General features: G+C 69.6%; 113 protein-coding genes, 2 tRNA genes and 1 pseudogene (1 of these 116 cut by a window edge). 48 read left to right on the forward strand and 68 right to left on the reverse strand.

Annotation, left to right across the window (positions count from 1 at the left end; all coding sequences use genetic code 11):
* From GXW79_RS13425 to GXW79_RS13440, 4 genes and pseudogenes are all read left to right on the forward strand, one after another.
* A pseudogene (locus GXW79_RS13425) lies at positions 1 to 257 on the forward strand (flagellar FliJ family protein); the annotation flags it as partial.
* Positions 254 to 595 (forward strand): hypothetical protein, encoded by a 342-nt coding sequence (locus tag GXW79_RS13430; RefSeq protein ID WP_211874917.1) that lies wholly within the window; start codon positions 254 to 256, stop codon positions 593 to 595. The pseudogene GXW79_RS13425 and the gene GXW79_RS13430, both read left to right, overlap by 4 nt.
* Positions 596 to 677: 82 nt before the next feature.
* Entirely contained in the window at positions 678 to 1,643 is a 966-nt protein-coding gene (locus tag GXW79_RS13435; protein WP_211874918.1) for a Bug family tripartite tricarboxylate transporter substrate binding protein, read from the forward strand.
* Between the two features lie 94 nt (positions 1,644 to 1,737).
* Positions 1,738 to 3,639: a hypothetical protein gene (locus GXW79_RS13440; RefSeq protein ID WP_211874919.1), complete on the forward strand. Its 1,902-nt coding sequence runs from the start codon at positions 1,738 to 1,740 to the stop codon at positions 3,637 to 3,639.
* Positions 3,640 to 3,807: 168 nt separating this feature from the next.
* Here GXW79_RS13440 and rnd read toward each other — a convergent pair whose 3' ends face one another.
* Entirely contained in the window at positions 3,808 to 4,989 is a 1,182-nt protein-coding gene (rnd, locus tag GXW79_RS13445) for a ribonuclease D (protein ID WP_211874920.1), read from the reverse strand.
* Between the two features lie 144 nt (positions 4,990 to 5,133).
* Here rnd and GXW79_RS13450 point away from each other — a divergent pair, with 144 nt between their 5' ends.
* The 3 genes from GXW79_RS13450 (at position 5,134) to GXW79_RS13460 (ending at position 8,773) form a co-directional block, all read left to right on the forward strand.
* Entirely contained in the window at positions 5,134 to 6,024 is an 891-nt protein-coding gene (locus GXW79_RS13450) for an SMP-30/gluconolactonase/LRE family protein (protein ID WP_211874921.1), read from the forward strand.
* Positions 6,025 to 6,101: 77 nt separating this feature from the next.
* Positions 6,102 to 7,916: an aspartate--tRNA ligase gene (gene aspS, locus GXW79_RS13455; protein WP_211874922.1), complete on the forward strand. Its 1,815-nt coding sequence runs from the start codon at positions 6,102 to 6,104 to the stop codon at positions 7,914 to 7,916.
* A gap of 29 nt (positions 7,917 to 7,945) precedes the next feature.
* The gene (locus GXW79_RS13460) at positions 7,946 to 8,773 is read left to right on the forward strand and encodes an EipB family protein (RefSeq protein ID WP_246503986.1); all 828 of its coding nucleotides are present in this window, start codon (positions 7,946 to 7,948) and stop codon (positions 8,771 to 8,773) included.
* Positions 8,774 to 8,804: 31 nt separating this feature from the next.
* Here the strand turns inward: GXW79_RS13460 and GXW79_RS13465 are convergent, their stop codons facing one another.
* The 7 genes from GXW79_RS13465 to GXW79_RS13495 form a co-directional block, all read right to left on the reverse strand.
* Complete coding sequence (locus tag GXW79_RS13465) at positions 8,805 to 9,713, reverse strand: serine/threonine dehydratase (protein WP_246503987.1); 909 nt, start codon at positions 9,711 to 9,713, stop codon at positions 8,805 to 8,807.
* A gap of 16 nt (positions 9,714 to 9,729) precedes the next feature.
* A complete protein-coding gene (locus GXW79_RS13470; protein WP_211874924.1) occupies positions 9,730 to 10,182 on the reverse strand; it encodes a GNAT family N-acetyltransferase in 453 nt (150 codons plus the stop codon).
* A gap of 73 nt (positions 10,183 to 10,255) precedes the next feature.
* Positions 10,256 to 10,843, reverse strand: a complete 588-nt coding sequence (locus GXW79_RS13475) for a histone H1-like repetitive region-containing protein (RefSeq protein ID WP_211874925.1) — start codon at positions 10,841 to 10,843, stop codon at positions 10,256 to 10,258.
* A 580-nt stretch (positions 10,844 to 11,423) separates the two neighbouring features.
* Positions 11,424 to 12,560, reverse strand: a complete 1,137-nt coding sequence (locus GXW79_RS13480) for a bifunctional 2-methylcitrate synthase/citrate synthase (protein ID WP_211874926.1) — start codon at positions 12,558 to 12,560, stop codon at positions 11,424 to 11,426.
* Complete coding sequence (locus GXW79_RS13485) at positions 12,557 to 13,048, reverse strand: GNAT family N-acetyltransferase (protein ID WP_211874927.1); 492 nt, start codon at positions 13,046 to 13,048, stop codon at positions 12,557 to 12,559. The genes GXW79_RS13480 and GXW79_RS13485 overlap by 4 nt, the downstream gene beginning before the upstream one ends.
* 2 nt (positions 13,049 to 13,050) lie before the next feature.
* Entirely contained in the window at positions 13,051 to 14,589 is a 1,539-nt protein-coding gene (locus tag GXW79_RS13490; RefSeq protein WP_211874928.1) for an MmgE/PrpD family protein, read from the reverse strand.
* Between the two features lie 169 nt (positions 14,590 to 14,758).
* The gene (locus tag GXW79_RS13495; protein WP_211874929.1) at positions 14,759 to 15,871 is read right to left on the reverse strand and encodes an aldo/keto reductase; all 1,113 of its coding nucleotides are present in this window, start codon (positions 15,869 to 15,871) and stop codon (positions 14,759 to 14,761) included.
* Between the two features lie 77 nt (positions 15,872 to 15,948).
* Here GXW79_RS13495 and GXW79_RS13500 point away from each other — a divergent pair, with 77 nt between their 5' ends.
* From GXW79_RS13500 to GXW79_RS13510, 3 genes are all read left to right on the forward strand, one after another.
* Positions 15,949 to 16,539 carry a TetR/AcrR family transcriptional regulator gene (locus GXW79_RS13500; protein WP_211875030.1) on the forward strand — a complete coding sequence of 197 codons (591 nt, stop codon included), beginning with the start codon at positions 15,949 to 15,951 and terminating at the stop codon, positions 16,537 to 16,539.
* 91 nt (positions 16,540 to 16,630) lie between these two features.
* Entirely contained in the window at positions 16,631 to 16,879 is a 249-nt protein-coding gene (locus tag GXW79_RS13505; protein ID WP_211874930.1) for a hypothetical protein, read from the forward strand.
* Between the two features lie 56 nt (positions 16,880 to 16,935).
* On the forward strand, positions 16,936 to 17,877 hold the full coding sequence (locus GXW79_RS13510; protein ID WP_211874931.1) for an N-carbamoyl-D-amino-acid hydrolase: 942 nt from the start codon (positions 16,936 to 16,938) through the stop codon (positions 17,875 to 17,877).
* 3 nt (positions 17,878 to 17,880) lie between these two features.
* On the opposite strand, the gene GXW79_RS13515 is transcribed toward GXW79_RS13510, so the two are convergent.
* From GXW79_RS13515 to GXW79_RS13525, 3 genes are all read right to left on the reverse strand, one after another.
* Complete coding sequence (locus GXW79_RS13515; RefSeq protein WP_211874932.1) at positions 17,881 to 18,432, reverse strand: M23 family metallopeptidase; 552 nt, start codon at positions 18,430 to 18,432, stop codon at positions 17,881 to 17,883.
* An 88-nt stretch (positions 18,433 to 18,520) separates the two neighbouring features.
* Positions 18,521 to 19,501, reverse strand: coding sequence for a Bug family tripartite tricarboxylate transporter substrate binding protein (locus GXW79_RS13520; protein WP_211874933.1), 981 nt, complete (start codon positions 19,499 to 19,501; stop codon positions 18,521 to 18,523).
* Positions 19,502 to 19,545: 44 nt separating this feature from the next.
* Positions 19,546 to 20,145, reverse strand: a complete 600-nt coding sequence (locus tag GXW79_RS13525) for a TetR/AcrR family transcriptional regulator (protein WP_211874934.1) — start codon at positions 20,143 to 20,145, stop codon at positions 19,546 to 19,548.
* A gap of 83 nt (positions 20,146 to 20,228) precedes the next feature.
* Here GXW79_RS13525 and GXW79_RS13530 point away from each other — a divergent pair, with 83 nt between their 5' ends.
* Genes GXW79_RS13530 through GXW79_RS13540 form a run of 3 tightly spaced genes read left to right on the forward strand, consistent with a single transcriptional unit; the run spans position 20,229 to position 22,471 of the window.
* Positions 20,229 to 20,660 carry an ABA4-like family protein gene (locus tag GXW79_RS13530; RefSeq protein WP_211874935.1) on the forward strand — a complete coding sequence of 144 codons (432 nt, stop codon included), beginning with the start codon at positions 20,229 to 20,231 and terminating at the stop codon, positions 20,658 to 20,660.
* A 10-nt stretch (positions 20,661 to 20,670) separates the two neighbouring features.
* Positions 20,671 to 21,489 carry a hypothetical protein gene (locus GXW79_RS13535; RefSeq protein ID WP_211874936.1) on the forward strand — a complete coding sequence of 273 codons (819 nt, stop codon included), beginning with the start codon at positions 20,671 to 20,673 and terminating at the stop codon, positions 21,487 to 21,489.
* 16 nt (positions 21,490 to 21,505) lie between these two features.
* Positions 21,506 to 22,471 carry an N-carbamoyl-D-amino-acid hydrolase gene (locus GXW79_RS13540; RefSeq protein WP_211874937.1) on the forward strand — a complete coding sequence of 322 codons (966 nt, stop codon included), beginning with the start codon at positions 21,506 to 21,508 and terminating at the stop codon, positions 22,469 to 22,471.
* 7 nt (positions 22,472 to 22,478) lie between these two features.
* Here the strand turns inward: GXW79_RS13540 and GXW79_RS13545 are convergent, their stop codons facing one another.
* Together GXW79_RS13545 and GXW79_RS13550 are read right to left on the reverse strand one after the other, a co-directional pair.
* A complete protein-coding gene (locus GXW79_RS13545; protein ID WP_211874938.1) occupies positions 22,479 to 22,805 on the reverse strand; it encodes an NIPSNAP family protein in 327 nt (108 codons plus the stop codon).
* Positions 22,806 to 22,894: 89 nt separating this feature from the next.
* A complete protein-coding gene (locus GXW79_RS13550) occupies positions 22,895 to 23,323 on the reverse strand; it encodes a hypothetical protein (RefSeq protein ID WP_211874939.1) in 429 nt (142 codons plus the stop codon).
* A 45-nt stretch (positions 23,324 to 23,368) separates the two neighbouring features.
* Between GXW79_RS13550 and GXW79_RS13555 the strand changes: the two genes are divergently transcribed.
* Entirely contained in the window at positions 23,369 to 25,042 is a 1,674-nt protein-coding gene (locus GXW79_RS13555) for an ABC transporter permease (RefSeq protein WP_211874940.1), read from the forward strand.
* Positions 25,043 to 25,046: 4 nt separating this feature from the next.
* Here GXW79_RS13555 and GXW79_RS13560 read toward each other — a convergent pair whose 3' ends face one another.
* The gene (locus GXW79_RS13560) at positions 25,047 to 25,322 is read right to left on the reverse strand and encodes a cupin domain-containing protein (RefSeq protein WP_211874941.1); all 276 of its coding nucleotides are present in this window, start codon (positions 25,320 to 25,322) and stop codon (positions 25,047 to 25,049) included.
* Positions 25,323 to 25,449: 127 nt separating this feature from the next.
* Here GXW79_RS13560 and GXW79_RS13565 point away from each other — a divergent pair, with 127 nt between their 5' ends.
* Together GXW79_RS13565 and GXW79_RS13570 are read left to right on the forward strand one after the other, a co-directional pair.
* Positions 25,450 to 26,064, forward strand: coding sequence for a hypothetical protein (locus GXW79_RS13565; protein WP_211874942.1), 615 nt, complete (start codon positions 25,450 to 25,452; stop codon positions 26,062 to 26,064).
* Positions 26,065 to 26,156: 92 nt separating this feature from the next.
* Positions 26,157 to 26,981 (forward strand): tellurite resistance TerB family protein, encoded by an 825-nt coding sequence (locus GXW79_RS13570; protein ID WP_211874943.1) that lies wholly within the window; start codon positions 26,157 to 26,159, stop codon positions 26,979 to 26,981.
* Positions 26,982 to 27,014: 33 nt separating this feature from the next.
* Here GXW79_RS13570 and GXW79_RS13575 read toward each other — a convergent pair whose 3' ends face one another.
* Complete coding sequence (locus GXW79_RS13575) at positions 27,015 to 27,782, reverse strand: hypothetical protein (protein WP_211874944.1); 768 nt, start codon at positions 27,780 to 27,782, stop codon at positions 27,015 to 27,017.
* Between the two features lie 228 nt (positions 27,783 to 28,010).
* Here GXW79_RS13575 and GXW79_RS13580 point away from each other — a divergent pair, with 228 nt between their 5' ends.
* Positions 28,011 to 28,421, forward strand: coding sequence for a hypothetical protein (locus tag GXW79_RS13580; protein WP_211874945.1), 411 nt, complete (start codon positions 28,011 to 28,013; stop codon positions 28,419 to 28,421).
* A gap of 99 nt (positions 28,422 to 28,520) precedes the next feature.
* On the opposite strand, the gene GXW79_RS13585 is transcribed toward GXW79_RS13580, so the two are convergent.
* The 5 genes from GXW79_RS13585 to GXW79_RS13605 all read right to left on the reverse strand — a co-directional run bounded on the left by GXW79_RS13585 (position 28,521) and on the right by GXW79_RS13605 (position 30,792).
* Positions 28,521 to 28,925 (reverse strand): OmpA family protein, encoded by a 405-nt coding sequence (locus GXW79_RS13585; protein ID WP_211874946.1) that lies wholly within the window; start codon positions 28,923 to 28,925, stop codon positions 28,521 to 28,523.
* A gap of 119 nt (positions 28,926 to 29,044) precedes the next feature.
* Entirely contained in the window at positions 29,045 to 29,380 is a 336-nt protein-coding gene (locus GXW79_RS13590) for a hypothetical protein (protein ID WP_211874947.1), read from the reverse strand.
* A 121-nt stretch (positions 29,381 to 29,501) separates the two neighbouring features.
* A tRNA-Ser gene (locus GXW79_RS13595) sits at positions 29,502 to 29,594 on the reverse strand.
* A gap of 71 nt (positions 29,595 to 29,665) precedes the next feature.
* The gene (locus GXW79_RS13600; protein ID WP_211874948.1) at positions 29,666 to 30,298 is read right to left on the reverse strand and encodes a glutathione S-transferase family protein; all 633 of its coding nucleotides are present in this window, start codon (positions 30,296 to 30,298) and stop codon (positions 29,666 to 29,668) included.
* 152 nt (positions 30,299 to 30,450) lie between these two features.
* Complete coding sequence (locus GXW79_RS13605; protein ID WP_211874949.1) at positions 30,451 to 30,792, reverse strand: hypothetical protein; 342 nt, start codon at positions 30,790 to 30,792, stop codon at positions 30,451 to 30,453.
* A gap of 193 nt (positions 30,793 to 30,985) precedes the next feature.
* Between GXW79_RS13605 and GXW79_RS13610 the strand changes: the two genes are divergently transcribed.
* Together GXW79_RS13610 and GXW79_RS13615 are read left to right on the forward strand one after the other, a co-directional pair.
* The gene (locus GXW79_RS13610) at positions 30,986 to 32,875 is read left to right on the forward strand and encodes an alpha/beta hydrolase domain-containing protein (RefSeq protein WP_211874950.1); all 1,890 of its coding nucleotides are present in this window, start codon (positions 30,986 to 30,988) and stop codon (positions 32,873 to 32,875) included.
* 77 nt (positions 32,876 to 32,952) lie between these two features.
* The gene (locus GXW79_RS13615) at positions 32,953 to 33,384 is read left to right on the forward strand and encodes a VOC family protein (RefSeq protein ID WP_211874951.1); all 432 of its coding nucleotides are present in this window, start codon (positions 32,953 to 32,955) and stop codon (positions 33,382 to 33,384) included.
* 42 nt (positions 33,385 to 33,426) lie between these two features.
* On the opposite strand, the gene GXW79_RS13620 is transcribed toward GXW79_RS13615, so the two are convergent.
* The 4 genes from GXW79_RS13620 to GXW79_RS13635 all read right to left on the reverse strand — a co-directional run bounded on the left by GXW79_RS13620 (position 33,427) and on the right by GXW79_RS13635 (position 39,672).
* Positions 33,427 to 34,890 carry a homospermidine synthase gene (locus GXW79_RS13620; protein ID WP_211874952.1) on the reverse strand — a complete coding sequence of 488 codons (1,464 nt, stop codon included), beginning with the start codon at positions 34,888 to 34,890 and terminating at the stop codon, positions 33,427 to 33,429.
* Between the two features lie 85 nt (positions 34,891 to 34,975).
* Positions 34,976 to 36,169: a type III PLP-dependent enzyme gene (locus GXW79_RS13625; protein WP_211874953.1), complete on the reverse strand. Its 1,194-nt coding sequence runs from the start codon at positions 36,167 to 36,169 to the stop codon at positions 34,976 to 34,978.
* A gap of 319 nt (positions 36,170 to 36,488) precedes the next feature.
* Complete coding sequence (speB, locus tag GXW79_RS13630) at positions 36,489 to 37,391, reverse strand: agmatinase (protein ID WP_211874954.1); 903 nt, start codon at positions 37,389 to 37,391, stop codon at positions 36,489 to 36,491.
* A gap of 4 nt (positions 37,392 to 37,395) precedes the next feature.
* On the reverse strand, positions 37,396 to 39,672 hold the full coding sequence (locus GXW79_RS13635; protein WP_211874955.1) for a DUF3141 domain-containing protein: 2,277 nt from the start codon (positions 39,670 to 39,672) through the stop codon (positions 37,396 to 37,398).
* Between the two features lie 238 nt (positions 39,673 to 39,910).
* Here GXW79_RS13635 and GXW79_RS13640 point away from each other — a divergent pair, with 238 nt between their 5' ends.
* Positions 39,911 to 41,335: a hypothetical protein gene (locus GXW79_RS13640; RefSeq protein WP_211874956.1), complete on the forward strand. Its 1,425-nt coding sequence runs from the start codon at positions 39,911 to 39,913 to the stop codon at positions 41,333 to 41,335.
* The gene (locus GXW79_RS13645) at positions 41,332 to 41,796 is read left to right on the forward strand and encodes a hypothetical protein (protein WP_211874957.1); all 465 of its coding nucleotides are present in this window, start codon (positions 41,332 to 41,334) and stop codon (positions 41,794 to 41,796) included. The genes GXW79_RS13640 and GXW79_RS13645 overlap by 4 nt, the downstream gene beginning before the upstream one ends.
* A gap of 6 nt (positions 41,797 to 41,802) precedes the next feature.
* Here GXW79_RS13645 and GXW79_RS13650 read toward each other — a convergent pair whose 3' ends face one another.
* The gene (locus GXW79_RS13650) at positions 41,803 to 42,162 is read right to left on the reverse strand and encodes a hypothetical protein (protein WP_211874958.1); all 360 of its coding nucleotides are present in this window, start codon (positions 42,160 to 42,162) and stop codon (positions 41,803 to 41,805) included.
* Positions 42,163 to 42,227: 65 nt separating this feature from the next.
* A complete protein-coding gene (locus tag GXW79_RS13655; protein ID WP_211874959.1) occupies positions 42,228 to 43,169 on the reverse strand; it encodes a Bug family tripartite tricarboxylate transporter substrate binding protein in 942 nt (313 codons plus the stop codon).
* A 344-nt stretch (positions 43,170 to 43,513) separates the two neighbouring features.
* On the opposite strand from GXW79_RS13655, the gene GXW79_RS13660 reads away from it, so the two are divergent.
* Both GXW79_RS13660 and GXW79_RS13665 read left to right on the forward strand, forming a co-directional pair.
* On the forward strand, positions 43,514 to 44,320 hold the full coding sequence (locus GXW79_RS13660; RefSeq protein ID WP_211874960.1) for a TorF family putative porin: 807 nt from the start codon (positions 43,514 to 43,516) through the stop codon (positions 44,318 to 44,320).
* Positions 44,321 to 44,476: 156 nt separating this feature from the next.
* Positions 44,477 to 45,448 (forward strand): S1C family serine protease, encoded by a 972-nt coding sequence (locus tag GXW79_RS13665; protein WP_211874961.1) that lies wholly within the window; start codon positions 44,477 to 44,479, stop codon positions 45,446 to 45,448.
* Here GXW79_RS13665 and pdeM read toward each other — a convergent pair.
* The 3 genes from pdeM to GXW79_RS13680 are packed head-to-tail and all read right to left on the reverse strand — an operon-like array spanning position 45,404 to position 48,845.
* Positions 45,404 to 46,120 carry a ligase-associated DNA damage response endonuclease PdeM gene (gene pdeM / locus GXW79_RS13670; protein WP_211874962.1) on the reverse strand — a complete coding sequence of 239 codons (717 nt, stop codon included), beginning with the start codon at positions 46,118 to 46,120 and terminating at the stop codon, positions 45,404 to 45,406. The two genes, GXW79_RS13665 and pdeM, sit on opposite strands and share 45 nt — an antisense overlap.
* Positions 46,117 to 46,311 carry a hypothetical protein gene (locus tag GXW79_RS13675; protein ID WP_211874963.1) on the reverse strand — a complete coding sequence of 65 codons (195 nt, stop codon included), beginning with the start codon at positions 46,309 to 46,311 and terminating at the stop codon, positions 46,117 to 46,119. The genes pdeM and GXW79_RS13675 overlap by 4 nt, the downstream gene beginning before the upstream one ends.
* Before the next feature lie 2 nt (positions 46,312 to 46,313).
* Positions 46,314 to 48,845, reverse strand: a complete 2,532-nt coding sequence (locus tag GXW79_RS13680; RefSeq protein ID WP_211874964.1) for a ligase-associated DNA damage response DEXH box helicase — start codon at positions 48,843 to 48,845, stop codon at positions 46,314 to 46,316.
* 55 nt (positions 48,846 to 48,900) lie between these two features.
* Between GXW79_RS13680 and GXW79_RS13685 the strand changes: the two genes are divergently transcribed.
* A complete protein-coding gene (locus tag GXW79_RS13685) occupies positions 48,901 to 49,947 on the forward strand; it encodes a ligase-associated DNA damage response exonuclease (protein WP_211874965.1) in 1,047 nt (348 codons plus the stop codon).
* Position 49,948: 1 nt separating this feature from the next.
* On the opposite strand, the gene GXW79_RS13690 is transcribed toward GXW79_RS13685, so the two are convergent.
* Positions 49,949 to 50,695, reverse strand: a complete 747-nt coding sequence (locus tag GXW79_RS13690; protein WP_211874966.1) for a hypothetical protein — start codon at positions 50,693 to 50,695, stop codon at positions 49,949 to 49,951.
* A gap of 35 nt (positions 50,696 to 50,730) precedes the next feature.
* Between GXW79_RS13690 and GXW79_RS13695 the strand changes: the two genes are divergently transcribed.
* The 5 genes from GXW79_RS13695 (at position 50,731) to bfr (ending at position 55,101) form a co-directional block, all read left to right on the forward strand.
* Positions 50,731 to 52,308, forward strand: a complete 1,578-nt coding sequence (locus GXW79_RS13695) for a cisplatin damage response ATP-dependent DNA ligase (RefSeq protein ID WP_246503988.1) — start codon at positions 50,731 to 50,733, stop codon at positions 52,306 to 52,308.
* A 135-nt stretch (positions 52,309 to 52,443) separates the two neighbouring features.
* Positions 52,444 to 53,226 carry an HpcH/HpaI aldolase family protein gene (locus GXW79_RS13700; protein ID WP_211874967.1) on the forward strand — a complete coding sequence of 261 codons (783 nt, stop codon included), beginning with the start codon at positions 52,444 to 52,446 and terminating at the stop codon, positions 53,224 to 53,226.
* 81 nt (positions 53,227 to 53,307) lie between these two features.
* A complete protein-coding gene (locus GXW79_RS13705; RefSeq protein WP_211874968.1) occupies positions 53,308 to 54,327 on the forward strand; it encodes an extracellular solute-binding protein in 1,020 nt (339 codons plus the stop codon).
* Positions 54,324 to 54,521 (forward strand): (2Fe-2S)-binding protein, encoded by a 198-nt coding sequence (locus GXW79_RS13710; RefSeq protein WP_367614908.1) that lies wholly within the window; start codon positions 54,324 to 54,326, stop codon positions 54,519 to 54,521. Before GXW79_RS13705 ends, GXW79_RS13710 begins: the two co-directional genes overlap by 4 nt.
* Positions 54,522 to 54,615: 94 nt before the next feature.
* Entirely contained in the window at positions 54,616 to 55,101 is a 486-nt protein-coding gene (bfr, locus tag GXW79_RS13715; protein ID WP_211874969.1) for a bacterioferritin, read from the forward strand.
* Positions 55,102 to 55,105: 4 nt separating this feature from the next.
* Here the strand turns inward: bfr and GXW79_RS13720 are convergent, their stop codons facing one another.
* Complete coding sequence (locus GXW79_RS13720; RefSeq protein ID WP_211874970.1) at positions 55,106 to 55,444, reverse strand: phage holin family protein; 339 nt, start codon at positions 55,442 to 55,444, stop codon at positions 55,106 to 55,108.
* A gap of 168 nt (positions 55,445 to 55,612) precedes the next feature.
* Between GXW79_RS13720 and GXW79_RS13725 the strand changes: the two genes are divergently transcribed.
* From GXW79_RS13725 to GXW79_RS13760, 8 genes are all read left to right on the forward strand, one after another.
* Positions 55,613 to 56,464, forward strand: coding sequence for a metallophosphoesterase family protein (locus tag GXW79_RS13725; RefSeq protein WP_211874971.1), 852 nt, complete (start codon positions 55,613 to 55,615; stop codon positions 56,462 to 56,464).
* Positions 56,454 to 57,605: an ABC transporter ATP-binding protein gene (locus GXW79_RS13730; RefSeq protein ID WP_211874972.1), complete on the forward strand. Its 1,152-nt coding sequence runs from the start codon at positions 56,454 to 56,456 to the stop codon at positions 57,603 to 57,605. Before GXW79_RS13725 ends, GXW79_RS13730 begins: the two co-directional genes overlap by 11 nt.
* Entirely contained in the window at positions 57,598 to 58,515 is a 918-nt protein-coding gene (locus tag GXW79_RS13735) for a carbohydrate ABC transporter permease (protein WP_211874973.1), read from the forward strand. Before GXW79_RS13730 ends, GXW79_RS13735 begins: the two co-directional genes overlap by 8 nt.
* Positions 58,512 to 59,348, forward strand: a complete 837-nt coding sequence (locus GXW79_RS13740; RefSeq protein ID WP_211874974.1) for a carbohydrate ABC transporter permease — start codon at positions 58,512 to 58,514, stop codon at positions 59,346 to 59,348. Before GXW79_RS13735 ends, GXW79_RS13740 begins: the two co-directional genes overlap by 4 nt.
* A 26-nt stretch (positions 59,349 to 59,374) precedes the next feature.
* Complete coding sequence (locus GXW79_RS13745) at positions 59,375 to 60,643, forward strand: ABC transporter substrate-binding protein (protein WP_211874975.1); 1,269 nt, start codon at positions 59,375 to 59,377, stop codon at positions 60,641 to 60,643.
* A 127-nt stretch (positions 60,644 to 60,770) separates the two neighbouring features.
* Positions 60,771 to 61,007, forward strand: a complete 237-nt coding sequence (locus GXW79_RS13750; RefSeq protein ID WP_211874976.1) for a hypothetical protein — start codon at positions 60,771 to 60,773, stop codon at positions 61,005 to 61,007.
* A 158-nt stretch (positions 61,008 to 61,165) separates the two neighbouring features.
* Positions 61,166 to 61,816, forward strand: a complete 651-nt coding sequence (locus GXW79_RS13755) for a glutathione S-transferase family protein (protein WP_211874977.1) — start codon at positions 61,166 to 61,168, stop codon at positions 61,814 to 61,816.
* 38 nt (positions 61,817 to 61,854) lie between these two features.
* The gene (locus GXW79_RS13760) at positions 61,855 to 62,841 is read left to right on the forward strand and encodes a Bug family tripartite tricarboxylate transporter substrate binding protein (protein ID WP_211874978.1); all 987 of its coding nucleotides are present in this window, start codon (positions 61,855 to 61,857) and stop codon (positions 62,839 to 62,841) included.
* 13 nt (positions 62,842 to 62,854) lie between these two features.
* On the opposite strand, the gene GXW79_RS13765 is transcribed toward GXW79_RS13760, so the two are convergent.
* Entirely contained in the window at positions 62,855 to 63,022 is a 168-nt protein-coding gene (locus GXW79_RS13765; RefSeq protein WP_211874979.1) for a hypothetical protein, read from the reverse strand.
* A gap of 164 nt (positions 63,023 to 63,186) precedes the next feature.
* Here GXW79_RS13765 and GXW79_RS13770 point away from each other — a divergent pair, with 164 nt between their 5' ends.
* Positions 63,187 to 63,612, forward strand: coding sequence for a hypothetical protein (locus tag GXW79_RS13770; RefSeq protein WP_211874980.1), 426 nt, complete (start codon positions 63,187 to 63,189; stop codon positions 63,610 to 63,612).
* 102 nt (positions 63,613 to 63,714) lie between these two features.
* Here GXW79_RS13770 and GXW79_RS13775 read toward each other — a convergent pair whose 3' ends face one another.
* The gene (locus tag GXW79_RS13775; RefSeq protein WP_211874981.1) at positions 63,715 to 64,356 is read right to left on the reverse strand and encodes a glutathione S-transferase family protein; all 642 of its coding nucleotides are present in this window, start codon (positions 64,354 to 64,356) and stop codon (positions 63,715 to 63,717) included.
* 175 nt (positions 64,357 to 64,531) lie between these two features.
* Between GXW79_RS13775 and GXW79_RS13780 the strand changes: the two genes are divergently transcribed.
* Positions 64,532 to 66,259, forward strand: a complete 1,728-nt coding sequence (locus tag GXW79_RS13780) for an ABC transporter ATP-binding protein (RefSeq protein ID WP_211874982.1) — start codon at positions 64,532 to 64,534, stop codon at positions 66,257 to 66,259.
* Positions 66,260 to 66,291: 32 nt separating this feature from the next.
* Here GXW79_RS13780 and GXW79_RS13785 read toward each other — a convergent pair whose 3' ends face one another.
* From GXW79_RS13785 to GXW79_RS13805, 5 genes are read right to left on the reverse strand one after another with little or no spacing between them, the layout of a single operon-like run.
* Entirely contained in the window at positions 66,292 to 67,617 is a 1,326-nt protein-coding gene (locus tag GXW79_RS13785; RefSeq protein ID WP_211874983.1) for an NAD(P)/FAD-dependent oxidoreductase, read from the reverse strand.
* A gap of 8 nt (positions 67,618 to 67,625) precedes the next feature.
* Positions 67,626 to 68,438, reverse strand: a complete 813-nt coding sequence (locus tag GXW79_RS13790) for an ABC transporter permease (RefSeq protein ID WP_246503989.1) — start codon at positions 68,436 to 68,438, stop codon at positions 67,626 to 67,628.
* Positions 68,425 to 69,282: an ABC transporter permease gene (locus GXW79_RS13795; protein WP_246503990.1), complete on the reverse strand. Its 858-nt coding sequence runs from the start codon at positions 69,280 to 69,282 to the stop codon at positions 68,425 to 68,427. The genes GXW79_RS13790 and GXW79_RS13795 overlap by 14 nt, the downstream gene beginning before the upstream one ends.
* Positions 69,263 to 70,315 (reverse strand): ABC transporter ATP-binding protein, encoded by a 1,053-nt coding sequence (locus GXW79_RS13800; RefSeq protein ID WP_211874985.1) that lies wholly within the window; start codon positions 70,313 to 70,315, stop codon positions 69,263 to 69,265. The genes GXW79_RS13795 and GXW79_RS13800 overlap by 20 nt, the downstream gene beginning before the upstream one ends.
* 13 nt (positions 70,316 to 70,328) lie before the next feature.
* Positions 70,329 to 71,393 (reverse strand): ABC transporter substrate-binding protein, encoded by a 1,065-nt coding sequence (locus GXW79_RS13805; protein WP_211874986.1) that lies wholly within the window; start codon positions 71,391 to 71,393, stop codon positions 70,329 to 70,331.
* Between the two features lie 271 nt (positions 71,394 to 71,664).
* Here GXW79_RS13805 and GXW79_RS13810 point away from each other — a divergent pair, with 271 nt between their 5' ends.
* Together GXW79_RS13810 and GXW79_RS13815 are read left to right on the forward strand one after the other, a co-directional pair.
* Positions 71,665 to 72,090: a DoxX family protein gene (locus GXW79_RS13810; RefSeq protein ID WP_211874987.1), complete on the forward strand. Its 426-nt coding sequence runs from the start codon at positions 71,665 to 71,667 to the stop codon at positions 72,088 to 72,090.
* Positions 72,091 to 72,120: 30 nt separating this feature from the next.
* Complete coding sequence (locus tag GXW79_RS13815; protein WP_211874988.1) at positions 72,121 to 73,197, forward strand: SDR family oxidoreductase; 1,077 nt, start codon at positions 72,121 to 72,123, stop codon at positions 73,195 to 73,197.
* Here the strand turns inward: GXW79_RS13815 and GXW79_RS13820 are convergent.
* The 14 genes from GXW79_RS13820 to GXW79_RS13885 all read right to left on the reverse strand — a co-directional run bounded on the left by GXW79_RS13820 (position 73,181) and on the right by GXW79_RS13885 (position 87,480).
* Positions 73,181 to 74,095 (reverse strand): SMP-30/gluconolactonase/LRE family protein, encoded by a 915-nt coding sequence (locus GXW79_RS13820; RefSeq protein ID WP_211874989.1) that lies wholly within the window; start codon positions 74,093 to 74,095, stop codon positions 73,181 to 73,183. The genes GXW79_RS13815 and GXW79_RS13820 overlap by 17 nt on opposite strands.
* A gap of 4 nt (positions 74,096 to 74,099) precedes the next feature.
* Positions 74,100 to 75,071: a tripartite tricarboxylate transporter substrate binding protein gene (locus GXW79_RS13825; protein ID WP_211874990.1), complete on the reverse strand. Its 972-nt coding sequence runs from the start codon at positions 75,069 to 75,071 to the stop codon at positions 74,100 to 74,102.
* A gap of 41 nt (positions 75,072 to 75,112) precedes the next feature.
* The gene (locus tag GXW79_RS13830) at positions 75,113 to 75,880 is read right to left on the reverse strand and encodes an SDR family NAD(P)-dependent oxidoreductase (RefSeq protein WP_246503991.1); all 768 of its coding nucleotides are present in this window, start codon (positions 75,878 to 75,880) and stop codon (positions 75,113 to 75,115) included.
* 20 nt (positions 75,881 to 75,900) lie between these two features.
* Complete coding sequence (locus tag GXW79_RS13835; protein ID WP_211874992.1) at positions 75,901 to 76,680, reverse strand: metallophosphoesterase family protein; 780 nt, start codon at positions 76,678 to 76,680, stop codon at positions 75,901 to 75,903.
* A gap of 1 nt (position 76,681) precedes the next feature.
* Positions 76,682 to 79,294, reverse strand: coding sequence for a CaiB/BaiF CoA-transferase family protein (locus GXW79_RS13840; protein ID WP_211874993.1), 2,613 nt, complete (start codon positions 79,292 to 79,294; stop codon positions 76,682 to 76,684).
* Entirely contained in the window at positions 79,291 to 80,346 is a 1,056-nt protein-coding gene (locus GXW79_RS13845; RefSeq protein WP_211874994.1) for a LacI family DNA-binding transcriptional regulator, read from the reverse strand. Before GXW79_RS13845 ends, GXW79_RS13840 begins: the two co-directional genes overlap by 4 nt.
* 84 nt (positions 80,347 to 80,430) lie before the next feature.
* A complete protein-coding gene (locus GXW79_RS13850) occupies positions 80,431 to 80,844 on the reverse strand; it encodes a Zn-ribbon domain-containing OB-fold protein (RefSeq protein ID WP_211874995.1) in 414 nt (137 codons plus the stop codon).
* 10 nt (positions 80,845 to 80,854) lie between these two features.
* The gene (locus GXW79_RS13855) at positions 80,855 to 81,985 is read right to left on the reverse strand and encodes a thiolase family protein (RefSeq protein ID WP_211874996.1); all 1,131 of its coding nucleotides are present in this window, start codon (positions 81,983 to 81,985) and stop codon (positions 80,855 to 80,857) included.
* A 345-nt stretch (positions 81,986 to 82,330) separates the two neighbouring features.
* The gene (locus GXW79_RS13860) at positions 82,331 to 82,666 is read right to left on the reverse strand and encodes a hypothetical protein (protein WP_211874997.1); all 336 of its coding nucleotides are present in this window, start codon (positions 82,664 to 82,666) and stop codon (positions 82,331 to 82,333) included.
* A 65-nt stretch (positions 82,667 to 82,731) separates the two neighbouring features.
* Positions 82,732 to 82,896 carry a hypothetical protein gene (locus GXW79_RS13865; RefSeq protein WP_211874998.1) on the reverse strand — a complete coding sequence of 55 codons (165 nt, stop codon included), beginning with the start codon at positions 82,894 to 82,896 and terminating at the stop codon, positions 82,732 to 82,734.
* A 947-nt stretch (positions 82,897 to 83,843) separates the two neighbouring features.
* Positions 83,844 to 83,919, reverse strand: a tRNA-Glu gene (locus GXW79_RS13870).
* A 66-nt stretch (positions 83,920 to 83,985) separates the two neighbouring features.
* On the reverse strand, positions 83,986 to 85,203 hold the full coding sequence (locus GXW79_RS13875) for a M20/M25/M40 family metallo-hydrolase (RefSeq protein WP_211874999.1): 1,218 nt from the start codon (positions 85,201 to 85,203) through the stop codon (positions 83,986 to 83,988).
* 7 nt (positions 85,204 to 85,210) lie between these two features.
* Positions 85,211 to 86,509, reverse strand: coding sequence for a vWA domain-containing protein (locus GXW79_RS13880; protein WP_211875000.1), 1,299 nt, complete (start codon positions 86,507 to 86,509; stop codon positions 85,211 to 85,213).
* Between the two features lie 14 nt (positions 86,510 to 86,523).
* Entirely contained in the window at positions 86,524 to 87,480 is a 957-nt protein-coding gene (locus tag GXW79_RS13885) for an AAA family ATPase (protein WP_211875001.1), read from the reverse strand.
* Positions 87,481 to 87,561: 81 nt separating this feature from the next.
* Here GXW79_RS13885 and GXW79_RS13890 point away from each other — a divergent pair, with 81 nt between their 5' ends.
* The 3 genes from GXW79_RS13890 (at position 87,562) to GXW79_RS13900 (ending at position 89,262) form a co-directional block, all read left to right on the forward strand.
* Positions 87,562 to 87,771, forward strand: coding sequence for a DUF3126 family protein (locus GXW79_RS13890; protein ID WP_211875002.1), 210 nt, complete (start codon positions 87,562 to 87,564; stop codon positions 87,769 to 87,771).
* A 112-nt stretch (positions 87,772 to 87,883) separates the two neighbouring features.
* Positions 87,884 to 88,237, forward strand: a complete 354-nt coding sequence (locus GXW79_RS13895) for a hypothetical protein (RefSeq protein WP_211875003.1) — start codon at positions 87,884 to 87,886, stop codon at positions 88,235 to 88,237.
* Complete coding sequence (locus GXW79_RS13900; RefSeq protein WP_211875004.1) at positions 88,234 to 89,262, forward strand: Rieske 2Fe-2S domain-containing protein; 1,029 nt, start codon at positions 88,234 to 88,236, stop codon at positions 89,260 to 89,262. Before GXW79_RS13895 ends, GXW79_RS13900 begins: the two co-directional genes overlap by 4 nt.
* Here the strand turns inward: GXW79_RS13900 and GXW79_RS13905 are convergent.
* Positions 89,241 to 89,597, reverse strand: coding sequence for a hypothetical protein (locus GXW79_RS13905; RefSeq protein WP_211875005.1), 357 nt, complete (start codon positions 89,595 to 89,597; stop codon positions 89,241 to 89,243). The two genes, GXW79_RS13900 and GXW79_RS13905, sit on opposite strands and share 22 nt — an antisense overlap.
* Before the next feature lie 197 nt (positions 89,598 to 89,794).
* Here GXW79_RS13905 and GXW79_RS13910 point away from each other — a divergent pair, with 197 nt between their 5' ends.
* Both GXW79_RS13910 and GXW79_RS13915 read left to right on the forward strand, forming a co-directional pair.
* Positions 89,795 to 90,553 (forward strand): hypothetical protein, encoded by a 759-nt coding sequence (locus GXW79_RS13910; protein ID WP_211875006.1) that lies wholly within the window; start codon positions 89,795 to 89,797, stop codon positions 90,551 to 90,553.
* Positions 90,550 to 90,735, forward strand: coding sequence for a hypothetical protein (locus GXW79_RS13915; RefSeq protein WP_211875007.1), 186 nt, complete (start codon positions 90,550 to 90,552; stop codon positions 90,733 to 90,735). Before GXW79_RS13910 ends, GXW79_RS13915 begins: the two co-directional genes overlap by 4 nt.
* Before the next feature lie 61 nt (positions 90,736 to 90,796).
* Here the strand turns inward: GXW79_RS13915 and GXW79_RS13920 are convergent, their stop codons facing one another.
* The 7 genes from GXW79_RS13920 to GXW79_RS13950 all read right to left on the reverse strand — a co-directional run bounded on the left by GXW79_RS13920 (position 90,797) and on the right by GXW79_RS13950 (position 100,958).
* Positions 90,797 to 91,657 (reverse strand): transglutaminase family protein, encoded by an 861-nt coding sequence (locus GXW79_RS13920; RefSeq protein WP_211875008.1) that lies wholly within the window; start codon positions 91,655 to 91,657, stop codon positions 90,797 to 90,799.
* Positions 91,654 to 94,182, reverse strand: a complete 2,529-nt coding sequence (locus GXW79_RS13925; RefSeq protein WP_211875009.1) for a circularly permuted type 2 ATP-grasp protein — start codon at positions 94,180 to 94,182, stop codon at positions 91,654 to 91,656. The genes GXW79_RS13920 and GXW79_RS13925 overlap by 4 nt, the downstream gene beginning before the upstream one ends.
* A gap of 61 nt (positions 94,183 to 94,243) precedes the next feature.
* On the reverse strand, positions 94,244 to 97,564 hold the full coding sequence (locus GXW79_RS13930; RefSeq protein WP_211875010.1) for a transglutaminase family protein: 3,321 nt from the start codon (positions 97,562 to 97,564) through the stop codon (positions 94,244 to 94,246).
* 166 nt (positions 97,565 to 97,730) lie between these two features.
* Positions 97,731 to 98,078 (reverse strand): HU family DNA-binding protein, encoded by a 348-nt coding sequence (locus tag GXW79_RS13935; RefSeq protein ID WP_211875011.1) that lies wholly within the window; start codon positions 98,076 to 98,078, stop codon positions 97,731 to 97,733.
* Between the two features lie 14 nt (positions 98,079 to 98,092).
* Positions 98,093 to 98,383, reverse strand: coding sequence for a hypothetical protein (locus GXW79_RS13940; RefSeq protein WP_211875012.1), 291 nt, complete (start codon positions 98,381 to 98,383; stop codon positions 98,093 to 98,095).
* A gap of 74 nt (positions 98,384 to 98,457) precedes the next feature.
* Positions 98,458 to 99,576, reverse strand: coding sequence for an ATP-grasp domain-containing protein (locus GXW79_RS13945; protein ID WP_211875013.1), 1,119 nt, complete (start codon positions 99,574 to 99,576; stop codon positions 98,458 to 98,460).
* Complete coding sequence (locus GXW79_RS13950; RefSeq protein WP_211875014.1) at positions 99,573 to 100,958, reverse strand: cytochrome P450; 1,386 nt, start codon at positions 100,956 to 100,958, stop codon at positions 99,573 to 99,575. The genes GXW79_RS13945 and GXW79_RS13950 overlap by 4 nt, the downstream gene beginning before the upstream one ends.
* 101 nt (positions 100,959 to 101,059) lie before the next feature.
* On the opposite strand from GXW79_RS13950, the gene GXW79_RS13955 reads away from it, so the two are divergent.
* Together GXW79_RS13955 and crtD are read left to right on the forward strand one after the other, a co-directional pair.
* The gene (locus GXW79_RS13955; protein ID WP_211875015.1) at positions 101,060 to 101,806 is read left to right on the forward strand and encodes a hypothetical protein; all 747 of its coding nucleotides are present in this window, start codon (positions 101,060 to 101,062) and stop codon (positions 101,804 to 101,806) included.
* 2 nt (positions 101,807 to 101,808) lie between these two features.
* Entirely contained in the window at positions 101,809 to 103,290 is a 1,482-nt protein-coding gene (crtD, locus tag GXW79_RS13960; protein ID WP_211875016.1) for a 1-hydroxycarotenoid 3,4-desaturase CrtD, read from the forward strand.
* Between the two features lie 54 nt (positions 103,291 to 103,344).
* Here the strand turns inward: crtD and otnC are convergent, their stop codons facing one another.
* The 8 genes in view from otnC to GXW79_RS14000 are tightly spaced (at most 32 nt apart) and all read right to left on the reverse strand, a layout consistent with a single transcriptional unit that may run on beyond the window.
* A complete protein-coding gene (gene otnC, locus GXW79_RS13965; RefSeq protein WP_211875017.1) occupies positions 103,345 to 103,971 on the reverse strand; it encodes a 3-oxo-tetronate 4-phosphate decarboxylase in 627 nt (208 codons plus the stop codon).
* Positions 103,964 to 105,223, reverse strand: a complete 1,260-nt coding sequence (gene otnK / locus GXW79_RS13970; protein WP_211875018.1) for a 3-oxo-tetronate kinase — start codon at positions 105,221 to 105,223, stop codon at positions 103,964 to 103,966. The genes otnC and otnK overlap by 8 nt, the downstream gene beginning before the upstream one ends.
* An 11-nt stretch (positions 105,224 to 105,234) precedes the next feature.
* Positions 105,235 to 105,705 carry a cupin domain-containing protein gene (locus tag GXW79_RS13975; RefSeq protein WP_246503992.1) on the reverse strand — a complete coding sequence of 157 codons (471 nt, stop codon included), beginning with the start codon at positions 105,703 to 105,705 and terminating at the stop codon, positions 105,235 to 105,237.
* Between the two features lie 32 nt (positions 105,706 to 105,737).
* Complete coding sequence (locus tag GXW79_RS13980; RefSeq protein ID WP_211875019.1) at positions 105,738 to 106,613, reverse strand: class I SAM-dependent methyltransferase; 876 nt, start codon at positions 106,611 to 106,613, stop codon at positions 105,738 to 105,740.
* A complete protein-coding gene (locus GXW79_RS13985) occupies positions 106,610 to 107,650 on the reverse strand; it encodes a glycosyltransferase family 4 protein (protein WP_211875020.1) in 1,041 nt (346 codons plus the stop codon). The genes GXW79_RS13980 and GXW79_RS13985 overlap by 4 nt, the downstream gene beginning before the upstream one ends.
* A gap of 8 nt (positions 107,651 to 107,658) precedes the next feature.
* On the reverse strand, positions 107,659 to 108,075 hold the full coding sequence (locus GXW79_RS13990) for a 6-pyruvoyl trahydropterin synthase family protein (protein WP_211875021.1): 417 nt from the start codon (positions 108,073 to 108,075) through the stop codon (positions 107,659 to 107,661).
* An 11-nt stretch (positions 108,076 to 108,086) separates the two neighbouring features.
* Positions 108,087 to 109,058, reverse strand: a complete 972-nt coding sequence (locus tag GXW79_RS13995) for a zinc-dependent alcohol dehydrogenase (protein WP_211875022.1) — start codon at positions 109,056 to 109,058, stop codon at positions 108,087 to 108,089.
* On the reverse strand, positions 109,055 to 109,405 hold the 3' end of the coding sequence (locus GXW79_RS14000; protein WP_211875023.1) for a RibD family protein. The gene runs 405 nt beyond the window's last position; the window shows 351 of its 756 coding nt (coding positions 406-756); its start codon lies beyond the right edge, outside the window; its stop codon occupies positions 109,055 to 109,057. Before GXW79_RS14000 ends, GXW79_RS13995 begins: the two co-directional genes overlap by 4 nt.

Raw genomic sequence — 109,405 nt, forward strand, 5'->3', positions numbered from 1 at the left:
TGATCGCCGGCTGGATGCCGCGCGCCCTGGCCGAGGCCGCGCGCGGACGCGCGCAGGTCGCCCATGCGGCGATGGCGCGGGACGCCGCGCAGGCGGCACTCGCCCAGGCGCGGCGGCAGGAACAGGTTCTGGAGAGCCTCGCTGGAGCCCGCGCGGCGGCCCGCGCGCTCGAAGCTGCGCGGCGGGAGCAGGCGCGGCTGGATGATCGCGCGCAGGCGGGGCACGGCCATCACGGCGAACTGGGGAGCATCCGATGAGCGACACGCTGCTGGCGGCCGGCGAGGCGCTGGCCGCCACGCTGATGGCCGAGACCGCCGCCCTCAAGGTGCCCGGCCATCCGCAGGCGGGCGCCCTCGGCGCGGCGAAGACGGCCGCGCTGGAGACCTTCGCGACCCTGCTCGCCGCCGACCCGCCGCCGCCGCGGCAGATGCGTGCGATGCTGCTGCTGGCGAGGCTGCGCCACCTCGCCGACGCCAACCAGGCGGCGTTGGAATCCGCGCTTCGGGTGCAGGCGGCGGTGCTCGAGGTGCTGCACGACGCGATGCAGCGCGGCGAGGCAGCCGGCGGCCAGGCGGCGGTCTCCTTCCGGGTCTGACCGGGCGCGGTTCTCAAGCCGCGCCGGCGGTGGCAGGCTGGCGCGGAAGGGGCGCGCACTGCCCCAAGGGAGCGACCGCGCCATGGCTATCACCAAGCGAGCCCTGCTGGCCGCCCCCCTGCTGCTGTCAGGCGTCGCCCGGGCGCAGGTTTGGCCCAGCCGCGCCATCACCATCATGGTGCCCAACCCGCCCGGCGGCGGCAGCGATTTCGCCGCGCGCCTGTTCACCGAGGGTTTGTCGCAGGCGCTCGGCCAGCCGGTGGTGATCGACAACCGGCCGGGTGCGAACGGCAATATCGGCATCATGGCGGCGGTGCGCGCCGTGCCCGACGGGCACACCCTGCTGATGCAGTATTCCGGCTACCACGCCGGCAACCCCGCGATGATGCGCAACCTCGCCTGGGACCCCGTGCGCGATCTGGCGCCCGTGGGCATGGCGACCATGGCGCCGCACGTGGTCCTCGCGGCACCCAACCTGCCGGCGAATACGCTGGCCGAGTTCATCGCCTATGCGCGGGCCAATCCGGGCCGGGTGAACTTCGCCTCCTCCGGCAATGGCTCGATCCAGCACATCGCGGGCGAGGTGCTGTCGCGCGCGATCGGCGCGCCCATGGTCCACGTGCCCTATCGCGGCGCAGCACCCGCGCTCCAGGATGTCGCCGGCGGGCGCGTCGAGATCTTTATCACCACGCCCTCCTCGGGCATCGCGCTGGTCCAGGCCGGCCGGATCAAGGCGCTGGCCACGGCAAGTGCCGAGCGCAGCCCCGCGCTGCCCGACGTACCCACCACGGCCGAGGCTGGGCTGCCCGGCTACACCATGGATGCCTGGTTCGCCTTCTTCGCCCCCGCCGGCGTGCCCGAGCCGGTGCTGGAGCGGCTGAACGCCACGCTTCGCAGCCTCGCCGCGGACCCGGTCATCCGCCGTCGCGCCGAGGAGGGCGGCACCCGCCTCGCGGCGATGACGCGGGCCGAGCTCGACACGCTGGCGCGGGCGGAGATCGAGAGCCTGGGCGCGGTGATCCGCGGCGCCGGCATCGTGCTCGAATGACCGGAGTGCTGGCGTCTTAATAATGGTGAAATAACGCCCGATTCCGGGAGAAAGCGCTAGGGTTCTCGCCTGAGTGTTGGTTCGGAGGCGCTCCATGGCTCGGGACTTCGTCGCACGCAACCCTGCCCCCGCCTACAGCGTGGAAGGGCTATCGCACCTGGTACAGGAAATCGACGCGCTGCTCGGGCATCTTGCCCGCGCCGAGCCTGGCGCGCTCGAGGCCTGCTTCATGGACAGCCGCGGCGCCGGCACCGCGGCCCCCAAGGTGCAGCCGCCGCGCGCCATGGACACCGCGCCGGAAACCCTGCGCGGCTTCGTCGAGCGCGTGGCCGCGATCACCGTCGCCTTTTCCTCCCGCGCCGGGCACATCGCCGACGCCAAGGAGCTGATGCCGCCCAACGACTACTCCTTCCTGCTGGAGGTGCGCAGCTTCCTCGCGCAGCTGGTGCTGCCGGCTTCGGTCGACACCATCCTGGTGACCCAGGGCTACCATGACGGTCTCGCCTGCCTGGCGCGCGTGCCGGGCTGGTTCGCGCGGATCGGGGCGACGCTGGGCGCGGTGATGCCGGACCTCCGTCGCGACCGGCGCGGCGGGCCTGCGCTCGCGCCCTGCCTGGCGGCGCCGCCGCACACGACCGGGGCGCCCGAGCCCGTGCGCCTGCATCCGGCCACGGAATCCGGCTGGCGCTTCGCCGGGCTCGCGCGACGGCTGCGGCAGACCGCCGTGTTCATGGTGTTCGTGACGCTCACCTTCGCGCTGTATGTGTTTTCGGGGAAGACGCTGCAGGAGGAGGCGCAGCGCCTGCAAACGTCGCTGGGCGGCATCCAGCAGCAGATCGACAGCGATTTCGATCGCAATGCGCCACGCGCCCCGGGGGCGATCGACCGCTCGCCGGTGCTCACCGACCGGATGGGTCAGCTGCGCGAGGCGGGCTTCGTGTTCGACCCGACGCTGTCCTATTGCGACCAGCCCTTCCTCGACGACACCGGCATCATCCGCTACGCGCGCCCGTCGCAGGAGCTGAACTGCAATCGGCTGTGGGGCGTGAACCGGGCCGTCAACCAGAACAACCGCCAGATGCAGGCGTGGATCGCGCCGGCCCTGTGGCCCGGCTTCAGCTGGCTGTTCGGCCTGTTCGACGTGGTGGCAAGCGATACCGATGCGCAGGTGCAGGAGGATGGCCGCCCCATGCGCGCCGAGCGGCTGCGGCTGCGCAATCGCGTCGGACTGCTGCGCGTCTTTCCCGAAAATGCCCGGTTGATCAGCGCGCCGGAAGCCGAGGCGCTGGCGCTCCGCCGGGCCTGCGAAACCTCGGAGCGCACCAAGGGCGACGCCCCGAGCCTGCGCGCCGGCGCCAATCCGCCCGAGCCCGTCCAGGCGGTCCAGTCGCCCGATCCGTCGCAGCCCCCGCAGGACGCACCGCCCCCGGCCGCACCCACTCCACCTGCCGCCCCCGCGCCGCGGGCGATTAGCTGCGGGTCGGGCCTGCAGCCGGCTATGTTCACCACCATGGTCGTCGAGCGGGACCGCATCCTGCAGAACGCCACCGACCAGTTCCTGCAGATGCGCCTGGCACTGCCGATCAACGCCCAGACCGAGCGGGCCAGCCCGATCCGGGTGCGCGTGGTGATCGAGGGCCTCACGCTCTATGTGCTGCCGGTGCTGTTCGCGGTGCTCGGCGCCTTCGTCTCGGTGCTGCGGGAGATCAGGCGGCGCGCGGACGCCGCGCTGCTTACGCTCACCGAGCAGTCGCGCATGCTGACCACATTGGTGTTGGGCGCCTCATTCGGCGCCGTGGTGTCGCTGCTGGCCGAGATCTTGCGCGGCGGCAGCACCGCCTCGCCGACCGCGGCGGCGATCTCGCTCGGCCTGTGGCCGCTCGCCTTCCTCGCTGGCTATGCGGTGAGCCATGTGTTCCGCATGCTGGATGCGGCGGTCGATCGCATCTTCGGCCAGCGCCAGCCGCCGGACCGGCCGGCGGTGCGGGAGGCTTGATTGCAGCGGTCATGAAGAATGGCCGCCGCAATCACGGCTTTTCATGCCCTCAGGCGGCGGGCACCGCCTTCGGCGGCTTGCATCGTCGGACAACCGGCGTTCGCCCATTCGAGCTCGCGGCCCGCATGGCGGGCCGAAGGCTGAGGACCCAAGGCGCCAGGTCGTCGCCTACTCCGCCGCGATCAGCTTGATCCGCTTGCCCTCGACGCCGAGTGCCAGCCGTCCAGCCTTCAGGTTCAGCGCCGCCTCGCCGAACACCGTCCGGCGCCAGCCATGCAGGGCGGGGACATCGCCTTCCCCGGTCGCGAGCTTGTCGAGCTCCTCGCTGTTGGCGAGCAGCTTGGGCGCCACGTCATGCTCCTCACTCTTCGCCGCCAGCAACACCTTGAGCAGCGCGATCAGCGCGGGCGAGGGGGCGGGGCCAGTGCGTTCGCGCGCCGCCTCGGGCAGTGCCGCGTCGGGCAGGTTGGCGCCGGCCTGGATGGCGGCCAGCAGCGTCACGCCCGACTTGCCGCGCGCGAAACCCTCGCTGATGCCGCGCGCGCGGGATAGCGCATTGGCATCCGCCGGCACGGTTGCGGCGATTTCGAGCAGCGTCTCGTCCTTCACCAGGCGCTGGCGGGGGATGTTGATGCGCTGCGCCTCGATCTCGCGCCAGGCGGTGATGGCCTGCAGCACGCCGAGGAAGCGACGGTTCTGGGTGCGCGGCTTGAGGCGCTCCCACGCGGTTTCGGGGTCCTGGCGGTAGGTGGCGGGCTCGTGCAGGGCGGCCATCTCCTCGGCGACCCAGCTGTCGCGGCCGTCTCGAGCGAGCTTGTCGCGGAGCGCCGTGTAGATGCGCCGCAGATGGGTCACGTCGGCCGCCGCATAAGCGATCTGCGAGGCGGAGAGCGGACGGGCCGACCAGTCCGAGAAGCGGTGCGCCTTGTCGATCTGGGCGCCGGCGAGCGCCCGGGCCAGCGCGTCGTAGCTCACCTGGTCGCCGAAGCCCGCGACCATCGCGGCCACCTGGGTGTCGAACATCGGGGTCGGCACGGCGCCGTATTTGAGCAGGAAGATCTCGATGTCCTGCCGCGCGGCATGGAACACCTTGGTCACCGCCGTGTTCGCCAGCAGCACGCCGAGCGGGGCCAGGTCGAGGCCGGGTGCTAGGGCATCCACCACGGCGACGTCGTGCGTGCCCGCGAGCTGGATGACGCAGAGCTCCGGCCAATAGGTGCGCTCGCGCATGAATTCGGTGTCGACGGTCACGAAATCCTCGCCGCCAAGGCGTTCGCATAGCGCGGCGAGGTCTGCGGATTCGGTGATCAGGACGGTGTCGGGATCGGGTTCGGGGAGGCGACGGCTCATGGGGAAAACTTCTAGCGCCCGGGCGAGCCGCCGGATAGCCGCCCGGGTTTGGGGTGGTTTCGGGCCTGATCGCCGCGCTAGCCTCGGACCATGCGAAGCCAGGAGGCGAGGATGCGGCGGCGGCGTGTTCTGGGTGGATTGGGGATGGCGACGCTCGCCGGCACGGCGGGCGCGCAGCCGGCGCCGCGCCCGCTGGCGGTCTATCCCAATGGCACCTTCCTCGAAAACCTGATCCTGCGGAATGACGGCTCGGTGCTGTTCACCAGCTACTTCGCGCGGCGCATCGAATCGCACTTGCCGGGGATCGGCGCGGCGGCCTTCGCGGAGGTCGATGGGCACCCGGTGAGCCTCGCCGCGCTACCGCAGGGGGGGTACGCACTCGCGATCCATGGTGCGCCCTTCACCGGTGGTCCCGCGGCGTTGCGCGGTGGCTGCGCGGTGCTGATCCTCGACCCGGCGGGGCGCGAGGAGCGGCGCATCGCGCTGCCCGAGGCGATCTTCCTCAATGGCTGCCTGCTGCGCGCCGATGGCTCGCTGCTGGTGGTGGATGCGGCGCTGGGCCGCATCTGGGCGGTCGAGCTCGGCGGCGGCACGGTGCGCGTGTGGCTCGAGGATGCGGCTTTCGCGCCTGATCCGGCGCGGCCCGGACTGCCCGGCGTGAACGGCATCAAGCCATCGCTCGATGGCGCGTCGCTGCTGGTCTCCAACTCGGCGAGCCAATCCCTGATGAGCGTGCCACTCGGACGCGCCGGTGCGCCGGGCGGTCCGCCCGTGCCGGTCGCGCGCTTCCCGGGCATCGATGATTTCTGGGTCATGCCCGATGGGGTGATCTGGGCCGCGACGCATGGCCCCGCGATTGCGCGGCTGCGCCCGGGTGCCGCGACGCCGGAGGTGTTTCCCGCGCTCGGCCTCGAGGGCAACACTGCGCTCATCCCCGCGCCGGATGGCAGCGGGCTCTATGTGCTGGGCACCGGCGGGCTCGCCGAGGGTGGGCGCGGGGAGGCGATGCTGGCGCTGTTCCCCTGGCCTGCATGAGCCGCCGGAAGGGTTGACAGTCACGCGGGGCAAGCCCCTTTTGCCGCCCTCCCGCAACTGAACTTCCAGGTTGATCCATGCACGCCTATCGCACCCACACCTGCGCCGGCCTCCGTGCCTCCGATGCCGGGGCTGTCGCGCGCCTGTCGGGCTGGGTGCATCGCAAGCGCGACCATGGCGGGCTTCTGTTCCTCGATCTGCGTGACCATCACGGGCTGACGCAATGCGTGGTGGCGCAGGGATCCGCGATGCTCGCGACGCTGGAGGCGCTGCGGCCAGAGAGCGTGGTGACCGTCACGGGCGAGGTGGTGCTGCGCGCGCCGGGCACGGTGAACGCGAAGCTGCCGACCGGCGAGATCGAGCTGCGGGTGCGCGAGGTGACGGTGCAATCCGCCGCCGAGCAGCTGCCCATCCAGGTCGCGGGCGAGCAGGAGTTCCCCGAGGATCTGCGGCTGCGCTACCGCTTCCTCGACCTGCGCCGCGAGAAGCCGCATCGCAACCTGATGCTGCGCTCATCGGTGATCGCCTCGATCCGCCGGCGCATGATCGAGCAGGGTTTTACGGAGTTCCAGACGCCGATCCTGACAGCGAGCAGCCCCGAGGGCGCACGCGACTTCCTGGTGCCGGCACGGCTGCATCCGGGGAAATTCTACGCGCTGCCGCAGGCGCCGCAGCAGTTCAAGCAGCTCGCGATGGTGGCGGGCTTCGACCGCTACTTCCAGATCGCGCCCTGCTTCCGCGATGAGGCGTCGCGCGCCGACCGCTCGCCCGGCGAATTCTACCAGCTTGATTTCGAGATGAGCTTCGTCACGCAGGAAGACGTCTTCGCCGCGATCGAGCCGGTGCTGGCCGGCGTCTTCGAGGAGTTCTGCGACTGGACCGGCACGCGGCGCGCGGTCACGCCCGCGCCGTTTCCGCGCATCCCCTTCGACCAGGCGATGCTGGAATTCGGCTCCGACAAGCCGGACCTGCGCAACCCCATCCGTATCCGCGATGTCTCCGACCACTTCGCCGGCGGCGGCTTCGGCCTGTTCGAGAAGGTGACGGCCGGCGGCGGCGTGGTCCGCGCCATCCCCGCACCGGGGGCCGCGTCTCAGCCGCGGCGCTTCTTCGACACCATGAACGAGTGGGCGCGGGGCGAGGGCGCCGGCGGCCTGGGCTACATCGCCTTCGAGGCCGGTGAGGCCAAGGGTCCCATCGCGAAGAACCTGCAGCCCGAGCGCGTCGCGGCCATCAAGGACGCCTGCGGCCTCGCCGATGGCGACGCGGTGTTCTTCGCCGCCGGCAAACCCGCCGATGTCGCAAAGATCGCCGGCAAGGCGCGCGCCCGCCTCGGCAACGAGCTCGGCCTGGTCGAGAAGGACGCCTACCGCTTCTGCTGGGTCACCGACTTCCCGATGTACGAGATGAACGAGGAGACCGGGCAGATCGACTTCAGCCACAACCCCTTCTCCATGCCGCAAGGGGAGCTGGAGGCCTTGAACACGCAGGACCCGCTGACCATCAAGGCTTTTCAGTATGACATCGTGTGCAACGGCATCGAGCTTTCCAGCGGTGCCATCCGCAACCACCGCCCCGACATCATGCTCCGCGCCTTCGAGATCGCGGGCTATGGCGCCGATGTGGTCGAGGCGCGGTTCGGCGGCATGCTCAACGCCTTCCGCTACGGCGCGCCGCCGCATGGTGGCTCGGCGCCGGGCATCGACCGCATCGTGATGCTGCTGGCCGACGAGCCCAACATCCGCGAGGTGATCCTGTTCCCGATGAACCAGCAGGCGGAAGATCTGATGATGGGCGCGCCGGCCGAGGTGGAGCCCGCACGCCTGAAGGAATTGTCGATCAGGCTGGATATCGCGCCGCCCAAGGGTGCGGCGGCGGGCAAGGCTCCCTAAGTGCAGGGTTGCGGCGAAGGATGATGGCGATGCGGCGTGGTCTGGCCCTGGTTCTCGGGATGGCGTGTCTGGTGGGGGGAGCCGCGGCGCAGGTGCCGCTCGGCACGCCCATCGATGCGCGGCAGATGGTCGGCCATCGCGCCGCCTATCGCCTGGTGCTCGACCGCGCGCGCGACAACTCCGACATCGCCCAGGCCTCGGGCGCGATGCTGTTCGAGGTGCTGGACGCCTGCGACGGCTGGACCGTGCGCCAGCGCCTGACGCTGAAGCTCACCGACCGCGACGGCAACGAGACCGAGACCGTCTCCGACTACTCCACCTATGAGACGCGCGACGGCACGCGGCTGCGCTTCGCGCTCACCCAGTCGAGCCAGGGTGCGGTCAGCAGCCAGGTCCAGGGCGAGGCGGAGGTGACGGCCACCGGCGGCACCGTGCGCTTCGCCCAGCCCAATGCGCGCGAGATCGCGCTACCGGCCGGCACGCTGCTGCCGATGGCGCACACCATCGCCACGCTGAACGCGGCGCGCGCCGGAACCCGCATCCTCGCCGTGCCGCTGCTCGACGGCACCACCGCGAGCGGTCCGCAGGACACCACGACGGTGATGTCCGCCTGGCAGGCGGCGGCGATGACCGACCCGCGCTTCCCCGCGCTGATCCCGCTCGGCTCCTCGCGCATGCGCATCGCCTTCTTCGACCGAGACCAGACGAGCCAGAGCGGCGGCGCCGGCACGCCGGACTACGAGGTGAGCCTGCGCTACTACGAGAACGGCGTGGCCGACGAGCTGAAGATGGATTTCGGCGAGTTCGTGGTCGATGGCCGCATGGTCGAGCTCGCGGTGCTTCCCTCGCCCTGCTGAGATCGGCTTCGCGCCGGGTCGCGCCAGCGGATCAGGCCGCGAGCTCGGTATTCGCGCCGCACAGCAGCACGCCCACCCGCGCCCCCTGTGGCGGCACCCAGGCGCCGGAGCGCAGTGCGGCGAGGGCCGCCGCACCGCCGGGCTCCACCAGCAGGCGGCACGCCTCCCAGATCGCGCCGCGCGCCTCGGCGATAGCGGCGTCGTTGACCAGCACACTTGTCACGCCATGGGCGGCGATGGCAGCGAAGCCGAGCGCGCCGACCTGCCGCGCGCCGAGGCTGTCGGCGGCGAGGCCGCCGACCGGCGCCGGCACGGGACGCCCGGCGGCCAGCGCATCATGCAGGCTGGGGCATCCCTGTGGCTCCACGGCGACCAGGTGCTGCGCGGCATCCGCGCCCCAGTGCTGCGCCATCCCGCCGATGAGCCCGCCGCCACCGACCGCCACGAGCCAGTGCGTGCACGCCGGCGCATCCTCGGTGCATTCGAGTGCGACTGTGCCCTGGCCGGCGAGCACCTCGGGCTGGTCATAGGCGTGGATGATGCGCGCGCCGGTCTCGGCGGCGCGTGCCTCCGAGGCGAGGCGGGCCTCGTCGTAGTTGGCACCCCCGATGACCAGCCGCGCGCCGAACGCCCGGATGCGCGCGCGCTTTGCCTCGCCGCTGATCTCGGGGACGAAGATCTCGGCCGCGACGCCCAGCGCCTGCGCCGCGGCCGCGACCGCCGCGCCATGGTTGCCGCCCGAGGCGGCGATGACGCCGGCGGCGGGCACCGGCAGCGCGAGGATACTGTTGAAGGCACCGCGCGCCTTGAAGCTGCCCGAGAGCTGCAGGCATTCGAGCTTCAGCGTGAGCGGCACGGAGGCGAGCACCCCCGCGGGCAAGCGCAGCATGGGCGTGCGCCGGATATAGGGGGCGATGCGGGCGGCGGCGGCACGGATCATGGCGAGGGTCCCTGGATCACAGCGAGGCGTCGGCATCGAGGCGCAGGATATAGCCGCGCCACGCGGCGCGCGATGCGACGCGCTCATACAGCGCGACGGCCGCTGCATCGGCTTCGGGCACGAACCAGCGTAGATGGGAATGGCCGCGCGTTCGGGCTTCGGCCTCGGCGGCGGCGAGAAGGACGCGCGCGGCGCCGCGGCGGCGATGCGCGGGCAGGATGAAGAGGTCCTCGATCTGCCCGCAGCGTCGCGCGAAGACGATCTCGGGCAGTTCGACCATCACCAGGAACCCGACCGGCACGCCGTCGGCGAAGGCGCCGAGCAGCAGCGTGCCGTCGAGCAGGGCGGCGGCATCCTCGGCGCGCGCGTGGGTTGTGCCGTGCAGCAGCCCGCGCATCTCGGCGCCATAGGCAGCGATCAGCGGGATGGCGTCGGCGGGGTCGAGGTGCGCGGCGGTGATCATGGTCATCGTGCCCCCACATGCGAAGAGGGCGCCGCCCGCCTGCGCGGACGACGCCCTCTCGCCGGGATCGCTGGTCGCGTCAGGTCGTCGGCGCGTCGGAGGCGGGCGCCTCGGGCGGCGCGGCATCGACCATCGGCGCCGGCGTCTTCTTCACGCGCGGCTTGCGCGGCGCGGTCGTCTTCTTCGGAGCGGGCGGAGCCGCCTTCTTGGCTGCGGTCTTCTTCGGCGCAGTCTTCTTGGCGGCGGGCTTGGCAGCCGTCGCACGCTTGGCCGGAGCCTTCTTGGCAGCGGCCTTCTTCGGCGCGGCCTTCTTGGCTGCCGGCTTCTTGGCGGCGGCCTTCTTCGGCGCAGCCTTCTTGGCGGTGGTCTTCTTGGCGGCAGCCTTCTTCGGCGCAACCTTCTTGGCGGTGGTCTTCTTCGCGGCGGTCTTCTTCGGCGCGGCCTTCTTGGCGGCCGGCTTCTTCACGGCGGCCTTCTTGGCAGCCTTCTTCGGCGCGGCCTTCTTGGCGGCGGGCTTCTTCGCAGCCGCCTTCTTGGCAGCGGGCTTCTTCGCCGCCGGCTTCTTGGCCGCCGGCTTCTTCGCGGTCTTCTTCGCCGCGGCCATCGCCATGGCCTGAGCGCGCGGGGCGCTGTCCTCGGCGTCGTTGGTCTCGATGATGTCAGTCATAAGGTCAGGATCTCCGAACTGCGTTCCGATGTGGAGCGGCAACGCGCTGGCGGTTCGCCAGGTTGCGCCGCATGGGCGGGACAGCAGGGCAAGCCGCGCGGTGCCGATGCTGCGCGGATCCCGTTGCGCAGCCTCCGATCCCGAACGCGATCCCGGTGACACAGGCGCGGGGGGGATGGCGCCTCGCGGCGAGCCCTCCTGCTTCTCGGCCGCCGCGATGCCGCGCGATGTGCGTGGCCTTCGGCAGTGTGGGAGTCGCGTGGTTGGTCTTCACGCGCGCCCCCTGAGCCTGCGGTCCATGGACCGTCCTTCCCTGCTGCGGCGCGTCATGCTGGCGATGCTCGATCTTCGGTCAGCGTCACGGCGGAAAAATTTTCGCCTTGACGAATCGCTCGGTCGAATCGCGTCGAATGATGCGCGCGCGAATCACGCTATCTGCACGCGCATATTGTGTGTCAACAAATTCCGCATCGCGTCGCGCATTTTTCTGCGCGCGATGTCTGCGATGCGGTGTGCGAGCGCGCGCGACAACCGCGCTCGCAGTGGTGTCGCGACGGCGCGCGCCGTCGCGACACGTGCGTCAGCCGCGCGTGCTCATCGGCGGAACCGCGCGCTGCTCGGGACCAACATAGAAGGAGAGCGGGCGGATCAGCCGGTTGTCCGCGCCCTGCTCGAACACATGCGCGGCCCAGCCGGTGATGCGCGAGCAGACGAAGATCGGCGTGAACAGCGGGATGTCGAAGCCCATCAGGAAGTAGGCGGGGCCGGCAGGGAAATCGAGGTTGGGATGGATCTTCTTCTCCTCGAGCATCACCCGCGCGAGCACGGCGGAGGTGTTCATCCAGCGCGTGTCGCCCACGACCTCGGCCATGATCTCGGCGTATTTCTTCATCGTGGGGACGCGGCTGTCGCCGGATTTGTAGACGCGGTGGCCGAAGCCCATCACCAGCGCCTTGTGGTCGAAGCGCTCGCGCAGCCAGGCTTCCGCGGCCTCGGGCGAGGGGATCTCGCTCAGCATGTGCATCACGGCTTCGTTGGCGCCGCCGTGCAGCGGGCCCTTGAGGCTGCCGATGCCCGCCGTGATCGCGGAGTGGATGTCCGACATCGAGGAGGTGACCAGGCGCGTGGTGTAGGTGGACGCGTTGAAGGTGTGCTCGGCGTAGAGGATCATCGAGACGTCGAAGCTCTTGATGACCTCCTTCTGCGGCACCTTGCCGAAGACCATGTGGAAGAAGTTCTCGCAGAAGGGCAGGGACGCGTCGGGCGCGATCGGCTCGAGGCCCTTCGATAGCCGGTTCGCGGCGGCGACGGCGGCGGGGATCTTGGCCAGCAGCCGCAACGCCTTGCGCCGCTGGGCCGCGTCGGAGATGTCCGCCGTCTCGGCATCCTCCATGCCCATGAAGGAGACGGCTGTGCGGATCGCATCCATCGGATGCGCGTCGGCGGGGAACTCGCGCAGTACGCGCAGCAGCGCGGGAGATAGCGCGCGGTTGGCACGCTCCTCGGCCTGGAAGGCCGCGAGCTGGGCCGCGTTGGGCAGCTCGCCATGCCACAGCAGGTAGGCGACCTCCTCGAAGTTGCTCTCCTCGCACAGGTCCTGCACGGCGTAGCCGCGATAGGTGAGGCTGTTGGTCTCCGGCATCACCTTCGAGACCGCGCTCTCATCGGCATAGACGCCGACCAGGCCCTTCCGGATGTCAGGGGTTGCTTCGCTCATGCGTCTTCTCCGATGTCCCGTTGCTGTGTGGGAGCGGCCCTGCCGGCATAGACCAGGTAGGGCTCTCCTTCCTCCGTCCCCGCGCCATCGGCCTCGGCCACAACGCGGAATCCATGCCGCTCATAGAAGGTGCGCGCGGCGGCATTGCGCGCAAGGCAGGCCAGCGAGAGGCGGCCATGCGCCGCCAGCGCGTCGGCCAGAAGCCGCGTGCCGATGCCGCGCCGCCACCAGGCGGGGTGCAGGTAGAGATGGAACACCATCGCCCCGAACTCGCCATCGGTCCCATGCAGGCAATAGCCGGCGAGTGCGTTGGCGCTGGCCGCGACCCGGAGCCGCGCGCCGTCCGTCTGCCGTCGCGCGAGCCATCGCGCGACCGCCTCGACCGGATAGGCCTCGCGCACCCCGGGCAGCGCCGCCTCCCGCGCTGCGCGGTGGATCAGCGCCAGGGATGGCGCCTCCTCCGCCCGCGCGTCGCGCAGTTCGATCACGCTCAGAAGATGCCGGGCTTGGCGTCGAGCAGGGTGCCGGCCGGCAGGGTGACGTTCAGCGCCGCGAGCTCGCCCGCCTTGAGACTTGCGACATTCTGCGCGGCCTCGAGGAAGCGGTTCGACTCGCGCGCCGTGATGAGGCCTTCGGTGATGGTGCGGAACTTGTGGATGTACTCCGCGCGGCCGAACGGGCGGGCGCCATTCGGGTGGGCGTTGGCCACGCCCAGCTCGTCGATGATGGTGCTGCCGTCGTTCATCGTGATCTCGACGCGGCCGCCGAAAGCCAGGGTCTCCGGGTCGCGCGAGTGGTACTTCTCGGTCCAGGCCGGGTCCTCCCGGGTCTCGATCTTGTGCCACAGCCGCACGGTGTCGGCGCGGCCGGCACGCTTGGGTGCGTAGCTGTCCACGTGGTGCCAGCTGCCGTCCTGCAGGGCGACGGCGAAGATGTACATGATGGAGTGGTCCAGCGTTTCGCGGCTGGCCTTGGGGTCCATCTTCTGCGGGTCGTTCGCGCCGGTGCCGATCACGTAGTGCGTGTGGTGCGAGGTGTGGATCGTGATCGACTTGATCGCGTTGATGTCGCCGACCTGCTCGCGCATGCGGAAGGCGAGGTCGATCAGCGCCTGGCTCTGGTACTCGGCCGAGTGCTCCTTGGTGTAGCTGTCGAGGATGGCGCGCTTGCTCTCGCCGGGGCCGGGCAGGGGCACCTCGTAGTAGATCGGCTCGAACACCGTGCCGCGGCCCTTGCTGTCGGCCTGCGTGCGGCCCGAGAGCACCCAGGCGATGATGCTGTCCTCGCCCTCGTAAATCGGCGACGGGGCGCCTTCGCCGCGCATGCAGCGATCCACGGCCTCGACGGCGAGCTTGCCGGCATGGGCGGGGGCGTAGGCCTTCCAGGAGCTGATCTCGCCCTTGCGCGACTGGCGGAAGGTGATCGAGGTGTGCAGCGCCTGCTGGATCGCCTGGAAGATGACCTCCTGCTTGAGGCCCAGCAGCGTGCCGATGCCGGCCGCCTGGGCGGGGCAGAGATGGGCAATGTGGTCGACGCGGTGCTCGTGCAGGCAGATCGCGCGGACCAGGTCGATGTGCAGCTCGTAGCCGGTGGCGAGGCCGCGGATCAGGTCTCGGCCGGACTTCTCCATAGTCTGCGCGACGGCCAGGATCGGCGGGATATTGTCGCCGGGGTGGGAGTAATCGGCGGCGAGGAAGGTGTCGTGCATGTCGAGCTCGCGCACCGCGGTGCCGTTCGCCCAGGCCGCCCATTCGGGGGAGACGGTCACGCCCGGCTTGGCGCCGAACACGGTCGCACCGCCTTTCTTCGCGTGGCCCAGCGCCATGCCGCGGGCCGAGACCACGGGGCGGCGGTTGATGGCGGCGATGGCGACGGAGGCGTTGTCGATGATGCGGTTGATGATCATCTCCTGTACGTCGCGGTCCACCTTGATCTTGTCGGTGGCGACGGCGGCCATCTTCCAGGCGAGCTGGTCCTCGCGCTTGAGCAGCGCCTTGGATGGGTGGACCTTGACGGGATGCTTGATCATGGACGCGGTTTCCTCCTGCGGTGCGGGTGTTGTCGCGCCGCGGCGAAGCCGCGTCCATTCGGTTTGATGATAGGGGAGGACAGAATTTTTGTGGCGGTCGCCGGTGGGCCGATCATTCCCGAGCCCTCGCAACCATCACCGGTTCGCCGCCAGCAGCCCACGGCGGGATTTAGCCGCGCCAGCCCGCGACGGCGTGGCCGCCGAACACCATGCGGTTCACCGCCGGCACGGCGATGCTCGCGGGATAGCCGGGCGCGGGCGCGCTCACCGCATCAAGCCGCGCGCGCTGCTCGGGCGAGAGGGTGATCTCGAGGGCGGCGAGATTGTCGCGCAGCTGCTCGACGCGGCTCGCCCCCATGACGAGGCCTGTGATGCCTGGCCGCGCGAGCGACCATGCCAGCGCCACGGCGGCGGGCGACTGGTTCAGTTCCCCGGCGACCGCCGTGAGAACGTCGAGCACCGCCCAGTTGTGCGGGGTGAACTTCGAATCGCCGAACGGATTGGCGCCGCCGAGTCGGCCATGGCCGTCGCCGGCCTCCTCGCCGGGTCGGGCGGCCGCGCTCGGCAGGCCGCGCTCCGTGGGCGCGCGCCCCTCCACATCGGCGCGCCGGTACTTGCCGGTCAGCATGCCGCCGCCAAGCGGGCTCCAGCCGAGCGTGCCCAGGCCGAACTCCCGCGCGGCGTCCACATGCTCGGCCTCGATGCCGCGCTCGACGAGCGAGTATTCGAACTGCAGCGCGATCGGCGCCGGCAATGCATGGGCCGAGGCGAGTGTCGCGAGCTTCGCGATGTACCAGGCGGGCGCGTTTGAAATGCCGTAGTGCCGGATCTTGCCGGCGCGGACCAGCGTGGTCAGCGTCTGCAGCACCTCCTCGGCGGGGGTGACCATGTCCCAGACGTGCAGCCAGAAAAGATCGACGCAATCGGTACGCAGGCGCCGGAGCGAGCCTTCGAGCGCCGTTGTGATGTTCTTCGCACCATTGCCCCCCGCATGGGGATAGCCCGTCTCGCGTGCGAAGCCCGCCTTGGTGGCGAGCACCAGGCGGTGGCGGGCCTGATGGTCGTGGATGAAATTGCCCACCATCTCCTCGCTGCGTCCGGCGGAATACACGTCGGCGGTGTCGATGACGTTCCCCCCCGCCTCGACATAGGCGTCGAACACGGCGCGCGAGCTAGCCTCGCCCGAGCCCCAGCGCTTGGCACCGAAAGTCATGGTGCCCAGCGCGAAGGGGCTGACGACGAGGCCGGAGCGGCCGAGCGTGCGGAATGGCGTCGGGGTCATGGGTCACTTCCATATCGTTCGATAGGAAATCACTGGACCGCTTGCTTCGGCGCGTCAAGCGTTTCATAGTGATCATTATGAATGTGATTTCCGAACGCCGCCGCACCGGGCGCCCCCTGTCCTTCGATCGCGATGCCGCCCTGACCCAGGCGATGATGGTGTTCTGGCGCCATGGGTACGAGGCGACGTCGCTGGCCGACCTGACCACCGCAATGGGGGTGACCGCACCGAGCATCTACACGGCCTATGGCGACAAGAAGCGGCTGTTTCTGGAAGCCGTGCGGCGCTACCTCTCAGGGCCGGTCACCTCGGACAGCATCATCGACGAGGCGCCGGATGGGCGGGCGGCGGCCGCGCGGCTGCTGGAGACGGCGGCACTCGGCTTCACCGGCGACACGACGCCGCCGGGATGCCTGCTTGCCAGTGCGGCGATCAGCTGTTCCGCGGAAGCGGCCGACGTGCAGGCCGAACTCGCGGCCATCCGGCGCGGCATCGAGGATCGCCTGCGACGAAAGATCGCGGCCGATCGCGGGACCGACGCCGAGGCCCTGGCTGCCCATTGCATGGCGGTGGTCCAGGGCATGTCCACCCTGGCGCGGGATGGCGCGTCGCGCGGAAAGCTGCTGGAGATAGCGTCCATCGCCATGCGCGCTTGGCCGAACGCCTGATCGGCACAGCCCTGCGACGTGCTGCCCGGGAGTGGCGTCGCGCGGCGCGACGTGGTGGCTTGGCGCCCAGCCTTTCGCCCGGAGCCGCCTGATGAACGCCCGCCCGCCGCGCCACTGGATCAAGCGTCCGCCGCGGCCATCGCGCCCTGCCGTGGTCGCGACGCCGCCGACCATGCCACGGTCGCGGCGCGTGCTGATCGCGGCGGTGGCCGGCGTGGCCGTGGGCTTCTGCGCGGCCTATGTCGCGGCGAACACCCATCCGGACCCGGCGCTCACCTGGGCGGGTCTCGGCTTCGGCGGCGCGCTGGGCGCGGCCTTCGCCTGGCGTTTCAGCGGGTAGGCCGATCCCGTGGCGTGGTGCAGCATGGCCACCGACCCTTCCGCCGGAGTTCGATCATGCCGCGCATCCTCCACCTCGCCGGCGCCCAGATGGGCGCCAACCAGCGCGACGGCAGCCGCGCGCAGATCCTGGAGCGGATGATCGCGCTGCTCGACCAGGCCGCCGCCGCCGGCGCGCAGCTGGTCGTCTTCCCCGAGCTGCCCTTCACCACCTTCTTCCCGCGCTGGCTGCTGGAGCGCCAGGAGCTCGACAGCTATTTTGAGCGGGAATTCCCCGGCCCGCAGACCCAGGCGATCTTCGATCGCGCGCGGGAGAAGGGCGTGGGCCTGTACCTCGGCTATGCCGAGCTCACCGAGGGCGGACAGCGCTTCAACACGTCGGTCACCGTCGCCCCCGATGGTTCCATCATCGGCAAGTACCGCAAGGTGCACCTGCCAGGGACGGAGCAGCCGCGCGACGGCGCGCGTTTCCAGCAGCTCGAGAAGCGCTACTTCGAATATGGCGACCTCGGCTTCCCGGCCTTCCGCGGCCCGGCGAGTTGGGGCGGGCCGATCCTGGGCATGCTGGTTTGCAACGACCGCCGCTGGCCGGAGGCCTGGCGCTGCTATGGGCTGCAGGCGGTCGAGCTGATGCTGATGGGCTACAACTCCGCGGCTTACGACCCGCTCGGCGGCGAGAGCGAGGACCAGGCGCTGCGCACCTTCCACTCCACGCTCGCGGTGCAGGCGAACGCCTACATGAACGCGACCTGGGCCGTGAGCGTGGCCAAGGCCGGCGTCGAGGATGGCGCCGGGCTGATCGGCGGGTCGGTCATCATCGACCCGAACGGGCGCATCGTCGCGGAGGCGAAGACGCTCGGCGACGAGATCATCCTCGCCGAGGCGGACCTCGATGCCTGCCGCCAGGGCAAGGAGAAGATGTTCAACTTCGCCGCCCACCGCCGGCCCGACCAGTACCGGCGCATCGTGGAGCAGGTCGGCGCCATCCCGCCGGGGTGACCTTCACATGCCGTTGACGAAGCCCTGGCCGGCGGCGAAGCCGAACTCGCCGGGCAGCGCGCCGGGGAAGTAGAAGCACGGGCTCGGCGGCTTGGCACCGGCCATCTCGGCCGCGTCGAGGAAGGGCGTCGGGTCCAGCAGGTCCTTTCGCCGCTGGTATTTGGTGCCCTTCTGGGTGAGCGGACCGGTTTCCTTTCCCGAATACATCTCGAAATGCACCATGCTCATCTTGAGGCCCTTGAGCTGTCCGACCTCGCCGAGCAGCTGGCCCGCCTCCACCCGCGCGCCGGCCTTGATGCCGGCCGCGAGCTTGGGCTTCACCTCGCCGTAGCGCACGGTGAAGATGCCGTGGTCGACGGTGATGGCCCAGGTGCCGAGATAAAAGGGGCCGGCACTCACCACGGTGCCATCCGCGACCGCGTAGACCGGCGTGCCGATTGGTGCGTAAAGGTCGCAGCCGGCATGCAGCCGGTGGCCATGGTCGCGATTGGCGCCGAAGCGCCGCATGCCCTCCTTGTAGGATTCCTTGGGCATGAACTTGAGTGGAAAGCGCATGGCGAGGTCCCCCGTTCGATACGCCGGGCGATCTACATCCTGATACGACAGCGATCCAATCACGCCCCCGTGAGCAAAGCGCGTCGCCTCATTCCACCTGGATGTTGGCCGCCCGCAGCACCGGCTCCCACCGCCGCGTATCTTCCTCGATCACGCGGGCCAGCGTCGCGGCATCGCCGAAATCCGCCTCGATCCCGCGCTGGGCCAGCGCGGTGCGGCCCTCGGCGGTGTCGATCGCGACGCGCAGCGCGTTCTGCAACCGCACCACGATCGGCGCCGGCGTCCCGGCCGGCGCCAGCACCGCGCCCCAATTGTCGACCGCATAGCCCGGCAGCCCCGCAGCCTCGGCAACCGTGGGCACGCCGGGCATCAGCGGTGAAAGGCGCGCGGAGAGGCTGCCCAGTGCCCGAAGCTGGCCGCCGCGCACCAGCCCCTCCACCGCCGACCAGGGTGCCGAGACCAGCTCCACCTCGCCGGCGACCGCGGCGGTCACGGCGGGTGCGGTGCCGCGGTAGTGCACATGGGTCAGCTTGCCGCCGGACATCGCGTCCATCAGCTCGGCCGAGACGTGGGTGATGGTGCCGAGCCCGGGCGTGCCGTGGTTGAGCTGGCCGGGGCGGGCGCGCGAGATGGCGATGACTTCGGCGAGCGTGTTGACCAGCAGCTTCGGCCCTGCCGCGATGACCGTGGGCGCGAGTGCCACGCGCGCCACCGGGGCGAGATCGCGCCGCAGGTCGAAGGGCATGGTGCGGAAGACGAACTGGTTGACCACGATGGTGTTGAACACCGTGACCAGGGTGTAGCCATCGGGCACCGCCTTGGCGACGACGTCGGTGCCGATATTGCCGCCCGCGCCGGAGCGGTTTTCCGGTACCACGGGCTGGCCGAGCTGGTCGCCGAGGCGCTGGGCCAGCACGCGACCGAGGATGTCGCTTCCCCCACCGGGCGGGAAGGGGATCACCATGCGCAGCGGACGGTTGGGGTATTCGCCACTTTGGGCGTGGGCGGGCAGAGCAGCGAAGGCCGCCAACGCCAGGCTGCCGCGGCGGCCGATTCTCGTGTTGCTCATGGCGGGTCCTCCTGCATCGGCATTGCCCCAAACCCCGGCGATTGTCATCCGGCGCCGAGGCCGCGCACCATCCTTTGCAGCACCGCTTCGAGCGGCGTCGACCAGTCCTCGGGCGCGCCGAAGGCCGGGTCGTGCTGCAACCCGCCCTCGATGCACAGCACCGCGAAGCCATGCACGACGCACCAGGCGAGGGCCGTGTCGGCATAGGCGCGCGGCGTGGCGGCGGGGAGCGCGGCCAGCGCGCCGCGCAGAGCGCCATAGGCTTCGGCGGAGGCCGCCAGCAGCCGCGGCGAGGCGAGGTGCACGCGCTTGGAATGGAACATCAGCCGGAAGATCGCCGGCCGCGCGATGGCGGTGGCGACATAGGCACGCCCGATCGCGACCAGCCGCGCGACCGGGTCGGCGCAAGGTGCGGCCGCCGTGGCCATCGCCTGGGTGAGGCGCTCGAACCCGTTGGCGGCGAGTTCCGTGAGCAGCGCCGCGACGTCGGGGAAGTGATGCGCGGGCGCGGCGTTGGAGACACCCACGCGGCGGGCGAGTTCGCGTAGCGTGAAGCCCTCCAGCCCGCGTTCGGCGAGCAGGGCTTCGCCGGCGTCCAGGAGCGCCGTTCTCAGGTCGCCATGATGGTAGGCGGGCTTGGACAAGGACGGCTCCGGTGTTCTTCAACATATCTTGACGGCGTCAAAATCGCTTGTCATCTTGTCATCGTCAAGATCAGGAGCGGGCAATGAATCTGGAAACCATCTTCAGTGCCGCCAGCAGTCTCGCGCTGCTCGGCTGGCTGGGCCTGGCCGCCGGTGCGGCGTGGCGGCTGGACCGCCTCACCAGCGCCGTGGGCCTGCTGATCCCCGGCGTGCTGGCGCTGGGATACGCGGTGCTGCTGGCGATGACCCTGCCGGCCAGCGATGGCGGTTTCGACAGCCTCGACGCCGTGCGACGCCTGTTCGCGAACCCCTGGGTGCTGCTCGCGGGTTGGATCCATTACCTCTGCTTCGACCTGCTCACCGGGCACTGGATCGCGACGGAGACGCGCCGCCTGGGCCTGCCGCGCTGGCTGCTCATCCCGGCGCTGCCGCTGACCTTCCTGTTCGGCCCGCTCGGGCTGCTGGTGTTCTTCGCGGGTGCGGCGAGCCTGCCGCGCCGCGCGGCCCTGGCCTGAGGAGGGCGCGATGAGCATCACCCTTCGCGCCGTGCCGCGCTTTGTCGTCACCGGCCTGCTCCGCCACGAGCCGGCGTTGTCGCCGCTGGGCCTCATCCTTCTCGCCGCCACCCTGCCCACGCTGTTCGCCATGGCGATCGACGTGCGGCAATTCGGCGCCGCCTCGGTGTGGCTGAAGCCGTTCAAGTTCCAGCTGTCGCTCGGCGTGCACGTGCTGACCGTCGCCCTGGCGCTCGCGGCGCTGGACCCGGCGGCGCGCCAGGGACGGACCGCGCGCATCGCGATCACGGCCATGATCGCCGCGGTGGTCTTCGAGGCCGGCTACATCACGCTGCAGGGTGCGCTCGGCCTGCCCTCGCATTTCGCGCCGGGCCTGGTCGGCGGCATCCTCTATGGGCTGATGGGCCTGGGTGCGACCGCCATCGTGCTCGCGACCGCCACCCTCGGCGGGCTGATCCTGCGACGACCCGCGGCGGGCGTACCGGGCACGCTGCGCCTGGCAGCCGGTTCGGGCCTGCTCGTGAGCGGCGCCCTTGGCCTGGTGACCGGCTTTGCGATCTCGTTGTCGCAGGGGCCGATCGTGGGCGAGGCGGGTGGTGCCGGCGTGGCGCTGTTCGGCTGGTCGCGCAGCGCGGGCGACCTCCGCGTCGCCCATTTCATCGCGCTGCACGCCGCGCAGGGCCTGCCGTTGCTCGGCTTGCTCCTGCGCGAGACGGACCCGCGCATCGCGCGCGGCCCGCTGATCCTGGCCGCCTGCCTCTGGTCGGCGCTCGCGCTCGGCGCCATGCTGCAGGCCCTGGCCGGCATCCCGGCCTTCCCCATGCCCTGACCCGGAGCCCCCGCCCATGCCGCGCATCGTGACCCTCGCCGCCGCCCAGCTGGGGCCGATCCAGAAGGCCGAGGGCCGCGATGTCGTCGTCGCTCGCCTGGTGCGGCTGATGGAGCGCGCGCATCAGCGCGGCGTCGAGGTGGTGGTCTTCCCCGAACTCGCCCTGACCACCTTCTTCCCGCGCTGGTACGAGGAGGACATCGCCAAGGCGGACCACTATTTCGAACACGCCATGCCCTCGAACGAGACGTCGCCGCTGTTCGAGGCGGCGCGGAGATACGGCATCGGCTTTCATCTCGGCTATGCCGAGAAGACGCAGGACGGGCACCGCTACAACACCTCCATCTACGTCCACCCCTCGGGCGAGGTCGTGCTGAAATACCGCAAGGTCCACCTGCCCGGGCATCGCGAGTTCGATCCGGTGCGCAAGGTGCAGCATCTGGAGAAGCGCTATTTCGAGGTAGGCGACCTGGGCTTCCCCGTCATACGCGCGCCGGTCGGCGGCACCGAGGCGAATATCGGCATGATGATCTGCAACGATCGCCGCTGGCCCGAGGCGTGGCGCGTGATGGGCCTGCAGCAAGTCGAGATCGTGATGCTCGGCTACAACACGCCCTCGCTCAACATGGACAATCGCGGCTTCGAGGCGCACCACCTGCGCGTCGAGCATTCGCATCTTTCGGTGCGGGCCGGGTGCTACCAGAACGCATGCTTCGGCGTCGCGACCGCCAAGGGCGGCACCGAGGACGGGCACGAGCTGTTCGGCCACTCCATCATCGTGAACCCGCAGGGCGAGATCATGGCCCAGGCGACCAGCTGGTCCGACGAGCTGATCACCGCCGACTGCAACCTCGACGACTGCAATCTCGGGCGGACGACGATCTTCAACTTCGCCGCCCACAGGCGCCCGGAAGCCTATGGCCGCATCCTGGCCCAGACCGGCAGCGAGGCGCCGCCGGCATGGTCCCCCACGGCGCGCTAGACCCGCGCTAGCGGACCGAGGAGAACGCCGTCGGCGCCAGGATCAGGTTGGTGATCTTGGCCACGATCGGCCCGTCCTTCTCGGACTCCGCGCGCTTGGCGATCCATTCGGGGTCGGCCTGGAACGCCGCCCATTTCGCCTCCCGCTCGGCGAGCGATTCCCATTCGACCATGTAGTAGAGGTCTTGGTTAGAATCGCCGATCGCGACCGTCCAGAAGCCGGCCTGGCGGATGCCGTGGCGCTCCCAGAGGCCCAGCGTGACGCCCTCGAACCGCTTGAGCAGGTTCGGCAGCCGGCCCGGGATGCAGTGATAGATGCGCAGCTCGTGGATCATGGGGTTTGCTCCTCCGCACGGCGCCGTTGCGCCGTCCCGTGTCGATCATGGTCCGGATGCGGCAGCGAGGACAGGCCGCCTCGCCGCGCCTATTCCCCGGCCCGCGCCATCGCGCGCGCGAGGTCCTCGCGCTCCGGGCAGCCGTCGCGGCACAGCGCGATGAGCCGGTTCATGTTGGCCTCTGCGCGCCCGCGCTGGCCGGTCTGGAGGAACAGGACGCCCTGGTAGGCGAGTGCGGGCAGGTAGGCGGCATCGATCGCGAGCGCCTGGTCGTAGCGCGCGGCTGCCTCGGCATGGCGACCCTCGAGGCGCAGCGCGAGCGCCAGGTAGGTGATGAGATCGGGGTTGCCCGGCAGCCGCGCGAGCACGGATTCGAGCATGGGGACGGAGAGTGCGGGCCGGCCCTGGTCGATGTGGCGGATCGCCTCCGCGGCGATCGGGTCGGTGGTGGTCTGCGGCGGCGGCGCCGCGCCGGCCGCGCCAGCCAGCAGCACAAGCATGATCGTCCAGGCACGCATGGCTGCCCAACTCCCGTTCGCACGCGGGCCATGGTAGCGGAGGCCATGCCCTCTGACAGTGTCATCTTCGCGCGCCCGCAACGGCGCCGCTCCGCGCCGATCTGGGCCAGGGCGTCCTGGATCGTCGCAGCGGCGATTGCGGCGCCCATCGTCGCGGTGCTGGTCACGGCCGCGGTGCCGGGCGGGGCGGTGTGGCGGCACATCTGGGCCACGACCCTGCCGGAGATGCTGGGCAATTCGCTCGCGCTGATGGTGCTGGTCGCGATGATGGCGGGCTCCGCGGGGGCGGTCAGCGCCTGGCTGGTCTCGACCTGCGCCTTCCGGGGACGCGTGGTGCTGGAGGTTGCATTGCTCCTGCCGCTCGCGATGCCGGCCTATGTCTGCGGCTATGCCTATGTGTGGCTGCTGGAGATCTCCGGGCCGGTGCAGGCCACGCTGCGCGAGACGACGGGGCTGCGCTTCGGGCAGTACTGGTTCCCCGAGATCCGGTCGCTGCCCGGTGCCGCGCTGATGCTGGCGATGGTGCTCTACCCCTATGTCTACCTGCTGTGTCGCGGCGCCTTCCTGCAGCAGAGCGTATGCCTGGTGGAGGCCTCGCGCACGCTCGGGCACGGGCTGTCGCGCACCTTCTTCCATGTCGCACTGCCGCTGGCGCGGCCGGCCCTCGCTGCGGGGGTGGCGCTTGCGCTGATGGAGACGCTCGCCGATTTCGGCACCGTGCAGCATTTCGCGGTGCGCACCTTCACGACCGGCATCTACGAGGCCTGGTTCGGCCTGGGCGACCGCGGCGCCGCGGCGCAGCTGGCCGCGGCGCTCATCGGCTGCGTGACGCTGCTGTTGCTGGCCGAGCGCGCCTCACGCGGCGACCGCCGCTTCTACCCCACGACGACGCGCCACCCGCCGCTGCGCGCGGTGGAACTGCGCGGCTGGCGCGAGGCGCTGGCCATCCTCGCCTGCGGCAGCCCGATCCTGCTGGGCTTCGTCATCCCCGGCGGCGTGCTGCTCTGGCTGATGGTGACAGTGGGCGACCCGCTCTCGCCATCGCGCTTCCTGCCCTTTGCGACCAACTCGCTTCTTCTGGCGGCAGTGACGGCGGTGTTGGCGGTGCTCGTCGCGGCGATGCTCGGCTGGGCCGTGCGGCTGCATCCCTCGCGGGTGCAGCGCGCGGCCAACCGCATTGCCGGTCTCGGCTATGCGGTGCCGGGATCGGTGATCGCGGTGGGCACGCTGGTGCCGTTCGGGTTGTTCGACAATGCGCTCGATGCCTGGATGCGGGCCAATGTCGGGGTCTCCACCGGCCTGCTGCTGTCGGGCACGATGGTCGCGCTAATCTTCGCCTATCTCGTGCGCTTTCTGGGCGTGGCGCTGGGCGCCGTCGAATCCGGTCTCGCGCGGATCAAGCCGTCGCTGTCAGACGCCGCGCGCGTGCTCGGGCGGCGGCCAGGCCAGGCGGCGCGCGAGGTGGAGCTGCCGCTCGCGCGCGGGGCGCTGGCCACGGCCGCGATCCTGGTCTTCGTGGACACCATGAAGGAGCTGCCGGCGACGCTCATCGTGCGGCCCTTCGACCTCGATACGCTGGCCGTGCGGGTACATTCGCTCGCCGCCGATGAGCGCCTCGCCGAGGCGAGCACGGCGGCGCTGCTGATCGTCGCCGTCGGGCTGGTGCCGCTCGCGCTGCTGACGCGCGGGATACGCGGGCGCCACCGGTCGCCGGGGTGAGGCGCTAGGCCGGCGGGGTGAAGCGGCCGACGAGGTTGCGGGCGCCCTGCGGTCCGAACAGCTCGGCATGGGGCCGGCCGGCTTCCATGGTGAAGACCTCGCCGGGACGATAGGTGCGGCTGCCCTCGACGGTGGTAAGCGTGATGTCACCCTCGAGCACCAGGCCGCGGACGTCGTAGGGATGGCTGTGCTCGGGGTTGGACGTGTTGGGCTCGACCACGCGGATATCGGCGCTGAAACCATCGCGCAGCAGCGCGGCCTCGAATTCCTTGGCGTCCATGACGGGTCTCCTGTCGCGGCGTGGAGACTGACACTAGGGCGCACGCGGCGCGGCGTGCAACGGCCGGCGCGATTGCCGGCGCCGGGCGCTGCGGGCAGTCTGCACCCGGCAACAAAGGGGGGCAGCGATGGCCGAGACACTGGTCTTTCCGGGCGAGGTCGAATGGACGGGCGAGAACCCCGGCATATCGCTGAAGCAGGACCCGGCGGGGCCTTTCACCACCCTCGCCTCTTTCTTCCGCGTGATGCTGTCGCCCCACGGGCGCGGGCACGCGCTGGTGCTGGCGCTCTCGCCGCAGGATGCGGCGCCGCCCGAGGAACGCGCGAACCTGTGCCTCACCGACAACGAGCCGCTCGCGCGCTGGCTGGTGGCGAACTACGTCAGTCATTTCGGCGCCTGGCGCGGGCTGCCGGCGCTGGTGGGCCTGCAATACCGCGCGCTCGAAAGGGTGGAGTCGCGCGGCGACGCCATCACCGCCTATGGCGAGACGGTGCGCGCCGGCGCGCTGAACGTGGCGCTCGACTGGACCGGGTTGGGCAAGCCGTTCTGCTTCGCGCTGTCGCCGACACAATCGGCGACGGGGGCGCACCACATGCCGAGCCTGTTCGTGGGCTGCGACAATGCCACCGTGACGGTAAACGACGTGGCACTGTCCGGCGCGCCGATCCCGCGCGAGGTCGCGGGGCAGCGAATCACGACGGCCATGCTGGCGTTTTCGGAGACGTGGATCCGCGCCGAGTAGGCCCGGCGATCAATGCCGCCAACGGCCAAGCCTTGCATCCGGAACCCTGCCTCGCGCGTTCCCAGCCTCGACAACCAATCGGAGGCGTGGACATGGCGACGGATCTCAAGCGGATCATGGAACAGCTGCTGGGCGGCACGGGTGGGCTGGGCGGCCTGCTCCGCGGCGGCCAGGCCGCGCCACCTCCCGGCGCGCCGCCTTCCTCCGTGGCCCAGCCGGGCAGCGGCGGCCTGGGCGGCATGCTGGGTTCGGGCGGACTGGGCGGGTTGCTCGGCGGCGGCGGCCTGAGCGGCGGGCTCGGCGATATCCTGGGGCGGCTGCGCGGCCCGATGGGCGGCGCCGGGCAGGCGGCGGCCGCGGGCGGGCTGCTCGGTTCGGTCCTGGGCGGGCGTGGTGGTGGTGGGCTGTTGCGCGTGGGCGGCATGGCGCTGCTCGGCCTGCTCGCGCATCGCGCCTATGGCCAGTGGAAGGCGCAGCAGGACACCGGCGCCGCCGTTCCGCCGGCCGACGCCTTCGCCCAGCCTGGCGCCGCCGACAGCGAGGGCAAGCCGTTCGGCCTGTCGGTGATCCGCGCGATGGTCGCCGCCGCCCGCGCCGATGGCCAGCTCGACGCGCAGGAGCACGAGCGCATCTTCGCCGAGGCCGAGCGCATGGCGCTGTCGGAGGAGGAGAAGGGCGAGATCTTCGGCGTGCTGGAAACCCCGGCCGATCCGCTCGCGATCGCGCGCCTGGCCGCGAGCGATGCGCAGAAGGCGGAGCTGTACCTGGCATCGTCGATGGCGATGGGAGGTGCGGACAGCGCCTCGGAGCGCGCCTATCTGAGCGCGCTCGCCGGTGCGCTGAAGCTCACGCCCGAGCTGCGCGCGCAGCTCGATGCGCAGCTCGCCGAGGCAAAGGCCGCGCAGCCGCCTGCCTGATCGCGGCGCCGACCCGCGCCCCCGGCGCGACGATCAGCGCCGAGGGGCAAGCAGGCTGGCGGCAAAGAAGCCCGCGACATCGGTCGCGGAGAGAGCGGCAAGGTCGCGGCGCGGCTCCACCCTGACGCGGCGCGACCCATCGGCGAGGGGCAACCGGAACACGCCCTCGACACCATAGGCCGGGTAGTCCCAGGCATAACCCGCGCCGGGATAGGTCTTGGTGCGGATGTCCGCACCGGCGCCGCGCAGGCCCTCGACCAGCCTGGCGCACTCCGGGGCGGTGTCGGGCGGCAGGCCGGCGGAGGGGTTCACCAGCAGCACCGGCTCGCGCGGCATCGGTGCGAAGGGCAGCGCGGCGCAGCCGGGATAGAGCAGCGCGCGGGCGGCGAGCGTGGCGCGCAGCGTCGCGGCGCGCCTGGCGCCGGCGCCGAAGCCGAGCACGCCCAGTGGCTGGCGCGCGATGCGGGGATGCGCTGCGAGCGCCGCCACCACCTCGGCGGCCTCGTCGAGCGGATCCTCCACCAGGTCGAGCACGGCGATGCCGGCGCCGATAAGCTGATCGATGTAGGCGGCTGACCGGCCATCGGCGCCGAGGCTGTCGTGCAGGATGATCACCGCCGGCAAGCGCCTGTCGGCGGGACCGGGTGGGAGCGAGAGCAGGCCTGCGGCGCTGCCGGCGGTGAAGGCCTCGACGGTGCCGTCGGGGTCTGCAGGCACTTCGGCGGATTCGGCGATGCTGGAGGTGCGGCGTTCGTGTTCGTGCGCGTCGGCCTCGGCGCCGACGAGGGTGGCGACCAGCATGGCCGCGACGAGGCTTGCGCACCACGGGCTGTGGGGTCGCATCAGGTTGTGAGGCCGGGATCGGATCACGGGCATCGCAGGCCCCAATTCGGTGAGGAGGATTGACCCATAGCAGCCGGAATGGTGTGGAATAAATGATCGTGTGAATGCAGTGCGGCGCAGGCACTGAACTCTGCGGGAGTTCGTATGGTATACCTCGCGGCGCAGGCAAAACGGCGGAGGAACGCCATGGCCTTCGCGATCAAGGCCGACATCGACGATCCGCGTGCGAAGACATTCTCCTTCGCGGCGCACAAGACGATGTATGGCGGCAAGCGCATCGCCACGGGCGAGACGGTGTTCGTCTTCGCGAGCGAGAGCGCGGGCGGCGAGGGGCTTCGCGCGCGCGGCGTGGTGACAGCGGCCGAGGCGATCGCGAAGACGCCCGGCGTGGATCGGCAGATGCCGCGCGTGAATTTATCCATCCGTTGCACCGGCATCGCGAAGCGGCGGCTGGGGCGGCGCGAGGTGAAAGTGTTCGACCAGTGGCAGGACGGAAAGCCGGAGACGGAGATCAACTTCAAGCTTTTCCGGCAGGCGACGAACAAGGTCGTGGGCATCTCGGAGGCGGCGGCGGCGTATCTAGAGGACCACTTCTGATGCGCGCGCATTGGCGTGGTGCCGCAATGTGCTTGGCTCCGCGGCCATCGGCGTGTTTCGTCGTTTGGCCCGATGCCCGGCAAAAGGTGCAAGGCGCGCCTAGCGTGCAATCACTTCGACGCGCCGATTTTGTGGCTCGACAGCACCATCCGGCGTGGGAACGAGAGGGCGCATTTCACCGAATGCACCCGTGACGATCGCCGCAGGGTCGATACCCAGTCGAACGAGTTCGGCCGCGACCGCACGGGCGCGTTGTTCACTCAGGCGCTGATTGTAGCGCGGCGTACCCGATCGATCGGTATGGCCGATGACGTCGATCCGGGTTTGGCGCAGCGCGTAGCTTGAATAATCCTTCAATGCCCGGGCTGTGCGTTCGTCGACCTGCGCACTGTCCCACTCGAAGAAGACGATCGGAGGGAAATTCTCGACGATGAATTGTGACCGCTGCGGCGGTGCGCTCATCGCGCACGCGGTCGTCAGCCCTACGCTCATCAGCATGGCCATTCTGGCGATGCGTCTCAACGGATCGAACCTCTGCCGACGTGCCGGCCGGCGGCGAGGGGAAGGAAGGATCGGGTCGGACCAGACCCGGCGACGAGACCATTCTCGGACTGGCAGCGGTTTCACAGCCGTCGCAGCGCCCGTCGCATCAGCCAGCCGGCCGGTCCCGGCGCCTTCTCGATGGCGTCGCGCAACGCGCGAAGCTCGCCCTGCGCCTTCGTCCGCTCGAGCGCCGCGTCCAGGGCCTGGCCGCGGGCGATCTGAGCAGCCTCGATCAGCGTCTCGATCTTCTTCGCGGTGAAGGCATCTAGCCCCTGTTCCTCGACCTGCCGCAGCTTGGCCCGGGTCTCCTCGACCTCGCGGGAGAGACGCTCCAGGGTCGCTGCAGCTGCGTCAGGCTTTGGCTGGCCGGGCTTGCCGGCGGGTTTGGCCTTGCTCGGGCGAGGACCGCGCGCCATGCCTCAATCCGCGCTCGCGCAATGGGCCAAGACCCGAGCCGACGAGGGATACAAACGGTTCAGCGCCGTGACTAAGGGATGGCAGGGGTGCTGCACGGAAATACCCGATCGCGATGAGAACTGGCGGAGGGGATGGGATTCGAACCCACGAAAGGGGTTATCCCCCTTTAACGGTTTAGCAAACCGCCGCCTTCGGCCACTCGGCCACCCCTCCGCAGGAGTGGAAAATAACACGGCGTTGCAGGCTCCGCTTCTAGACGGCGCCCACCACCCCGTCAAACGACATCAGCCGCCCAGATGCACCTCGAAGCCGCGCGCCACGCCGGGTCGCGCCATCATCCGCTCGTACCAGGCCGCGACGTTGGGCAGGTCGTCGAACGGCACCAGGTGCCGCTCGTGGCGCCAGGCCCAGCCGATGATCGCGAAATCGGCGACGCTCGGCTCACCTTCGCTCGCGACGTAGTCGCGCCCGGCGAGCCGACGGTCGAGCACGCCGTACAGGCGCTTGGTCTCGTCGCCGTAGCGCTTCACGCCGTAGTCGCGTGCCGGGCCCTCGGGCTGCTGCAGGAAGTGATGCACCTGGCCGGGCATCGGGCCGAAGCCGCCCATCTGCCACATGAGCCACTCCAGCACCAGCACGCGGGCGCGGAGATCGGCGGGCAGGAACTTGCCGGTCTTCTCGCCGAGATAGAGCAGGATCGCACCCGATTCGAACACCGAGATCGGCGCGCCGCCGGGCCCCTCGCTGTCGATGATGGCGGGTATGCGGTTGTTCGGGCTGATGGCGAGGAAGCTTGGCTCGAACTGCTCCTTTTTGGAGATGTTCACGATCTTCACCGTGTAGGGTAGGTCCATCTCCTCGAGTGCCACGCTGATCTTGCGGCCGTTGGGCGTGTTCCAGGTGTGCAGCTCGATCATCGGGGGCGTTCCTTGCGTGGCGTGGTTGGCGGCACGGTAGCGCCTCGCGGGCGGTCCGCAAGCGCGCGACCAAGACCTTGTCGCCTGGACCCGGGCACCAAAACGGCGCGGCAGGACCTGCCGCGCCGTCTCGAAGGCGATCAGGCGCGCGGCTACTGGGCGGACAGGCCACCATTGGTAAGGGTGACGTTGGTGATCTGGCAGATGTTCACCTGGCGCAGCTCGACCGCGCGTCCGCCCTGCAGCACGGCGCGGAAGTCATACATGCCGCTGTAGGCGGCCGCGAAGCGACGGCTCTGGCCTGGCGGGAGCACGCCGCTGCCCAGTTCATCGCGGGTCCAGCGCGGGTTGCGCGAGCTGTCGAAGTAGAACTCCATGACCGTGACACTGGAGCGGTTGTTGAACACGAAACGCGTATCGCAGCTCTGCGCCTGGGCGGTGGAGACGCCGGCGGAGGCCAGCAGTGGAAGGGCAAGCATGAAACGACGAAGCATTGGCGGATCCCTGGATCGTTGATATCGGCGAACATATCCGGGTGCTGACGGGAATGTGAAGTGCGGATTGATGATGCTGGCCGACCGAGTTGTTGATCCGCCAGGCGAGCGCACTCCGCGGAGCCCTGGCGCAGGCACCGCGTGCCTATCGCCGCCGCCGCCACGCCGCTAGGGTCCCGGCCCGGAGGCCACAATGAACAAGACATTCGCAGCCCTCGCGGCGGCATCCTGGCTGGCCCTCGCGCCGCAAGCCGGCGCACAGGTCACCCGGTTCGAGCTCACCGGCCGGCCCGAGTCGGCCTTCGGAGGCCAGGAATTCGGCGCCGCCGGTCGCTATGAACGGCTCGCCGGCCGCGCGACCATCGCGCTCGACCCCGCCGACCCCCGCAACGCCGTCATCGCTGACATCGCGGCCGCACCGCGCAACGCCCAGGGCCGCGTCGAGGCCAGCGCCGATGTGGTGATCCTCCGCCCCGTCGAGGCCGCGCGCGGCAACGGCACCATGTTGCTGGAAGTGCCCAATCGCGGCCGCATGCTCGCGCTGCCGCTTTTCAACGAAAGCCCCACCGCCGCGCAAGGGCGCGAACCGGGCAATGGCTTCCTGTTCCGACAGGGTTTTACGCTCGTCTGGGTCGGCTGGCAGGCGGATTTCGCGCCCGCCGCCGGTGAACTCGCGATCCGTCTCCCGATGCTCGAAGGTGTCACTGGCCCGATGCGGGAGGAGGTGGTCTTCGACCACTTGCGCAACCCCGCGCCCATTCCGCTTGCCTTCCCGATCGCCGATAACGCCTCCGCGCGCATCACCGTGCGCGCTCGCTGGGACCTGCCGCGTGAGACGCCCGCGGACCTCGCTGTCGCCGTCGCGAACCCGCGCGAAATCACGGTCACCCGGCCCGCCGGCTACGACGCCGGCGCGGTCTATGAGCTGACCTACACGGCGCGTGACCCGGTCGTCTCCGGCGTGGGCTTCGCCGCGGTGCGCGACGTGGCCGCCTTCCTCCGCCGTGAAGCTGGCGACGCCAATCCCCTCGCGGGCCGCACGCGACGCACGATGGCCTTCGGCGTCTCCCAGTCCGGCCGCTTCCTGCGCGACTTCCTCTATCTCGGCTTCAACGAGGACACGGCGGGGCAGCCGGTGTTCGACGGGCTGATGCCCCACGTCGCCGGCACCCGGCGCATGTTCATGAACTCGCGCTTCGCGCGGCCCGACAAGGCGCCCCGCAGCCTGCAGGACCCCGCCTGGTCCGCCGACGCCTTCCCCTTCACCTATGCCGAAACGCAAAACCCCTTCACCGAGGCGCGCGACGGCCTGTTGCGCCGCTGCACCGCGTCCAACACCTGCCCGCGCGTGATGCAAACGGACACCGAGTATGAATGGTGGGGTGCCCGCGCCTCGCTGCTGGTCATGGACCCGGGCGGCGGGGCGATTGGTCTGCCGGATTTCGTGCGCGCCTACATGATCGCAGGCACGCCGCATTTTTCCCAACCCGGCGCCACCGTGGCAGCGAACCCGGTCTGTGCCCTTCCCACCAACCCCAACCACGCCGGCGGCCCGATGCGCGCGCTGCTGAGCCACCTGGACGCCTGGGTGCATGACCGCCGCGTGCCGCCGCCCAGCCAGGTGCCGACGCTGGCCGCCGGCACGCTGGTGGAAGCCGCGCGCGCCCTGCCGGCCCCGGTCCCTGGGCTGAACTACACCGGCATCCACGTGCCCGCCGCCCAATCCGACCACACCGTCATCCCACCCCGCGAGCTCGGACGCTTCCCCGTCTTCGTGCCGAGGATGGATGGCGACGGCGTGGCGGTCGCCGGCATCCGCATGCCGATCCTGGAAGCGCCGCTTGAAAGCCGCACCGCCTGGAACCCGCGCGCCGAAGGCTACGGGCCGGGCGTTCTGTGCCCGCTGATGGGCGGCGTGCTGCCCCTGGCCGCGACGCGCGCGGCGCGCGAGGCCGCTCGCGATCCGCGGTTGTCGCTGGAGGAACGGCCGGCGCGTGGCCCCGCGCTGCGGGCGGCGGCGGAGCGGCTCGCGGCTGCGGGGTTCCTGCTTCCGGAAGATGTGGAGCGGTTTCCGAGGGAGTGAAAAAGGCAGGGGAAATGAATTTCCCCTGACCACATCCTTTTATTTTTGGCTAGTGGTGCCTGTTGTGGAGTTAGCCCTTGCTCGACCATGTGTTCTTGACGGTCAGCGATTTAAATCGATCGATAGCCTTCTACACGGCGGCTTTGGCACCGCTCGGGATCACGACGCGCGTTGACTATAATGGCAAGGATGGGCCGCCGGGGCATCCGGACCTGAAGGGGTTCGGCTGCAACGGGCGCATCTTCTTTTGGCTGCGGGCGGGAGTGGCCGATGCGCGGTCTGCGCATGTCGGTTTCGTCGCGAACTCTACGGCGGAGGTCGATGCGGCCTATGCCGGAGCGATGGCGGCGGGTGCTGTCGACAATGGCGCGTCGGGCATCCGGGCCTACTACGACCCTCGTTATTACGCTGCCAGCGTCTTCGACCCAGACGGCTACAGCCTCGAATTCGTCTATAAAAGCTGGCAGCACGCAACCGCAGCGACGGTTGTCCCCCGTCGCCAAAAGTAAAAGAATGGGGTCCGGGGAAATTCCTTTCCCCGGCCTTTTTTATTACCGCACCCGGAAATTTTCAAACTGCCACGGATCCGTGCGATCCACATTCTCCGGAAACAGGTGTTCCCGGTTCTCCAGCGGCGTCCAGTCCGAGTATTCCCCGACCACATCCCCAAGGTAGGGCGCGCAGATCTCCAGGATCCGCTCATGGTCGAGCGCGTCGGCCTCGACCGGCCCGCGATTGGGGTTCTCGATCGCCCAGATGACACCGGCGAGCACGGCAGCCGTGACCTGCAGCGAGGTGGCGTTGTTGTGCGGTGCGACGCGGCGGGCTTCCTCGATGGTCAGGCGCGAGCCGTACCAGTAAGCACCCTTCGCGTGGCCCATGAGCAGCACGCCGAGCTCATCCATGCCGGTGGTGATCTCGTCGACCATCAGGCGCTTGTTGGTCTGCATCACCCAGTTCTTGCCGGCGAGTTCGTGGATGGAGAGCACGGCGCCGTCGCAGGGGTGGTAGGCGTAGTGGCAGGTGGGGCGGTAGGTGGCCGCGCCGGTTGCGTCGTTCACGGTGTAATAATCGGCGATGGAGATGGCCTCGTTGTGGGTGACGAGGAAGCCGTGGAAGGGGCCTTCGAGCGGGGTCCAGGTGCGCACGCGGGTGCCGGCGCCGGGGCGGAGGAGGTAGATGGCGGCGTCGCAGCCGAATTCGTGGCGGCGGCCGTCCTCGGGGAGGGTCTTTTCGTGGGTGCCCCAGCCGAGTTCGGCGGGCTGGTTGCCCTCGCCGACGAAGCCGTCGATGGACCAGGTGTTGACGAATTCGCCGGGGCGCTTGGGGATGGTGCCGGCCTGGGTGTCGCGCTCGGCGATGTGGATGACCTTTATCCCGAGGGTCTGCGCCAGCGCGGCCCAGCCGGCGCGGTCGACGGGTGCGGTGGCGGGCACACCGGTCTCGGCCGCGATGTTGAGCAGCGCCTGCTTCACGAAGTGGGAGACCAGGCCGGGGTTCGCACCATGGGTGAGGACCGCCGTGGGGCCGTCCTTGGGCAAAGCGAGGACGCTCTCACGCAGGGCGTAGTTCGAGCGTTCGGAGGGGGTGAGCGAGGGGTCGGTGTAGAGGCCGCCCCAAGGCTCGACAACGGTGTCGAGATAGAGCGCGCCAAGTTCGCGGCACAGCGTGATGAGCGCGACGGAGGAGACGTCGACCGAGACGTTGAGCAGAAAGTCGCCCGCGCCCAGCAGCGGGGTGAGCAGGTCGGCGTAGTTCTCGCGCGTGGCGGCGGTCTCGATAAAGGTGATGCCGTATTCGGCTGCGACCTCATGGCCGCGGGGCTCGGCGGTGACGATGGTGATGCGCTCGCGCGGCATGGCGACGTGGCGGAGGAGTAGGGGGAGGACGCCCTGGCCGATGGAGCCGAAGCCGAGGATGACCAGGCGGCCTTCAAAGCGCGCATGGATGGCGTCGATTGGGGCCAGCGTCGCTTCGGTCACGGTGGTGGCGGGGGGGACGGCTTCGAGGGACATCGGCGAGCACTCCTGGGATCGAGGCGACAGCATAGGGGCGGGGCGGCCGGCTGGCCGTCCCGTTCTTGTGACAATCCGGGTGAGATCAGGCCGCGCGGATGCGGCGGGTGGTCAGGCCTGCGGTTTCCAGCAGCGGGCGGTCGCGCACGGCCTCGATGCGGGGCGCCTCGAAGCCGTTGAAGTTCGAGCCCAGGCAGGCGCCATAGGCACCGAGTTGGCCGATCTCGATCCAGTCGCCCTCCGCCATGTCGGCGGGCAGCGGGAAGGGGCCGTGCATCACGTCCGCGCTGTCGCAGGTGGGGCCGAAGAAGGCGAAGTCGCGCAGCGGGGCGTCGGAGGCACGCAGCGCGCGGACCGGGAAGCGGAAGGCGGGGGTGCCGGCGTCGGAGAGCGAGCCGTAGACGCCGTCATTGATGAACAGCATGCCGTCGCGCCGCGCCTGGACCTGCACGACGAGGGAGGCGCCGCCCGCGACCAGGGCGCGGCCGGGCTCGGCCCAGAGGCGCGTGCCGGCGGCGAGGCCAGCCTGCGCGTAGCCGCGCGCGATCGCCGCCATGAAGGCGGAGAGCGGCGGGGGCGAGAGGTCCGGGTAGGCCACGGGGAAGCCGCCGCCGACATCGACGATCTCGACCGCGACGCCCGAGGCGCGGATGGTGTCGCCGGCCATGATCATGGCGCGGGTGTAGCTCTCGGGCTCCATGCACTGGCTGCCGACATGGAAGGACAGGCCGAGGGTGACGGCGTGCGGGCGCGCGGCGGCGAGCAATGCGGCGGCCACATCGGGCGCCGCGCCGAACTTGCCGGAGAGGTCGTAGCGCGCGCTGCCCTTGGGCAGGCCCAGGCGCACGAAGAGACCGAGATCGGTGGCGTCGTTCGTCTCGGCCAGGATCTTCGCCAGCTCCTCGGCGGAGTCGAAGACAAAGTCGCGCACGCCATGGACCGCATAGGACTCGAGGATGGCCGAGCGCGCCTTGATCGGGTGCATGAAGTGGATGATGGCCAAGGGGAACAGGCCGCGCACCAGGCGCACCTCACCGAGCGAGGCGCAGTCGAAATGGCGCACGCCGCCATCCCACAGCGCGCGCAGGACCTGCGGCTCGGGGTTGCACTTCACGGCATAGAGGGTGTCGCCGGGGAAGGCGCGGCGGAAGGCCCGCGCGGTCTCGGCCAGCACGGCGGGGCGCAGGCAGAGGACGGGGTCCTCCGGGCGGGCGGCGAAGATGAGGTCGTCAACACGGGGCAGGGCGCGGAGCGCGCCGTGCGGAATGAAAGCAGACATGGGCACTTCCCTGTCAGAGCGCCGACCCACATGGCCGGCTCCACCGATAAGGACGCGTCCCGTCGTTGCCTTCCGGCACGTGCGATAGCGCCAGTGATGGGGGATATGGTCGCTTGTTCCGGAAAATGCAAGGGCATTTGCGGGGTTGGCCTGGGTTTTTCCGGGAGTCTGCTGGGGAGGCGGGGGATTTCGGTGGAATTTAAGCAAGGTCGGGGGAAAGAATTCCCCCGCGCCCCGATCTTTTATTTTCATCTATTGGTGCCGGTTGCCCGGCCAGCACCAAAATTCAAAAGTTAAAGAATGGGGGTCTGGGGGAAATTCATTTCCCCCAGTCTTTGCCAACCATGCAGATATATTCCCACGCCAAAGTCGCGCCCGCCAGCGCCGTGATCTCCGACACGTCATAGGCGGGGGCGACTTCCACAAGGTCCATCCCGCGCCAATCCAGGCCCGCCATCCCCCGGATGAGCGCTTGCGCCTGCCAGGAGGCGAGGCCGCCGATTTCCGGGGTGCCGGTGCCCGGCGCGAAGGCCGGGTCGAGCGCGTCGATGTCGAAGGAGAGATAGGCGGGGCCGGTGCCGAGCACGGCGCGGGCGCGGGCGATGGTCGCCGCGATGCCCTCCGCGTGGACGTCCTGTGCGGAGAGCACGGTGACACCGCGCGCCGGCGCCCAGGCGGCGACCTCGGTCTGGACGGTGGCGCGGATACCGATCTGGATGGTGCGGTGGGGGTCGATCAGGCCCTCGTTGATGGCGTGGAAGAAGACGGAGCCGTGGCCGTATTCCTGGCCGAAGCTTTCCGACCAGGTGTCGCAATGGGCGTCGACGTGGAGCAGGGCCAGGGATTGGCCGACGCGACGGGCGAGGGCGCGGAGCAGTGGGAGGGTGACGCCGTGTTCCCCGCCCAGGGCGAGCAGGTGAGGGATGAGCGCGGCCTGCTGCTCGATGAGCGCGAGGCTGGCCTGGATGTCGCCGAGCGCGATGGCGAATTCGCCGAGATCGGCGAGCGAGAGGGTCGCGGGGTCGACGCCGCTGACCGGGTGGGCGCCGTCGACCAGCATGCGCGAGGCGGCGCGGATGGCCTGCGGACCGGCGCGGGTGCCGGCGCGGTTGGTGGTGCCGATGTCGAGCGGGATCCCGGCGACCGAAAGGGCGGCCGGGGTGGTGGTGAAGGGCAGGCCGAGGAAGCCGGGGGGTGTGGCGAAGGTCGGGACGCCGACCATGGCCTCAGGCCGCGACCGGGCGGGCCAGCTTTAGCGTTTCCCGCAGCCGCGCGAGCATGGCGAGGACGGCTTCGGGCTGGTCGGTCTCGGGGCCGGCGACGTCGGCCACCGTCTGCAGCGCGCGGCGGCGGTCCGGTGCGCCGGGCAGCAGTTGCGGCAGGGTCGCGAGAGCCTGCTCAGCATCGACGGCGACGATCAGCGTCTGCTCGCGGATCATCGACTGGCGCGCGTCGGCGGACATTTCGGCGAAGGGGCTTTCGGTAGTGAGCAGGGCGTTGGAGCGGGCCAGGCGATCGCGGCGCACGCCGCCGCGGGCGCGGGCGAGCAGGATCATCATGCGCACCACCGCCTCGGCATAGCCGCCGGTGGCGATGCGGGTCATGGCGACCTGCACCTCGGGGGTCTGGGCGAGGGCCGCCTGGGCGGGAGCCTCGATCGGCACATCGTCGGTGATGCCGATGGCGGCGAGCGCGCCGTAGACGATGTGGAAAGCGATCTCCTGGCGGGCATCGCGGGTGTCGCGGTAGCGGTCGATGGATGCTTCGATGCGGTCCGCCATGGCGCGTTCGGCGGCGATGAAGGCGTTGTCGGGCGCGGCCTGCTGGCGGTGGGCGCGGACGTGCTCGGCCATGGTCGCGAAGCCGGCCATGAAGGGGTTGATCTTGTCGGACATCAGGGAGCGCTTGGCGCGGAGGGGGTGGAGCTGGCGGCGGAGTTCGGCCGTCTGCTCGGTGGCGAATTGGCGGATGATGGGGCGCAGCGTGAGGTCGTACAGGGTCTCGTTCAGGGCGCTGACCTTGGCGACGGCGGGGAAGGCTTCGTTCTCGGCCTCGCCGGACAGGGCGCGGATGTCGGCGATGGAGCGTTCCACCAGCTCGACCTGGAAGCCGGTGTTCAGGCCCGTGCCCTCGGTGCCGGTGATGCGCATTTCGTACAGGCCGGGGGCCACGGCCTCGATGGTGTCGAGGGTGGTGGCGATTTCGGCGTGTTCCTTCAGCGCCACCTTGCCGGAGACGAAGATGCCGAGGTGGCCGATATCGGCGTGCATCAGGTAGATGATGGTCTGGCCGAGCGTCTTTATTTGCTGTTCGTCGTCGTAGACGTCGGCGATCCACCGCAAGGCTTGCCCTGGCGGGGTGATGTTGTCGCCGGCGGAGGCGAAGACGATGATGGGAGAGCGGACGGCGCGCATGTCGAAGGCCGCACCCGGGCCGGCGGAGAGGGTGCCGCGGGAGAAGCGGTTGCCGATGAACAGGTTCTCGACGATCCAGTTGATCTCGTCGGCGTTCATCAGGAAGAAGCCGCCCCACCAGCGTTCGAATTCCAGGAAGCGTTCGGATTCCGTGTCCACGTTCTGGAAGAGGTTGGCGTATTTGCGGAACTTCGCGTTGCCGGGGCTGAGGTTTTCGAAATTCTGGACCAGGTTGGCGCCGTCGAAGCGGCCATTGCCGAGGTCGGACAGCATGGCGGCGGGCCAGGCGCCGCCGGCGAGGCCCCCGGCGTAGCGCATGGGGTTCTTGCCGGTCTCGCCGGCCCAGTAGGAGAGGGGGGCGCCGTTGAGAACCAGCGGGCCGGTGAGCTCGGGGGCGGTCGCACCCAGCATCATCACCGCCCAGCCGCCCTGGCAATTACCGATGACGACGGGCTTGGGCGCGTCCGGGTGGCGGGTGGCGATGGTGCGGAGGAATTCCTCCTCGGCGGCGGTGATGTCGAGGATGGTCTGGGAGGGCTCGGGCTCGCGGAAGAAGATGACGAAGTAGACGGGGTGGCCGCGGCGCAGCGCGACGCCGACCTGGCTGTCCGACTTGAAGCCGCCGATGCCGGCGCCGTGGCCGGCGCGGGGGTCGATGATGACGAAGGGGCGGAGGGCGGGGTTTTGGGCGGGCCAGCCCTCGGGGGGGGTGATGGAGACGAGGGCGTAGTTGCAGGGGCGGGGGAGAGAGCGGCCGTCGACGACCATCTCATAGGCGAAGTGCAGGACGGGGGGGCAGCCGGCGGCTTCATGGGAGACGAAGGTGTTGCCGGCCTGGCGCATGGTGTCCCAGAAGAGGATGCCGCGCTGGGTGGCGTCGATGGCGTAGGCCATGGCGTCCTGGGCGAGGGCGAAGGGGGATTTTTGGAAGGGGCTGAGGTCGGGGAAGGTGGGGAGGCGCGGGGCGAAGGTGGGGGCGGCGCGCTGGATGACGCCGGTGATGCGCTGGGCCTGTTCGAGGGCGCGGGCGGCGGATTCGGAAGTGCGGGCGAGGAGCTCGGTGACGGGAGCGGAAGTGGTGGGGGTCATGGCGAGGGCTCCTGGAGGTGGGCGCGAGATAGGTGGCATGTGGGGACGGAAGGTGGAAGGGGCGTCTGAGTTGTGAAGCAATAGAGGCGTAAGAAGGACGTTCCGCAGGCCACCGTTCTTTTCACTTCTAATGCCTTCGATACGGCTGCCGCGTCGAAACAGGCCTTAGCGCGGAGGCCAAATTGCCTGGACTACCGTGGGGGACTGCGAATAGCCTGCGTGATGTGGAGATCGCGTGATGGCAACATCCCGGGAAGAGCGTTCGAAACGGCTGGAGGCGCGCATCGCCGATTTGCTTGCTCGCGTGCCACATGATGGCCTCATGCAGCTGCACGAGACCTACCGACGCGGCGACCTGATCTTCACTTGCGACAAGGGCGTTCTGTCGAAGGCGCTGCTTGTCGGGCAGACCTTGGCCGATGGCAAACCCGCACGGTTTGCGCACGTGGCGCTTTGTGTCGCGCCGGGGCTGCTGGTGGAATCCATCCCGCCTACGGGCGAACATCCGGCGGGCGGCGTACGCATTGTCCGCGTCGAGGATGATGCCGATTGCCGGTTTCACGTCATGCCGAAGCGCCGCTTCAGAGCGCTCCGCCTGCCGAAGATGGACAGCGACAGGGTCCTCGGCGCCATCCAGTACTATCTGGACCAGACCTATAGTTATCGCTTCCTGGTGCGGCCTGACCACGCAGGTTCCGTGTTCTGCTCGCAATTCGCGATGCAGGTTCTGGCGCGCGCCGGCGTCACGCCACCGGGGCTGCCGGAGGGGCATCTGGTCACGCCAAGTACGCTCTTCCGCGCCGCCGCGAAGGCGGGTGCCAGAGACTTGAGCGAAGACTACCGCGCGATCGCCGAGCGGATCGAAGGCGAGGCCGATTTACGGGCGGCCATGGCCACGGACCCCATGCGGACAGGGGGCCTGCGGATCTTTGATGCCTCCGTTGCCCTGCAGCGGGCAATCGAAGGCACTCATGCCTCCGCGGCGATGTTGACTGAGTTTATCGACACGAGATCCAAGATACAGGCTCTTCAGATTGATGCCGAGCTTAGCAAGGTGCGTGCGGCGTCGCCGCGTCCAAAGGGCGGGAAGCCGGTTGCCGACCTGTGGAACGAAATTGAAGGGCTTGTTCCGGCCATACACAGCGCGTTGACCGGGGCTGCTGTTTCGCGTCCCGCGATGATCGAATGGAAAGCGGGCGGCTGGCGGTCCGAGCTGATGGAGCCGACGCGCCTGCCCGATCCCGCCCGTTCGCTGCTTAACCTGGATCGCCTCGCGGCCGCCTCGCTCCAGATGGCGGAGGAACGTCGCGAGATGCTGAGGGAAAGTGCAATATTGGTGGCCGAGCTCGCCGCCGCGGCCGCGACCGGGCGGCCCGACGCGCTGCCTCTCATCCAAGCGGCCGTGACCCGGGATTTCGAGACCTTGAGCCCCTTCTTCCGCTCGCTCGGGCACCTTACAGGGCGCCTTGTTTCGCCATGGGCGGAAAGACCGCCAAGCTATCCGCCGGAGATCGAGCCGATGGCGCGGGCGCTCGAGACGACGCTTGTGCGGCTTGAGGCGACGACGCTCGAGACCTGGGAGGCACTCTGCGCCTGGCTCGCTGCCCACAAGGGTGCCAATGCCGCGATCGCCGCGCGGATCGAGAAGGAACGCTCCAAATGAACAAGACACTGGCAGCGCTGCGTCGCGGCGACATGACCGATGTGACCATAGCTTGCTTCGTTGCCGTGCTTCTTTACGGGCTGATGCTGCTCTTCGCGCTGATCCATCAGGGTGGCGCATTGTTCTCGGCGGCGCTGCTCGCCGGCATCCTCGGTGCCGCGCTAGGCTGGGTGATCGGCATCGGGCTCTCGCCCTACGAGGCGAAGGAGCGGAAATCCTTTTCCGATCTCGGCAAGCTGGTCGCTGGCTTCCTTGGCGGCTACGGCCTTAGCAAGCTCGATCCGGCGTTGAGTCGCCTCGGCTCGGCTGGCCATGGCTTAGCTGACGCGGTGGTGAAGGATGCTCTCGCCCTCGCGGGCGTAGGAAGCGCTTCGATGCTGATCGCCGCGGTGCTGACCTACATCACCCGGCACTACTGGGATGACGCGCAGAACCAGGGGCGATCCGCGCCGGGCGCGTAGAGGCCCTTATGGCGCCCCCCTAACCACCCCATCCCTAACAAACACCCGAAACGGCGTCGTCCCGTTCCCGTCATTCTCCAACGACCGCCACCGCCCGTTCTGGCACAACATCCCCCCGTTCAGCGGCACCGCGTCGAACACCACCGTGTTCCGGTGCCGCGTCCCGTCCGGCCCGATCGCCTCAAAATCGGTGGTGCACACCGCGCCCGTCACCACCGGCCGGTAGCCATCGATCATCCACCCGCCGCCGCCGGTGCTCGGGAAGGGGTTTTGCAGCACGGGCCAGGCGGCGGGGTCCTCGGCCGTGGTCTGGGCGAAGGCCGCCACGGAGGCGAGCAGGGCAAGGGCGATGGCAGGGCGGATCATGGCGAGGTCTCCTAAGGCGATGCCCCGTTACGCCCTGCCCTCGGCCGCGGATGCATCCGCGCCTCTCAGCGCCGCATCAGCACCTCCCACCGGGTGACCTCGGCGGCCAGGTAGGCATCGGTGGCGTCCAGGCCCAGAGCCGGGATGCGGTCCGCGCCCAAGCCGGCGAGGCGCGCCCGCAGCCCCTCGCCCGCCAGCGCCCGGGCGATCGCCACCGACAGCGCCTCGCGCACCGGGCGCGGCGTGGCGGCGGGGGCGAAGACCGCCTGCCAGACCGCCATCTCGGCATCCACGCCCATCTCGCGCAGCGTGGGCACGTCGGGCGCGGTGCTGTTCCGCTCCGCCGTCGTCACGGCAAAGGCGCGGGCCTGGCCGCCGCGCGCGGTCTGGAACGCCGTGGCCCCTGCGTCGAACACCACCGCGATCCGCCCGGCCGCGAGGTCCAGCGTCGCCGCCGCCCCACCCCGATACGGGATCTCGTTCATCTGAACCCCCGCCGCGCGCTGGAACAGGATGGCCGCCATCTGCAGCGTCCCGCCGCCGCCGGTACTGCCATAGTCGAACCGGCCAGGTGCGGCGCGGGCGAGTGCGACGAACTCACGCAGGTCGCGGGCGGGCAGGGTGTTCGCCACCAGCATCACCATGGGTGATTCCGCCAGGATGGTGATGCCGGTGAGGGAGGTGTGCGGGTCCACCGGCGGGCGCTCCACCACCACGCGCAGCACGGCGTGGCCTGTGTTGTTGAGCAGCAGCGTGTGGCCATCGGCAGTGGCGCGCGCCACGGCCTCCGCACCCACCATGCCGCCGCCGCCGGCGCGGTTCTCCACCACCACCGGCTGCGGCAGGATGGGCCCCAGCGCCTCGGCCAGCACGCGGGCAATCACGTCGGTCGCCCCGCCGGCGGCATAGGGCACCACCAGGCGGATCGGGCGGTCCGGGAAGGCCTGCGCGGCCACCGGCAGCAGGACGAGGCAGGCCGCAAGCGCGCGGCGGGCAAGGCGGGACATGGGCGTCATCCTCGGTCGGGGCGCTCTGGGGCGCCGTTTCCCGGGCATCATGTCGCCGCCGCTCCGTCGCGACCAGCCCGCGCGCGCCTGGGCGAATTGTTGCAATTCTGTGCACCGCCCCGCGGCGGGTTCTGCCTGAAAAACAGGCATTCATCGGCAAGTCTGGCGTTCGCCCGCCGCGTCAGGGCGGCGTTGGGGATGCGGCGCCTGCCCGTAAGGCCAGCGCAAACAGGGCGGCATCCTTCTTGCTGTCCCACAATCCACCCTGCATAGCGTCGCCTGCAACGGCGCGCGCCGGGCCGGGAGAAATGATCATGGCGCCACCAGAAGACAGGAAGACAAGAATGACCCTCGCTGCCCCGATCGCCTTGCGGCTGCGCCGGCGATTGACGCGCCTTCGCCTGACCACACTCGCCGCCGCGATCGTCGCCGGCCTCGGATTCGGCGTGGCCGCCCCGGCGCGCGCGCAGGTCGATCTCGGTGCCGGCCTCTCGCTCACCGGCACCGTCGCCGGCACGACCGACTACCTGTTCCGCGGCATCAGCCAGACCCGCAACCGCCCCACCGTCCAGGGCACGCTCGAGCTCAGCCATGAGAGCGGCGTCTACATCGGCGCCTTCCTCAGCGGCGTCGCCTTCCAGGGCGGCTATGATGCCCGCCAGGAGCTCGACCTCACCGCCGGCTATCGCTTCGAGATCGGCCCGGTGAAGTTCGACACCTACGTGATCGGCTACACCTACCCGGGCTACACCGCCCAGCCCGGCTTCCAGGAGCTCGCCTACCTCGAAGTCGGCGCCCGCGGCACCATCGAGCTCGGCGACTTCACGCTGACCGCGGCGGCCAACTATTCGCCCAACTATTTCGGTCGCTCGGGGTCGGGCGTCTACATCGAGGGCGGGGTGGACTACAAGGTGCCGGTGCTGGAGCTGGTGCTCAGCGGCCGCCTTGGCTACCAGTTCATCGAGCGTCCTGCCCGCTTCGGCATCACGCCCGACAGCTACCTCTACTACGGCGTGTCGGTGTCGCGTGAGATCGCCTACGGCATCACCGCCTCCGTCGGCTACTACGGCACCGACCTGAGCGAGCGGGAATGCGGCGGGCTGAAGATCTGCAACTCGCGCTTCCTGGCCAGCCTGACGCTGAAGTTCTGATGGCGCACCTGGCGTGACGGTGCTGGCCTTGCCGCGCGGCTCCCGCCGCCCAAGGTAGATGAGCCGGCGAGGCACAGCTTCGCCGGCTTTTTCGTATGGGGGTTTGCAGGACCCGGAGGGCTTGCCATCCTCCTCCGCCGAGGAGAGGGCCGCCACATGGCCAAGGATGATTGGGAAATACCGGAATCGCTGCAGCCGGACCCGGCGCGGCTGGGGTTCGACCTGAACCGCGCGCTCGGGGCCGTGGTGTCGCTGCGCGCGCAGGTGCCCGAGGACGCCTTCACCGCCTCGGTGCTCGGCACCGACCGGGAGGGGAGTGGTGTGCTGATCGGCGCGGATGGCCTGGTGCTCACCATCGGCTATCTGGTGACCGAGGCTGAGAGCGTATGGCTGCGCTTCGGCGATGGCCGCGTGTTGCCGGGGACGGTCATGGGCATCGACCAGGAGACCGGCTTCGGCTTGGTGCAGTGCCTGGGGCGCCCGCATGTGGCGCCACTTCCGCTGGGCGACAGTGAGGGTCTGCAGGTGGGGGGTGCCGCGGTGCTCGCCGGCGCCGGCGGGCGCACCCATGCGCTGGCCTGCAAGCTGGTCGCGCGTCAGGTCTTCGCGGGGTACTGGGAATATCTGCTGGAGGATGCGCTGTTCACGGCGCCCGCCCACCCCGCCTGGGGCGGGGCGGCGCTGATCGGGCCTGACGGGTCGCTGATCGGGATCGGGTCCCTCATCCTGCAGGAAGGCGATGAGAGCCGGCGCAAGGACCTCAACATGGTGGTGCCCATCCACCGCCTGCGGCCGGTGCTGGACGCGATCATGACGCGCGGCCGCCCGGATCGGCCGGTGCGCCCCTGGCTCGGCCTCTACGCGACCGAGGACGAGGATGGCGTCACCATCGCTTCGCTCGCCCCCGGTGGCCCGGCCGAGAAGGCCGGTATCCGTGCGGGCGACCGCGTTGTCTCCGTGGCCGGTGCGCCGGTGGGTGACCTGGCCGAGCTGTGGCGCGCGGTGTGGTCGGTGGGCGATGCCGGTGTGAGCGTGACGCTGAAGCTCGCGCGGCGGAGTGCGACGCGCGAAATCACGGTGGAATCATCCGATCGGCAGCGTTTCCTGAAGGCCCCGCGGCTGCATTGAGCGCCGCGGCGGAACCGGAAAACTGAACAGCCGCTCCGCGCCCAGCAGGAAGGCGCGTCCGCCGCGCGGGAACAGCGTCGCGATTGCCGGGTCTGCGATCTCCAACCCGCCCGTGTAGGCGCCGAACGCCGGCAGCAGCACGCGGTTCGCACTGGTCACGAAGCAGGGCCGCGTCACCGAACCCGCGCGCGTCGCCATCGCGGCCTTGGGGTGCAGGTGGCCGGCGACCTCGTGTCCCTGCATCAGCCGGGCCGTGGGGATGTGCCGGAACGTCATCGGCCCTTCCTCCAGCACATCGACCGCATCGCCGGGCAGGTCAGGTGGCAGCGCCGGATCATGGTTGCCGAGCAGCCAGGTGATGCTCAGCCCCTGCGCCAGCACCGCCAGCGCCTGGGCATCCGCCACCGTCAGCCGCGACGTCGCGCGATGGAAACTGTCGCCGAGGAACACCAGCCGCTGCGGCCGGTGCCGGCGAAGCAGCCGGCGCAGCCGGTCCAGGGTTTCGGCGCTGTCGTAGGGCGGTACGAACTGGCCACGGGTGGCGAAGGAACTGCCCTTCTCGAGGTGCAGATCGGCGACGGCCATCAGCTTGCGAGCGGGCCAGAGGAGGGCGCCGCCAGGGTCGAGCATGAACCGCTCGCCGGCGATGTGCAGCGGGGCGAGGGCGCTCATGGCGACAGCATGGGGGAAATGAATTTCCCCCAAACCCCCATTCTTTTGTTTTTATCTATTGGTGCTTGCGGCACGGCCATATCGCGTGCCGCGAACTCGGTGCGACCTACCAACCCGAACCAATCATTCAAAAATAAAAGAAAGGGGGTTTGGGGGAAATTCATTTCCCCCATGCTGTCGTCCAAACCCACTCTCATCTCCCCAAAGCCTTCTTCCCCACCCGCCGCGTAAACCGCCCCTGATGCTTCGGCCGATCCATGTTTGCCGGCCGGATCGTCACGCCTTCCAGGACCTCCGCCAGTGTCTCCGAGAACACCTCGGCGCCTTCCGTGACATCCGCGACCAGGGAAGCGGCCTCTGCCAGCAGCGCGTCTTCGGCGCCGCCGGCCACCCATTCGTGGCCTTCCTCGATCAGCGCCGGGACGGCCAGAGGCGAGACCCGGTCGAGGCGCATGTGCCGGATTCCCACCTTCGCGCGCGCCAGGATCATGGCGATGCGCCGCACGTCGGTGAGGCCGCCAGCGGCTTCGGCACGGGTGGCGCGGAGCAGGATGTGGTCCGGTTCATGGCGGCGGAGCACGTCGTAGATCAGGTCTGCGTTCACGGACATGGCGCGCCCGGATTTTTCCTGGCCCGGCTGGTTGCGGGCGATGAGGCCGGCGATGGTGGCGATGTTGCGGAAGGACCTCCGCAGAACGGAGGATTCTGCGATCCATTCCTCCAGCGGTTCGCCGAGCAGGTCTTCCTCGAACAGGGGCGCAACGTCATCGGGCTCGAAGGCCGACCAGATGGCGATGACGTAGTCGGTCGCGACGTAGCCGAGCGGGCCGTAGCCCAGGGTTTCCATGCGCTTGGTGACGAGCATGCCCAGCGTCTGGTGCGCGAGGCGGCCCTCGAAGCCATAAGCGATGAGGAACCAGCGGCCCCCACGCGGGAAGGTCTCGACCAGCAGCCCGTCGCGTTCGGGGAGCGCGCTGCGGAGCTGTTGCAGGCGCAGCCATTCGCGGACGGGCTCCGGCAGGGCGCCCCAGCGGGATGGGTCAGACAGGATGTCGCGCACGCGGGCAGCCAGGTAGGTGGAGAGTGGCATGCGCGCACCGGCGTAGACAGGGACACGGGGCTCGCCTTCGCCGCCGCGGGTAACCAGGCAGGACATGCCGTCGATGCCCTCGTAGCGGAGCAGTTGGCCGCCGAAGAGGAAGCAGTCGCCGCGGGTCAGCGTGGCGGCGAAGTATTCCTCCACCTCGCCCAGAATCCCGCCGCCGCGGAGCCGTACCTTCAGCATCGGCGCCTCGACGATGGTGCCGAGGTTGAGCTTCAGCAGCAGTGCGGAACGTGCGTCGCGCAGGTGGACCATGCCCTCGGAATCACGGAACAGGCGGCGGAAGCGCTCATAGGCCTGCAGAGCATAGCCGCCGTCTTCGACGAAGCGCAGCGTGTCGTCGAAATCGCGCCGGCTCAGCGCCGCGTAGGGGCCGCAGGCCGACACCTCGGCGAAGAGTGCGTCGGGGTGGAAGGGCCCCGAGCACGCCATGGCCAGGATGTGCTGCGCGAGCACGTCGAGTCCCCCCGGCCGCGGCGCCTCGCCGTCGAGGTCGTGCGCGGCGACGGCCTCGGTGGCGGCGGCGCATTCGATGACCTCGAAGCGGTTGGCGGGGACGAGGATGGCGGCGGAGGCCTCGTCCATGCGGTGGTTGGCGCGCCCTACGCGCTGGAGCAGGCGGGACACGCCCTTCGGCGCGCCGACCTGGATGACCTGGTCGACGGCGCCCCAGTCGATCCCGAGGTCGAGCGAGGCGGTCGCGACCACAGCGCGCAGCTTGCCCTCCGCCATGGCGGCCTCGACCTTGCGGCGGGTTTCGATCTGCAGGCTGCCATGGTGCATGGCGATCGGCAGGGTTTTTTCGTTCAGCCGCCACAGCGCCTGGAAACACAGCTCCGCCTGGGCGCGGGTGTTGACGAAGACGATGGTGACGCCCGCGGCCTCGATGCGCCGATAGACCTCGGGCATGGAGGCAAGGCCCATATGGCCTCCCCAGGGGAGGTGGCCCTCGGGGAGGAGCATGCCCAGGATGGGCGCCGCGCCGGGGTGGGCGGTGACAAGGCGCACGTCGTCCGGCCGCGCGGTGGGGGAGAGCCAGGCGCGCAGCGGCTCGGGGTGGGCGACGGTCGCGGAGAGGCCGACGCGGCGTGCCTTGGGCGCCAGCGTGGCGAGGCGCGAGAGGCACAGCGCCAATTGGTCGCCGCGCTTGGTGCCGGCCAGCGCGTGGATCTCATCGACCACGATGGCGTCCAGCCCCGCGAAGAATTGAGCGGCCTCGGGCTGCATCAGCAGCAGCACCAGGCTTTCGGGCGTGGTGAGCAGGAATTCGGGCGGTGCCACGCGCTGTCGGGCACGGCGATTGGCCGGCGTGTCGCCGGTGCGCGTCTCGATGCGGATGGGCAGCCCCATGGCCTCGACCGGTGCGGTGAGGTTGCGCGCGATGTCGACGGCGAGTGCCTTGAGTGGCGAGATATACAGCGTGTGCAGGCCCGGGCGGGGCCGTGCATGCAGGTCAAGCAGCGAGGGCAGGAAGCCCGCCAGCGTCTTGCCGCCGCCGGTGGGTGCAACCAGCAGGGCGCTCTCCCCGGCCTCCGCAGCCTCGACCAGCGCCGCCTGGTGCGGGCGCAGCGTCCAGCCGCGATCCGCGAACCAGCGGGCGAAAAGTTCTGGCAATGTTCCCATCTTGGGCGAATATGGCGGCTTGAGCCGAACCCGGGAAGGGCCAGTTTCACACCCCATGCCGCCACACCCCGAAACCTGGCTCTGCGTCCGCCCCGAAGGCCTGTGGTGCCGGCCGGGCGAATTCTACATCGACCCGGTGCGCGCGGTGCCGCGGGCGGTGATCACCCACGGCCATTCCGACCATGCGCGTCCCGGCCATGGCGCGGTGCTGGGGACCTCGGAGACGCTCGCCATCATGCGCGCGCGCATGGGAGAGGGCCGCGCCGGGGATAGCCAGCAGGCGCTGGGGTATGGGGAAGCGCTGGCGGTCAACGGGGTGACGGTGTCGCTCGCGCCGGCGGGCCACGTGCTCGGCTCGGCGCAGGTGGTGATGGAGTGGCAGGGCAGCCGTGCCGTGGTCTCGGGCGACTACAAGCGGCGCGCGGACCCGACCTGCACGGCGTTCGAGCCCGTGGTGTGCGACGTCTTCGTGACCGAGGCGACCTTCGCGCTGCCGGTCTTCCGCCACCCGCCGGTGGAGGATGAAATCGCCAAGCTGCTCGCGAGCCTCGCGCTGTTTCCCGAGCGCGCACATGTGGTGGGCGTCTATGCCCTCGGAAAATGCCAGCGGCTGATCGCGCTGCTGCGGCGCGCCGGGTGGGACCGGCCGATCTACATCCATGGCGGGCTGGTCGCGCTGTGCGGGCTGTATGAGGCGCTGGGCGTCCCGCTCGGCCCGCTGCTGCCGGTGCCGCTCGTCAAGCGCGGTGGCCCGGCCATCCTGGCGGGCGAGATCGTGCTGGCTCCGCCGTCCGCCGAGGCCACGCCTTGGGCACGGCGCCTCGCGGAGCCCGTGACCTGCGCCGCCTCCGGCTGGATGCGGGTGCGGCAGCGCGCGAAGGCGCGCGGCATCGAACTGCCGATGATCATCTCCGACCACGCCGACTGGGACGAACTCCTCGACACATGCGCGGAGGTCCAGGCGCCGGAGGTGTGGGTGACGCATGGGCGGGAGGATGCGCTGATCCATGCGCTGTCGCTCCGCGGCGTGCGCGGCCGCGCGCTGCACCTGGTGGGGTTTTCCGAAGACGACGAGGAGGCCGCTCCCGTTGAGGCAGCCTAGTCTAACGACGCAGCCAGTTCCGCTTCAGGCGCAGCCGCGCGCAGGTGGTGCGGATGCGCCAGTCGCGCGCGAACAGCGCCCGGTACTTGCCTTCGAAGCGCTTCTGGGCCGCCTTGAAGCCGGCATCCTTGGTGCCTGGGCTGAGGTGACGCAGGTGGAAATCGATCACCCAGGCGCTGCGCCCGGCCAGGCGCGCGTGCAGGCACAGATCGGCGCCGTAGAAATGGAACCCGGTGAGGTCGGCGGAAAGTCCCAGCGGCGCGTCGCGATTCAGCACGATGAAGTTCTCATCGAGGCTCGCGGCGCGGGCGGGCAGGGCGCCACGATGCTGGTCCTCGCCATGAGGGTCGGAGATGCGAATGGCGAGGTCGCCGGCATCGGTCCCCCCCGCGTTCCCGGCGAGCGCCCAGTCCGGATCCAGCGCATCGAGTTCGGCGAGGCGCACGGCGAGGACCTCGGCGCCGTCATCGAGCAGCCGCACATCCTGGTGGCAGAGGATGATGAAGGGCGCCTGGCTCATCGTCATCAGGCGGGAGATGCCGCGATAGGCGTCCCAGGCGGGGCCCTCGGAATTGTCGAGGTAGAGGAATTCGCAAGTGTCGCGCGCGAAGCCGTTGGCGGAAAAACTCGCGACCATGGCGCGATACTGGGCGTGGTCCGTGACCAGCGTGCAGATGGAAAAGCGCGGCGCTGCGCGGGCCAGGCCCGCGTCGATGGGAAGTGCGCCAGTGTGACCGTCGGCCGCCATGGCGGCGCTTATACAGTCTTTGCGGCGGGCGCGCGATGAGCCTGCCCGCCTTCGCGACGCTGCTCGAACGGCTGCTGTTCACGCCGGGGCGCCTGGCGAAGCTCGCCCTGCTGCGGCAATGGTTCGCCTCGCAGCCGGATCCGGAGCGCGGCATCGGGCTCGCGGCACTCACCGACGAGCTGGTGCTGCGGGTGGCCAAGCCCGCTTTGCTGCGCGAGATCGTCGCGGCGCGGACAGACCCGGAGCTGCTGCGGATGAGCCGCGACTACGTCGGTGATTTCGCGGAGACCGCCGCGCTGATCTGGCCGACGCGCCCCGGTGTGAACGCGCCGCCGCCGGGCCTGACCGAGGTGGTCGATGCGATGGAGGCCGCACCCAAGGCGGAGCTGCCTGCGCTGATCGCGGATTGGATGGACAGGCTTGATGCCAGCGGCCGCATCGCGCTCGCCAAGCTCGTGACGGGGGGCTTGCGGGTCGGTGTTTCGGGCCGGCTCGCGCGGGTGGCGCTGGCGGAGTGGTCGAGCGTCGATGTCGGCGAGATCGAGGAGGTTTGGCACGGCGTCACGCCACCCTATGCGAGCCTGTTCGCCTGGCTGGAGGGTCGCGCGCCGCGGCCGGATGCCGCCGGCCAGCCGGTGTTCCGGCCGTTGATGCTCGCCCATCCGCTGGAGGCGAACGACCTCGCGGCGCTGCAGCACGAGGCGTGGCGCGCGGAGTGGAAATGGGACGGCATCCGCGTGCAGGTGGTCGCCGGGCCGGGCGGTGCGCGCCTGTTCAGCCGCGGCGGCGAGGATGTCTCGGGCGCGTTCCCGGAGATCGTCGCGGGGCTGGGCTTCAACGCCGTGCTGGATGGCGAACTGCTCGTCGTGCGGGATGGCGAGGTCGCGCCATTCGGCGATCTGCAGCAGCGGCTGAACCGGAAGACCGTGACGCCGAAGATGCTGCGCGAGAGCCCGGCGGAGGTGCGGCTATACGACCTGCTGATCGAGGGTGAGGAGGATCTGCGCATGCTGTCCTTCGATGCGCGGCGGGCGCGGCTGGAGGCGTTTTTCGCGCGCGAGGCGCCAGCGCGCATGGCGCTGTCGCCGTTGATCGCGTTCGGGTCCATCGCGCAGCTTGCGGCCGTGCGGGATGGGGCGCGAGCGGCATCGATCGAGGGGCTGATGCTCAAGCGGGGTGACAGCGCCTATGTCGCGGGCCGGCAGAAGGGTCTGTGGTGGAAGTGGAAGCGCGATCCACTCTCGATCGACGCGGTCTTGATGTATGCGCAGCGCGGCAGCGGGAAGCGGTCCAGCTTCTACTCGGACTACACCTTCGGGGTTTGGCGGGGGGAGGAGCTGGTGCCGGTGGGGAAGGCGTATTCGGGGTTCACCGATGCGGAGCTGGTGTTTCTGGATCGGTGGGTGCGGAACCACACGACGGCGCGGTTCGGGCCTGTGCGGGAGGTGGAGAAGGGCCTTGTCCTGGAGGTGGCGTTCGATGCCGCGCAGCGCAGCAGCCGCCATCGCTCCGGCGTGGCGCTGCGCTTCCCGCGGATCGCGCGCATCCGTTCCGACAAGCCCGTGGAAGAGGCGGACCGTCTGGAGTCCGTTGAGGCCTTGATCGCCGAATGACCGGCGCTGCGTTCGCGGCTGGTATCGGTGATAAACATAAAAGATGGGGGTCTGGGGGAAATTCATTTCCCCCAGTCTTGTTGACCCGGTGTGGTCGGCGTGGTGCGCTCGCGCGAAATCTTGGAAGGATCGTCCATGTCACTTATGAAAAACCACGCCCGCGCGCGTCTGGATGCCGGCGAACTCGCCCTGGGTTTCGGTGTGCATCACATGCGCGGCTCCGCCGTCGGCATGATCGCCAAGGCGACTGGTTTCGACTGGCTGTTCATCGACATGGAACATGGCGCGATGAGCGTCCACGAGGCGACGCAGATCGCGATCGCAGCACTCGGCCAGGGTGTCACGCCGATCGTGCGGTGCTGCAAGGATGCGTTGTTCGAGGGCACGCGCGCGCTCGACAATGGCGCGATGGGCGTGGTGGTCCCGCATGTGGACACGGTTGAGGAGGCGCGCATGGCCGCGGCCGCCTATCGTTTCCCGCCGGTGGGGACGCGCAGCTGGGGCGGCCCTCCCTTTGCGTATGGAATGGTGCCGCCGGACACCGCCAAGGCGCAAGAGGAGCTCAACCGCGAGATCCTGATCTGCGCGATGATTGAGACCCCCGAGGCGGTGGCCAATGCGCATGACATCGCGGCTGTGCCGGGGATCGACAGCCTGATGATCGGGACGTCGGACCTCACCGCCTCGATGGGCATCGCGGGGCAGATCGGGCACCCGGATGTGCGTGCGGCCTATGCCAAGGTGGCCGATGCCTGCAAGGCCTCGGGCAAGGTGCTGGGCATGGGCGGCGTCTATGACGAGGTGGTGGCGAAGGACTACATCGCGCTCGGCGCACGGTTCCTGTTGTCGGGGTCCGACCATGCCTTCCTGATGGCGGGTGCGGGATCGCGGGCGAAGTTCCTGCGGTCGCTCGGGTAGCAGATGAGAATCCCTCGCAAATCAGTTGCGAGGGATTCGCAAACCGGTTATGGCTTTGGGGCCGCATTGAAAGGGTTCCCCATGCGCCGTCGCCTGCTGCTTGCCGCACCCGTCCTGCTCGCCGCCCCCGCGGTGGTGCGAGCGCAGGAGAGGGTGCTGAACCTGTATTCCTCGCGGCACTACGACACCGACCGGGTGCTCTATGAGGGGTTCACGGCCGCGACGGGCAACCGCGTGCGGCTGATCGAGGGTGACGCGGACCAGCTGCTGGCGCGCATCCAGGCCGAAGGTGCCAATAGCCCCGCCGACGTGCTGATGGCCGTCGATGCGGCGCCGCTGCAGCGCGCGGTGGATGCCGGCGTGCTGGCGCCGACGGAGAGCGCGGTGCTCGCCGCGCGGGTGCCGGCCGGGCTGCGGGCGCCGGGGGGCGAGTGGTTCGCCGTCTCGCGCCGCGCGCGGGTGCTGATGTACGACAAGCGGCGCGGCGTGCCGGCGGGCCTCGCGCGTTACGAGGACCTCGCCAAGCCCGACTATCGCGGCCAGATCCTGGTGCGCGCCGCGGCGCACCCCTACAACACCTCGCTGATGAGCGGCATCATCGCGGCCAATGGCACGGAGGCCGCCGAGGCCTGGGCGCGCGGCGTGGCCGCCAACCTCGCCCGCCCACCGCAGGGCGGCGACCGCCCGCAATTCGAAGCGGTGGCGGCCGGGCAGGGCAGCATCGCGATCGCCAACACCTATTACCTCGCGCGCTATGGCGCCTCGGGCATCGCATCCGAGCAGGCGGTCTACGACAAGCTCGGCGTGCTGTTCCCCAACCAGGCCGATCGTGGAGCGCATGTCAGCGTCTGTGGCGCGGGCGTGGTGAAGTCCGGCCAGCACCGCGAGGCCGGGCGTGCCTTCCTCGAATACCTGGTCAGCCGCCCGGCGCAGGAATTGTTCACCAACGGGAATTTCGAATACCCCGTGGCCCCCGACGTGGAACCCCACCCGGCACTCGCCGCCTTCGGCAGCTTCCGCGCCGATGATCGCGGCGCCCAGGTGCAGGGTGCGCTCTCGGCGCAAGCGCTGCAGATCATGCAGCGCGCCGGCTGGCGGTGAGCGAGGCCGTGTACATCTGCCTGTGCAATGGTCTGACCGACCGCGTCGTCGGCCAGGCGGTCGAGGGCGGCGCCGCGCGCCCCGGCGAAGTCTATGCCGCGTGCCAGTGCAAGGCGCAGTGCGGCAGCTGCGTCCGGCTGATCCTGGGGATCATCAAGGACCTGGCCTCCGGCCAGCCGGCCGTTCAGCGGTAATCCGGTATCCCGGGGGCGGTCGAACGCCCTCGCTTGCCCTGGCCGACGGGCACGCAGCCCGGTAGCGTTGCCTCTCTTCAATCAGGATCTTTCCATGCCGCGCGACCCCAAGGTCATCGAACACCTCAACATCCAGCTCACCAACGAGCTGACCGCGATCAACCAGTATTTTCTGCACGCACGCACGCTGCGGCACTGGGGTGTGACGCTGCTGGGCAAGAAGGAATACAAGGAATCGATCGAGGAGATGGTCCATGCGGACTGGCTCATCGAGCGCATCCTGTTCCTCGGCGGGCTGCCCAACGTGCAGCGGCTGAACAACGTCATGGTGGGCCAGAACGTCCAGGAAATCCTGGAATGCGACCTCAAGCTCGAGGAGAAGGCGCTGGTCGACCTGCGCGAGGGCATCGCCTATTGCGAGACGGTGCGCGACTACGCATCACGCGACCTGCTCGCCAAGATCCTAACCGCCGAGGAAGAGCATGAAGACTTCCTCGACGCGCAGTTCGAGCTGATCCGCCAGATCGGGATAGAGCGCTACACGCTGCTCAACAGCGGCCCTGCCAACGAATACGAGTAGCGGCTCAGGCGCCGACCAGCCGGCCGGTCGCCCAGGAGACGACGGAGACGATGATGGCGCCCATGAAGGCGGCGCCGAAGCTCGCGACCACCATCCCCGGGATCACCGCCGCGGTCAGCGCGAACATCGCCGCATTCACCACCAGGATGAACAGGCCCAGCGTGATGATGGTGAGCGGCAGCGACAGCGCGACCGCGACGGGCCGGATGATCGCATTGACCAGCCCGAACACCGCGGCCGCGATCACCAGCGTCAGCGTCGAGGAGAAGCTGATCCCGGCGATGAGCTGGTCGGCGCACCAGAAGGCGAAGGCCGTGATGAGAAGCGTGACGATGTAGCCCATAGAGCGTCTCCGAGCGGAAGGGATCACAGCCTTTGTCGCTGCGCCCTGGTAACGGCCGCTGATCACGGAGGTTTCAACGGGGGAGGTTTTTCGCGGGGCGGTCTGGCGCAGCGGAACCCTCATCGTCCCGTCACATGAGTGCAACCTAAACCGCCTAGCACGCGAGGCATGTTCACCCTCGCGCAGATCTCCGACACCCATCTGGGCGCCCATACGCCTCTGTTCCGGGCCAATTTCGCCCGGGTCGCCGGGCAAATGGTGGCACGCGTGCCGGACGTGATCGTGGCCACCGGCGATGTCTCGCTCGATGGCGCGGACCGCGAGGCGGATCTCGAATACGCCGCGCGCAGCTTCGCACGGCTGCCGCGGCCGGTCCTCGCCGTGCCGGGCAACCATGATGTCGGCGACCACCCGGACCGCGCACCGCGCCAGCCGTTTTCAACCGAGCGGCTGGAGCGGTTCGAGCGGCATTTCGGCCCGGCGCGGTGGATGGCCGACCGGGAGGGTTGGCGGCTGCTGGGGTTGAATTCGCAGGTCGCCGGCACCGGGCATCCAGAGGAGGCGGCGCAGGCGGGGTTCATTGCAGAAGCGCTGGCGACGCTGGGCGAGCGGCGCCTCGCCGTATTCCTGCACAAGCCGATCTTCACGACCACGCCGGAGGATCCGCTGTTCGACTACTGGTCGGTGCCGCCCTTCGCGCGCGCGCCCTTCCTGCCCTTGCTGGCGCATCCGGCGTTGCGGCTGGTGGCCTCGGGGCATCTTCACCTGCACCATGAGGCGACGCGCGGCGGGGTGCGCCTCGCCTGGGCGCCGGCGGTGTCCTTCGTCGTGGCCGAGGATGAGCAACCGGGGCTGCCGGGCGCGCGCCCCTGCGGCTACCTGCTGCACCGCTTCGGTGCGGACGCCGTCACGACGGAGCTGGTGTGTCCGGACGGGATGGAGCAGCCCTTCATCCACGACGTCCGCGCCGAGGCCTATCCGGACTCCGCGCTGCTGGCGGCCGCCCCCGATGCGGGCTGAGGGCGGACGCGCCATCCTCATCGAGGGCGTTGAGAAGGCGTTCGGCGCGACGCGGGTGCTGAAGGGCGTGAGCCTGACGCTGCGGCAGGGCGAGTTCATGGCCCTCGTCGGCCCCTCGGGGTGCGGCAAGACCACGCTGCTGCGCATCGTCGCGGGGCTGGAGAGTGCCGATGCCGGGCGCGTGGTGATCGGCGGGCGCGATGTGACGCGGGCGCGACCGGCGGATCGGGACATCGCCATGGTGTTCCAGAACTACGCGCTCTACCCGCATCTGACGGTGGCGCAGAACCTCGCCGTGCCGCTGGCGATGCGGCGGCTATCGGCGCTGGAGCGGTTGCCGCTTGTCCATCGCCTGGTTCCCGGCAATGCCGCACGACGGCGCGCGATCGCTGCGCGGGTCGGCGAGGCGGCGGCGATGCTGCGCATCGCCCACCTGCTGGATCGCCGCCCGGGGCAACTTTCGGGCGGGCAGCGGCAGCGGGTCGCGCTCGGACGCGCTCTTGTGCGCGAGCCGGCGGCGTTCCTGATGGATGAGCCGCTGTCCAATCTCGACGCCGAGCTACGCGCGGGCACGCGGCAGGAGATTGTCGACCTGCATCGCCGCGCCGGCGTGACAACGATCTACGTCACCCATGACCAGGTCGAGGCGATGACCATGGCCGACCGCGTGGCGGTGATGATGGAAGGCGAGGTGCTGCAGCTCGGCACCCCGCGCGAGGTCTATGACGACCCCTGCGACATCCGCGTGGCCGGTTTCCTGGGCAGCCCGCGCATCAACGCGCTGCCGGGCATCGCGACGGAGAACGGCGTGTCGCTCGGCACCCTGGCGCTCCCGCTTCGCGCCGCTGCGGCACCGGGTTCGGCGGTGACGATCGGGCTGCGTCCCGAGGCGATCCGCGTTGCGCCACTCGGCCTCGCCTGCCGGGTCGAGCATCTGGAATATCTCGGCGCAGAGACTTTGCTGCATGCGCGGCTGGAGGCGCCCGAGGCGCGCATCGTCGCGCGGCTGCCGGTCGCGGCTGGCGAGGGGCTTTCCCGCGGCGACGCGGTCCGGCTCGGTGCCGATTGGGAACGCGCGCTGGTGTTCGGCGCGGATGGCAAGCGCCTCGCGTTGCACCAGGCGGCGCGCATCGATGCCTGAGGCGCTGGCCCTGTCGGCGCCGCGCCGCGCCACTGCCGTCCTCGGCGAGGCGAGCGCGGCCTGGTTCCTCGTTGCCCCCGCCGGCATCGCGCTGTTCCTGCTGCTGCTCGGGCCGAGTGCCGCGCTGCTGGCGCTGTCCTTCAGCGATTGGGAACTTGGCGCACCGACGCTGGCCTGGATCGGCTTCGAGAACTACGCCGAGCTGGCAACGGACCCCGTGTTCCGCGCGGCACTGTCGAACACGCTGGTCTATGTCCGCGTGGTGATGCCGGCTTCCATCGGGTTGGGCCTGGGCGTCGCGCTGCTGATCGAATCCGGTACCCGCCTGCGGGCCTTCTTCCGCGCGGTGTATTTCCTGCCCGTCGTCTCGCTGCTCGTCGCTATGGCGACGGCCTGGCAGTACCTGCTGCACCCGACCATCGGGCCGGTGAACAAGCTGCTCGCGATGGTCGGCATCGCGCCGGTCAACTGGCTGGGCTCGTCGGACTGGGTGATGGTCTCGCTGTGTATGATCGGGGTCTGGGAGAACCTGGGCTTCGTGGTCGTTCTGTTCCTCGCCGGGCTCACCGCAATCCCCGCGGACCTCTACGCGGCGGCCGAGACCGATGGCGCCCGATCGGGGCTGGACCGGTTCCGCCTGGTGACATGGCCGCTGCTCGGGCCGACGACGCTGTTCGTCGTGACCATCACCGCGATCCGGTGCCTGCGCGTGTTCGACACGGTGGCCGCACTCACGCGCGGCGGTCCCAACAACGCCTCCGAGGTGCTGCTGCACATGATGTACCGGGAGGGTTTCTCGTATTTCCGCATCGGCTATTCGGCGGCGATCACCGTGGTGTTCCTGGTGATCGTGCTGGCGTTGATGCTGGTGCAGACGCGCCTGCTGGACCGTCAGGTGCATTACGGATGAGGACCGCGCGAACACTCGTCGAAGACACCCCTCGCCTGGCGCTGCTCAGCCTCGGCGCCTGCATCATGCTGGCGCCCTACGTGTGGATGTTCTTCGCCTCGCTCAAGCCGGGCAGCGAGGTGTTCCGCGACAGCCTCACCCTATGGCCCGAGACCTTCTATGCGGTCGAGAACTACACCAAGGCGCTGACCGCCGTGCCGCTCGCGCGCTTCCTGCTGAACGGCGTGCTGGTGTGTTCGCTGATCCTGGTGTTCCAGATCGCCTTTGCGGTCCCCGCGGCCTATGCACTTGCAAAACTCCGCTGGCGTGGGCGGGAATGGGCCTTTGGGCTGGTGATGCTCGGACTGCTGATCCCGTATCATGTGCCGGCGCTGCCGCTTTATGTCGGTGCGGCTCGGCTCGGCCTGCTCGACAGCTTTACCGCGCTGGTGGTGCCCTTCTCCATCTCGGTGTTCGGCATCTTCCTGTTCCGCCAGGCCTTCCGCGCGCTGCCCGACGAGCTGATGCAGGCCGCGCGCATCGACGGCATGGGCGAGTTCTCCATCGTCTGGCGCGTGGTGATGCCGAATGCCTGGCCAGCGGCGACGGCCTTCGCCACCTTCTCGATCGTGGCGCATTGGAACGACCTGTTCTGGCCGCTGATCATCGTGCAGTCGCCGCAGATGGCGACGCCGGCGCTCGGCGTGTTGTTCTTCCGCGCCGAGGAGGCCGGCAACGACGTGGGCGCGCTGATGGCCGCGGCCGTGCTGGTCACCGCGCCGATGATCGCCCTGTTCCTGCTCGCCCAGCGCCACTTCATCCGCGGCATCGCCACCGCGGGTCTCAAGGGCTGATGCCCACCCCCATGATGGAGAACACCATGAACTTGCTGTCTCGTCGCGCAGCCCTTGCCGCGCCTCTCGCCCTTGCCATGCCCGCCATCGCCCGCGCGCAGGCGGCCGAGGTGGTGGTCCACTACCCCATGCCGGCCTTCTTCAAGGATGTGATGGAGAAGATCGCCGAGGAGTTCCAGGCGGCCAATCCGGGCATCACCGTGCGCCACCTGGCACCCTCGCCGAGCTACGAGGACGCCGTGCAGCAGGTGCTGCGCCAGGGTGTCGCCGGCGGCCTTCCCGATGTGAGCTTCCAGGGCCTCAACCGCCTGCGCATGCTGGTGGAGCGACGCCTCCCGGTGGACCTCGCGCCGTTCCTCGCCGCGGAGGGCGACCTCGCGGCCAAGGGCTGGACACCCAACCTGCTCGGCCTCGGCCATGCGCAGGGCACGCAGGCGGGGATGGCCTTCGCGTCGTCCAACCCGGTCGTCTACTACAATCTGAACCTGGTCCGCCGCGCCGGCGGCGACGTGGAAAACCTGCCCACCGACTGGAACACGCTGCTGGGCCTCGCGGGACGGATCGCGGCCCTGGGCGATGGCAATTCCTCGATGCACTACCGCTGGGCCGGCGATGACTGGATGTTCTCTGCGCTGCTCTACGGCCATGGCGGCCGCATGCTCACCGAGGATGAGCGCGAGGTCGCATTCAACGGCGCCGAAGGCCGTGCCTCGATGGTGCTGATCGACCGCATGGTGAAGGAAGGGCGGATGCCGGCCTTCACCGTCGATGCCGCGCTGCAGGCCTTCTACGCCGGCAAGATGGGCATCTTCTCCGGCACCACGGCCTATATCGGGTCGATGCTGCGTTCGATCGGGCGCGATGTGGAGCTCCGTACGGCGAAGATGCCGGTGATCGATGCCGAGAAGGGCCGCCTGCCCACCGGCGGCAATGCGGGCGTGATCCTGACGCGGGAAGCGGCGCGCCACGCCGCGGCTTGGAAATACCTCACCTTCGCGACCGGCCCGCGCGGGCAGGAGATCATGACGCGCGGGACCGGCTACGTGCCCTGCAACACCGTCGCGGCGTCGGATGAGCGCTACCTCGGCGGCTTCTACCGGGAGAACCCGCTCTACGCGCCGGCGATGCAGCAGATGCCGATCGCGCAGCCCTGGTACGCCTTTCCCGGCACCAATGGCGTGCGTATCACCGAGACCATCGTCAACAACATCGCCCGCGTGGTCGAAGGCAATGCGACGCCCGACGTGGCGCTGGCGGAGATGGCCACTGGCGTGCGGCGGCTGCTGCCGCGCTGAGGCCGGCGCGCGCCGGACGTCCGTCCGGCGCGCCCGTGTGTCGGGGTGATACATGAATGTGCTGGCGTTGCGCGGGGCGACCTGCGCAGCGTGATGGATTCCACATTCCAAGAAATGAAAACCCGCCATGCCGATGCGCCTGTACAATGCGTCCACCAAGCACGTGACCAGCAATCTCTGGCTCTGGATCGGCATCACCTCCGCCCTGATGCTGGCGATCGGGCTGCTCGACACGCAGATGCCGCGCGGCCAGGGTCTCGGCAACTGGGTGGCGCTCGTCGGCGCGGTCCTGGGCATCCTGCTGATGCTGAAGAGCGAAGCCGAGATGCCGGCGCGGGTGATGGTGGACCCGAGCCAGCTCTAGACGTCTCGGCACAACGGCGCGGCGGGCTTGGCCCGACCGCCGCGTGGTTTTACGCTGCCGAGCCGGCCATCGGCTGCTCGGCAGGCGTGAGATCCGTGCGACCCGGCTTTCGTCCTCATGACGCGGCTTCGGTTGCATGCAAGGGGGTAAGAGGCGTCATGAATGAACGCATCACATTGTTCGGCAGCTTCACCTCCAGCTCCAGTTTCAAGGTCATGCTGTACCTGACGCTCGCGCGGGTGCCGTTTTCCTTCCGAACGGTCAACCTGAAGACGGGTGCGCAGAACACGCCCGAGTACCAGGCGGTCAATCGCTACGGGAAGGTCCCGGCCGTGCAGCACCGCGGGCTCACGATCGTCCAGTCCAATGTCTGCCTCAGCTATCTCGCCAGCACGACCGGCCATTTTGAAGGCAGGACCGAGCAGGATCGCTGGGCCGCGCGCGAATGGCTGGACTGGGAGGCGGACCGGATCAGCAACATCGCCAAGGTTCGGCACTACAGCCGTTTCCGCTCGGTGGACCCGGCCGTGATGGATTACTTCCGCCCGCTGGCGACCGATGCCCTCGACTTCGTCAACAAGGCGCTGGAGGGCCGTGAATGGCTCGTCGGCGACGCGCCGACCATCGCCGATATCGGGTGCTGGGGCCGCATGGTGTTCATGGCCGAGGGCGGGCTGGAGATCGAAAACTGGCCCAACGTCGCCGCCTGGTCGCGCCGCATCCAGGCAATGCCGGGCTATGCCTACCCTTACGACCTGGTGCCGAAGAACGATCGTGAGATCGATCCGGCGGACGCCGCGGTGCCCTGAACATCATGCCGTAGGTCGAATGGGGGGAGGCAAGAAGCATGCAGGATCATCGATTGCCGCGACGCGCGCTCGGCGCACTCGCCGCTTCCCTGATGGCAGCGCCGCGTCCCTCCGCGTCGCAGCAATCGGACTGGCCGCGCCGGCCGATCCGCCTGATCTGTGGCTTTCCCCCCGGCGGTCTCACCGACATCATCGCCCGCTTCACAGCGCAGGGCCTGGGTGCCGCCTGGGGACAGACGGTGGTCGTGGACAATCGCTCCGGCGCCGGCGGCACCATCGCGACCGACGCGGTCGCGCGCGCCGCACCCGATGGCTACACGCTGTTCTTCGCCACGCTGTCCCTCGTCTCCAACCCGCCGATGTTCGTCTCGCTGCCCTATGATGTGGAGCGCAGCTTCACCGCGCTGGGCGGCATCGCGATCTCCCCCAACGTACTGGCCTGCAACGCCGCCATGCCCTGGCGCACGCTGGGCGACTTTGTCACAGCCGCGAAGGCGGCGCCGGGCACGATCGCCTATTCGACGAGCGGCATCGGCAGCAACGGGCATTACGGCGGCGCGCTGCTCAACATGACGGCCGGGATCGAACTGTCGCACGTGCCTTATCGCGGCGCGGCGCCGGCGACCCAGGATGCGATCTCCGGCACGGTGCCGCTGACCTTCAACACGCTGGGCACCGTGCTGGGCGCCATCCGCGCCGGCCAGCTTCGGGCGCTCGCGGTCGCAGGCCCCGGGCGCAACGTGGATCTGCCGGAGATCCCGACCTTCACCGAGGCCGGCTACGACCTGCCCGACACCTCGGTCTGGTACGGGTTGGTGGGCCCCGCCGGCCTGCCCGCGGCACTGGCCCGGCGCATCGAAAGTGATGTCGTGGCGCTGCAGCGCCAACCGGAGATGCGCGAGCGCCTGCAATCCCAGGGTTCCGAAACCCTCGCGCTGGATGCGGCCGGCCTCGCCGCGCGCATCCGCGAGGAGCTGCCGCGCTGGCGACGCGTCGCGCAGGCGGTCGGCATCCGTCCGGAATAGGGGCGCGGGTGGCTCAGCCCTCGCGGGTAACGGCGGGCGCGGCCTGGCCGACCTGGGTCTGGATGATGGTGATGGCGTCCGGGCTCTGCAGGCTGCCATTGTCGGTGCGGATGCCGGCCTGGGCGGGTGCCGCGGCGGCGAGGAGGAGCAGGGCGACGGCGGCGATGGCGATCTGGCGCATGGTCGGTGTCCTTGTGGTGCCGCGAGCGGCGGTGGCTTGCTGATGGAGGCTTTATGCGCCTCGCCGGTCGCGGGATGATCGCGCCGGGCCGCGCGGATGGTCGCGTATGTCGCGCCGCTTCGCTCCATCGACGCCGTGCTTGGCGGCGCTTTCCTGGCGCGATGATGCTGCTGCGCGCTGTCCTGATCCTCCTCTGCGTCTCCAGCCCGGCCTGGTCTCAGGCGATCACCGCCTTCTGCGCCGGTGGCGTCACGGGCGGTGGCGGCGGCATGCGCGCGGAGCGTGACGGGCGCATCGTGCAGTTGCGGCGCGACCGCCTGAAGCCATCGATCGAGACCGAGCTCGGACGCGATGCGGCCGCCGTCGCCGCCTGGAACGCGGCACTCGACCGCGCGGCCTTCGACACCTTGCGGCTGCACGCGCCGGGCAACATCACCTGTTCACTGCGGCGCGGTTCGCGTGCGATCGCGTGGTCGCTGGAACCGCCCGCCAGCCTTGCCGCCGAAATCCGCACGGTGTTTCGAGAGTTGCGGAGCTGGCGCCCGCCCTCGAGGTCGGGCGACAAGACGGGTTCGACGCCGCGGCCTTAGTGACCCGGCAGGGCAGGTCCAGGTCCCGCTCCCGGCGCGGCTTGGGCCTGATGGGCGCGTGTTCCTTCGGCGGATGGCAAGAGCCTGGGGGTCGCGACCCTCTCAGGTCAGCAGCAGCGCCATGCCGGGATCGCCCTTCGCCATGGCGCGCTGGTAGGCCGGGCGGGCGGCCATGCGCTGGATGTAGGCCAGGATGTTCGGATAGGGCGCCAGGTCGACCGGCATGAAGAAGCGCATCGTGGTCAGGCTGAACACGGTCATGATGTCGGCGATGGTGAACTGCGTGCCCGCCAGGTACGCGACTGCTCCGAGCCGCGCCTCGATCAGCCCCAGAGTGCGCCCCAGGCGTTCGCGCATCGCCTGGACCATCGGGTGGGTGTCGCCGAGCTCGAGGCGACGCAGGATCATGTTGCGGCCCATCGAGGGCTGCAGCGATCCATTCGCGAAATGCAGCCAGTACAGGTAGGCGGCGAAATCGGGATTCTCCGGCCCCAGGGTCAGCCGGCCACTGCCATGCTTGGCGACGATGTAGTCGATGATCGCGCCCGATTCCGCCAAGACCAGATCGCCTTCGGTGATGACAGGCGCGGAGCCGATCGGGTGGAGCGCCTTGAGATCGGGCGGCGAGAGCATCGTCACCGGGTCGCGGGTGTAATGCTTGAGCGCGTAGTCGATCCCGAGTTCCTCGCAGAGCCAGACGATCCGCTCGGATTGCGATCGGCCGAGATGGTGGACGGTCAACATGGCGGCGCCTCCTCCGGCCTGGTTCCAGCCCCGATTTTAGCACGGCCGCATCAGGCGCGGCGTGGCACTTCGTGACCCGCCGATGAGCCAGGTAACGACATGGCAGGGGATCGCTTGGCGACCTACCCGACGTGCCGCAACGCCGATACGCTGATGCCCTGAGGTAAGGCACCGCATGCTGAGACAATTCGCCCAATTCTATCGGCCCCATATGCGCCTGGTCTGGCTCGACTTCGGCTGCGCCGCGCTGTCGGGCATGCTCGAGCTCGGCTTTCCCATGGCCGTCAGGGGCTTCATCGACCACCTGCTGCCGCAGCAGGACATGCAGCTCATCACGCTGGCCGTGCTCGGCCTGCTGAGCGTCTATCTGCTCAACGGCGCGCTGATGGCGGTGGTGACGTATTGGGGCCACGTGCTCGGCATCGCGATCGAGACGGAGCTGCGGCGCCAGGCCTTCGACCATCTGATGCGTCTCTCGCACCGCTTCTACGACAATGAGAAAACCGGCCATCTGGTCGGCCGCGTCACCAAGAACCTGGAGGATATCGGCGAGGTCGCGCATCACGGGCCGGAGGACCTGCTGATCGCGGTGCTCACCTTCCTCGGCGCCTTCGCGCTGATGGTGGTTGTGAGCCCGCCGCTGGCCATGCTGACCGCGATCATCGTGCCGTGCATCGGCTGGATCGTGGCCCATTACGGCGGCCGGATGACGCAGAACTGGCAGGCGCAGTTCCGCGGCGTCGGCGCCTTCAATGCGCGCATTGAGGAAGCGGTCGGCGGCATTCGCGTGGTGAAGGCCTTCGCCAACGAGGCGCATGAGAAACGGCTCTTCGCGGCGGACAACGAGAAATATCGCACGACGAAGCTCGACGCCTATCGCATCATGGCGGCGAGCATGACGCTGAACTACCTCGGCATGCGCCTCATGCAGCTGATCGTCATGCTGGCCGGCGCCTGGCTGATCGTGCGGGGCGGGCTCTCGACCGGCGATTTCGTGGCGTTTCTGCTGCTGGTCGGCGTGTTCTACCGGCCGCTGGAGAAGATCAACGCCGTCATCGAGACCTATCCGCGCGGCATCGCCGGCTTCCGCAGCTACCTCACGCTGATCGGCGAGGTGCCCGACATCGCGGACCGGCCCGGTGCCGTGGTCGCGAAGCCCTTCCGCGGCGACCTGCGCTTCGAGGGCGTGAGCTTCGGCTACACGCCGGAGCGCCAGGTGCTGCGCGACATCGACCTGATCGTGCCGGCCGGGCAGACGGTCGCGCTGGTGGGGCCGTCGGGGGCCGGAAAGACGACGCTGTGCGCGCTGCTGCCGCGCTTCTACGACGTGCAGGCGGGCCGCATCACCATCGACGGGATCGACATCCGCGACGTCACGCTCGCCTCCCTGCGCGGGCAGATCGGCATCGTGCAGCAGGACGTGTTCCTGTTCGCCGGTTCCATCCGCGACAACATCGCCTATGGCAGGCTCGGCGCGACCGATGCGGAGATCCTGATCGCCGCTTCGCGCGCCCGGCTTGAGGCGGTGATCGCGGAGCTGCCGAACGGGCTGGACACGCTGATCGGGGAGCGCGGCGTCAAGCTCTCGGGCGGGCAGAAGCAGCGCCTCGCCATCGCGCGCATCTTCCTGATGAACCCGCCGATCCTGATCCTGGACGAGGCGACCTCGGCGCTCGACACCGCGACCGAACAGGCCATCCAGCAATCCCTTGCCGAGCTGGCAGAGGGCCGCACGACCCTGGTCATCGCCCATCGCCTGGCGACGATCCGCAATGCCGACCGCATTCTCGTGGTCACCGACCAGGGCATCATCGAGCAGGGGTCGCATGGCGACCTGCTGGCCGCGCGGGGTACCTACCGGGCCCTTCACGATGCGCAATTCGCCGAGGCACCGACGGCCTGAGCCTTGGGGACCGTGGCGACTCCCTGCGCCGGCTACGCCAGTCGACGATCGAGCCAGTCGCGGAAGCGGTACCAGGTCCCGATCGCCGGCAGGAACCACGGCGTGCCGGAGTAGAACGGCCGGGTCGGAAAATTCCGCCCGTCGAAGGCGGGCACCTTGTTGGCGTTGCCGAGGATCTTCTTGCCGATCTCCGCGCCGAGATAGGACAGGATGGCGACGCCCGATCCGTTGCACCCCAGCGCGTAGTGCAGGCCCTTCTCGGTCTGGCCCATATGCGGAAGATGGTCGAAGGCAAAGGCGACATTGCCCGTCCAGGCGTGGGTGACGCGCACGCCCTTCAGCTGCGGCCAGCGGTCCAGCATCATCGCATGCAGCAGGGGTGCGGACACCTCCGGTGAGACCTGCGTAAAGCGGGCGCGGCCGCCGAAGATCACCCGCGTGCCGTCGGGCGACATCCGGTAGTAGCACAGTACGCGCCGGCTATCGGCGAGTGTTCGCTTCTTGGGGATCAGGCTGGCGGCGAGCGCCGGGTCGAGGACCTCCGTCGCGATGATGTGGGACGCAACCGGGATCAGCCGCCGCTTCAGGTCCGGCGTCAGCCCGCCGGTGTAGCCGTTGGTGGCGATCACCACTTCCCGCGCCTCGATCGGCCCGCGGTTGGTCTCGACCCGCCAGCCGTCGGCGAGCCTGGTGAGCGCCCCGGCACGGGTTTGGCCGAGCAGGGTGGCGCCATGCCGCCGCGCCGCATCCATCAGCCCGCGGTGATACAGCGCCGGGTGAATCTTGCTGGTGCGGTTGATGACCATGCCGCCGTAGTAGTAGTCCGATGCCATCTCCTCCCGCTGCTGATCGCGCGGGACCATGTGGGCATCGGCCTCGGCGACATCATTGAGCATCGCGATGCGGCCGGACATGCCGGCATAATGCTTGGGCGTGAACGCGCCGATGAAGCGGCCGGTGCGCTCGTAGAAGCAGGCGATGTTCTCGCGCGCGACGATGGATTCGATATGCGTCAGGCTCTCGGCGGCATCGCCGATCATCGCCGCAATGATGGCGTCCGCGCCGCCGGCGGAGCGGCCCTTGGCGCCGGACAGGCCCTTGCCGATGCTGTTGCCGCCCGAAACGCCGCCGCCATTGCGTGTCGAGGCGCCGCAGCCCAGCGCCTCCGCCTCCAGCACCACGGCGTGGGCGCCGCCGCGGCCGAGCTCGATGGCGCAGTTCAGGCCGGTGAGGCCGCCGCCGATGATGACGACATCGGCGCGCGCCGGCAGGTCAGCGGGCGCGTCGTTGCTCATGTCGATCGCGTCCCACCAATAGGGGCGAGACTTGAAATCGGGATGGAAGATCGCGGGATCCATGGCAGTCCTCAACGTGACATCGTGGTCGCCAGAACACCGCGGCCGAATAGCGCGGTGAGGCCGAGGCAGGCGCCGACCAGCAGAATCTGCATCACCGACACGGCGGCGATGGTGGGGTCGATTTCCATCATGATGTTGTCGAACATCTTCTTGGGCAGCGTCATCGACGCGCCCGAGAGGAACATCGCGACGACGAGCTCATCGAAGGAGCTGATGAAGGCGAGGAAGGCGGCGGAGACCAGGCTAGGCCGCAGTTGCGGCAGGGTGATGCGCCACACCGCGACGGCCCAGGACGCCCCGAGCCCGGCGGCGGCCTGTTCTTGCGTCTCGTCGAAGCCACGCAGGCCGGCGCCGACCAGGATCACCACGAAAGGCAGCGCGAGGACGGTGTGCGCGATCGCCACGCCGTACCATTCGCCGATCAGTTGCAGCCGCGCGAAGACGCCGTAGATGGCGATCGACAGGATGATGGTCGGCACGATGATGGGTGCGGCCGCCAGCCGGTCCAGCATCCAGATGCCGCGCCGGCGCGAGCGCACCAGCAGGAAGGTCAGCGGCACGCCGAGGCCCATCGACAGCACGGTGCAGACGCTCGCCGCCTGCACGCTGCGCCAGGTTGCATCCATCCACGAGGGATCGTCGAGGAAGCGCTGATACCATTGCCAGGAAAAGCCGGGCGGCGGGAATTGGAGATATGCGGCCGAGGAGACGGAGATCGGGAACACCACCAGCACCGGCAGCATCAGGAACACGAACACCATCGTCGCGAAGGCCGTGAGGATGATGGCGCCGGCCCGGGCGCGCGGGTCACGGCGTCGCAAGACGCGCACTCCTCGAGACGCGGTTGATCACGGCATAGACCGCGAGTGTGACTGTCAGCAGCACCGCGGACAGGGCCGCCGCGAAGGGCCAGTCCAGCAACTCCCGCACCTGCTGCTCGATGAGCATGGAGATCATCACGACGCGGCCCCCGCCGAGCAGCGCCGGGGTGATGAAGAAGCCCAAGGCGAGCACGAAGACCAGCGCGCAGCCTGCACCGACGCCGGCGAGGGACAGGGGCAGCACCACGCGCCGGAACGCACTCCAGCGGGAAGCGCCCAGGCCCTCGGCGGCGCGCGACAGGTCGGGGTCGATCCGCAGCAGCGCGGCGTAGATCGGGAACACCATGTAGGGCAGCAGCACGTGCACCATGCCGATCAGCACGCCGCCCAGATTGTGCAGCAGCGGCAGCGGTTGCTCGATCAGCCCCCAATCCCGAAGCGCGCGATTGACCACGCCGTTGCGCCCGAGCAGCACCATCCAGGCATAGGTGCGCACCAGCACGCTGGTCCAGAACGGCAGCAGCAGCGCGAACATCCCGAGCGCAACCCCGAGCGGCCCGGCCCGCGTCAGCCACAGAGCGACGGGATAGGCGAGCAGCAGGCAGATCACCATCACCAGCCCGGCAATCTGCAGGCTGTCGAACAGCACGGCGACATAGAGCTCGTCCGTCGCCGCCCGTTCCAGCTGAGTGAGGGTGCCGTCCTGCACCGACATCGCGAGAAGCCGCAGCACCGGCCAGGCGAACAGCCCAAGCAGCAGCAGGATGGCCGGCAGGCCGAGCAGCAGCAGATGCCGCTCCCGCTTGCGGGCTGGACCCTCGCGCTCAGCCGCGGGGGACGACATGCACATCCTCGGGCGAAAAGCCGACCAGCACGGAGCTACCCTCGGCCGCTGGGGGCGGGTCGGACGGGCGCAGCGGCAGTCGCGCCAACAGGTCGGGACCCTGCTCCGGCCGCAGGCGTAGCTTTATCGAAAGGCCGAGGAAGATCGCTTCCAGCACGGTGCACTGCGCCTGGCAGTGCGCGGCGCGCGCCTCCGCGCCGACGCGCATCGCCTCGGGGCGCAGCAGCAGCGTCACCGGCCCCGATGCGGGCGCGTCGGGATGCGCCAGCGTGCCGAAGCCGGGCAGCACGACCTGGCCGTTTGCGGCGGTGCCCTCGATCAAGTTGGACTCGCCGATGAAATCCGCGACAAAGCGCGAGACCGGCTTGTCATAGACATCCGCCGGGGTGCCGATCTGCTGAATGCGCCCCTGATCCATGACGGCGATGCGATCGGACATGATCAACGCCTCCTCCTGGTCATGGGTGATGAACAGCGTTGTCAGGCGCAGGCGACGCTGGAGACGACGCACCTCCAACTGCAAGGATTCGCGCAGCTTGCGATCCAGCGCACCGAACGGCTCGTCCAGAAGCAGCAACGCCGGCCCGAAGACGATGGCCCGCGCCAGCGCGACGCGCTGCTGCTGCCCACCCGAGAGCTGGCGCGGCAGCCGCGCGCCATAGGTCTCGAGCTCTACCAGCGCCAGGGTCTCGCCGACGCGCTTGGTGATCTCGGGCTTCGACACCCGACGCATCTCCAGGGGAAAGGCGATATTCTCGGCCACCGTCATGTGCGGGAACAGGGCGTAGTTCTGGAACACCATGCCCACGTTGCGATGCCGCGCCGCCGACAGCGTCACGTCCTGGTCGCCGAGATGCACCTGCCCCTCATCGGGCACTTCGAAGCCCGCGACGGCTTTCAGCAACGTCGTCTTGCCCGACCCCGACGGGCCCAGGATGGTCAGGAACTCCCCTTCCTCGACGGTGAGGTCGATGCCGGCCAGGGCGGTGACGGCGCCAAAGCGCTTGACGATTCCCGTGACGCTCAGGCGCACGCGCGAACGTCTCTCAGCGCCGCAGCATCCAACGATTCCAGCGCTCCTGCGCGGCGGCCGCGTTGGCCGTCCACCAGGGCACGTCGAGCCAGAACTGCCGCTCGACATTGCCGGGCGCGGTGCACAGCAGCGGGTGCAGCTCCGCGGGCACGAAGTCGATGGTGCGGCGGTTCAGGCCGGGATAGCCCAGCTCGGTCGTGTACACCGCCTGCAACTCCGGCTCGGTCATGACCTGCAGGAAGCGCTGGCCCCAATAGGTCTGGCGGGTGCCGCGCGGAATGCCGAAGGAGCCGGATTTCAGGCAGCCGCCGGCGAATTCGGTGGCGATCGGCGCGCCACGCCGGGTAAGCTCATAGAAGCGGCCGTTCCAGCCGGAGGCGAGGACCACCTCGCGATCGGTCAGCAACTGCGCGGGCTGCGCCCCGGTGGACCACCACACCGTGATGTGGGGCCGGATCTCGTCGAGCTTGCGGAATGCGCGGTCCATGTCGATCGGGTAGATCCGGTCCATCGGCACGCCGTCCGCGAGCAGCGCGAATTCCAGATTGTCTGCCGGGTGGTTGCGCAGCGAGCGCGGGCCGGGAAACCGCCGCACATCCCAGAACTCCGCCCAGCCCTTGGGGTGGCTGTTGTTCGGGAACACGTCGGTGCGATAGCCGAGCGCGGTGGTGTAGGCCGAGGCGGCGAGCACGTGGCTGTCGCGGGCGTTCTCGGGGTATTCGGAGCGATCGATGACGGACAGGTCCAGCGGCTCGAGGAGGTTCAGCTCCTTGGCGCGCATCGCGTCCTGGCCGCCGATCTCGGTCACCGTCCATTCCGGATTGCCGCTGTCGACCATCGCGCGGAGCTTGCCGAAATCGACCGGCGAGGTGTCCACGACGCGGATGCCATGGCGGCGTTCGAAGGCGGCGAAGTAGCTGCGGCGGAAGATGTTGTTCATCGCGCCACCGGAGGCGTTCACGACGATGCGGTCGGGCTTCGGCGGCACGGTCTGGGCGCGGAGGATGCCGGGCATGGCCAGGGTCGCCATCGCGGGGGCGGCAAGCAGCAGGGTGCGACGATGGATCGGTGCGGGCATCGATGGGCACTCCCGTTATGGCGCGTTTTGGCCAGTGCAGACGCCGTTGGGCGACGACGCGATCTTGCACAGGCGCGACGGATTGCGCACCAGGCATTCTGCTCGCATCGTCAGAAGCTGACGGTCGGGACATCACCGATGCAGGTGGGGCGCCGGACAGGGCTGGCCGATCGGCGCTCTCGCGCCGATGATCGCCGCACGAGCCCTTGCAACACGGCCTCGCATGAGGTCCGTTGCCCCTTCACCACTGGCAAGAAGCAGAACATCCGACATGGCCTATCAAGCTGCGCTCGATCGATATTCACCCTATGCGCTCGCCGCCCTGCGGATCGTCGCCGCCGTGCTCTTCATGGAACACGGCACACAGAAGCTGTTCGGATTTCCGGCGCCACCGGCAACCGGGTTGCCGCCGGCCTTCTCGCTCCTCTGGGTCGGCGCGATCATGGAACTCGGTGGCGGGCTGCTCATCCTGCTGGGCCTGCTGACGCGTCCCGTCGCATTCGTTATCGCTGGGGAGATGGCCGTCGCGTACTGGATGTTCCACGCGCCGCGGAACCTGTACCCGGTGCTGAATGGCGGCGACGGCGCGATCCTCTACTGCTTCGTCTTCTTCCTGCTGGTCTTCACCGGGCCAGGTGCCTGGAGCATTGACGGGGCGCGTGGCCAGGGCACGTCCGGCGGCCGCACCGCGATTTGACCGGCGGGCAGCGAGCGCAAGGATGAGGGCATGAACAGGCCGACGCTTCTCATCGCGGGCGCCAGCGGTGCCGCGGCGACACGGGTGCTCGAACAGGCGCAGGCCAGCGACGGCTTCAACGTCGTCGGCCTGTCGCGCAACCGACCCGAGCGCGCCGGCGACTGGGTGGAGGCCGACCTGACCGATGCCACCAGCCTCGCCCAGGCGCTGTCGTCCCGGCGCGATGTCACGCACATCGTCTATGCCTCCCGCGCACCGCATGGCGAGACCGGGGTCGAGGATGTCGCGGCGAACGTCGCCATGCTGCGCAACCTGCTCGACGCGGCCGAGGCATCGCTGCCGCACTTCGCGCATCTGCACATGATCCATGGTGGGAAGTGGTACGGGCTGCATCTGGGTCCCTTCCGCACCCCGGCGCGGGAGGATGACCCACGCCACATGCCGCCGAATTTCTACTACGACCAGCAGGACCTCGTCGCCGCGCGCCAGCTCGGCAAATCCTGGAGCTGGACCGCCAGCCGACCGAACTTCGTCCTCGATGTCGCGCCGGGGCGGGCCCGCAACATCGCCTCGACCCTTGGCGCTTATGCCGCGATCTGTCGCGAGCTCCGCGTGCCCTTCGACTTCCCTGGCAAGGAAGGCGCATGGACCGCATTGCACGAGGTCACCGACGCCGCGCTGCTCGCCCAGGGCGTGCTGTGGATGATCCAGGAAGCAGGCTGCGCCAACCGTGCCTTCAACCTGACGAATGGCGACGCCTTCCGCTGGTGCGACCTCTGGCCCTTCCTCGCGCAGCGCTTCGATGTGCCGCCCGGCCGGCCCCGCCCGATGGCGATGCGCGCGCTGATGGCGGACAAGGAGCCGGTCTGGGAGCGTGTGCGCCAACGCCACGGACTCGCGCTGCCGCTGTCCCAGGTCGCATCATGGGAGTTCGCGGATTTCTTCCTCAACATGGACTACGACGTGATCGCCTCGATGACGGCCATGCGGAACGCTGGCTTCACGGGCTTCGTCGACAGCTGGGCGATGTTCGACAGCCAGATCGAGGGGTATCGCGCCGCCCGCGTGCTGCCGCCGGTCGGTGCGTTCGCTACTCCTGGAAATTGAGCCGCAAGCCTGGCTCGGCCCAGGCCATGGTGACGAGTTCTCCCTTGCGAGACAGCGTGATGTAAGCGGTCCGCAGGTCCGGGCCGCCGAAACAGATGTTGGTCGGATGCGTGTCCGGCATCGGCACCGACCGCACGATGCGTCCATCGGGGGAGATCACCGTGATCTCTCCGGTCAGCATGGTCGTCACGGCGACGTTGCCCGAAGCCTCCACGGCGAGGCTGTCGAAGCGGCAGAACCCGCCCATGGTCACGAGGCAGCGGCCGCCATGCGGCGAGGGAAACCCCGCCTTGCGGATCACGCCCGGTGACGCGACGTCGAAAGCCCAGAGCCGCGCCGTCTCGGTATCCGCGACATAGAGCGTCTTCTCGTCGGGCGAGAGACCGATACCGTTGGGCGAGAGCATGGGATAGGCGAGTTCCTTGATCGAGGAGCCGTCGGGCAGGGCGTAGTAGAGCCCGCCATGGTCGCGGTCCCGCTTGCGGCGCTTGCCAAGGTCGGTGAAGTAGAAGCCCCCCTCCTTGTCGAAAACGATGTCGTTGGGCGCGGCGAGTTTGTGCCCGTCGCAGGCCGCATAGAGCGTGGTTCGGGCGCCGGACACGGGATCGACGCGCTCGATCGAGCCGCCAACATAGTCATGCGATGGCCCCTGGCCGGCGAAGTGTCCCGGCTCGTACTGGCTGCCGCCATTGTTGCAGACGTAGAGCATGCCGTCCGGCCCGCGCGCGATGCCGTTCGGCCCGCCCCCGGTCGGGCCAAGCACGCTGTAGGCGCCCTGCGCATCGACGCGGGAAATCTTCCCGCCATTCAACTCCACGAAGATGACGGATCCATCCTTCATGGCGATGGGTCCTTCGGGAAAGCCCAGCCCACTGGCCAGCGTGCGGATCTCGCTCATTGCCCTACATCCTCAGCCCGAGATCGCGCACGATGGCGCGTTGCTCCTCGACGGCCACTGGCATGCTGGCGGCGTAGTCGGCGCTGTTGAGATAGGCGAGCGGCATGTCCATGCGCGCGATCAGCGCCGCGTGCTCGGGGTCGATCAGCGCGCGGTGCAGCGCATCATGCAGCACGCGCACCACGCCTGGGTCCATCCGCTTGGGCCCGACCAGGCCATAGGGCGATACATGGGCGATGTTGATGCCGCACTCGCGCAGCGTCGGCACCTGCGGGAAGCGCCCGATGCGCTCCTCGCCGAAGGAGACCAGCAGGCGCAGCTGCCCTGCCTGCACCATCTCCGCCCACAGGCTGGAGGAGGCCACAGCATCGAGATTGCCCCCCAGCAGCGCCTGGACGTCGTCGCCGCCGCCGCGGAAGGGCACGTGCACCCAGTCGAAGCCCGCGATGCGCGCGGCCTGCTCCATGACGATGTGCTGGGTGGTGCCGACGCCGGCGGTGCCGAAACTGACCTTGCCCGGATTCGCCTTCACGTGCTCGGCGAATTGCTGCCAGGTCTGCCAGGGCGATTCCGGGCGCACGACGACGCCGTAGGAGTAGCCGACCAGACGGATCACGAAGGTGAAGTCGCGCAGCAGGTCGTAGGGCGCGCGCTGCATCATGAAGGGCACGCGCATCGCCGAGTTGTGCATCTGCGTCAGAAGGTAGCCATCGCCCTGGTTCTCATTCGCGAGAAGCTGCGCGCCGAGGATGCCGCTCGCGCCGGCGCGGTTCTCGATGATGACGGGTTGCCCGAGATGGCGCGTGGCGATCTGCGCGAGGCCACGCAGCTGGATATCGGCCGCGGCACTCGCGAGCCAGGGCACGATCAGGCGGATCGGGCGGGAGGGGAATTCGCGCTGCGCGAGGGCAGGGGCAGCGAGCGTCGCGCCGGCGGCACCCGCGAGGAGGCTGCGTCGGGGAAAAGGATGAGGCATCGGGCGGTCTCCTTTGAATGTGGCGAGTCGATGGATTTTGGTCACGGCATCTGCAGCCCGCCATTCACCTCGATCACCTGGCCGGTGATGAAGCCGGCCATCTCGTTCGACGCGAGGAACAGGTAGGCGCCGACGCATTCATCCACGGTTCCGATCCGGCGCATGGGCGTGAGCTTGATCGCACCCTCGAGCTGATGGACGGGCATGGTCTTCAGCCGGTCGGGCTTGCCGATCACACCCGGTGCGACAGCATTGACGCGGATACCGTGGCGCGCGACTTCCTTGGCGAGACCGCGGGTGAAATTGGAGACGAAGGCCTTCGACGCCGCGTAGAGCGTGGACCGGCTGCCGCCGCCATTGCGCGCCGCGAGCGAGGTGGTGGAGATGATGACCCCGCCGCCCCCTGCATCCATGAGCGCGATCGCCGCGCGCGAGCAGGCGAAGACCGAGCGCGCATTGAGATTGACGATGTCGTCGTACAGCGCGTCGTCGATGTCGCGCAGCGGATGGCGCTTCACCACGCCGCCGGCGTTGTTCACGAGCACATCGAGGCCACCGAACGCCGCATGCGCCTCCTCCACCAATCGCGTGCAGGCCTCGACGGAACGCACATCGGCCTGCAGCACGATGGCGTGGCCTGCGGCCGCATTGATCTCTGCGACCACCGCTTCGGCCGCCGCGCGGCTCGCATTGCAGTGCACCGCGACGCGCGCACCTTGGGCCGCGAACCCCTTCGCCACCGCCGCGCCGATGCCGGTCGAGGCTCCGGTGACGAGGACGGCCTTGCCTTCCAGATCGGTGATGCGCATGGCGTTCTTCCTTCCTCCACTCAGGCCGATTGCCAGCCGGGTGGCGGGGCGCCAAGCCATCGGTCTGCCTCGCCTTGCCACAGTGCGGTGCCGTCGAGAGCGACGGCCCAGCCGGCGCCGACGCCTTGCACTTGCAGGCCATCCTCGGCGCGGGCGCGGTAGCAGACGTGGTGGTGTCCATGGATCATGAGGCGCGCCCCCATCGCGCGCGCGAGCTCGTCCAGCATTGCAAAACCCTGCGGATGGCTGGACGGCGCCTCGTGCGTGACCAGCACGTCGGCCCGCACCGCCGCGAGGGTGTCGAAATCCTCCGGCCAGATCGCCATCGCGGCCAGCGCATGCGCCATCGCGTCGCGCTGCTTCTCCGTCCAGTCGGCGCCGAGTGTCGCGACGTCGTCGGCCAGTTCGGCACGGCCTTGCAGGCGCCGCTCGAAGGGTGGCTCCCAGACACGGCGACGGAAGGTGCCGCCGAGACCGGCGATGCGCAGGCCGCCGATCTCGACGACGCGCGCATTCAGCGCGCCATCGCGTGTCTTCGGATTGCGCGCGGGATCGGTGAGGTTGGCCCACATCTCCGGGCCGCCATCGTAGTCATGGTTGCCCCAGATCCAGTGCACCGCGACGCCGGCATCGAGCAGCGGCGCCGCGACCACGTCGAGCGGAGCATGGCACTCCATGTCGCCCAGCAACACGGCCACGGCGGGCGGCCGCGGCAGCCGCGCCAGGCCCGTAACGACGTGGTGCCACTGGCGATGGATGTCGCCGATGAACACGATGTCCGCCGCTTCGGTCGCGGTCATTTCAGATCACGCCTTCCTCCGCGAGGGCAGCGACCTCCGCCGCCGAATACCCCAGCAGCTCACCCAGCAGCCGCGCATTGTCCTCGCCATAGCCCGGCGCGCCGCGGTCGATGATGCCGCCGCTATAGGGCGGCGTGGCGGCGAGCTTCATCGGCAGCTCCGTCACCGGCCAGCGGCCGATTTTGGTGCCGGTCACCTCGGTGAACCAGTTGAGGGCGGCGAGCTGCGGGTCGTGCTCGCAGCGATCCTCCGCGTTCTGGCAGACACCGGCGGCGACGCCCGCGGATTGCAGTGCCTGCATGCAGGCATAGGCATCCTGGCCCAGCGTCCATTCGGAAACCGCTGCGTCGAGTGCATCCTGGTGCGCCAGTCGATTTTCCAACGTCCGGAACCGCGGATCGCTGGCCCAGTCGGGCCGTCCGGCGACGCGCACCAACGCCTGCCACTCGGCCTCGTCGACCACCGCGATCGCGATCCAGCGATCCGTCCCCGCGCAGCGATAGGCACCGTGCGGGGCCGCGGGCTTGTACGGAGAACGGTTGCCAATGCGCGACCACACGCGGCCGTTTGCCGACCAGTCCAGCACCGGCACGCCGCCGAGGAAGATGCCGGACTCGCACTGCGAACTGTCGATCCACTGCCCCTGGCCGGTGCGGTCGCGATGGTACAGCGCACCCATGATGGCGGTCGCGAAGCTGTAGGCGCCCATCCAGTCGAGGAAGGAATAGCCCCACCCCGCGGGCATCGCGGGCTCCGGCATGCCCGACATCTCCGAGGTGCCAGCGAAGGCTGCCGCCACCGGCCCGATGGTGCGGAAGCGTCCATAGGTGCCGACCCCACCCATGCCGGATTGCTGCACGTAGATGATGTCGGGCCGCAGCGCCTGCAGCGCCTCATAGCCCAGGCCGAGCCGTTGCAGCACGCCGGGCGAGAAGCCCTCCGCGACCACGTCGGATTGTGCGATCAGCCGGCGCGCGATCTCCTTGCCCTTGGGGTGGCGGATGTTGAGCGACAGGCCGCTCTTGCCGGAATTCTTGTTGTTGAACTGGCCGCCCATGTCGGAATCATTCACGCCCTTGAGCGGTGCGGTCGCCGCGCGCCGCGCCTCGCGCCCGCCGATCGGCGACATGGCGGCCAGGCGCGTGTCGGGATTGTCCTTCCACTCCACCTTGATGACGTCAGCGCCGAGTGCCGCTGCGAAGCGCGTGCCGCCGGCCGAGGCCAGGAACCACGAGAAATCGAAGATGCGCACGCCCTGCAGCGGGAACGGCTTGTTCCAGCCGGAGAGCTTGGGTGCATCCGCGGCGCGGGGGCGCGCCGGCTGGGTCAGCGCCGCGCGCGGCTTCAGCGAACCCATAACCGCGGCGGTGTCCTCGCCGAGCAGCGGGGCGCGGCGGCCGGTCTGCCAGCTCGTCGCGGTGGAGAGCCAGCGGCTCACTGGATAGTGGAAGCTGCGGTCGTGCTCCGGGTGCTCGATCTCGGCGAAGGTGCCGCGCGTCTGCCAATGTGCGTCGGCGACATTCTCATGCGGCTTGCGCAGCGGCGCCCAGAGCAGCCCGGCATCCTGCGCGTCGCGCCAGGGCATCGTGTCGTAGCGGTGCGCGCGTATGAAGCGCTGCACGATATCCAGCACATGCGCCTTGCTCTCGTCATTCGCACCCGAGCCCGGTACGTTGCGCGCCTTGGTGTCCGCCTCGGGGGGTGGCATCGCGAGGTCAGCCTGCATGCCGTAGCGTGTGAGGAAGGGGATCAGGTTCGTCTGGTCGCGCACGGAGACACCGGTCGCGATGTACCAGCGGCCATCCTTGGTGTGCCCGATGGAGGGCACGTGCGTAGGGTTCTCGATCGCGTGGCGGCAGGTCTGGCGATACAGCGGCGCGTGGCGCATCACCCAGGACATGACGTCGAGCTCGGTGTTCTTCGACACCGCCTCATGGATGGCGATGGAGATATCCTGGCCCTGGTCGGTGTGCAGGCGATGGACCAGAGCGGCGATGATGCCGACCACCGCCTGGTCGCCGGCGATGTGATAGGCGTGCCAGAGCTGCGGCGCGATCGGCGGCATGTCGTAGTGCTTCGCCGGATCGGGATCGTAGCCGCAATTCATCATGATGCCGCCCAGTGCCAGGTGCACCAGGTCCGACCCCTTGTGGTCCTTCCACGGTCCGACATCGCCGAACGGCGTGATGCGCGCGACGATGAGGCCGGGTGCGAGTGCGGCCATCGCTTGTGGTGCGACTCCCATCGCCAGGGCCAGCTTGCCACCGCTGGCGTCCAGCACGATGTCGGCGGAGGCGATCAGCCGGCGCATGTCGGCGACGCCCGCCGCGGTCTCGAGGTCGATCGTGACGGAGCGCTTGCCGCGATTGTAGTTCCAGAAATGCAGCGACCGCTCCGGCCCCGGCACGTCCTCCAGAAACGGCCCGATGTGGCGCGTCGGTGCGCCGCCGGGCGGTTCCATCTTGATGATCTCGGCGCCGAGGCCGGCCAGCGTGAGGCCCACATACTCGCCGGTCTCGTCGGCGACCTCGATGACGCGCAGGCCATCGAGCATGCCCGGAAGATGCCCGGCATCCTGGCGTGGCAGCGGTGTCTTGGCTTCGGTCGCAATCATGGCGATGGGTCCTTGCGGCGATCCGGCGGCGGCGCGGTGGTGCCGCGGATGATCAGTTCGAGGGCGAGTTCCGCGGGCAGGCTGACGGCGCGGTCGTCAATGCGGGCGAGAAGATATTCAGCAGCCAGCGTGCCGATGCTGTGCTTGGGCGTGCGCACCGTGGTGAGGCCCGGCTGCAGGTGCGCCGCGATCTCGAGATCGCCGACGCCCACGACGGAGAGGTCCCGCGGCACCGCGATGCCCTGCGCCTGCGCTTCCAGCAGCAGCCCGATTGCGACGATGTCGTTGTTCGCGACCAGCGCGGTCGGCAGAGGCCCGCGCCCCTGCATCTCGCGGAAGGCGTCGCGCACGGCGCCGAGGCGGTATTCGGTGAAGACCATGCGGCGCTCCTCGAAGGGCAGACTGTGCAGCTGCAAGGTGGCGCGCATGCCGGCGATGCGCGCGCGCACCCGGTCGTTGTGCTCGGTGACGCCGGCCACCATGCCGATGTCGCGGTGGCCGAGGCTGACCAGGTGGTCCACGACCATGCGGGTGAGCGCGGCATTGTCGTAGCCGATGGTGGGATGCGGGCTGGCCTTCGCCGGCGCCCACGTCTGCACGAAGGGCACGCCCGAGGCATCCAGCAGCGCGAACAGGCGCGGGTCATGGGTGACGCCCACGAGCATCAGCCCATCGACGCCGCGCTCGATCATCGTGCGCGCGCTGCGGTACTCGACCTCCGGATCGTAGTCGAAGGCGGCGAGCAGCATGGTGTAGTTCGCGGCCTCCAGCCGGCGCTGGAAGGCGGAGATGGCGTCGGAGAAGATCGTATTCGCGAAGGTCGGCACCAGCGCGCCCAAGGCGCGGGACCGGCGCGAGGCGAGGGCGCGCGCCGCGCCATGCGCGACATAGCCGAGCGCCTGCGCCGCGGTGTCCACCTTCGTGCGCAATGCAAAGCTGACCAGGCCAGGATTGTTGAGAGCGCGCGACACGGTGGCCGCCGATACCTTCGCCGCGCGCGCCACTTCCTCAATGCGCACCTTGGGCCGCGCGGAAGGGGGAGCGCGTGTCATGGTGCTCACGGGCGGCGCGGCTGGACGACCGGCGCCTCCGCCGGCGGGGCATGGAGCGGCGTCGCGAACACGGCGCTGTCCAGCTCAGCCGCTGATGCGGAATTTTGGCAGCGTCAGCTCGTCGTCGACCTTCTCGAACACCGCATCGACATCCGCGCCAATGATGATGTCCTCCGACTCGACGCCGACGAGGTTGCTGACCAGCAGCGGTCCCTCCTCGAGGCCGACCAGGCAGACGAGATAGGGGAGGTCGGCGCGGAAGCTAACCCAATAGGCGCGATGAAAGCGCGCCCAGGACAGAAGCGTGCCGCGGCCCGAAATCTCGACCCAGGACTGGTTCTCCGAGAGGCACCGCGGGCAGACCGGCGATCCCGGGAAGTGGACATCCGCGCAGGCGGCGCACTTCTGCACGGAGAACTTCTGAGCGCGCGCATTGTCCCAGAATCCTCGGTTGACATTGTCGATCTTGGGACGCGGCTTGGCGATGGCGGTTTGCATCGGACGACCCTCAACCTGGCGTGTAGATGATGGAGCGGGAGCACGGCGTGGCGCCGCAGTACTGGACCACCTGCGCGTTCGGAACCTGCCGATCCTCGCACTCGCCGCGGATCTGGCGCACCGCCTCGACGTTGAGCGCCCAGCCCTGCATGTAGGAGTTGGAGAGGTGCCCGCCATCGGTATTGGTCGGCAGCCTGCCGCCGAGCTTCAGCGTGCCGCCCTCGACGAAGCTGCCTGCCTCGCCCTGCTTGCAGAAGCCCAGCCCCTCGAGGCTGAACAGCACGGTCGGGCTGAAATTGTCGTAGCACATGAGCGCATCGACATCGGCGGGACCGACACCCGCCATGCCATAGGCCTGCGCCGCGACGTCCTGCATCTCGTCATGCCAGAAGTTGAGGTCGAAATTGCCGATGGAACCGGTGGTGAAGGCCTCGCGCGCGCCGATGCCGGAGATCATCACCGGCTTCTTCTTCAGGTCGCGCGCGCGCTCCTTCGTGGTCATGATGATGCAGACCGCGCCATCGTTGATGAGGCAGTAGTCGAGCAGGCGCAGCGGCTCGGTGATGAAGCGCGCGGCCTCATGGTCGTCGATCGTGATGGGCTGCTTCATGACCGCGGCCGGGTTCAGGCAGGCGTGGTGGCGGAAGGCGACCGACACCTCAGCGAGCTGGCGCGTGGTGGTGCCGTACAGCGCGCGGTGACGCTGGAACATCAGCGCATGCGCGGCACCTGGCGAAGTGAAGCCCCACGGATCCCAGACGCCGGGGCTTTCCTCGCCGCCGTAGTTCACGCGGCGCGAGCGGCCGATATTCGCGTAGATCAGCGCTGCATAGTCGCACAGCCCGCCGTCGAGTGCTGCCGCGGCCTCGATGATGGCCATGCCCGACATGCGGCCATGCGGCGGCATCTGGATGGTCCAGCGCGGGTTGAGGCCGATGATCTCGCCCATGCGCGCGTAGTGCGGCACGCGGCAGACCAGCAGGCCATCGATGAGGTTCTTGTCGATGCCGCAATCCTCGACCGCGTTGCGGAAGGCGCGCGCGCCCAGGCCGTAATCGTCGGTGTCGGGGAAGTTGCCGTAAGGCGTATTGCCGACGCCCACGACCGCGATGCGATCCTTCATCTTGTGGAATGCATTCACGGCCGAAATCCGTCACGGCTTGATGCGTGATCATTTTTGTTCACGTCTTCTTCCCCCCACTCGAGGTTGCTTCACGCCGGATCGCATAGCTTGTCGAAACCCTAGCGTGAAAGCGCTTTCAGAAAGCGTAGACATGGATCCTTGCGTCGCCTAGTGCTTTTCTCAGGGCTGTCTCGGATGTGCAGAGATCATCTTGCGGCGCATGTATGCGGCGTCTCCGCCCACCTCGTGCCAATCCGGCACAGATGATCGATGGGGATGGCAGTGGGCCGACGTGGGCACGTCGGCTGCCATCCCCGTATATTGGCCAGCGGAGGAGCGGCGGGGCGTGCAGATCCCTGCGGCTCAGCGCGCCTCTATGCCGCGCGGCGTGGCGGCGATCTCGGATGTGGCGCAGATGTTCACGCGCATCACCTGGGCATTTTGGCCGTTGGCCCAGACGATGCGGAAGTCATGGGCACCAGGCCGACCGGTATCGAACATCACCTGGCGGCCGGCGGGCAGCACGTTCTGGCCCAGGCGATCGACACCCCAGTTGGAGTCGCTGGACGGGCCGAAATAGAACTCGTTCACCTGCACCCCCGAGCGATTGACCAGCATGAAGCGCGTGTCGCATTGCGCCATGGCGGGCAGCGCCAACGCGGCGGAAAAGAAACCAGAAAGTAGGAAGCGTCGCAGCATTGTCGTGCCTTTCAGGGTTGAGAGTCGGCGTTGAGTCGTGCCCGCATGCTGCGGGCACCATCAGCTCAGCCAGCGGTGCCTGTTGCGACCGACTGGTTAGCGTGATCCTCCGAAATTGAGACGGCGTTGGGGTTCTGTAGGCTGCCATTGTCGGTGCGGATCCCAGCCTGGGCGGGCAAGGTGACGGCAAGCAGGATGGCGGCAACGAGGGAATGGGCGATGAGACGCATGGTCGTATTCCTCGTTCTGCTGCAAGCGCAGGTCGCTCGCTGATGGGAGGTTTATGGCCCCCCTTCGTCGCAGGCTGATCGCGCCAAGCAGGGGCGATTGTCTCGTGTGTCGCGAGTTGGACCGATTGCGTGTGCCTCCGTGAGCAGGGCGCAGAGCTGCCCCGAATTTACACCAGCGCAGTGAACTCCCCCGAATGCGCGCGCTGTTCCGCGTGGTGGAGCGAGGGCCGGGCGGCTTACCTCAAGGCGCATTAACCCCGCCCTTTTTGATGACTACCGGGGGCAGATGGCAACCGTGCTGGGTGAGCTGGACGCATCCCTTGTAGCGCTGGCGCGCGAAGCAAAGGACGCTGATTTATGATCGCGGAGTTTACGGGCTACGCTGTGTTTCGTCGTAGCGGATCACCAGAAAGCGGGTGGTGAGCCTACGAGATGGAATTGCGACGTTGCTCATCATAACCATCCCGCTGACGGACTCCGTCGCATCCATCTGAATAGCCGCGTCGCCTCCTGCCGCCTTCACGCGCGACGCTGCTTCGGCGCGTATTACACTCGCCGCGCCAGCGCCCCCGCCGACTTCAATTGTAAGGACGCCGAGAATTTCATAGCGCCGCGGAGGGGTGCCGTTGCTCCATATGTCCACACCATCGACGGTGACTCGGGTGCCCCCTTCGCCATCCCTGAAGGCGTTGCGGCCCTCGTAGGGTTGGTAGTCAACGGTGCATCCAGCGACCACGAGGGGCGAGCACGCTACCAGCGCTCCGAGGAATTGCCTTCTCCGCATGGTATCGCCCCAGCTGTGAGACCGGATCCTTGCATAATCGGGTGCGCCGTCACATCCAGGCGAATTAGGAGTACCTAGCGGCTGACTGATGTGGGGGAATGTGTGGGTACTCTGCCGGGGCCGCTCTGGAAAGATTATTATAACAATAACATAGGATGAAAGTTGGCGTCCCCTAGGGGATTCGAACCCCTGTTACCGCCGTGAGAGGGCGGTGTCCTAGGCCTCTAGACGAAGGGGACCCAGTCATCCCGGCGCGAACCCTGCCGGGGGGCGGACGTCTAGCCGAGCCCGCGCCCCCTGTCCACTCACCGCGAAAGGATTTCGGCGATGGCACAGGCCACCACCTCCGTCGCGGCGTGCAGGTCGGCCAACGGCAGTCGCTCATCGGCGCGGTGGGCGTTGGCTTCCTCGATGCTGCGCGGCCCGGCGCCGTAAAGCACGATCGGGATACCGCGCCCCGAATAGTGCCGCGCATCGGTGTAGAGCGGGACGCCGCTCACCCCCACCTCCGTCCCCAGGATGCGCGTCGCCTGTGTGGCAAGGGCGCTGGCCAGCAGTTCGCTGCCTGGCAGCGGCGTGAGTGGTGCAGCAAGCAGGATGCGCCGCACCGTGTAGCCAATCCCCGCGAAGCCGCCGGCGGCACTCGCGATCAACGCGCGCAGCTCGGCTTCCACCTCGGCCGCGTTCTCCTCGGGCACCATGCGCCGGTCGAGGCGGAACACCACCCGGTCCGGCACCACATTGGTGTTGATGCCGCCCTCGATCAGCCCGACCGTCAGCTGCGGCGCCCCGATCCCCTCCACGCCGGACACGCGCGCGACGAGGCTCTGGCGCCAGGCATAGAGCGCGCCGAGCACGCTGGTCGCGGCCTCCAGCGCATCCGCCCCGGTCCAGGGTTTTGCGGCGTGGGCGGAACGGCCGCGCAGCTCCACCTCCAGGTGCAGGCACCCGTTATGGGCGTTGACGACGGCGTAGGAGAAGCCGGCGCCGATCGCGTAGTCGGGCTTGCTGATGCCCTGCTCGAGCAGCAGCAGCGGGCCGATCTCGCCGCCGGTCTCCTCGTCATAGGTGATGTGCAGCTCGACCGCGCCCTTCAACGCCGCCCCGGACTGGACCAGCGCCAGCAGCGCGAAGGCATAGGTCGCGATATCGGATTTGGAGACGGCGGCACCCCGCCCGACCATCCAGCCATCGACGATCGCCGCTCCATAGGGGTCCTGTGTCCAGCCCTCGCCGGGGGGGACCACATCGCCATGCGCGTTGAGCGCGATGGTCGACCCGGGACCGAAGCGGTGCCTCACCACCAGGTTGGTGCAGGACACCATCCCCACCGCAGCGCAGGCGGCCGCAGGCACCGGGTGGCGCTCCACGATCAGGCCCAGGCCCTCCATGAGCACGGCCGCGGTCTCGGCTGCGGCCGCGAGGTCCCCGGGCGGATTGTCCGAGGGCGTGCGCACCAGCGCGGCCAGGAACGCCACCTGGCGGTCGCGCTGTTCGGCGAGGAAGCTCGGGATGTTGGTCATGGGGGCCTCAGACGCGGTGGAGCAGGAGTAGGCCATCCACCGCGCGCTCCAACTCGTCAAGCGTGCGGCAGGGGCGCAGCTGGCGGCAGAAGGGGGCGTAGCGCGGCATGTCGGAATCGCCCGTGCCCCACAGCGCCGGGTGCTCGGGATTCAGCCACACCACCTGCCGGGCACGGCGCGCGACATCCTCCAACGCGTCGACGCGCGGCGGCGCGCGGTTGCCACGGCCATCGCCGAGGATGACCACGGTGGTGTGCCGGTCGATCGTGGCGTCGCGCGCGAAACCCGCCAGCGCGGTGCCGTAGTTGGAGGAGCCATGACCGTGCTCGGCCAGGATCCGCGCGATGGCGGCCTCGGCGTCGGGCTGCTTGAGGGTCTCGGTCACGTCGATCGCCTCGCCGGTGAAGACGAAGGCGCCGAGGTCGCGCACCACCGCGCCCAGGCTGTGCAGGAACAGCAGCAGGAAGCCCGAGAGGGCGGCGACCGAGCCGCTGATGTCGCAGAACACCACCAGCCGCGGCCGCGCCACCCGCGTCGCGCGGTGGCGCAGGACGAAGGGAATGCCATCCCAGCCCATGTTCCGACGCAGCGTGCCGCGCAGATCGAGGCTGCCGCGCTTTGCCACGCGCCGCCGGCGGCTGTGCCGCGTGGCGAGCTTCTTCGCCATGGCGCGGGTGAGGCTCGCGAGCCGGGCGCGCTCGCGTGGCGAGATGGCGGCCAGGCGCGCACGGCGGAGCATGTATTCGCGTAAGCCCTCGCTCTCCTCGCGGCCGAACAGGCGCAGGTTGCGCTCCGCCTCGGCGCGGGCCTCGGCGCGGAGCATCACCACGCCTTCGGTCAGGCGCGGGTCGGGGCTGGCGGCGATCTCGGCCTCCAGCGCGGCGAGGCCCATGCGGTCAAGCATGCGCCGGGCGAGCGCGTTGGTCTGGGTGAAGAAGCGGATCGCCTGCGCATCCTCGGCGCGCGCGGCCTCGGCCAGCGCCTGGTCCAGCCCCGCACGGTCGCCCTCGACGATCATCCGCGCCAGGCCGGAGCCGCCGCCGCCGCCCTGGGAGTCGCCTCCGACGCCGCGCTCCTCGAACGCGCGCGGTTTCGTGGCCGCCGGCGCCTGGGGGGCGAAGAACAGGGAAAACACCTCGTCGAAGATGCGCTTCTCCTCCGCGCTTTTCGCGCAGACCAGGCCCAGCGTGTCGCGCAGATCGGCGCGGTCGCCGGGCCCGACCAGCGCGGCCGCCCGCAGCGCCTCCAGCGTCTCGGCGGTGGAGATGCGCACCCCCGCACCGCGCGCCGCGCGGAGGAGGGACAACACCGTGCCTTCGCTCACGCGGGCAGCGGCATGCCCGTCTCCGCATCCCGCTTCGCCTGGAAGGCGAGGGGGGCGAGGGCGGGCTGCGCCGCGCTGATATCCGCCTCGTGCTTGAGCAGGATGTTCAGCGTCTCCCGCACCAGGTCGGGCGACAAATGCTCGGTGTGCAACAGCGTCAGCGCGCGCGCCCAGTCGATCGTCTCGCTGATCGAGGGCAGCTTCTTCAAATCCAGCGCGCGCAGCCCGGCGATGAACAGCACGATCTGGCGCAGCAGTAGGGCAGGGATGCCCGGCAGCCTTGCGGCCACGATGCGCGCCTCCATCTCCGGGCTCGGCAGGCCGATGAACAGATGCAGGCAGCGCCGCTTCAACGCATCGCCCAGCTCACGCATCCCGTTCGAAGTCAGCAGCACCATCGGCGGCACAGCGGCGCGGATGGTGCCGAGCTCCGGGATGGTCACGGCGTGGTCGGCCAGCAATTCCAACAGGAAGGCCTCGAAGGCCTCGTCGGCCTTGTCGATCTCGTCGATCAGCAGCACGCAGCCCCGCGGCTCCCGAAGTGCTGCCAGCAGCGGGCGGGGCTCCAGGAACTGCTCCGAGAAGAACAGGTCGGAAAACCCCTCCAGCGCCTTGAGCGCGGGTGCGAGCACGGGCGCGTCGCCAAGCATGGGCGCGATGCGGTCCTTCAGGATCTGCGTGTAGAGCAGCTGCTTGCCGTATTTCCACTCGTACAGCGCCCGGCTCTCATCGAGCCCCTCATGGCATTGCAGCCGGTGCAGCGGCAGCCCCTGCCAGGCGGCGATGGCTCGCGACAGCTCGGTCTTGCCCACGCCCGCGGGGCCCTCCACCAGGATGGGTTTCTGCAGGTGCTGGGCCAGGTGGAGTGCCAGCGCGATGGGGCGCGAGGCGATGTAGCCGGTGCGGCCGAGGCCCTCGGCGACGGCGGCGATGGGGTCGGGTGCGGTGCTCACCGCGGCACTCTCCCCCGAAGTGGACGGGCGGGCCAGGGGGTTCTATGCGGGGGTTTCCGCCCCCTTGAGTGAGTGAATGACATGAGCCCCGAAGAAATCGCGAAGCTGCAGGCCTATCTCCAAAAGCTGTTCGGCAACAAGGAGATCGGCCTGATCGCCCCGAAACGGAAGGGCGAATCGGTGGAATTGCGCGTCGCCGACGAGTTCATCGGCACCGTCCATCGCGACGACGAGGAGGGCGAGGTGTCCTTCGCCGTGCAATTCGTGGTCCTCGCAGAAGACATCGAGTAAGGCCACCTTACTTTCGCACGACAGCCGGCGCGGGCTTCGGACATAATCCGCAGGGCCGCCCATCGACCAAGATGAGCGTAACCCGGAGCGGGTCCGGAGCGTAGCGCTGATCATGCAGACCTCCCTTGCCGAAGCGATCATCGCCGCCGCCATGGGCTATGGCGCCGTGGGCCTGGCCATTGGCGCGGCGTTCCTCGTATTCGGCATCGGCCGCCTCGATGGAGGGGCGCACGGCGCCTATGCCTTCCGGCCGCTGCTACTGCCCGGCCTCGCGCTGCTCTGGCCCTATGTGGTGTGGCGCTGGAGCGGCGGCGCGGCACCCGGCTTCGCAGGACAGCGCCGGCATCGTGCTGCGCACCGCTGGGCCTGGATCGGGCTCGCGGTGTTGCTGCCCGCGCTGTTCCTCACCGCCCTGTCCCTGCGCACGCCGGTCGGCGATGCGCCGGTGCGGATCGCAGCACCATGAGCGTCCGCTACGGCGTGGTCGGCTGGACGCCGGCCAAGCGCTGGTACGACGCGGTGCTGCTGGGTGCCATAGCGCTGTATCTCGTGGGCTATACCGAACTCGCGCCGATGCTGGTGCCGGAGTCGCGTGCGCTCGATGGCCAGAGCCTGCGCATCAAGGCGTTCGGCAGCGCTGCCTTCCTGCTGCTCACCTTCGCATTGGCCATCGGCCCGCTGGCGCGGCTCGACCGGCGCTTCCTGCCGCTGTTGTACAATCGACGGCACCTGGGCGTGATGACCTTCGCGCTTGCCCTGGCCCATGCGCTGGAGGTGCTGGGCTGGCACTTCGCCTTCAGCCCGACGCCGCCGCTGGTCGCGGCCCTGTCCAGCGAGCCGGGACTCGGCACCTGGCCGGGCACGCCCTTCGTGCCCTTCGGCATCCTCGCGCTGCTGATCCTGTTCGCGCTCGCCGCCACCAGCCATGATTTCTGGCTGAATTTCTTGACCCCGCCGGTGTGGAAGGCGCTGCATTTGGGCATCTACCTTGCCTATGCCGCGGCTGTGGCGCATCAGGTTTTCGGGTATTTCCTGGCCGCCGCTAATCCCGGCTTCGTCGGTGTGACGGTCGCGAGCGCGGGCCTGCTGCTGGGCCTGCACCTCGCCGCCGGCTTGCGCGGCCGGCGGGCGCCGATCCTGGGCGCCGAATGGGTCCGCGCCGCCGCCGCCGCCGACATCCCCGAAGGCGGCGCCGTCGTGGTCGAAGTCGCGGCCGGCGAGCCCGTCGCGATCTTCCGCAACGAGGGGCAACTCTCGGCGGTATCGAACCTCTGTGCCCACCAGAACGGGCCGCTGGGGGAGGGCAGGGTGGTGGATGGCTGCATCACCTGCCCCTGGCACGGCTTCCAGTATCGCCTCGCCGATGGCTGCGCGCCCGCCCCCTACACGGAAAAGCTCGCGACCTACCGGTTGCGGGTCGAGGGTGGGGAGGTCTTCCTCGATGTGCGCGCCTGCCCGCCGGGCACCTATCAGCAGCCGGTGCCGGCATGAGTGGCAAAGCCCTGCGGGCGCGCGGATGCGGCCGGCCGCGGCAGGCCGAGTCCGGTGATGCTCTCCGCCAGGGCTTGGGCGAAGCGACCCCAGGCTGCGTCATCCGCCGTGCCGTCGAAGCGGAAGGCGTGGAACACGCGATGGCTCTCGCGCTCCACCATGGTCGCGAAGATGCGCAGCCTTCCCTGGTGGCGCAGCACGCTGCCTTCCAGCACCAGCACGCCCTCCGCACTCAGCCAGGGCAGCAGCGCGGCGCAGACGGCGCGGTGGAGGGGGGCCGGCGACAGCGGCTGGCTGCTGGTGTCATGAATGGCGAAGAGTGTCGCGACGATCAAGAGCGGCGCTTCCGCTGGTGTGGCTTCTACAGGCGCATGCAGACTTCAAACTATCCGTGCGCGGATACTGTGCCAAGCCAAGACCATCGCAATGAATGTAACAAATGGTCAAGATCGTTACGAAGAGCCAATGCGTATATTGAGACGCGGCAAGGCTTTCCTCGCCGTGGCTCGGCGGGCGCGCGGGGAGCGTCGGCATGAGCGGATCGCCGGATTTCTTCATCGGCTGGTCGTCCTCGCCGCCACGGCCGCTGCGCCGCTTCCTGGCCGTTCTGGGGGCGGGCGTGATGGCGGGTGCCATCGCACTCGGCATCGGCCTGGGCTTCGCCGCCGATGACCCGGCCGGGCCCGGCTTCGGGCAGGGCGGTGCTCCGGTGCCGGCGCTGGTCTTCGAGGAGCGGGTGACCGGGACGCTGACCGCCGAGCCCTACCCGGTTCTGCACCTGCCGCCCTCGCCCGGGCTGCCGCGGGGCCGCGCACTGCTGCTGGCCGGAGACGGCAAGGTGGGCGTGGGCGATGTCGCGGCCATGGCCGGGCAGAGCGTGGCGATGGGCGGCTTCGCGCTACGCCGCGGCGATATCGAGATGCTCGCGACCGGCGACGCGCCCGAGGTCGTCGGGCCGGGTGCGCCGGTGCCGGTGGAACGCCTGGGCCGCTGGCGTATCACCGGCGAGATCTGCGACGGCAAATGCGCCAGTGGCGGCATGCGGCCTGGCATCGGCCTCGCGCACCGCGCCTGCGCGACGCTCTGCCTCAGTGGCGACATCCCGGCGATCTTCGTGGCCACGGCGCCCGTCGAGGGCAGCGCCTACCTGCTGCTGGCCGATGCGGAAGGGCGCGCCAACCTCGCCGCCTTCCGCCCGCTGGTCGGCCAGCGCGTGCGGCTGGAGGGCGAGGTGCTGCGCCAGGGTGCGATGCTGGTCTTCCGCGCCGATCCGCGCCCGGTGGCGCCGTGAGCCTGTGGCGGGAGCGCGCCTGGCCGATCCTCGCGCCGCTGCTCGCGGGCCTCGCCGCCTGGCTCGGCTGGATGGCCGGGGGCTGGGGCGCCGAGGCGAGCGGGCTGTCGGTGCTGGAGATGCCGCTGCGCTTCACCGCGGTTGTGGTCGCGCTGGGCCTGTTCGAGCTGCTTCTGGACTGATGCCCGCGCCGTCAGCGGCGACCGGCGCCTGAGATCGCGACCTGCGGGCGATACCGCCGGACTACAGCGGCTCCAGATCCACGCCCACCTTCAGCGTGTGCGCGCCGCCGCCCAGGATGATCCCGTACATCGGGCTCACATCCGCGAAATCCCTCCCCCAGGCGAGGACGATGTGTTCGTCCTGCACGACCAAATCGTTGGTCGGGTCGAAATCCACCCAGCCGAATTCCGCGCCAAGCCAGGCGCCGACCCAGGCGTGGGAGGCGTCGGCACCGATCCGCCGCTTTACCCCCGGCGGCGGCTTGGTGCGCAGATAGCCCGAGACATAGCGCGCCGGCAGCCCCAGCGCGCGCAGCCCCGCGATCATCAGGTGGGAGAAATCCTGGCACACGCCGACCCGGTCCGCGAGCACGCGCGACACCGGCGTGGCGAGATCGGTGACGCCGGAGCGGAACTTGAAGTCGCGCTTGATGCGGCTGGTGAGGTCGATCAGCCCCGCCAGCACCGGCCGCCCCGGCGTGAAGCTCTCCCCGGCATAGGCGCCGACGGCGGCATCGGCCGGCGCCATCGCGCTCGCATAGGTGAATTCGGCGACCTGCCATTCGGTGGCGGCCGAGCGCACCACCGCCTCCCAGGGCGGCGTCAGCGCGGCGGCCGGCGGCGGCGGGAAGCCGACCTCGACGGTGGCCTCGGCCGCGACCTCCAACTCGTCATGCGCGCCTTCGAGGAACAGCCGGGTCACGACATTGCCGAAATGGTCGAGCCCGCTTGACTGCCGCACCGGCTCTGGCTGCGGCTGCAGCGCATGGGCCAGCACCCGCTGGCCAGGCAGGGTCCGCGGCGTGAGATGCAGGATATGCGAGGAGAGATCGACGGGCCGCGAATAGGCGTAGAGCGTGGTGTGGCGCATCCGGTAGATCATGCCGCCGCACCCTCGACTGCCGCGGCATCGGCGGCGAGCCCCCCGCCGACCGCGCGCGCCTCGGGCAGCAGCGCGAACCAGCGCCGCGAGACGGCGTCGGACAGCTCGCCCAGGCTCTCGTGCAGCGCGTCCAGCCGCGGCGGCAGCCGGGTCGCGGCCTCGGATTGGCGCGCGGCCGCCGCCGTGCCGGCCGACATCGCGCGCGCCTCGGCGAGGATGGCCGCGACGGCCGCGAGCAGCGGGCTGCCCTCGGTGTCGCCCAGGCGGGCGAGGCTGTCGCGCATCGCGAGCAGCTGGAAGGCGAGGCCGCGCGGATTGCCCTCCTCCGCCAGCACCAGGTCCAGCACCGGGGCGGCCTGCAGCACGGTCACGTAGCGGGAGCGGTAGGTGATGACGGAATCGCGCAGCTCGAGGGCCAGGCGCAGCGAGGGTTCGAGGCGCGCGGGCTGGGCCGCCGCCTGCGGCTCGTCCAGCAGCGTCGCGAGTTCCGAGGTGATGGAGCGCGCGCGTTCGAGGCGGCGCCCGAGATCGAGGAACAGCCGACCCCCGCCCTGGACCATGTTCTCGGCGGCGAGCCCCGAGACCATGGCGGCGAAGACCAGCACGTCGCCCAGAGCTTCGGAAAATTGCGCCAGCGCGCGCGGGTTCTCGCCCCGCCCGACCGGTACCGCACGCAGTGCGGCCTGCAGGTCGCGGATGGCGTGGCTCGCGGCGCCGTACATCTCGCCGGTGAGGCGGTCGCGCAGCAGCTCGACCATGCGGCCGAGCTGGGCGGCGAGCGTGGGGATGCGCGCCTCGGGGCGCAGCATGCCCAGGATGGCGCGCGGGAAGGCGGGCGTGCCGGCGCCGCGCGCCGCATCCTCATCGATCAGGTGGCTGGCCTTGAGGCAGGCGGCCAGGGTGCGCAGCTCCGCCATCTCGCGCGGCGAGAGGGAGGCGCGTTCCAGCCGCATGATCGTGGTGCGCAGCAGCCGCGCCGCGCCTTCGAGGCGTTCGAGGTAGCGGCCGAACCAGAAGAAATTGTCGGCCGCGCGCGAGGGCAGCTCGCCGGTCGCGCGGCGGATCGGCAGCGCGGCGACCGCGAAGGCGGAGGGCCCCTGGATGTCGCCGGAATCCTCCGACGCGATCCAGACATCCTTGGCGACCGCCTGGCGCGGCAGCCGGCCGGCGAGCGCATCGGCGGGCGCCAGCGCGCGGGCAAGCCCACCCTGCAGCGCCTGCCAGCCCTCGCCGTCGCGCACCAGGAACAGGCGCAGCACGATCGGCCGCGGCTCGAAACCGCCAGGTCCGATGCAGGGTGCGACGGAGGGGGCGATGGCGAGGGAGGCGGCGTATTCGCATGGGTTCGCGGCGGCGCGGGCGAGCGTCACCTCGCGCAGCGCCGGCGCCAGCTCGGCCAGCGGCACGGGCGGTGCGACGCCATCCAGCGCCGGGCGCAGCAGCCATTGCGCGGGATTCTCCATCACCTGCGCGAGCGCGCCGGGGCTGCCGAGCCAGAGCGTCGGCACCGAAGGCAGGGTGAGCGGCCCGACGCCCAGATGCGCCGCGATCTCGGGCAGGAAGGCGGCGAGCGCGGGCGATTCCGCGATGTCGCTGCCCGGCGCGTTCGCGATCACCAGCGCGCCCTGCCGCGCCGCATCGAGCAGGCCGGGAATGCCGGTCGCGAGCCCGTCGCCGCCATCGAGCTCCAGCGGGTCGATGCTGCGCCCGTCGTGCCGGCGCAGCACCACGTCGACCTTGCGCAAGCCGCCCAGGGTCTTGAGGAAGACCTGGCCGTCGCGCGCGGTGAGGTCGCCGCCCTCGACCAGCGTGCAGGACAGCTCGCGGGCGAGGACCACATGCTCGAACCAGAAGGCGCTGCGCGGGCCGGGGCTGAGCAGCACCAGGGAAGGGTTGCCGGTCCCACCCGGCGCGATGCGCTGGAGGTCGGCCTGCCAGGTGTCGAAGAAGGGCCGCATGCGGCGGAGCTGCCGGGCGCGGAAGATCTCCGGGATGGTCTTGGACAGCGCGCGGCGGTTCTCGAGCGCATAGGCCATGCCGTGCGGCGCGTTGGTGCGGTCGGCGAGCACGCGCCACTCGCCGTCCGGGCCACGGATCAGGTCCGCGGCGTAGAGCTGCATCTGGCCCGCCACCGGCAGCGACCGACAGGGGCGGAGGAAGCCGTGATTGGGATAGACCAGCGCCGGCGGGATGATGCCGTGTTCGAGCAGCGTCTGCGGGCCGTAGAGATCGGCGAGCGTGGCGTCGAGCAAGGTGGCGCGCTGGGCGAGGCCGGCCTCGAGCGCTGCGAATTCCGCCGGGCGGATCGGCAGCGGCACCGGGTCGCAGCGCCAGGCGGCGGGGCCAGTCCCCGGCAGCAGGGCGGTCACACCTTCCTCGGCGAAGAACTGGTCGAGCATGGTCGCGCGCTCGATCAGCTGCTCCGAGCCGAGGCCCACCAGCGTGCCCAGCAGCTCCTGCCAGTGCGGGCGGAGGCCGCCACGGCCATCGGCCATTTCGTCGAGGGCGGTGGGGTCCAGCATCATCGGGGGATGTTTCGCCACGCGGGCGGCGGGCGCAACCCCGCGTGATCGCAATTCGCCGCTGTCACCCGTGCCACAAGCGCCGCAGGTCCAGCGTGCGCGGCGTGTCGCGGGCGATGTCCAGCACCGGCTCCGGCGCCGGGCCGGGCGTGTGGCCCTGCGCGGCAAAGCGGATGCGGCGGCGCGCCTCGGCGGCGTTGGCGTTCACGGGGCGATCCTCATGCGCGCGGCCGCCGGGGTGGAAGACGTGGTGGGTGAGGCCGCCGATTCGCCGCCCCGACCAGCGGTCATGGATGTCGAGCACGACGGGCGTCTGCACCGGGACCAGCGGATGCAGGGCAGAGTAGGGCGCCCAGGCCTTGAAGCGGATGCCGGCGACATATTCGCCCTCGCGGTCGGTGCGGCTGAGCGGAACGGCGTGACCATTGGCGGCCAGGATGTAGCGTTCCTCGGAGAAGCCGGTAATGCGGGCCTGCAGGCGCTCGGCGCTGGAGTCCACATAGCGCGCGGTGGCGCCACCTGCGGGTTCCTCGCCGAGCACGTGCCAGGGTTCCAGCGCGTGGCGGAGCTCCAGCTCCATGCCCTGCACAGCGACGTTGCCGATCAGTGGGAAGCGGAATTCGAGGTGCGGGGCGAACCATTCCCGCGCCATCGGGAAGCCCAGCGTGCCGAGCTCGTCGAGCGCGCCGTAGAGGTCCTGCTCGACGAAGTGGGGCAGCATGAAGTCGTCATGGATGCGGGTGCCCCAGCGGATCAGCTTGCGTTCATAGGGCTGGTTCCAGAAGGCGGCGATGGCGGAGCGCAGCAGCAGCGCCTGGGCGGCGGACATGCGCGCGTGCGGCGGCATCTCGAAGGCGCGGTATTCGACCAGGCCCAGTCGGCCCGTCGCGGTCTCGGGGGCGTACATCTTGTCGATGCAGAACTCGGTGCGGTGGGTGTTGCCGGTCATGTCGGCGAGGATGTTGCGGAACAGGCGGTCGACGACCCAGGGGGGCGTTTCCTTGCCCGGCTCGATCTGGGCGAAGGCGGCCTCGAGCTCGGCCAGCATGTCCTGGCGCGCCTCGTCGATGCGCGGGTGCTGGGAAGACGGGCCGATGAACAGGCCGGAGAACAGGTAGCTGAGGCTCGGATGGTTGTGCCAGAAGCCGAGCAGCGATTTCAGCAGGTCCGGGCGGCGGAGGAACGGGCTGTCGGCGGGCTCGGCCGCGCCCATGACCAGGTGGTTGCCACCGCCGGTGCCGACATGGCGCCCGTCGATCATGAATTTCTCCGCCGAGAGGCCGGCCTGGCGGGCTTCCTCATAGAGCGTCTCGGTGCGGGTGACGTGCTCGTTCCAGCTGGCGGAGGGGTGGATGTTCACCTCGATCACGCCGGGGTCGGGGGTGATCGAAAAACTGTTCAGGCGCGGGTCGCGCGGGGGCTGGTAGCCCTCGATGACGATCTGCCGTCCGGCCTCGCGCGCGGTGTCCTCGATGGCGGCGGCGAGGTCCAAGAAGTCTTCCGCGGCGTAGAGCGGGGGCAGGAAGATGTGCAGCTTGCCATCGCGGGACTCGACGGTGAGCGCGGTGCGCACGCGGGCCGGGTCCTGCGGGTTGGCGACGGAGGGCGCGGCTTGCGGCTGCGGGCGGAGGTCGATGGGCAGGCCCTGCGCGCCGTTCGCCTCGCTCACACGGTCATAGGCGCTGCGGGCGGGGAAGGCCTCGCGCGGGGCGAAGGGGTCGCGTTCGTAGTCCGTCTCCATGGCGGCGGGGTCGATCCAGGGCAGGGATTCGAGCGGCAGGCGCAGGCCGATCGGGCTGTCGCCGGGGACCAGGAACAGCACGTCGTCGCGGAAGAACCAGTGTCCGGACTGCCAGCGGCGGACACCGCCGGCGAGCACGCGGCGAAGCGGCAGCACCGCGCCCACACCCGCACCAAGGCCGCCGCCGAATACGCGCGCGAGCCGCGCGCGCTCCAGCGGATCGGCGAGCTTCGCCGCCTCGGCGATGACGTTGGCCGGCAGGCGCTTCTCGCGCCAGAGATAGTAGTGGATGTCCTCGTGGGCGGTGCTGACGAATTCGGGGTCGAGCTGGAGGCGCTCGGCCAGGGTGCGCGCGAAGTCGAGCGCGTCCTCGGCGGTGGCGTCGTCGGTGTCCTCGTCGGCGGCGAACAGCGCGGGGTCGCGCCAGACCGGCTGGCCGTCGCGGCGCCAATGGGCGTGGATGGCCCAGCGCGGCAGCTGCTCGCCGGGGTAGTGCTTGCCCATCGAGTACTGCAGCGCGGCGCCGGGTGCCCAGAGCGGAGCGAGCCGGCGCATCAGCTTGCCGGCATAGGTGCGCTTGGTGGGGCCCATCGCTTCGATGTTCCACTCGGCGGCGTCGAAATCGGTGGCGGCGACGAAGGTGGGTTCGCCACCCATGGTCAGGCGCACCTGGCCGCGTTCGAGTGCGCGGTCCACCGCCTCGCCGCGGCGGAGAATGTCCTGCCAGACCTTGTCCGTGTAGGGCTTGGTGACGCGCGGCGTCTCGGCGATGCGCGTCACGTTCATCGCGAATTCGAAGGTGGTCTCGACGTTCGCCTCGACGCCGCCGGAGATGGCCGCGGCCGATTGCGGCTCCGGGCTGCAGGCCAGGGGGATGTGGCCTTCGCCGGCCATCAGGCCCGAGGTGGCGTCGAAGCCGATCCACCCCGCGCCGGGCAGGTAGACCTCGGCCCAGGCGTGCAGGTCGGTGAAGTCCGTCGTCGGGCCTTCGGGCCCGGTCACCGGCTTCACGTCGGCCACCAGCTGGATCAGGTAGCCCGAGACGAAGCGGGCGGCGAAACCCATCTGGCGGAGGATCTGCACAAGCAGCCAGGCGCTGTCGCGGCAGGAGCCCTTCTGCTCGGTGAGCGTTTCCTCCGGCGTCCAGACGCCGGGTTCCATGCGCACGACATAGGCGATGCGGCTCGCGAGCGTGCGGTTGATGTCGACCAGCATGTCGACGGTGCCGTCGGCCTGGGTCGGCATCTCGGCGAGAAGTGCGGCCAGCAGCGGCCCTGGGATGGGCTTGGCCATGAACGGCGCCAATTCCTGCGCCAGCGCCGGCTCATAGGCGAAGGGATAGGCGGAGGCGCTCTCCTCGACGAAGAACTCGAAAGGGTTGATCGTCGCCATGTCGGCGACCAGGTCGACGGTCACGTCGAAATGGGTCACGCGCTCGGGGAAAATGACGCGGGCGAGATAGTTGCCCTGCGGGTCCTGCTGCCAGTTGAGGAAATGCCCGGCGGGCTCGATCTTGAGCGAATAGGACAGGATGGGGGTGCGGGCATGCGGGGCCGGGCGCAGCCGGATGGTCTGCGGGCCGAGCGTCACGGCGCGCGCGTAGCGGTAGCTTGTGCGATGGGTGAGCGCGGCGTGGATCGACATCAGGGCTGCTCCGGATAGGCAAGCCGGAGAGGCAATATCCGTGCCCGGCCTGTTTGGGCGGGGTTATGACACAAAGCGGCGAGGGACAGCATCCCTGCCAGAAAGACCGCGCCGGTCCCGAGAACCGGCGCGGCGCTGCCCAGGGGCGAGTCGCCCCGGGTGAGCCTCAAACGGCTTCCTTGAGTTCCTTGGCCGGGCGGAAGGCGACCTTCTTGCTGGCCTTGATCTTGATGGCCTCGCCGGTGGCCGGGTTGCGGCCCATGCGCGCGGGGCGGGCGCGAACCTGCAGGATGCCCAGGCCCGTCAGGCGGATCTTGTCACCCTTCTTGAGGCGCTTGGTCACGGTGTCGACCAGGTCGTTCAGGATCGCTTCGGCGGCGCGCTTGGACAGCTCGTGCGTCTCGGCGAGGCCGGCGGCCAGCTGCTTCAGGGTGACGGTGGGGATCGCCTTCGCTGCGGGTGCCTTCGGCGCCGCGGCGGCGGCCGCCGGGGCGGCCGGCTTCTTTGCTGCCATAACTGTCTCGCTCCTCATGGATGATCGCCCGAGGGGCGACCGGGATGGTTGCCGCGCCGCTGACGACGCTGTGCATGGCGTGCGTCCGAAAACGCCGAAAAACAAGAGGTTTTTACGATGCGACGGGCAAAACCCCATGGAAAACGCGCCCTTGTGGCGGCGCGGCCCGATTCGGAGGGCGTTTCAAGCCCGACATGGCTCCACTGCGGCACGCGGATCGTCGCGCCGAATCGCTCATGCAGCAACGTCACCGGCCCGCCGAACGGCAGCAGCCAGGCGATTCGCGCGGTATAGCGCGGGTGCACGCTGCCGCCGGACGCGACCGCGAGTGCTGAGGAGCCATGGCATGGGTCGAAGTCGGCTGTAGCCGTTTGCGGCCTCAAGACCACCCGACATCCACCGTGGCGACCTCGCCGAAGGTGGCCCCGTGGCGGATCGACAGCCAGATGATCTTCCAGGTGGTGACGGGCATGGCCAGCAGCGGCCACGGGTCGCGGGCGGACCAGGTGACGTCGGGCGTGTGCAGCAGCGCGTGCAGTTTTTTCCCGAAGCCGGGTCGGAACATCGCCTTCTGCGTCTCGGTGAGGCAGGAGAAAAATTGCTGGAGCTCACGCGTGTCGCGCAGGCGCGGGGCGAGAGTGGGATCGAGGATGGCGGGAGCGATGTCCTCGGTGCGGAAGAAATGCAGGCCGGAGGTGGTGCGCGGGTTGCACTCTATGCCGTGTGGCGCGCCGTCCCGGTCGAGGATGATGTCGAAGGCGATGAACCCGGTCCATCCGGCGCCGGCCACGAAACGGGCGATCCAGGCTTCTATGGCCGGATTCTCGACACGCTCGAAGGCGATGGCGACGGATCCGGAAAGCTGGGTCGCGCGATAGAGGGCGGTGGCCTGGACCCGGCCCTCATGCGCGAGGGTGCAGGAGGACACGAGCGCGCCGGGGATGAAGCGCTGAATGATGGAGGGCGGTTCGGTCCCGGCGTCGGGCAGCGGCGTGCCGCGCGGCAGCATGCGCACGCCGCGGCCGGAGCAGGAATGCACGGGCTTGAGCACCACGTCGAATGAGGCCGCGAGCGCAGTGGCGGCGTCGCTGCCGAGGAGGTGGGTTTCCGGCACGGCGCAGCCGAAGCTGGTCGCCGCGTCGACGAAGCCGCCCTTGTGGTGGATCGGCAGGATCGTCTCGGGCGGCATGGTGAAGACGCGCACGCTGGGGGGCAGGAGCGGGGGCAGGTGGGCGACATGCATCGTCTCCTCGGAGATCGGGATGACGAGGGAGACGCCTTCGCGCGTGACGATCGCGGCGAGGTCGGCGAGGTAGCGGTGACGATCGATGATGGGTGCCGTAACGCGGAAGGATTTTGCCACCGCACGCGAGACGCCGGCGAGGTGCATCCCGAAGGGCTCCGCGACGAGGACGCGCCAGCCGAGAGCGGAAAAGCTGCGGGCGATGTCGAGCGCCTTTGGCAGGCGGCCGAGGGTGAGCAGGACGGTCTGGGTCATGCCGCGCGGGTGACGCGGCAGGCGATCTGCTCGGTGGGGCGCGTGGTCAGGCGCGCGGCGGGGCGGACCTTGCCGGCGTCCTGCACGTGGAAGTCTAAGCGGCGGAACAGCCGCGCGATCAGCAGCACGGCTTCGGTCGTGGCGAAGGCGGCGCCGGCGCAGACGCGCGGACCCAGGCCAAAGGGTAGGTAGGCGCCGGGTGTCATCTCGGATTCGCGCTCGGGCGTGAAGCGGTCCGGGTCGAAGGCGTGCGGGTCGCGCCAATAGGCCTTGTGGCGATGCACGACCCAGGGGGCGACCATGATCATCGCGCCGCGCTTGACGCGATGCGTGCCGATGGTCGTGGCCTCGAGTGCGACGCGCGGCAGGAAGGTGATGGGCGGGTACAGGCGCAGCGTCTCGCGGAAGACGTTGCGGGTGAAGGTCAGCGCGCGGATATGCTCGAAGGCGATCGGCCCGTCGCCGCAGACCGCCTGCACCTCGGCGCGCAGCCGCGCGACCAGATGGGGTTGCGTCGCCAGGATGTAGAAGACCCAGGTGAGCACGCTGGCCGACGTTTCGTGGCCGGCGAGGAAGAGCACGCCGAGCTGGTCGATCAGCTCCTCGCGCGTGAATGCCTTCTGCTCGGCGCTGTCGCGCGCGGCGATGACGGCAGAGGCGATGTCGTCGAAGGGCGTGTCGGCCAGGTGGGTGTCGAGCAGCGCGGCCAGGTGCTTTCGGATGAGGGCGCAGGCGGCGAGGACAGCTTCGGGCTGGGGCACCTTGGTCCAGGCGGGGTCGAGGATCAGGCGGCGGATTTCCACCTGGGCGACGCTGCGCTCGAAGACGGTGAAGGCGTCGAAGACGTCATGCGCGGCTTCGGTTTCGAGACCGACCGAAAACACGGTGCGGCAGATGATGTCGGCGGTGAGGTGGCTCATCGCGAGGTCGAGGGAGAAGGGGGTGCCCTGCGCCGCGTGGGCGCTGAGCGTCTCCTCGGCGCCGTCGATGCCGGCATCCATGGCGGGGAAGGCGCGGTTGACGCGCATCATCGAAAAGGCGGGGTCGATCATCGCGCGCTGGCGCCGCCAAGTCGCACCCGAGGAGACGAAGATCGAATCGCCGATAAGCGGACCCAACGCTTCGACCATCAGGTCGCTTTTCGGGAAGATGCCTTCGGGGTCGGACAGCACGCGGCGCAGCTCGACGGGGTCGTTGACCAGCAGGATGGAGCGGCGGGAATAGCCGAGCCATCCGATCTTCATGCGGTAGGCGTTGGCCGGGAGCAGGCTCAGCAGGTCGCCATCGCCGCGGAAGGCGGCGCGGATGAGGGCAATGACGGCAGAGAGCGGATTGGGGCGCGGGGGACGATAGGGCGCGCCGTGGCGCGGTAGGCCATCCATGGGTGAGAGTCCGCGTTTGCGCCGTTTCCTGGGGGTTATAGCGCGGCTTTACACTCGGCGGTGTCAAGTGGCAGCGTCGTGGCGGCTGGGGAGAAACGGGGTTGGAACTGCATGTGTTCCATGCGCTGGTCGCGGCGCATATCGCGACGGGTGCGACGGGGGCCCTTGCCTTCTGGGTGCCGGTGATCGGGCGCAAGGGCGGGGTGAACCACAAGCGCTGGGGGCGGATTTTTACCTATGCGATGCTGGCGACCGGCAGCTTCGCGGTGTGCATGAGCGTGCTCACCCTGGTCGATCCGATGGCGACGCATCCGCATCTGGAGGGGATGTTCGACGCGGTGTTCATCCGCGCGATCTTCGGCTGGCTGATGCTGCACATGGGCATCCTGACGATCAACCTCGCCTGGTATGGGTTCCTGTGCGTGCGCAACAAGCGCGTGCGGGATGCGAACCGCACACCGCTGAACCTGGCGCTGCAGGGCGTGTTGCTGGTCGCCGCGCTGAACTGCGCTTTGCAGGGGTGGCTGTCGGGGCAGTACCTGCTGATCGGGCTGTCGCTGGTGGGGATCGCGACGGCGTGGACGAACTTGCATTATCTGTATCGCGCGAAGCCGGGCGTGCTCGACTGGCTGAAGGAGCACATCAAGGCGTTGGTCGGCGCGGGGATCTCCGTCTACACGGCGTTCCTCGCCTTCGGGTCGGTGCGGCTGCTGCCGGAGTTGGCGTTGAATCCGCTGATGTGGGCGGTGCCGCTGGTGACGGGCGTCTCGATGATCATCTTCCATCAGCGCAAAGTGACGAAGCAGTTGCGCGCGCGGCGTGACGCGGGCCTCGGCGTGGCGGCCTGAGCATGCGCGTGGTGGTGGTGGGGGCGGGGGTCGGGGGGCTCGCGGCCGCGGCGGATCTCGCGCGGCGCGGGGCGGAGGTGGTGGTGCTCGAGCGCGCCGCGGTCGAGGGCGGCAAGATGCGCGCACTCGACGTCGCCGGGGCGGCGGTCGATGCCGGGCCCACTGTCTTCACCATGCGCTGGGTGTTCGAGGGGCTGTTCGCGGATGCGGGGCAGCGCATCGAGGATCACCTGATCCTGCAACCCGCCGAGGTGCTGGCACGGCACGCCTGGCGCGCCGGCGGGCGGCTCGATCTGTTCGCAGATGTCGCGCAATCCGAAGCTGCGATCGGGGTCTTCGCCGGGGCGAAGGAAGCGCGGGGCTTCCGCGATTTCGTCGCACGCAGTGGGGCGATGCACCGCACGCTGCTCGCGCCCTTCATGGCGGCGGAGCGGCCATCGCCGCTGGAGCTGGTGCGGCGGGTGGGGCTTGCCGGGCTGGGCGATCTGTGGCGCACGGCGCCGCTGCGCAGCCTGTGGGGCGCCCTGGGCGACCATTTTTCCGATGTGCGGCTGCGGCAGTTGTTCGGGCGTTACGCGACCTATGTCGGTGCCTCACCCTGGCTGGCGCCAGCGACGCTGATGCTGATCGCGCATGTCGAGCAGGATGGGGTCTGGTCGGTGGCTGGCGGGATGCGCCGGGTGGCCGCGGCGCTGCGTGATCTGGGTGAGACGCAGGGCGCGCAGTTCCGCTTCGGGGCGGAGGTTGCCGAGGTGGTGGCAGAGGGCGGCCGCGCGGTGGGCGTGCGGCTGACCGATGGCGAGCGGATCGCAACGGATGCGGTGGTGTTCAACGGCGATGCGGCGGCGCTGGATGCGGTCGCGCCGGGGGCGGTCGGTGGGCCGCGGGGTGTGCGGTCGCTCTCGGCGGTGACCTGGTGCGTGAACGCGCCGACGCGGGGGTTTCCGCTGTCGCATCACAACGTCTTCTTTGCCGAGGATTATGCAGCGGAATTTTCCGCGATCTTCGACCGGAGGGAGATCACGGGCGCACCCACCGTCTACATTTGCGCGCAGGATCGGGGTGCTGGCGCGGTGCCGGCGGCAGGGATGGCGGAGCGGTTGCTGGTGCTGATCAATGCGCCAGCCGATGGCGATGTGCGGCGCTTCGAGGCGGCGGCGTATGCGCCGCGCGTCGCGGCGCTGCTCGCCGCGTGCGGGCTGGTGGTGGAGGACAGTGGAGTGGCGACGACGCCTTCCGAGTTTGCCGCGTTGTTTCCGGCGACGGCCGGGGCGTTGTATGGACGCGCGAGCCATGGGGCGACGTCGACCCTGACGCGCCCCGGCGCGGTGTCGCGTTTGCCGGGGCTGTATCTGTGTGGGGGTTCGGTGCATCCGGGGCCGGGGGTGCCGATGGCGGCGCTGTCGGGGCGCCTGGCGGCGGCACGCTTGTTGGAAGATGCGGCGGGCCGCCGGGGTGCGGTGCGCGTTTCCAGCGGTCCCTAGTAGCCAAAAGTAAAAGAATGGGGGTCCGGGGGAAATTCTTTTCCCCCGCCTTGCCTAAAGCAGTTCGTCGACCTGGGCGGCGTTGAGGCGCCGTGTTTCGGGCACGCCGCGCAGCAGCAGCGCGAGCTTCGCGCTTTCCTCAAGCTCCTCCGCAGCGTGCACGGCGTCGGTGAGGGTTTTGCCCGACACGACCGGCCCATGGTTGGCGAGGAGGAGGGCTTTTGCGGTGAGGGCGGCCTTATGAACCGCGGGTTCCATCGCGGCGTCGCCGGGGCGGTAGTAGGGGATTACGGGCAGGGTTCGGCCGATGCGCATGACGAAGTAGGGCGTGAGCGGCGGGATCGGCGCGTCGTCGCCGGGCACGGCCAGGCAGGCGATGGCGGTCGCGTAGGTGGAGTGCAGGTGCACGATGGCCCCGGCGTCCGTCCGCGCGGTGAGGAAGGCGCGGTGGAGGAAGACTTCCTTGGTGGGTTTGTCGCCGGAGAGGTGGGACCAGTCGGGCGCAAGCTTGCTGATGCGCTCCGGGTCGAGGCGGCCGAGGCAGGAGTTGGTGGGCGTCATCAGGTAGCCGTCGGGCAGGCGGACGGAGATGTTGCCCGCGGAGCCGACGGAGTAGCCGCGCTCGAACAGGGAGCGGCCGAGCATGGCCAGGAGCAGGCGCGCTTCGCGTTCGTCATGCATCGGCGAAGGCCTTGAGGAAGAAATCGCGGCCACCGAAATTGCCGGATTTGAGGGCGAGATGGATGCCGTTGGGCTCGGCGTAGGTCCAGGGCACGCCGGGGTCGATCTCGGGGCCGATGCGCAGCGCGGTGACGCCGAGGCGCAGCACCACCGCGCCGGAGGTCTCGCCGCCGGCGACGAGCAGGCGCCCGGTGCCGCGCGCGACGATGGCTTCGGCGATGTTGGCGAGCGTGGTTTCGATGAGCGCGCCGGCGGCGTCGCGGCCAAGCTGCTTTTGCAGCGCCTCGACCCGGTCTGGGCTGGCGGAGGCGGCGATCACGATCGGACGCGTGTCGGAGAGTTTGTCGGCCGCCCAGTCCAGTGCTTGTGCGGTTAGGGCGGCGGTGTCGGGCGTGGCGAGGGCATCGAGTTCCAGCACGGGAACATGGTCGCGCGCGAGGCCGATCTGGCCGAGCGTTGCGCGCGAACAGGAGCCGGCGAGGACGGCCATCGCGCCGCGCGCTTGCGGCAATACGGCGGCGTCGGGACGGGGGGGGAGCAGGCCGGCGCGGCGGAAATTCTCGGGGATGCCCATGGCGATGCCGGAGCCCCCGGTGATCAGCGCGTGCGGTGCGCAGGCCTCGCCGATCGCCATCAGGTGTGCATCGGTCGCGGCATCGGTGATGGCATAGCGGCGACCCTGTTCGGCCAGGCGCGTCAGCGCGCGGCGGATGGTGACGGGGCCTTGCTCGACCACGGCGAAGGGGACAAGGCCGACGCCGCCCTCGGTCTGGCGCGAGAGCACGCGGACCAGGTTCGGGTCGCGCATCGGGGTGAGGGGATGGTTCTCCATGCCCGATTCGGAGAGTAGTGCGCCGCCCACGAAGAGGTGGCCCTGGAAGATGGTGCGGCCGTTCGTGGGGAAGGCGGGGCAGGCAATGGCGAAGCCGGAGGACAGGCGCGCCAGCAGCGCATCGGCAACGGGGCCGATATTGCCGGCATCGGTGCTGTCGAAGGTGGAGCAGTATTTGTGGAAGATCTGCTTGGCACCAGCCGCCAGCAGAGCCTCGAGTGCTGCGAGCGATTCCCGCACCGCATCCGCGGCCGGGATGGAGCGGGACTTCAGCGCGATGATGATGGCGTCGGCCTCGGGCAGCGGGCCGATGGGGACGCCGATGAGCTGCACCGCGGTCATGCCGTGCTTGACCAGCGTGTTGGCGAGGTCCGTCGCGCCGGTGAAGTCGTCGGCGATGCAGCCGAGCAGCAAAGGCATGGAACGTTCCTTCAGATCGGCGTGCCGTCCTTGCGGCTGTAGACCCAGGCGCCGTCGGGCGCCATCCGCACGGCCAGGTCATTGTCCGGGTAGGTCGCGCTGTCACCCTTCGTGCGGTCGCCGATTTCGAGGTAGACGGCATCCGCATCGCTGCGATTGACCAAGTGGTGCGCATCGCCGGTGCCGGCCGGGAAACCCGCGCAATCGCCCGGCGCCATCAGCGCCTCGCCGGCATCGGTGATCAGCGTCGGCGTGCCTTCGAGGATGTAGACGAACTCGTCCTGCAGCGCGTGGGCGTGGCGCAAGGATGAGGCGGCACCGGGGCCGAGGCGGGTGAGGTTCACGCCGAAATTCGTCAGCGCAAAGAGATCGCCGAGCGGGTGCTTGGTGCGCCCGACCATGGGGGCGACAAGATCAGCCGGATAGCCGGAGGGGCGGGCGCGCGGCGGGGCGTCGCGGGCGGCGAGGATTTTGGGCGGCATGGGCGGCACCTCCTGCCGTGATCCTGGCGCCCTCAGCCGGTCGGGGGAAGGGCAAGGATGTCGGTGTGGCCGATATGGGCGGTCAACCGGCCCTCCATCGCCTGGCGGCGGCGGTCGGCGAGCCAGCCATCGATGACGGTCTCGCCGCGGCGTTCCCATGCCGCCGCGGCCAGCGCGTGGCCTTCGGCGAGGGCGGCCGCCATCGCGGCCTCCTGGCGCTTGACCACCCAAGGGCTGGCGCCGCGGATGATGCGGTATCCGTGCGCCGCGAAGTTCTCCGCGATGACGCCTGGTGCCTTGGCGCCGAGCGCGATGCCGCCGAAGCCCTTGTCGCGCGCCTGGTCACGCGCGAAGCCCCGCGCCACCAGCGCATCGGCGCGGTGGGGTGGGGAGAAGCGTTCGCGGCCGGTGACGTTGAGCGCGGCGTAGAAGGGCAGCCCGTGCTCCGCAATCGCGTTTGCCATGTCGGCGATCCAATCCTCGGAGACGAGGTCGCACAGCGCGGTGTTGACCACGGCGTCGAATTTTTCGAGCGGCAGGTTGTCGGGTGCGTCGCGCAAATCCGCGACCAGGCCCTCGACGCGCCAGGCGCCGCCGGGGGCGTGGACGAGCAGGGTGCGGCGATCCGGCGCGGTCACGGTCCACCCTACCGCCTCGGCACGTTCGCGGATGGTCTCGAAGGCGCGGGCGAGCAGGGCGCCGTCGGCGTCGACCAGGGTCCAGGCCTGGGCGCGGCCGATGAAATGGCCGAGCCAGCGCAGCAGCGCGCCGGTCCCCGCGCCGAGGTCCAGGATGCGCGGGCGGGCGGGCAGCGCCTCGGCCAGGGCGAAGGCGAGGGCCGGATTTCGGGCGCGGGCGTCGAAGGGCTCGCGCAGGTCGAGCCAGTCGCCGTCGAAGGTTTCGGTCATCGGGCAGCCTCGATGGCGGCGGCGAATTGCTGGGCGCGGTCGGGCCAGCGGGGGAGCGACTGGCCGCCCTGCCAGGAGGCCTCGGCCATGTCGGCGCGCAGGTCGCGGTCGTAGATCACGCGGCGGATGGCGCGGGACAGCGCGGTGTGGTCGCCGGGTTGAACGATCACGGCCGCACCCGGGGCCACGATTTCCGCGATGGCGCCGCCGGCGGTGATTGCGAGCGGGAGTCCGCGCGCCATGGCCTCGGCAGCGGCCATGCCATAGCCCTCCCAATGGGTGGCGAGCGCGAAGAGGTCGCTGGTGGCGTAGAGCGCGTCGAGGGCGGCGGCGTCGCATTCGCCGGCAAAGGTGACGCGCGCCTCGATGCCGAGTTCGGCCGCGAGTGAAGTCAGCCCATGCGCATGGACGGCATCACGCGCCGCACCCGCGATGGTCAGATGCCAGTCGAGATCGGTGAGGCGGGCCAGCGCGCGCAGCAGCACGTCATGCCCTTTGCGCGGTACCAGCATGCCGACGCTGAGGATGGCGCAGCCCTCGCCGCCGCTGCCGGTGGCGCGCGGCGCCGGGTCTGTGCCGGGCTCCACAATGGCGAGCCTATCGGGGGCGACGGCGAAGTCTTCGGTAAGGCGGCGGGTGGTGAGCGCGGAGGGCGCGATGATGCGCGCGAGGCTCGGGAACAGCGATTGTTCCAGCCCGCGCAGCGCGGCACGGTCCTCCTCGGGAAAGCCGGTCTCCAGCGCCGTGGGGTGGTGGATGAGGCCCATGGCACCACGCGCTTCGAGAGAATCGGCCAGCAGCGCGAAGGATGGCAGGCCGAGCCCATCGATGATGATGCGCGTGCCGTCCGGGATGGCCTCCAGCGCGGCGCGCGCGGCGGCCTCGGCGGCGGCGTCGGGCAGCGGGTGGCGCCCGGCGAGTTCCACCACCTGCACCGCATGGCCGAGTGCCATGAGGCCGGCGACGATCCGGCGGTCGTAATTATAGCCGCCCGAGATCGTGCTGAAGGGTGCCGGGACGAGGAGCGCGATATCCATGGCGCGGATCAGGCCTGCGCGAGCGGCTGCACCGGTCCTTCGAAGGCGGCCCAGGCGACGTGGCTCTCGCGCAGCAGGATTTTCATGCCGGTGACGGCCCGGCCGCCCTCGCCCATCACGCCGGTGGTCAGAGCCGCGGAGAGCAGCTGGTGAATGTGCAGGCAGAGGAATTCGGTGGTGGTGTTCTTGCCGGCGAAGGCGGGTTCGGCATCGAGGTTGCGGTAGTCGAGCGCGGAGAGGATTTTGCGCAGTTCATCCTTGGCCAGGCCGATATCGACCAGCAGGTGCAGGTGGTCCAGCTGGGGGGCCTGAAACTCCGCCTCCACGATGAAGGTCGCACCATGCAGGCGCTGGGCAGGACCGAACTCCGCGCCGCGGAAGGAGTGCGCGACCATGATGTGATCGACGACGGTGAGGCTGAACATGGTGGCGGATCCTAGCGGTAGGTGACGATCGGGCAGAGCGGCGCGGGCGCGCCCAGGGGCGGGCTGAGCAGCGCCGGGTAGGCGGCAGGCAGGGCGTCGAAAGCGGTCTCGGGACCGATCATGGCGTCCAGGCGCGGATCGGCCAGCAGCGACAGCGCCAGGCCGAGGCGTTCGGCATAGGTGCGGCGGCTGCGCATGGCGGGCGCGATGGCGCCGACCTGGGTCGAGATGATGGACAGGCGTTTGGCGTGGAAGGCCTCGCCCAGTGGCAGGGGGCATTCGCGGTCCCCGAACCAGGAGGCCTCGACGATGCGCGCCTCGAAGGCACACAGCGAGAGGGCGTGGCGCAGCCCGGCCGGCGCAGCGGAGGCGTGAATGATGAGGTCGCGCTCGCCGGGCGCGTCCTCCGGCGCCGAGAACGCGGCGCCGAGGGACTGCGTCAGCGCGCGGCGGGAGGGATCGATGTCGGTGACGGTCACCTCGGTGCCGGGGATCTGCGCGATGAGGTAGGCGGTGAGCAGGCCCACCACGCCGGCGCCGATGACCAGCACACGCTCGCCCGGCAGGGGGCGTGCGTCCCAGAGGATGTTGACCGCCGTTTCCATGTTGGCGGCCAGCGCGGCGCGTTCGCTCGGCACGGCGTCCGGCACCGGGATGCACATGGCGACGGGGGCGAGGAAGCGGTCCTGGTGCGGGTGCAGGCAGAAGATGCGGCTTCCCTCGCGCGCGCCGGCTTCGATGATGCCGACGGCGCTGTAGCCGTACTTCACCGGGAAGGGGAAATCGCCGGCCATGAGCGGGGCGCGCATCACCGGGTATTGGCTCTCGGGGACGCGGCCTTGCAGGACCAGGCGCTCCGTCCCGCGGCTGATGCCGGTGATGAGGGTGCGGATCAGCGCCTGGTCCGGGGCGCGCTCCGGCAGGGTTTCCGAGCGCAACTCGGCGCGGCCGGGGGCTGTCGACCAGAGCGCGCGCGCGATCACGGGCACACCATTGGGCGCGCGCGATCGAGCGGCATGTCGAGCAGGATGTCGGGGTCCATCGGGAACACTCGGAAGGAGGCGCGCAGCCCGTCCGCAATGCAGGAGGCTTGCGGCAAAGTGAAGGCGGGGATGCCGGAGCCGAGGATCACGGGCGCGATGGTGACGTGCAGCCGGTCGAGGCACCCGGCGGCGAGGAAGCGGGAGACGGTGATGCCGCCGCCCTCGACGAAGAGGCGGGTCAGACCCATCGCCGCGAAGCGGGCGAGCAGGGCGGCGAGGTCCAGCGGCGCGGGCAGGCGCAGGACCGCTGCCTCGCCGTGGCGGGTCGCCTTGCCGGTGCAGGTCAC

The sequence above is a fragment of the Plastoroseomonas arctica genome, assembly GCF_018128965.1.
GTDB classification, from domain to species: domain Bacteria; phylum Pseudomonadota; class Alphaproteobacteria; order Acetobacterales; family Acetobacteraceae; genus Plastoroseomonas; species Plastoroseomonas arctica.

Coding starts and splice junctions, on each gene's coding strand:
- GXW79_RS13825 (WP_211874990.1), bottom strand. CDS start 75,071: ATGCCTCATCCTTTTCCCCGACGCAGCCTCCTCGCGGGTGCCGCCGGC.
- GXW79_RS13560 (WP_211874941.1), bottom strand. CDS start 25,322: ATGGACGCCAAGGAATTCGAGGCCGCGCTGCTGCGCGATGGTTTCAGC.
- GXW79_RS13805 (WP_211874986.1), bottom strand. CDS start 71,393: ATGCCCGCACCGATCCATCGTCGCACCCTGCTGCTTGCCGCCCCCGCG.
- GXW79_RS13930 (WP_211875010.1), bottom strand. CDS start 97,564: ATGTCGATCCACGCCGCGCTCACCCATCGCACAAGCTACCGCTACGCG.
- GXW79_RS13700 (WP_211874967.1), top strand. CDS start 52,444: ATGTCACTTATGAAAAACCACGCCCGCGCGCGTCTGGATGCCGGCGAA.
- GXW79_RS13515 (WP_211874932.1), bottom strand. CDS start 18,432: ATGCGCTTTCCACTCAAGTTCATGCCCAAGGAATCCTACAAGGAGGGC.
- GXW79_RS13500 (WP_211875030.1), top strand. CDS start 15,949: ATGAATGTGATTTCCGAACGCCGCCGCACCGGGCGCCCCCTGTCCTTC.
- GXW79_RS13980 (WP_211875019.1), bottom strand. CDS start 106,613: ATGACCGAAACCTTCGACGGCGACTGGCTCGACCTGCGCGAGCCCTTC.
- GXW79_RS13705 (WP_211874968.1), top strand. CDS start 53,308: ATGCGCCGTCGCCTGCTGCTTGCCGCACCCGTCCTGCTCGCCGCCCCC.
- GXW79_RS13735 (WP_211874973.1), top strand. CDS start 57,598: ATGCCTGAGGCGCTGGCCCTGTCGGCGCCGCGCCGCGCCACTGCCGTC.
- GXW79_RS13620 (WP_211874952.1), bottom strand. CDS start 34,890: ATGTCCCTCGAAGCCGTCCCCCCCGCCACCACCGTGACCGAAGCGACG.
- GXW79_RS13725 (WP_211874971.1), top strand. CDS start 55,613: ATGTTCACCCTCGCGCAGATCTCCGACACCCATCTGGGCGCCCATACG.
- GXW79_RS13900 (WP_211875004.1), top strand. CDS start 88,234: ATGAGCGTCCGCTACGGCGTGGTCGGCTGGACGCCGGCCAAGCGCTGG.
- GXW79_RS13755 (WP_211874977.1), top strand. CDS start 61,166: ATGAATGAACGCATCACATTGTTCGGCAGCTTCACCTCCAGCTCCAGT.
- GXW79_RS13570 (WP_211874943.1), top strand. CDS start 26,157: ATGGCGACGGATCTCAAGCGGATCATGGAACAGCTGCTGGGCGGCACG.
- GXW79_RS13605 (WP_211874949.1), bottom strand. CDS start 30,792: ATGCTTCGTCGTTTCATGCTTGCCCTTCCACTGCTGGCCTCCGCCGGC.
- otnK (WP_211875018.1), bottom strand. CDS start 105,223: ATGCCTTTGCTGCTCGGCTGCATCGCCGACGACTTCACCGGCGCGACG.
- GXW79_RS13745 (WP_211874975.1), top strand. CDS start 59,375: ATGAACTTGCTGTCTCGTCGCGCAGCCCTTGCCGCGCCTCTCGCCCTT.
- bfr (WP_211874969.1), top strand. CDS start 54,616: ATGCCGCGCGACCCCAAGGTCATCGAACACCTCAACATCCAGCTCACC.
- GXW79_RS13685 (WP_211874965.1), top strand. CDS start 48,901: ATGCCGCCACACCCCGAAACCTGGCTCTGCGTCCGCCCCGAAGGCCTG.
- GXW79_RS13610 (WP_211874950.1), top strand. CDS start 30,986: ATGAACAAGACATTCGCAGCCCTCGCGGCGGCATCCTGGCTGGCCCTC.
- GXW79_RS13730 (WP_211874972.1), top strand. CDS start 56,454: ATGCGGGCTGAGGGCGGACGCGCCATCCTCATCGAGGGCGTTGAGAAG.
- GXW79_RS13655 (WP_211874959.1), bottom strand. CDS start 43,169: ATGTCCCGCCTTGCCCGCCGCGCGCTTGCGGCCTGCCTCGTCCTGCTG.
- GXW79_RS13920 (WP_211875008.1), bottom strand. CDS start 91,657: ATGATCTACCGGATGCGCCACACCACGCTCTACGCCTATTCGCGGCCC.
- pdeM (WP_211874962.1), bottom strand. CDS start 46,120: ATGAGCGCCCTCGCCCCGCTGCACATCGCCGGCGAGCGGTTCATGCTC.
- GXW79_RS13935 (WP_211875011.1), bottom strand. CDS start 98,078: ATGGCAGCAAAGAAGCCGGCCGCCCCGGCGGCCGCCGCCGCGGCGCCG.
- GXW79_RS13530 (WP_211874935.1), top strand. CDS start 20,229: ATGAATCTGGAAACCATCTTCAGTGCCGCCAGCAGTCTCGCGCTGCTC.
- GXW79_RS13820 (WP_211874989.1), bottom strand. CDS start 74,095: ATGAGCGAGATCCGCACGCTGGCCAGTGGGCTGGGCTTTCCCGAAGGA.
- GXW79_RS13770 (WP_211874980.1), top strand. CDS start 63,187: ATGCTGCTGCGCGCTGTCCTGATCCTCCTCTGCGTCTCCAGCCCGGCC.
- GXW79_RS13795 (WP_246503990.1), bottom strand. CDS start 69,282: ATGTCGTCCCCCGCGGCTGAGCGCGAGGGTCCAGCCCGCAAGCGGGAG.
- GXW79_RS13600 (WP_211874948.1), bottom strand. CDS start 30,298: ATGATCGAGCTGCACACCTGGAACACGCCCAACGGCCGCAAGATCAGC.
- GXW79_RS13775 (WP_211874981.1), bottom strand. CDS start 64,356: ATGTTGACCGTCCACCATCTCGGCCGATCGCAATCCGAGCGGATCGTC.
- GXW79_RS13490 (WP_211874928.1), bottom strand. CDS start 14,589: ATGATCAAGCATCCCGTCAAGGTCCACCCATCCAAGGCGCTGCTCAAG.
- GXW79_RS13495 (WP_211874929.1), bottom strand. CDS start 15,871: ATGACCCCGACGCCATTCCGCACGCTCGGCCGCTCCGGCCTCGTCGTC.
- GXW79_RS13680 (WP_211874964.1), bottom strand. CDS start 48,845: ATGGGAACATTGCCAGAACTTTTCGCCCGCTGGTTCGCGGATCGCGGC.
- GXW79_RS13460 (WP_246503986.1), top strand. CDS start 7,946: ATGCGGCGTGGTCTGGCCCTGGTTCTCGGGATGGCGTGTCTGGTGGGG.
- GXW79_RS13750 (WP_211874976.1), top strand. CDS start 60,771: ATGCCGATGCGCCTGTACAATGCGTCCACCAAGCACGTGACCAGCAAT.
- GXW79_RS13660 (WP_211874960.1), top strand. CDS start 43,514: ATGACCCTCGCTGCCCCGATCGCCTTGCGGCTGCGCCGGCGATTGACG.
- GXW79_RS13540 (WP_211874937.1), top strand. CDS start 21,506: ATGCCGCGCATCGTGACCCTCGCCGCCGCCCAGCTGGGGCCGATCCAG.
- GXW79_RS13510 (WP_211874931.1), top strand. CDS start 16,936: ATGCCGCGCATCCTCCACCTCGCCGGCGCCCAGATGGGCGCCAACCAG.
- GXW79_RS13590 (WP_211874947.1), bottom strand. CDS start 29,380: ATGGCGCGCGGTCCTCGCCCGAGCAAGGCCAAACCCGCCGGCAAGCCC.
- GXW79_RS13505 (WP_211874930.1), top strand. CDS start 16,631: ATGAACGCCCGCCCGCCGCGCCACTGGATCAAGCGTCCGCCGCGGCCA.
- GXW79_RS13910 (WP_211875006.1), top strand. CDS start 89,795: ATGAGCGGATCGCCGGATTTCTTCATCGGCTGGTCGTCCTCGCCGCCA.
- GXW79_RS13650 (WP_211874958.1), bottom strand. CDS start 42,162: ATGATCCGCCCTGCCATCGCCCTTGCCCTGCTCGCCTCCGTGGCGGCC.
- GXW79_RS13580 (WP_211874945.1), top strand. CDS start 28,011: ATGGCCTTCGCGATCAAGGCCGACATCGACGATCCGCGTGCGAAGACA.
- GXW79_RS13830 (WP_246503991.1), bottom strand. CDS start 75,880: ATGCGCATCACCGATCTGGAAGGCAAGGCCGTCCTCGTCACCGGAGCC.
- GXW79_RS13555 (WP_211874940.1), top strand. CDS start 23,369: ATGCCCTCTGACAGTGTCATCTTCGCGCGCCCGCAACGGCGCCGCTCC.
- speB (WP_211874954.1), bottom strand. CDS start 37,391: ATGGTCGGCGTCCCGACCTTCGCCACACCCCCCGGCTTCCTCGGCCTG.
- GXW79_RS13520 (WP_211874933.1), bottom strand. CDS start 19,501: ATGAGCAACACGAGAATCGGCCGCCGCGGCAGCCTGGCGTTGGCGGCC.
- GXW79_RS13480 (WP_211874926.1), bottom strand. CDS start 12,560: ATGAGCGAAGCAACCCCTGACATCCGGAAGGGCCTGGTCGGCGTCTAT.
- GXW79_RS13645 (WP_211874957.1), top strand. CDS start 41,332: ATGAACAAGACACTGGCAGCGCTGCGTCGCGGCGACATGACCGATGTG.
- GXW79_RS13945 (WP_211875013.1), bottom strand. CDS start 99,576: ATGACCCAGACCGTCCTGCTCACCCTCGGCCGCCTGCCAAAGGCGCTC.
- GXW79_RS13740 (WP_211874974.1), top strand. CDS start 58,512: ATGAGGACCGCGCGAACACTCGTCGAAGACACCCCTCGCCTGGCGCTG.
- GXW79_RS13665 (WP_211874961.1), top strand. CDS start 44,477: ATGGCCAAGGATGATTGGGAAATACCGGAATCGCTGCAGCCGGACCCG.
- GXW79_RS13810 (WP_211874987.1), top strand. CDS start 71,665: ATGGCCTATCAAGCTGCGCTCGATCGATATTCACCCTATGCGCTCGCC.
- GXW79_RS13950 (WP_211875014.1), bottom strand. CDS start 100,958: ATGGATGGCCTACCGCGCCACGGCGCGCCCTATCGTCCCCCGCGCCCC.
- GXW79_RS13450 (WP_211874921.1), top strand. CDS start 5,134: ATGGCGACGCTCGCCGGCACGGCGGGCGCGCAGCCGGCGCCGCGCCCG.
- GXW79_RS13760 (WP_211874978.1), top strand. CDS start 61,855: ATGCAGGATCATCGATTGCCGCGACGCGCGCTCGGCGCACTCGCCGCT.
- GXW79_RS13975 (WP_246503992.1), bottom strand. CDS start 105,705: ATGCCGCCCAAAATCCTCGCCGCCCGCGACGCCCCGCCGCGCGCCCGC.
- GXW79_RS13690 (WP_211874966.1), bottom strand. CDS start 50,695: ATGGCGGCCGACGGTCACACTGGCGCACTTCCCATCGACGCGGGCCTG.
- GXW79_RS13780 (WP_211874982.1), top strand. CDS start 64,532: ATGCTGAGACAATTCGCCCAATTCTATCGGCCCCATATGCGCCTGGTC.
- GXW79_RS13640 (WP_211874956.1), top strand. CDS start 39,911: ATGGCAACATCCCGGGAAGAGCGTTCGAAACGGCTGGAGGCGCGCATC.
- GXW79_RS13845 (WP_211874994.1), bottom strand. CDS start 80,346: ATGACACGCGCTCCCCCTTCCGCGCGGCCCAAGGTGCGCATTGAGGAA.
- GXW79_RS13895 (WP_211875003.1), top strand. CDS start 87,884: ATGCAGACCTCCCTTGCCGAAGCGATCATCGCCGCCGCCATGGGCTAT.
- crtD (WP_211875016.1), top strand. CDS start 101,809: ATGCGCGTGGTGGTGGTGGGGGCGGGGGTCGGGGGGCTCGCGGCCGCG.
- GXW79_RS13840 (WP_211874993.1), bottom strand. CDS start 79,294: ATGATTGCGACCGAAGCCAAGACACCGCTGCCACGCCAGGATGCCGGG.
- GXW79_RS13475 (WP_211874925.1), bottom strand. CDS start 10,843: ATGACTGACATCATCGAGACCAACGACGCCGAGGACAGCGCCCCGCGC.
- GXW79_RS13860 (WP_211874997.1), bottom strand. CDS start 82,666: ATGCTGCGACGCTTCCTACTTTCTGGTTTCTTTTCCGCCGCGTTGGCG.
- GXW79_RS13470 (WP_211874924.1), bottom strand. CDS start 10,182: ATGACCATGATCACCGCCGCGCACCTCGACCCCGCCGACGCCATCCCG.
- GXW79_RS13695 (WP_246503988.1), top strand. CDS start 50,731: ATGAGCCTGCCCGCCTTCGCGACGCTGCTCGAACGGCTGCTGTTCACG.
- GXW79_RS13625 (WP_211874953.1), bottom strand. CDS start 36,169: ATGTCTGCTTTCATTCCGCACGGCGCGCTCCGCGCCCTGCCCCGTGTT.
- GXW79_RS13550 (WP_211874939.1), bottom strand. CDS start 23,323: ATGCGTGCCTGGACGATCATGCTTGTGCTGCTGGCTGGCGCGGCCGGC.
- GXW79_RS13635 (WP_211874955.1), bottom strand. CDS start 39,672: ATGACCCCCACCACTTCCGCTCCCGTCACCGAGCTCCTCGCCCGCACT.
- GXW79_RS13535 (WP_211874936.1), top strand. CDS start 20,671: ATGAGCATCACCCTTCGCGCCGTGCCGCGCTTTGTCGTCACCGGCCTG.
- GXW79_RS13815 (WP_211874988.1), top strand. CDS start 72,121: ATGAACAGGCCGACGCTTCTCATCGCGGGCGCCAGCGGTGCCGCGGCG.
- GXW79_RS13545 (WP_211874938.1), bottom strand. CDS start 22,805: ATGATCCACGAGCTGCGCATCTATCACTGCATCCCGGGCCGGCTGCCG.
- GXW79_RS13765 (WP_211874979.1), bottom strand. CDS start 63,022: ATGCGCCAGATCGCCATCGCCGCCGTCGCCCTGCTCCTCCTCGCCGCC.
- GXW79_RS13990 (WP_211875021.1), bottom strand. CDS start 108,075: ATGTTCAGCCTCACCGTCGTCGATCACATCATGGTCGCGCACTCCTTC.
- GXW79_RS13435 (WP_211874918.1), top strand. CDS start 678: ATGGCTATCACCAAGCGAGCCCTGCTGGCCGCCCCCCTGCTGCTGTCA.
- GXW79_RS13985 (WP_211875020.1), bottom strand. CDS start 107,650: ATGGATATCGCGCTCCTCGTCCCGGCACCCTTCAGCACGATCTCGGGC.
- GXW79_RS13565 (WP_211874942.1), top strand. CDS start 25,450: ATGGCCGAGACACTGGTCTTTCCGGGCGAGGTCGAATGGACGGGCGAG.
- GXW79_RS13875 (WP_211874999.1), bottom strand. CDS start 85,203: ATGACCAACATCCCGAGCTTCCTCGCCGAACAGCGCGACCGCCAGGTG.
- GXW79_RS13835 (WP_211874992.1), bottom strand. CDS start 76,680: ATGACCGCGACCGAAGCGGCGGACATCGTGTTCATCGGCGACATCCAT.
- GXW79_RS13575 (WP_211874944.1), bottom strand. CDS start 27,782: ATGCTGGTCGCCACCCTCGTCGGCGCCGAGGCCGACGCGCACGAACAC.
- GXW79_RS13430 (WP_211874917.1), top strand. CDS start 254: ATGAGCGACACGCTGCTGGCGGCCGGCGAGGCGCTGGCCGCCACGCTG.
- GXW79_RS13585 (WP_211874946.1), bottom strand. CDS start 28,925: ATGGCCATGCTGATGAGCGTAGGGCTGACGACCGCGTGCGCGATGAGC.
- aspS (WP_211874922.1), top strand. CDS start 6,102: ATGCACGCCTATCGCACCCACACCTGCGCCGGCCTCCGTGCCTCCGAT.
- GXW79_RS13720 (WP_211874970.1), bottom strand. CDS start 55,444: ATGGGCTACATCGTCACGCTTCTCATCACGGCCTTCGCCTTCTGGTGC.
- otnC (WP_211875017.1), bottom strand. CDS start 103,971: ATGCATGACGAACGCGAAGCGCGCCTGCTCCTGGCCATGCTCGGCCGC.
- GXW79_RS13865 (WP_211874998.1), bottom strand. CDS start 82,896: ATGCGTCTCATCGCCCATTCCCTCGTTGCCGCCATCCTGCTTGCCGTC.
- rnd (WP_211874920.1), bottom strand. CDS start 4,989: ATGAGCCGTCGCCTCCCCGAACCCGATCCCGACACCGTCCTGATCACC.
- GXW79_RS13465 (WP_246503987.1), bottom strand. CDS start 9,713: ATGATCCGTGCCGCCGCCGCCCGCATCGCCCCCTATATCCGGCGCACG.
- GXW79_RS13440 (WP_211874919.1), top strand. CDS start 1,738: ATGGCTCGGGACTTCGTCGCACGCAACCCTGCCCCCGCCTACAGCGTG.
- GXW79_RS13925 (WP_211875009.1), bottom strand. CDS start 94,182: ATGATGCTGGACCCCACCGCCCTCGACGAAATGGCCGATGGCCGTGGC.
- GXW79_RS13850 (WP_211874995.1), bottom strand. CDS start 80,844: ATGCAAACCGCCATCGCCAAGCCGCGTCCCAAGATCGACAATGTCAAC.
- GXW79_RS13890 (WP_211875002.1), top strand. CDS start 87,562: ATGAGCCCCGAAGAAATCGCGAAGCTGCAGGCCTATCTCCAAAAGCTG.
- GXW79_RS13785 (WP_211874983.1), bottom strand. CDS start 67,617: ATGGATCCCGCGATCTTCCATCCCGATTTCAAGTCTCGCCCCTATTGG.